This is a genomic window from Rahnella inusitata (assembly GCF_003263515.1).
In the GTDB taxonomy this organism is placed as follows: Bacteria; Pseudomonadota; Gammaproteobacteria; order Enterobacterales; family Enterobacteriaceae; genus Rahnella; species Rahnella inusitata.
Genome location: NZ_JYDE01000012.1, coordinates 1 through 88,773, shown reverse-complemented (window position 1 = coordinate 88,773; position 88,773 = coordinate 1). Strand labels below are relative to the sequence as shown.

Sequence of the window (88,773 nt, the reverse complement as noted above, 5' to 3'; positions counted from 1 at the left end):
GAGAAAGGCCGCTGAAAATTCAGTGTCCGCTTCTGGCACAGGGCGGACGTGCGCACTGAGCTGAAGGCACACTCTGAGCGACAAGCGGAAGCTCATCTTATAAATGCTGATCAGAGAACTAGACCGAATTAAGGACTGGATGAACGTTCATGCTTACTATGAGATCGTAACGCACAGTAGTTCAATACACTTAGTAAATAGATAGTTACTATTGTTCAGATAAGTATGGGAGCCGCTGGGGAAGTGTGATGGAAATCATGGCAACACATTGATTGTTATAGTATTATAAAGAATGATTTATTACTAAAATAGTTACAAGGAAAACAATGAACACAGATAAAATAAATAAAAAGTCTATTTCCCCAAAGAAAAACATAGGCTTTACTGAAACTGAAAGAAAATTAGCGGCTATTTGTGATAAAACTTTTCTAAAGCTCTGGTCTTGGACCATTTTATATAGCGATGAAGGTATCAAGAAAAATGGAAAAGGGAAGGAGATCTGCGATCTTCTGGTTTATTATAATAATATAGTCATTATTTTTTCGGATAAAGAAGTTAAATACACTGAAGATAGCGAAAAAAATATTCCTGAAGAAGATGGTACTTCTGTAGCTTGGAAGCGTTGGAAAAGAAGAGCAGTTGAGAGTTCAGTAAAGCAGATTGAAGGTGCAGAAAGTTGGATTCGCACACATTATGACCGAATTTATTTTACTGAACAATGTTTGTTGAGTGATAAATTTCCGTTTATAAATAGCGAAAACATCAATCAACTAAATGTTTATCGTGTTGCCATCGCTAACGGTTGCCAATATCCGCTTTATCTAGGTAATGGTATTCATGATGGTATTATAACTAACTGTAGAGATCGTCATGGTAACTATATACACGTTTTTGATAGCTCAGCCATTGAAGCTCTAACACAAGAGCTAAGTACCGTAAATGAATTCGTAGGATACCTAGAGGAAAAAGAACTCGCAGCACGAGAAGGATTTTTTACCAATTATGATAAGTTGATAGAACTTGATTTATTAGCGACATATATCCTAAGCCCATCCATAAGTAGAGGTGCAGGTTTATACTTTAAGGAAGAAGGGTTTAAAATTGAGAGGTTTAATGAGCTTAACAAGGCTAGTGATTACTTAAATGGAAAGCAGGAAGATCGGGTTTCACTTATTTTTGATGATTTAATTGAGTGTATCTCTGATCAATTTGTAAGAGGAGAAGTTATCTGTACAGGTTTAACTAAGTTCGAAGCAAACCAAAAAGTGTTGGAGGTTCTATGTGATTTTGATCGGTTGAGTCGTAGAGAACTTTCCAAAAGTATTATTGCTAAGTTCAAAGAAACCTTAGGGCGGGCTATTAGTAGTCGGTCTATTTTATTGGGAGAGGATGATCCATCTTATACTCGTAATTCCATTTTTGCCGTTGTTATTTTCCCAAAGGCAGTTTGTAAAAAAATGAGTAAAGTAGAATATGAGGAGGAAAGACGTTTGATTGCCCAAGCCTACGCTATTTATTATCAACAGAAGACATCAATGAACAGAGAGATTGTAGTGGCTGTGTTTGATAATATCTCAGAATCTCCAGTGATGTGGAACACAAACTATAGAAGCTTTATGGCTAGAGTATATAAAAAAGACTTCGCGCTGGTTTATCGTGAGAAGAGAAATGTTACCGAGCAAGAAATTGACTTATTTCATGAAATGCAAAATAAATGGGGTATATTAAAATCCTCCCCAATAAATAGTTTTCGAGGCAGGGCTTATCAGTTTCATAACTAATTAATATTCATAATGGAAATTAAATTTTTGATATTTATTGTAAGGCATGGATTAATAAAAACCTGAGCGTCTCATTTAAAATGAACTGCTACCTGTATGTTAACACGGAAAAATGTTAGCAACGTCTGCTACTGGCACAAAGATGCCTGTCATGCTTGGTTAAAAAACAGGCTTAACGTAGGATATTTTCCGTTTTCCATGCGGACCCCTTCATCGACTAAGGTTATGGGCAGAATGCACTTATGCAGACGAAAAAGGCTAAATGGATCAGAAAGCCCAGCTTGCTAACACATTCTTTTTTTAATTATTTATTCGAGGCAGCAGTACCCATTCCTGGGCCTCCATCGTGGCCACCATTTGCCCCACCTTTTCCTCCTTGTCCACCATCTCCTCCTCCCCAACCGGCATCACCACCACGCCCCCCATTACCCGTGCCATCACCATTACCACCATCACCCCCATTGCCTCCACCGTCAGAACCCTCCCCACCATTACCGCCATTTCCATTAGAACCATCCCCGGCGTTACCTCCATCGCCGCCGCCCCCGCCGTCAGAGCCATTGCCACCATCTCCATCATCAGCAAGCGCAAGATGCGTAGAGGATATAAATAATAATGGCCTTAGTGAGTATTGAATTACAACAAGAGCTGGGCGAATTAACACGGAAACGAAAAGTAAAGGAAAAGCCATAAGGGTCTTATTTTTCATAAAGTTATCCTCATAAATATTACATCATTTCTGTTTTATCAAGCTTGGTTGCCGCCATCTCCACCATCCCCGCCGGAAGAATTGTTTCCGCTACCCCCATCCCCGCCGTCACCACCATCTGCGCTGCCATTTTGTCCGTTCCCCCCATCCCCGCCATCTCCCCCTGATGAGTTAGAACCGCTACCACCGTCTCCGCCATTTCCCCCATTGGCTCCATTCTGTCCGCCGTTCCCCCCATTTCCTCCATTAGATCCATCTCCGCTCCCTGCATTTCCTCCATTTCCTCCATTCCCGCCATTCGGACCGTTACCCCCGTTGCCACCATTCCCACCATTCCCACCATCAGCAGTAAAAATCATTCCTGAATTATTGGGTGGCTTTTGGTCTAGTTTATAATCTATGGGATAAGTTTTATCAGAACCGTTCTGACCATTAATGCCATTGTGTCCATCAACCCCATTTCTTCCAGGTGAATTATTTTTGTTACCACCATTTTCTCCGTTACCACCATTGCCTCCATTGACACCACCGTCTCCACCTCGACCTCCGGAAGAATTATTACCACTACCGCCATCACCACCTTTACCACCATTAGCGTCGCCATTCATTGATGGTGAGTTGTTATTGTGTTTACTATGTTTATGATAGTGAGAATGAATGTATTCACTCGAAAAACTACGTAGTGGCAGTAGGGCAAGGATTAAAATTGTTGGGCCAGCTAATAAGCTGAGTGTTTTTTTTATTTTCACTTTAACCTCCAGATTTAAAGGCCTGATTTACAGGCCTTTATATTTTCATTCAGGCATAGTTTGAATATCAGGCACCGCCATCGCCGCCATCACCACCGCCGTCGCCGTCGCCGTCACCATTTCCGTCACCATTTCCTGTGCCGTTGTTATTACCACTATCATTTCCGCTGTTATTACCGCCGTCCCCCCCACGTGCGCCTGGAGAATTGTCACCGCTTCCGCCGTCTCCACCGGGACCACCATTAGCATCGCCAACCTTTAAAAATGAGTTGTGGGTGTCATGAGGGGCTGTTGTTAGGAAATCAAGATGAAGTGGTTCAGCTGCTCTGGATAACCCAGCAAAAGCTAATAATACTAGTGCTGCAATTCTACTTACTTTCATAATTAAAACCTCATTGGTAATTTTTGGGTTTACTTATTCATGGTAAAAGAACGCGAAAGAACATTGCTTTTTTAATGTAGCAATTAATTATTTAATTTCTTTTTATTAATGTAAAAAATTGTTTCCCTGCAATTAAGGTGATTAGTTAACGTAATTTATTTTTTTCATATTGTGTTTAGCTTTGGTTTACATTAAATGTTGACTTAATGGTTTTATTTTATTTTGAAGGTAATATGTTTATTTTATTATATTATATAAAAACTTTCGACTTTCAGTTCGCAATAAATATGTAACGACCTTATGATTACACGGCCTTTGGGGCTTAGTTGAATTAATCGAACTTTTGGCCGCAATCAGGACCAGATCACCACATCCCTGACCCTGTAGTGGTAGCCCGTGTGTAAGTATCCCACTAAAACGGCCCATCCACTTTTAGAGATCTTCCGACATACTGATTATGTCCCCGAGGAGATCGCTATGCGTAAAATCCGATTCACCGAGCACCAGATCATCGCTGTTCTGAAGTCTGTCGAAGCCGGACGCACCGTCAAAGATGTGTGCCGCGAGGCCGCTATTTCCGAAGCCAGCGACTACAACTGGAAGGCGAAATATGGCGGAATGGAAGCCGCTGATATCCAAAAGATCAAAGATCTTGAGGACGAGAATCGTCGTCTGAAGCAGATGTTTGCCGATCTGAGTCTGAAATGCCGAGCACTGAAAGACGTCATCGAAAAATCATTTTTCGGATATTTTAAGACCAGATAGTATCAAAATCGTTTTAAGCTACCGCTTAGCGTAGGTTTCCGCCCCATTGGGCCTCAATACCCTAAAATCGACAATTTTTATTGCACTACGTGAAATCTTAATTAGCTGACTGAGCAATTATTTTCTGAAGCGGTCGGACTACGATTGTAAGGTCTGCTCCTGGCACAAAGCTGCCAGCAACAATGCTTTCCGAGCGGACATAATTCTTGCACTACTCTACGCTCCCAGCCTCAGGGGTTCCCTGATGAAAAACCAACTTCCACTGCCCGCTATCAGAACACGCCCAGCATGAAGAACGAAGGGCTGCCCAGGTACCATCCGGATTAAAGGTTCTGTAGTGCAGTATTGCGAAATCTTCTTTAATGCTGATGAGCCGGAAGTCATTGCTACGAATGGCCGGGACGCACTCTTCGCCTGTAAGAGAATCTATCGTCTCCTCACGATCAACTTTCACCCCTGAACGTGTGATTTCAATGAACTCGGGGTGCAGTATATGTTCCAACCATTTCCGATCGTTGCGTTTGTCACCGTGAAGGGTACATTCGAGCGCTTTCAGCTTTTCCAGAAGCATTGCGTTCCTCCTCGTTAAATTCTGGCAGTCACTCTTAGCATCATAATCATTTTGCGACGCATTTCTAACCAGAGTCCTAAAAGGTATAGACTGCATCAACCTGGTACATTTTAAGGAACATGATATGCACTCTCTCGTCGTATTATGTCCGTATCAATCATGGCTATCACAGAGCCACTCGCTGATGAGAACAGTATGACAGCGCGCACCCGGCATCATTTTTTCCAGGCCGTCTGTCAGCATCCGGCCTGCCGTTCAGCCATCCGGCCTTGAGCCGGACTAAAGAGGATAAGTCATGTTTAAAGGTCTCAGCGCGTTTCCGCTTACCCCGTTTATCGACGGCTCCCCTGATGAGAAAGGATTTCTGAGAATACTGCGCAGGCTGACGGAGGCGAAGGTCGATTCCCTTGGCGTACTCGGATCGACGGGCAGCTACGCTTATATGACGCGTGAACAACGTGGGCGGATTGCCCGACTGGCAGTAGAGAATGCAGGAAATATTCCGGTGATGGTCTGTGTGGGAGCTGTAAGCACCGATGAGGTGCTGCGGCTGGCCGATGACGCACAGGCAGCCGGTGCCGGTGCACTCCTGCTGCCCCCGGTTTCATACCAGGCGCTGCATGATGACGAAGTATACGGACTTTTCGAAACGGTCGCCCGTCACGCATCGGTGCCGCTTTGTGTCTACGACAATCCGGGCACAACCCATTTTACCTTCTCGGATGAGCTGCACGGTAAAATTGCAGCGCTGCCCGGCGTACACTCCATCAAAATTCCGGGCGTCCCAGCAGATGCTGAGGCGGCATCTGCCCGTGTAAGAAATCTGCGCAACCGGCTACCTTCAGACGTCACAATCGGCATCAGCGGTGACAGCTCGGCTGCCACAGGCCTGATCGCTGGCTGTGAGGTCTGGTATTCGGTGTGTGGAGGCTTATTTCCCGCTGTGGCAAAAAAGATCACGGAAGCGGCGGCGGCGGGCGATCACACTGCCGTCCGGGCACAAAACGAACGCCTCAGCCCACTCTGGGCGCTTTTTGGTCAGCACGGTGGAAGCTTCAGGGTCATATCAGCTGCCGCCGGTCTTCTTGGCCTGACTGATGTTAACTGCCTGCCCCGTCCGTTATTACCGCTGCGGGCAGACCAGCTCAATGAGGTGAGGCGCGTAATATCAGATCTTGAACTGGCCTAAGTGCTGCCCGTAACTGAGTTTCCTTCGCAAGACGGAGCCTGGCGGATATTCTGGCCACCGTGCGGGCTGAAGTGGCATTTGATTACGAGCTGAAGCCCCACCTTTAAAGCCGGAATCCACGCAGGATCGTAATCCTGGCTATACGTAAAATAATCGGCGTTAAAATAATCAGGCTCCGGGAGTTGATTAATTCTTTCGAGCTGGGCCAGCGTATCCGCTGCAACGTAACGGCGCATTTCTGGCGACTGCAGCGGCGGCGGTGAATTGCTCACAAAAGCACGAAGATAGAAACTATAAAAGCTCTTCACCTGGTTTATAGCCTGCTGATTAGCGTCCGGGACGGAGCTACACGCGGTGACAAGAAACATGGCGAGCAATATGAACACGCGCATCAGTTCTTCCTATAGATTTTGTAGGCCGGCTGCGCCGCACGATATCCGCCCCCCGGATACATGCTGTTTTGTCTGAAATCTGAATACCAGGTCGTACCGTCGTACATCGTCATATGCCCGCTGGGATTACCGCCGGCATAGGGCTGAATGATAGCCACATCACCGGCGATCACTGTCGACCCCGGCGGAACCGCTCGAAAACCCGCGCGTATAGAATGCGCAACGATGGATCGAATGAGAACCCGCACGCGATCTGATTTGCGAAATTGCTTCATCTCTGCTTCAGACCATCCATGCGCCCCTATTTAAATTTGAGTTAACTTCGAAAACCCGAAGCATTTAACCATACAGAAAACAGGGGGAAACAGCGGTATATCATCGCAATTCAAAATCATCGATTAAATGATATTCGGCATCAATTGCAAGCAACTGTCTTGTGTATGGCTACGAGACAGAGATTAGTGGCGGGGACAAACTATGAAAGTCAGCTATGAGCGAGGAGCGGGCGAAGAAAGTAATATGAGAGCTTCAATGTAAATTTTCTGGCAATTCATGCTCAAAACAATTATGAAATTTCTTTTTATATGTGATTAAGAGGGCTTTAAATGTGTGCGGTTGATGAATTAAAGGTGAAGTATCCAAACGCGAATGCTTGGCAATTTGGTGATAGCCCAGAACTGGCCAACGAACTTGCAGACCTTATTATAAAAGGGATTAAAACGGCCTCATGCGGTTCTTTTGCAACTTACCAGCAAGAAGAATATGCACCTAGGATTGGGAGTTATAACATCATCCTTGATAGTCAGGATATACCAGTGTGCGTTATCAGATTGGTTTCGATGCGACTAGTGCGTTTTTGTGATGTTACCGCCGACTTTGCCCGAAAGGAAGGTGAAGGTGATATGAGCCTTGAGTATTGGCAGAACGAGCATCAGAAGTTTTTTACTCGTGAAGGTTATTTTTCTGATGAAATGGAGCTGATCGCAGAAGAATTTGAGGTTGTTGAGGTTCTGTGAACCGAACAAAGTATCTGCATCTCAGATGAGAAAAATATCGTAGCGTTTTACCTAATACAATTTATAAAATTTCCTCTTTTGGCACGAAGCAAACATGCTGATGTGAATGGTCAGCTTTGAGCGAAAAGCAGATATAATTAGCTGCCTTGGAGCTCAAATTCCTATGTTTCTCTGAAGATCATGGCAGATATCATTATCAAAATTTATTATAAAACATGGAGTAAGGCTAATGAGTATCAATGTTAGAACAGCTCAACTTTCTGATATTGATGGTATGTTCGAAGTGAGAACATCGGTAATCGAGAATCATCTGAGTCGTGAAGAAATGCGGCAGATGGGGATTACCGAAAGCGCCGTTGCCGATATGATTGAGAAGAATCATTGCGCATGGGTTGCGACTGAAAACGACAAAATCATCGGTTTTACAATGATTTTGCAGGATGAAGGATGTCTTTTTGCGGCCTTTGTTCTCCCGGAATATGAAGGCAGAGGTGTAGGTCGCAGGCTTGTTATGTTAGCTGAGCAGGAATTATTCGAACATCATGAGATTGCTTGGCTGGAAACCGATAAAAATAGTCGCGCGGCGAAATTCTACATGCAACTGGGCTGGGGCAATGAAACAAATATTAATGGCACTGATATCAAATTAGAGAAACATCGCGGTATTTAAACCAATTCCACTTCCTTCATGTCTGCCTATGGCACATATCCGCCGGTTGCAGACGGACTGTCCGCTGTGAGCGAAAAGCGGACCTGAGTCCTAAAAGGTAACCCACATTGCAACACGTCGCGCCGGGATGAAACCCTTAGAAATCTCTTCAGCAATTAGGCTTACCAGATGCGGAGGTTGTGCGTGGCCTTCCACAATATTAAATCCTAATGTACCGTAAAATCTGGCATTAAAAGCGACCATCTTGTCTGTTGTCAGCGTGGCACCAGCCAGACCGCGTTGTTGCCCAGTAAGGAGAATTCTCTCCATAAGCAGTCTGCCGATTCCATTTCGCTGCCATTGCGGATGTACATCAATTTCAGCAATGTGCAGCCATGTGCCTTCAACTTTGCCTGCTACAAATCCTACAGGAACTGAATCAGACGTATAGGCCGTTAGTAACAGACCGTTACGACTGAAATTGCTCAGTTCCTCGAGGCTACTTGCCCCCGCCTCGCCTGTTACCGCACCTGCATTACGCAATGTTTCAAAAGCAGCCAGTTCAATAGCGCGAAGCTTGTCAAAGTGCTCAGGATGAGTGGGACCGATAGTAAAATCCATGACTTGGTTCTCAATGAATGATGTCATAATTTTTAGAGCCTTTTGTTCTCTATGAGCTGGAAACAGGAGTGAACCCTTCTCACTGAATGAATCATAACATGATGCATGCTACGTCCGCTTCTGGCACAAAGCAGACATGCGAATCTGAATGCTCCCAAGGAACATCATATCTGGCAAGAAGGTCTGTCATCAGACAGACCTTCTTGCCAAAGCAGTTTTAACTTTTTTATCAAGCATTACGCCGAAAATTAAGCTGCACCTTCAACCAGCACAAAAGTCCCGGTCGCAGCCCCTGCACGTATGGCTCTGGCTGCCTGATATTGAGGACTCTCATAAAAACGTTTGGCCTCAGCAAAAGAAGCAAACTCGAAGACAACATGCCTTTCGTGGGATTCTCCCTCAAGGTTTTCATACTGCCCGGACCAGGCAATAACCTTTGGACTGAACGCCTGCATTGCTTCTCCGGCAGCCTTCGCATATTCGGCGTAAGCAACAGCGTTCGATACAGTGACATGTGCGATTAGATAACCTTTATTCATTTTTTATCTCTTTTGTCAGACGTGGTTTATCCCAGCGCAATGCACTTCGGCAGGCGAACATGCAGGCCGCGGGATGTGGGTTTTACAACGTTTTAATCGTATTCAGTTTTGGGGACCGGAAGATGCCTGGTGGCGAGCGGCGTCCTGATGCTCAATCATCCATCCGGGATAATAAGGCGGCAAAGCGCTTACCTCATCCAGTCGAACCAGTTCCTCTGTTGTCAGAATGATATCGGGTGCGCCGAGGTTGTCGTCGAGCTGCCCGATACGCTTTACGCCGATAATGACGCTGGTGACACAGGGTCTGGCCAATAGCCACGCAAGCGCTATCTGACTGACTGATACGCCGTGTTCTTGTGCAATGGCGCGCATTTCGGCAACGCATTGCCCTGCGTGATCGCGATCGACGGGTGGGAAATCGAATTTACTGCGGCGGCTGTCGACTTCGGCTGATGAACCGGGTTCGTATTTTCCTGAAAGTAATCCGCCAGCAAGCGGCGACCAGACAAGGAGACCCATTTTTTCCTCGCGGATCAGGGGCACTAATTCCCGCTCCACATCACGCCCGGCTATGGAGTAATAAGCCTGAAGTGTCTCAAAACGTGTTGTATGACGTGCCTCACTCAGGCCAAGTGCTTTACCGAGCTTACCTGCGGCCCAGTTCGACACACCGACATAACGAACCAGCCCCTGCCGAGTGAGATCGTCAAGCGCACGCAGCGTTTCCTCAACGGGCGTGACAGGATCGCTCGCATGAATCTGGTACAAGTCAATGTGATCGACCTGGAGTCTTTCCAGGCTTCTCTGCACTGAATCCATAATATGCCCGCGAGAGGCTCCCTGTGCGTTAGGCCCAGGCCCCATCACCCCACCCGTTTTTGTGGCAAGAACAATGTCGTTGCGTGCAATACCGAGTTCTCTCAGTGCGATGCCTGTAATACGTTCAGACTGGCCGAAGGAATAAATGTCGGCGGTATCGATAAAGTTAATCCCGGCGGTGAGCGCTCGCGCAATAATCTGATTTGCTTCGTCCTGTTCTACTGCGCCAATGGAGGACCACATGCCAGCATCCTTGTTGCCGCCCAACGTCATTGTGCCGAGACACAATTCTGAAACAAACAAGCCTGTACGCCCAAGTTGCTTATATTTCATTTCCGATAGACGACGACAGATTTAAGCATTGAAAGGGGTTGAGTCATGATAATTGCCTTCAGTAAGTGTTTGCGCTGGATAACGCGGTGTGAAGACAGTCTATTAAGTATTACAGTAGGCATAAATAACCTAAAAACTAACGCACTGTTATCTTAAAGAGGAACAATGAAAAATCTTGAGGCACTGATCATTTTTGCGCGCGTGGCGGAAATGAAGAGCTTTACCCAGGCAGCTGAAAGCCTTGGTATTCAGAAAGGACGTGCTTCAATAGTGGTGCGCGAGCTCGAACACGACGTAGGCGCTACGCTTTTGCACCGCACCACCCGGACCGTGCAGTTGACCGAAGATGGCCGCATTTTTTATTCACGGGCACGAGACCTGCTGGCGGAAGCAGACGAACTGCAGTCAATGTTTTTATCTGGCGGCATGTCTCTGCGAGGGCGTTTACGTGTTGATATGCCAGCAATTCTGGCAGAAAGCGTCATTATCCCCGCACTACCACAACTACTGGATGCTCACCCGGAATTCGAACTTGAGCTTTCAAGTACTGACCGCCGTGTGGATCTGGTTCTGGAAGGATTTGATTGCGTAATTCGTCTGGGACCCATTGTTGATGAGACCCTGATTGCCCGACCGCTGGGAAAATTACGGATGATCAATGCGGCGAGTCCAGGCTATCTGAAACGCTTCGGTGTGCCGCAGACGATTGATGATCTTCTTAATCAGGGACACAAGATGGTTCATTACATGCGCAATTTTGGCGCGAAACCTGACGGATGGGAATATCCGTCCGGTAATGGCTACAGTTCACTGATGTTACCCGGCACGATGACGGTCAACAGCGTGCCCGCTTACCATGAAGCAGGACTGGCGGGGTTAGGGTTAATTCAGGGAGGGTATTCCGCGCTCGTACCCCATATAAAATCTGGCGCGTTGGTTGAAGTCCTTCCCACTCTGCGGCCCGAGCCGCTGAATGCATCTTTCGTCGTCGCGCACCGGCGCAATCTGTCGCAACGAGTCAGGGCTTTTATGAATTGGACTGAAGAAGTGTTGAAACCTTATTTTGACTAATGTCTGAGTGAGTGAGGCAAACGGAGGAAGTGAAAGCCTGCTTCAGCCCATGCCTTCGTTCTTTCTGCCAAAGAGAAGCGGCAAGGTTTATCACATTCCGCATAATATTTATCCAGACGTCAGAGCATTAAACCTTTAAAGGTCATGGTGATGAAAGAATAATAGGCATATAAAAAAAACCCGCTCAAGTCTCCTCGGGCGGGCTTTGACGTTGCACTATCAACGTTTAAGGCTGAGCAACAATTATCAGAGATCGAACCTGTCCAGATTCATCACCCTGGTCCAGGCTGCAACGAAGTCTTTCACGAACTTCTCTTTGGCGTCGCCGCTGGCGTAGACCTCTGCGCTGGCGCGCAGAACGGCGTTGGAACCAAAGACCAGATCGGCACGCGTGGCGGTGAATTTTACATCGCCGCTGACGCGGTCGCGCCCTTCAAACCGTTCGCCAGACTCGTCGGTGGCTTTCCATTCGGTGCGCATATCCAGCAGATTCACGAAGAAGTCAGTATTTAGTTCACCCACTTTATCTGTGAAAACGCCCTGCTGGCCGCCGTCGAAGTTTGCTCCGAGCGAGCGTAAACCTCCCACCAACACCGTTAACTCCGGCACGGTAAGCGTCAACTGTTGTGCTTTGTCGATCAGAAGATTTTCAGTCGACGTGCTGCCGGTATCGCCACGGTAATTGCGGAATCCATCCGCGCGCGGTTTCAGCAGTTCGAACGATTCGATATCGGTCTGATCCTGACGTGCATCCACGCGCCCTGCCGTGAACGGTACTTCAATTTCAACGTTAACGGCTTTCGCCGCCTTTTCAACACCGACTACGCCAGCCAGCACAATCACATCCGCCAGCGAGGCTTTCGCGAATGACTGCTGAATGGCTTCCAGCGTCGGTAGCACACGGGCAGCGACGGCGTTAACCTCCCAGCCTCTTTGTGGTTGCAGCGCCAGACGCGCACCGTTGGCACCTCCGCGTTTATCACCACCGCGGAACGTGGACGCCGACGCCCATGCTACCGACGTCAGCTCACTGACTGAGAGACCGGACGCGGCAATTTTTTCTTTCAGCTGAGCGATATCGGCAACCGTCGGGTGATACACCGGGACCGGCAACGGATCCTGCCAGATCAAGTCTTCTTTTGGCACTTCCGGTCCGATGTAACGTGCTTTCGGTCCCATATCCCTGTGCGTCAGTTTGTACCAGGCGCGGGCGAAGGCTTCGTTAAAGGCCTGCGGATCGCTGTGGAAACGACGGGAAATTCTTTCAAATTCAGGATCGAAACGCAGAGTCAGGTCGGTGACCAGCATAGTTGGTTTGCGTTTTTTATTCGGATCAAAAGGATCAGGAATGATGTCCGGTGCGTTGGTTGCTTCGAACTGAATCGCACCTGCCGGGCTGCGCGTCTGAACCCAATCATATTTGAACAGGTTCTCGAAGAAATAATTGCTCCACTGCGTTGGCGTCTGCGACCAGATCACTTCCAGACCGGAAGTAATGGAATCAGCGCCGACGCCGGTGCCGTGGCTGCTTGCCCAGCCCAGACCTTGAGATTCAATCGGAGCCGTTTCCGGATCAACGCCAACATGGCTGGCATCGCCTGCGCCGTGGGTTTTGCCCAGCGTATGTCCGCCCGCGATGAGCGCGACAATCTCTTCATCGTTCATGCCCATATTGCCAAAGGTGGCACGGATTGCAGGCGCTGCGGAAGCCGGATCGCCACTGTGATTCGGGCCTTCCGGGTTGACGTAAATCAGCCCCATCTCCGTTGCACCGAGCGGTGATTTTGCCAGTTCTTCAGGGTGACGATGTTCAAGCCATTCGGTTTCGTCCCCCCAGTTGATGTCCAGATCCGGCTCCCACACGTCTTCGCGACCGGCGCCAAAGCCAAAAGTACGGAAGCCGGAATTTTCCAGCGCGACGTTACCCGCGAGAATATAGAGATCGGCCCACGAAATTTTCTGACCGTATTTTTGCTTCACCGGCCATAACAGACGACGTGCTTTATCGAGGCTGACGTTGTCCGGCCAGGAGTTAAGAGGCGCGAAACGCTGCTGACCACGCCCCGAGCCACCGCGACCGTCGACCGAACGGTAGGTACCGGCGCTGTGCCATGCCATGCGGATGAAAAGACCGATGTAGCTGCCCCAGTCGGCGGGCCACCAGGGTTGGGATTCGGTCAGCAGACCTTTGAGGTCAGCTTTGAGTGCGGAGTAATCTAATTTAGCGAATTCTTTACGATAATCGAAGGTGTCGCCCAACGGGTTTGAGCGGGATGAGTGCTGGTTTAGCAGGTCGACTCTGAGCTGATTAGGCCACCAGTCGCGGTTACTGGTACCGCCACCGGAGGCTTTATTCGAGTTTCCTGTATGGAAAGGACATTTGCTGACATCGGCTTCTCTGTCTGCTTCTACAATCGGCTTGGCGTCTTTCGCTTCTTCATCAATAGAACTGCTCATGCTCACACTCCTTTTTTATAGTCTCATTGCTACTCTATACGCGGATCAACGACAGTCACATCTGAATCACCCTATGTATTTGATAGTCCTTCCCTTCGGATTTTTACGTGCTTTTTGCGCGTTTTATCATCAGAAAAAATGTCCTGACTGATTATAGAATAACCACTTCGTCTCAGCGGATTTTCTGTCAGCGTCGCAAAATAAGAAAAGCCCGCTTACGTTGCCATAAGCGGGCTTCAGGTTCTGATGTCATCAGCGCATTAATCGCGCCAGCCCATGGCCGGTGCCACGTGTTTGAGAATCGATTCAATGACGTGCACGTTGTAATCAACACCCAGCTGGTTGGGCACAGTCAGCAGCAGAGTGTCCGCCTCGGCAATGGCTTCATCCTGTTGGAGTTGTTTGATCAACGTCTGCGGATCAGCGGCATAACTGCGTCCAAAAATGGCGCGTGTTTTCTCATCAATGAAACCGACCTTATCGCTGTCGTGACTGCTGGCGCCAAAATATGCGCGGTCACGGTCGTCCATCAGCGCAAAAATGCTGCGGCTGACAGAAACGCGTGGCGTACGCTGATGGCCCGCTTCTGCCCATGCAGCCCGGTAAGCACGGATCTGCTGCGCCTGCTGGATATGGAACGGCTCGCCGGTCTCATCATCTTTGAGCGTAGAGCTTTGCAGATTCATGCCGAGTTTAGCGGCCCAGACTGCGGTGGCGTTCGAACTGGCGCCCCACCAGATGCGCTCACGCAAACCTTCTGAATACGGCTCAGGGCGCAGAAGTCCCGGCGGATTTGGGAACATTGGCTGAGGGTTTGGTTTAGCAAATCCTTCCCCACGCAGTACATCCAGCAACACTTCAGTATGACGCCGCGCCATATCGGCCTCGGTTTCCCCTTCTGCCGGCTGGTATCCAAAATACCGCCAGCCATCAATCACCTGTTCCGGCGACCCGCGGCTGATCCCAAGCTGTAAGCGACCACCGGAAATCAGATCCGCCGCGCTGGCATTTTCAGCCATATACAGCGGATTTTCATAACGCATGTCGATAACACCCGTACCAATCTCAATACTACGCGTCTTCGCCCCAATGGCCGCGAGCAACGCAAACGGAGAGCTCAGCTGGCGGGCAAAGTGATGCACTCGGAAATATGCGCCGTCGGCACCGAGTTCTTCTGCCGCCACAGCAAGATCAATGGATTGCAGCAGGGCATCTGATGCCGAGCGCGTGCCTGACTGGGGAGACGGCGTCCAGTGACCAAATGATAAGAAACCAATTTTTTTCATAGCGAAATTATCCTCAAACCTCGTGTGACCATGAGCGGATTAACCAGACAGCTTGTGCAGAAAATCGCGCATTTATGAGATCACTGTACGTCGGGCGGGGATGAGAATAAATATCAATTGTTTAACATAAGGATTCAGTTTATTTGATGAACTGTCTCTCTTTCGGCTTCTGAATCTTGTCAGGCTTAGTCTTTGCTTACTGCCACCTAATACACTTCGACCCTGTTTTTACCCCCGGTCTTGGCTTTATAAAGTGCGCTATCGGCGTTAGCGACGGCAATATTGACCGGTGAGCCGGAAGCATGTTCGGCAATGCCAACGGATACGGTGACGCAAACACTTTCCTGAGAATCAGTTTCACTAACGTGTTCCTGAATAATGACCCGCATTTTCTCGGCCACCGGCAGCGCATTATCCAGACTGGAATTTAAGATAATAATAAACTCTTCTCCGCCGTATCTACCCACGAAATCATGGCTACGGATATTCTTCTTAATGAGCTTTGCCACTGTGCTGATTATCGTGTCACCGAAAGGATGGCCGAAATTATCATTAATCGATTTGAAATTATCGATATCCAGCATAAATACACAAAATTGCGTATTCTCAGACTGTTCGACCTTTTTTAAATAGAGATCAATACTCCGACGATTACTGACGCCGGTAAGAGGATCCGTTTCGGAGGCCTTCTTGAAATAGTGTTGGCTGGTTGAAAGGTCGAGCAGCTTACCAAAGGCGAAATACAGCATCATCAGAAAGACTAAGCTCAGGGAGGTTTTGGCAATCGCCAGCTGCCAGTAGCCGCTTTCACTGAGCGCTGAAACGTGGGAAAACAAATTTACGCTTTGTGCAATGGAGTAAGAAATGATCACATACGCCATACCTCTGCGCTTTGTGAGATGAAACCCGACCAGACACAAAAAATAGACCACGGAAAACACATCGTAATAACTGGTATCACCGAAGATAAAGAGAGTGCTGGTAATAATGCCAAAAATTAAAACCGGATAACCAAAGAAAATAAAACCGAAGGTAATGGGTGAGATGATCACGCTGAAAAGGGCGACGTGATTGGCGATGCCATCCCTGAAAATATAGGCACTGGCCAGCCCGACCAGCACGCCAAGGCCACATTTTACCAGCAGGCTGTTTTTCTCGGTAAACTTCACAAATAAAAAAGGAACAGAAATGCACGTATAGGTGATACACATGCCAACAAGCGTATTTATCAGCGTTTCTTCCAGGAAAAACATCATCACGATTTCCGATATTGTGCGAGCTTTATTACTGAAATATTAGCATTTATCGAAAAGTAAACAAAGTGCCGGGAGGAAAACATTAATTACAATTGGCCTGTTTTATTGCACGGGAATACGACGCATTTAAATTAACCCCGAAAATATTACGCTATGCATGTGATATCAGCGGCAAATCAATAATATATTACAGCGCTGTTATTCAGACTATTTCACTTATCGCCCTATAATATATCCCTGTTGCGACGTCTGCCGGGAAACTCTGTTTTCAGCGTTCACCGGGCAGACTTCATTTTATCAACGGGCTTTTGGGAAAGCGTGGTTACGCCACCGCCGCCGCCTTCGCATCCAGCGCTTTATGAATAGCCGCTTCCAGTTCATTAATTTCGAACTTGGCAACGTAACCATCAGCACCGACTTTACGCACGTGATCTTCGTTGGCACTGCCTGAAAGCGAGGAGTGAATGATCACCGGAATATTCTTCAGGAACTCGTCGCGCTTAATATTGAGCGTCAGGGTAAAGCCGTCCATTTCCGGCATTTCCAGATCGGTAAGCACGAAGGAAATTTTATCGGAAATTGGCCGCCCTTCCGCTTTGCACTCTTCCGCCATTTTGCGAATTTTATTCCAGGCTTCCAGACCGGTGACGTGCATCTGCGCCGGGATTTCCATCATCGCCAGCCCTTTCTCCAGCATCTGACGCGCCACTTTCGAATCTTCCGCCACAATCGCCACGGCGCCCGGTTTCAGTGTGAACGCCCGGGTCTTTTGCTTATCGATAGCCACATTGCCGGTAGAAGGCACGATGTCGTAGAGGATCTGTTCGACGTCCAGCACCAGTGCCAGACGGTTGCTGGATTTATCGTTGTCCAGACGCGCGATACTGGTGATATTACGGCTCTTGACGCCGGATTCAGCCGCCAGCACCTGGCTCCACTCGAGACGCACAATGTCATCCACCGATTCCACCGCAAACGCCTGCGTACTGCGCGCGTATTCGGTGACCAGCAAAATGTTCAGCCCGGTTTTCGGCACACAGCCGACGACCGCCGGAAGATCAATCACCGGGATAATTTCGCCGCGGATATTCGCCATGCCCAACATAGGAGATGCCATCCCCGCCGCTTTGGTCAGCGCAGGCATGGGTACGATTTCACGCAGTTTAAAGACGTTGATGCCAAACAGCTCGGACTGGTCTTCGTCAGGCGCAGAGCCCAGACGGAACAGCAATAACTCAAACCGGTTAGATGACGTGAGATTGGTTCTCTCATCGATGTCTTTCTGAAAATTGTCCATACTTTCCCCATGCGTTTAATTATTTGTTGTGCGACAGCAAAGCGATATGAGCCATTCGGAAAATAAGGGATCAGATTCTCTTTTATCTCGTTCTGTATTTATCGGTCAGTCGCGGGGAATTCTTTAGTGCAGAAGGAAAATTGAACGAAGGAGAAATCCCGGCACCGCAGGGGTGCCGGGAAAAGCGGCTTAACCGGTGATTTTCACCAGCGTTCTGCCCTGAATTTTGTTGTTGAGAAAATCAGCCGCTACCGCAGGCGTTTGCTCAAGGGTGATTTCGGTTGCGGCCTGCTGGTAGAAACTTTCCGGCAGGGTGTTCATCAGGCGTTCCCACACCGCCGCACGGCGCTCAGCGGGCACAGAAACGGAATCCACACCCTGCAAACGCACGTTGCGCAGGATGAACGGCATGACGGTCGTCGGGAGGTTAAAACCGCCCGCCAGACCGCAGGCGGCGACACACCCGCCGTAATTAGTTTGCGCCAGCAACTTCGCCAGCACGTTATCGCCGACGGTATCTACCGCACCGGCCCACAGCTGTTTTTCCAGCGGACGCGTTTCGGCAAAATCGTCCCGCGAAAGAATTTCGCTGGCACCGAGTTTACGCAGATAATCATGAGTAGATTCACGCCCGGTCACCGCCGCCACGTTATAACCGAGGGTATGCAGCAGCGCGACCGCAGTGCTCCCCACGCCGCCGCTGGCACCGGTCACGACGACGGTGCCACTGTCCGGCGTCACGCCCGCTTCTTCGAGCGCCATCACGCACAACATCGCGGTGAAACCGGCCGTACCGATGATCATCGCATTACGCGCCGCCATGCCTTCCGGCAACGGCACCAGCCAGTCACCTTTCACGCACGCCTGCTCAGCCAGACCGCCCCAGTGAGTTTCGCCGACGCCCCATCCGGTGAGGATCACCGATTGCCCGACGGAGAAGCGCGGATCATTGCTGCGGCTCACGTGGCCGACAAAATCAATGCCCGGCACCATCGGGAACTGGCGGATGATTTTGCCTTTACCGGTGATCGCCAGCGCATCTTTATAGTTCAGACCCGACCAGCTGATATCGACTAACACATCGCCTTGCGCCATGTCAGGCAGTGCAATCTCTTTCACCTCAGCCAGCGTGGCTTTGTCTTGCTGTTCCAGAACCAGAGCTTTCATGTGTTTTCCTTAAGCGTTCTAAGATTTCAAAGGGTTTTGCGAAACCTACGCCCAATCTTTTCACGAGGCAAGCCCGGACGTTCCTCCCTGCAAAGCAAAAAGCCCGCTCGGTGTCTCCGGAGCGGGCTGTTGAAAACCAGTATGTTGTAACTATTTCTCGTTCACGGCTTCCCGCTGCCTTTCCTGCACGCTGTAGCGGTTGCTTTTAAACGGAATATCCAGCCGTTCGCGCAGGGTTTGTGCCTCTGAAGGATGCCAGTAACCTCGCGCCTCCAGCACCGGCAGCACCAGACGCGTAATATCGTCGAGCGCTTCGACCAGCACCGGCCCGCTGATAATAAAGCCGCTCGCGCCGCCCTCTTCCACCCAGCGGATTAACCGGTCGGCGACCTGCTCCGGCGTGCCGAAGAACTCACCGCGTGGCAGCGTGGCCTGATACGCCACATCGCGCAGCGTGAGATTTTCTTCTCTGGCCTGCTTTTTGATGCTGTCGGTGGTTGAACGGAAAGTGTTCTGGCCTAAATCGCCCAGCTCAGGGAACGGACCATCCGGCGGATACTGGCTGAAATCGTGATGATCGAAGAAGCGGCCGAGATACGCCAGTGCGTCGTCGAGTGACAGCAGCGAGAGCAAATGCTGATATTTGGCTTCGGCTTCCGCTTCGGTTTTGCCGACAATCGGGCTGATACCGGGGAAAATTCCCACCGGATGACGCCCGTTTTTCGCTACCTGCGCCTGCAATTTGGCCGAGTACTCTTTGGCTTCTTCCAGCGTGCGGGCGTTGGTGAAGACTGCATCGGCAGATTTTCCCGCCAGTGCGATCCCCGCATCCGACGCGCCTGCCTGGAAAATCACCGGCTGGCCCTGCGGCGAGCGCTGAATATTCAGTGGTCCTTCCACCGAGAAGAACTGCCCCTGATGATTAAGTTTATGCAGCTTGGCCGCATCGAAGAACACGCCGCTTTCACGATCGCGCACAAAAGCGTCGTCTTCCCACGAATCCCACAACCCCTGCACCACGCTGATATATTCCTCAGCAATCTGGTAGCGCAGCGCATGTTCAGGATGGTCTTTACCGAAGTTTTTCGCCGAACCGGCCAGCGGCGACGTCACCACGTTCCAGCCCGCGCGCCCCTGACTGATGTTATCGACCGTCGCCAGCTGACGCGCGACAGTAAACGGATCGCTGTAGGACGTCGAAATCGTCCCGGCCAGCCCGATGCTGTGCGTCGCCGACGCCAGCGCCGACAGCAAGGCAATCGGCTCGAAACGGTTGAGGAAATGCGGCAGCGATTTTTCGTTGATGTGCAGGCCGTCGGCGACAAACAGGAAATCAAAACCGGCGGCTTCTGCGCGCAGCGCTAAATCACGGAAATAGGGAAAATTAACGCTCGCATCTGCTGGCGCTTTTTCATGCCGCCATGAATTCATGTGGCCGCCTGCACCGTGCAACATCAGGCCCAGTTTGATACTTTTCGAATGGCTCATGAGATCTCCTTACAGCTGGCCAGCCAGCAATTCAATGGACTTCAGACGCACGGCGGCCTCTGTCAGTGGGGTGTGAAGGACAAATTCGTTGACGCACAGACGGCGCTGAATGTCGCGCAGCTGCTCGTGAATGTCGCCGGGCGTACCGTGCAGCACGCTGAGCTGTTGTTGGTCGATGGTGAACTGCCTGGCACCCGCCTGCCGCACAAAGGCTTCCGCCTGTTCGCGGGTGCCGACCGTAACGTGTTTATCGCCAATCGTGACGCGGAAATTATGCTGTTCGGCCACCCGCTCTGCGGCTTCTTCACGGGTTTGAGCGGCGAGCACCGCCAGGCTGACCAGTGCCTGACCTTTACCAGCGGAATATTCGTGGAACGCCAGCACCGATTCAGTCATCACTTCCGCTGAAGTATTGATGAAACCGGCGAACACAAAATTCCAGCCGAGCGAGGCTGCCAGACGGGCGCTTTCTTTGCTGGCGCCGAGCAGAAAACGCTGGGGCGCAACCGGCGGATGCGGCAACGCGCGTGCTTCAACACCGGCCAGATGGTCGTCGAGATGTGTAAGATAATGGGTCAGCTGTTGTAACTGCGCGGGAAAACCGGGCGCATTCTCGGCTGAATGATGTCCGCGCAGCGCTTTGGTGGAAAGCGGTAAACCGCCCGGCGCTTTACCGATGCCGATATCGACGCGATCCGGCGCCAGCGCTGAAAGCAAATGGAAATTCTCCGCGACTTTGTACGGGCTGTAATGTTGCAGCATCACACCACCGGAGCCGATACGCAGTCGGGATGTCTGCGCCAGCAGCCAGGCAATCAGGACTTCCGGCGAACTGCCCGCCAGCTTTTCGGTGTCATGATGTTCGGACACCCACAAACGGTGATACCCCAGTCTCTCTGCTGTCTGCGCAAATGTCAGCGTCGCCGCCAATGCCTGTGCGGCGCTCTGCCCGTCATTTATCGGGCTTTGATCTAATAAGCTCAGTCGGTAATTCACGTCGGGCATTCCTTTTATCTGCTTAAGTCTGGTAACAATCATTCATCATGATAAAAAGAGTTCCACGAAGTCAGCGCAAAGCTAAATAATAAAATTACGTTTCTATAGTGAATATTTAGCTATGGGATTTATGCCTCTATGGCGGATATAAATTATAGCCACAGGGTATTTAGTCAGACGGCAATTCATGACTAGGATGAAATGACTGCAATCTCTACCCATAAAAGGCTATTTATAATGAGCATTTCACTTGCCGATGAAATCCGCACCGGGGCGAACACCGCTACCACTGCGTTAGAAAATCAACTCATCGCCCATCGCCGCGAATTACATCAACATCCTGAATTATCCAATCAGGAATTCGTGACCACGCAAAAAATTACCGACTGGCTGAATGCCGCCGGGATCCGCATTTTAGATCTTGGCTTAAAAACTGGCGTAGTGGCTGAAATTGGCCCGGCGCACGGCCCGGTGGTGGCGCTGCGCGGCGACATCGACGCCCTGCCGATCGAAGAAGCCTCCGGCGTACCCTTCAGCTCTCAGCAACCGGGCGTGATGCATGCCTGCGGCCACGATTTCCATACCTCTGTAATTCTTGGTGCGGCATACTTACTCAAAGCCCGCGAGGACCAGTTACCAGGCCGCGTGCGTCTGTTTTTCCAGCCTGCCGAAGAGCGTTTTGGCGGAGCATCTCAGCTGATTAAGGCCGGTGCACTGGAAAACGTCGATGCGATTTTTGGGCTGCACAATGCGCCTGAACTGCCGGTGGGTACCTTCTCCACCAAAGGCGGCGCGTTTTACGCCAATGTCGATCGCTTCCAGATAACCATCACCGGCAAAGGCGCGCATGCCGCCCATCCGGAGGAAGGCGTCGACAGTATCGTCACCGCCAGCCACATCGTGACGGCGCTGCAAACACTGGTCAGCCGTAACGTCGCCGCGCAGGAGTCTGCGGTGGTCAGCGTGACCCGCATCGAGGGCGGCAATACCTGGAACGTTCTGCCCCAGAGCGTCGAACTCGAAGGCACGGTGCGCACGCATAATGATGATATTCGCGAGCAAATTCCGGGGCGGATCCGCCAGCTGATTTCAGGTGTTGCCGGTGCGCTGGGCGCGAAAGCCGAGCTGCACTGGTTTGGCGGGCCACCGGCCGTGGTGAATACGCCACGCTGGGCAGAATTCAGCCTTCAGGCGGCAGCCGAATTTGGTTATAAAGCGGAAGTGGCCACCGCGCAGATGGGCGGCGAAGACTTTGCGTTTTACCTGCATCACGTCCCCGGCGCGTTCGTCAGCATCGGCTCGGCCAGCGAATTTGGCCTGCATCATCCGCAATTTAATCCGGATGAATCAGCTATCTTCCCGGCAGCGAACTATTTCCAGCAGTTAGCTGAAAAAGCGCTGTATGAATTAAGCGTAAAATAATTCCTATTACTCTTCAGCCTGTCATTCATGCCCGGAAATTCCGGGCTTTTTGCATGGGAAATATTCCTCCACCCGTATTTGCTTTTTCTCAATTTGATTATTGAATTTTGTTCTTTTACATCCCTGTAACACTCGGGAATAGTGAAAACGTCACCTCAATGTCATAAACACATAATAAGAATGCAGGGTAAAAATAATGATGAAACGTAGCTTTAGTCTGACTGCAATTGCCACTTTGTTAAGTCTTTCTACACTGGCTCATGCTGCACCGGGTATCGACCTTGTTGCTAATGAAACTCCGATCAATACGCCGAAAAGCCCGGAAGCCGTGGCGAAAATCCCGGCCAACTTTAAGTTTGTCGAACCGGGCACGCTGACGGTGGCACTGGCCGTACTCGGCAGCGCCCCGCCATTCGGGTTATATGCCCGCGATAACAAAACGGTGATCGGCAGCGAGGCGGATATCGCCCGTCTGGTGGCCGACGGCCTGGGGCTGAAACTGAAAGTGGTGCCGGCCTCGTGGGAAGACTGGCCGCTCGGCGTAACCTCCGGGAAATACGACGCCGCTATCTACAACATCACCGTGACCAAAGACCGCAAAACCAAATTTGATTTCGCCACCTATCGCGAAGATACGCTGGGCTTCTACGTGAAAACCGGCAGCAAAATCACCTCGATCAAATCCGCACCGGACATCGCCGGTAAACGCATTATCGTCGGCTCCGGCACTAATCAGGAAGCCGTGCTGCTGGCGTGGGACAAAGAGAATCAGGCGAAAGGCCTGCCCGCGTTTAAACCGCAATATGTCACCGATGATGCCGCCGCCACGCTGGCTATCCAGTCAGGTCGCGCCGACGCCACCTTCGGGCCAAACGTCACCGGTGCCTATAAAGCCCTGCTGACCGGCAAAACGCAGCTGGTTGGCACGGTGCCGGGCGGCTGGCCGAAAACCGCCAACATTGCCGTGACGCTGAAAAAAGGCAACGGCTTAGTGGATGCCGTGCAGGCATCGCTGAACAGCGCCATTGCCAGCGGCGCGTATTTGCAAGTGCTGGATCGCTGGGGCGAGAGCGTTGAGAAAATCGACCATTCAGAAATCAATCCGCCGGGACTGGGCGACTGATCAGGAGACTGAAAGATGAGCGACGACGTTTTTATTCAAACCGTGCCGGAAGATCCGCTGATTGCGCCGGTCATCGAAGGATTATTTGGTGAATACCGCGAACGCTATGGTGACTTTTTTTCCAGTCAGCCACCGGAGGATGACAGCGTCTTTTCTGCGCCCGACGGCACTTTTATCGTTCTGCTGAGAAACGGAGCGCCCATCGCGATGGGCGCGTACAAACGCTACGACGAAGACACCGCAGAATTCAAACGCATCTGGACGGATCGCAGGCTGCGCCGTCAGGGGCTGGCGCAGAAGATCCTGCACGAGCTGGAGCGCCGCGCCGCCGCCTACGGTTACCGTCAGGTGTTTCTGACCACCGGATTCCGCCAGCCGGAAGCGGTCGGGTTGTATCTGTCACACGGGTATCAGCCGCAGTTTGATACGCGGCTCGACCCGGAAGTGTATTCCAGAGAACCGTACGACGGGCGTCTGCCCTTCAAAAAAGCGCTGACCGCTGACGTTCCCGTCAGCTAGGTGCAAAGCACAATAGATAACAGGCAAAACCTATGAGCGAAAACACTTCTCCGACCGTGACTCATCCCCCGCTGAAAGTGGTGCCGGCACGCTATCCGTGGCGGCTGGCCGGTGCGGTATTTTCGGTGTTCATCCTGCTGGCGATTGTGCAATCCATCGCCACTAACCCGCGCTGGGAATGGGGCGTATTTCGCCAGTGGTTTTTTGATCCGGTCATTTTGTCAGGGCTTGGCAAAACCCTTCTGCTCACCCTGCTCGGCACCCTGTTTGGTATTATCTTTGGCACCGCACTGGCGCTCGCCCGGCTGTCGAAATCCTACTTACTGAATTCACTGGCGTGGGGTTACATCTGGCTGTTCCGCTCGCTGCCCTTGCTGCTGGTATTGATCATCCTTTACAACTTTTCCTATCTGTACGACAACCTCTCGCTCGGCATTCCGTTTACTTCTCTGTCGTTTTTCAGTACGCCAACGGTGGATTTGCTGGATCAGTTTTCCGTCGCAGTGCTCGGCCTTTCTCTGGTGCAATCCGCGTACACCGCTGAAATCATTCGCGGGGGGATTTTAGGTGTCGAGCACGGCCAGCATGAAGCCGCCGCTGCACTGGGCTTACCCGCCTATCGCCGCACGTTTCGCATCATTTTGCCGCAGGCGTTGCGCTCGATTCTGCCGACCGGTTTTAATGAAGTGATCAGCCTCGCGAAAGGCACGTCGATTGTGTATGTGCTGTCGATGCCAGAGCTGTTTTACACCGTGCAGGTGATTTACAACCGCACCCAGCAGGTCATTCCGTTGCTGATGGTCGCGACTGTCTGGTATCTGCTGATCACTACCGTGCTGTCGGTACTGCAATATTACGTCGAACGTTATTTCTCACGCGGCACCGTGCGTCAGGTTGCGCCGACGCCGTTACAGCGCCTGCGTCAGTGGCGTCTGGCCCGTTCATAACGGCTCACTTTCTGGAGAATCATCATGTCCGAAGCCTTTGATCTGTTCGTTAACCGCCCGGCGGAAACTCCTGTTAAGCAGCTGTTCCCCCATAAACCTCATACCGCCACCGTCGGGCGCATCGAGATCAACAATCTCAGCAAATATTATGGCGCGCATAAGGCGCTGGATAATGTCAGCCTGAACATCGAGCCTGGCACGGTGACGGTGATTCTCGGCCCGTCAGGCTCCGGTAAATCGACCCTGCTGCGCACCATCAATCATCTTGAACGCGTGGACGAAGGGTTTATCCAGATCGACGGCGATTACATTGGTTACCGCCGTAAAGGTGACACGCTGTATGAGCTGAAAGAGCGCGCCATTCTCAAACAGCGCACACACGTCGGCTACGTGTTCCAGAATTTCAATCTGTTCCCGCACATGACCGTGCTGGACAACATCATCGAAGCGCCGGTGGTTCACGGCTATCTCAGTCGCAAACAGGCCATCGTCCGTGCCTATGAACTGCTCGACACCGTTGGCCTGCGCGAAAAAGCACTTGCCTGGCCACGCCATCTTTCCGGCGGTCAGCAGCAACGCATCGCTATCGCCCGCGCGCTGGCGCTCAACCCGAAAGTGATGTTGTTTGATGAGCCGACCTCGGCGCTGGATCCTGAACTGGTTGGTGAAGTACTGGACGTTATCAGGAAACTGGCGGAGTCCGGCGTGACGCTGGTGGTGGTCACGCATGAGATAGGCTTCGCGCGGCAGGTGGCGGATCAGGTGGTCTTTATGGTTGACGGGCGCGTCGTTGAAAGCGGCGACGCTTCACAGGTTCTCGACCGGCCGGTTCATGCAAGGACGAAGGCGTTTTTAGAGAAAGTGTTGTAAGCCTTACGCCACCGTCGCGACGAGGCTTTTCAGGTGCGCGATACGCTGTTTGTCGGGGTTGATGAGGACATCGTTGTTAATGGCCAGCACCACGCCCTTGAGCAGTTCCGTGGTGTTGGAAATCTGAGAAAGGGATTTCAGCTCGTTAATATCATTGTGGATTTCACGCCCTTTCAGCGAGAGGCGTTTATTCGCCAGACCGGTTGCCAGCTCAGAAGTGAGAAGCTGCACCAGTTGCACGGCGGCCACCGGATGGGTCGCCAACATATGGATATAATATTTCATCAGCAGCGGAATAAATTCCGGCGTCGCACCCAGTTTGGCGCTTGCCAGGTTGAGGATATCGATCATATGCGCAGGCACGCGGCTTTCCACGGCCTTACGTTGTGTTTCCAGCTGCTTCTTCACCGCAGGAACCGACTGGAACGGCAGCAATGCCACGCTGTCGCAGGTTTTACAAACCCCCACCACCACGTTCTTCACCAGCCCGCTACCATCGCTGAAAGGCACATCGCGCAGCTGGAAGCTGACCGTCTGAAAAGACTGACACACCTCGCACGCCGCCCGTTTCTCATCACCCACTTTGTAGATTTTCATAATTTCCCTTTAATGATGAACGCTGATAAATACGCTGGCCGGTTCATCGAAATACCATTTGATATACCAATGTAAGCCTGCGCAGGTCACTGTAATAATGTGTACATCAACACTGCTGTCATAATGATGAGGGCTCATCCGGTGATCGGCCCCACCTGCCCGCATAATCACATTGATGACCTCCGGCACAGACACATCACCGGTACTTAATAAATTCTTAAGGTCCACATCGCGCCGGACAGCAAACTCAATATCCCCCGCCCGTAAACACTCAATGACCCTGCGCTTAATGTCTTTAAACCCCACACGCCCTCCAATGTACGCCAGTTGTCGTACGTGATCAACTGATTATTTTGGCCTCACATCTGAAAAGACTGAGGATGAAAATACGCGCACAGAATACGGGGATTAGTGTAGAAATGAATGATAATAAAGATATTTATCAAGGAACTGGAAGATAGCCTGGAAATAGGAATGTAACGGAAGATGGACGTTGCATGAGTTGTACAGGTACCCGGTCTGTCAGACGGGTACCTTGCATTACGGATGGCGTTAGTGGGGTTTAGGGTTATCGTAAAGTACTGAGGGGTTACTCCGTGCTTACGGATATATTCCTTTAAACACCGTTTTCTTCCTCCCCTGCGACATAATCCCTTCTAACGCTTCCACGCACGCCAGATAGTGCGGCGTTTTTTTGTGCGCCAGTACCGCAGCCTCATCCACATAGGCTTCATAGATAAAAAACCGCGTTGCCACGTCTGCATCCTGCAACACGTCGAACCTCAGATTTCCGGGTTCCTGAACCGCGCCGAGATGATTCGCGTGAAAGACTTCCAGAAACGCGTCAATTTTGTCCGGCTGGACATTAATTTCAACCAGTGTCACTTCCATGATTTACCCCTTCTCGCTCAGAAACAGTTCGTAGGCATGCGCCACGCTGGCATTTTCATGCACCACGGCTTTAACCGCATGGAGCATCGCGACCGGCGACTCCGACTGGAAGATGTTGCGTCCCATATCGACGCCCGATGCGCCCTGATCGAGCGCTTTAAAACACATTTCCAGCGCCTCGCGTTCGGGCAGTTTTTTGCCCCCGGCGATAACGATCGGCACCGGACAGCCGGCGGCGATGCGTTCGAAACCTTCATCCACAAAATACGTTTTGATGATGTTCGCCCCCATCTCGGCGGCGATGCGCGTGGCCAGTGAGAAATACCGTTGATCGCGCGCCATGTCTTTGCCGACGCCCGTCACCGCCATGGTCGGCATGCCGTAGCGCATCCCCTGATCGACCAGCTGAATAATGTTTTTAATCGACTGGTGTTCGTATTCGCTGCCGATATACACCTGCGCCGCCATTGCCGCGACGTTCAGACGCAGCGCGTCTTCAATGGCGACCGCCACCGTTTCATTGGAAAGCTCAGTCAGGATTGAGTTGCCGCCTGAGGCACGCATCACCACCGGCTTATTGACCGCCGCGGGCACCACGCTGCGCAGCACGCCACGGGTACACATCAGCACGTCGGTGTGGGCAAACAGCGGCGCAATATTGATGTCGATGCGCTCAAGGCCGGTGGTCGGCCCCTGAAAATAGCCGTGATCGAAGGCCAGCATCACCGTACGGCCTGACTCCGGATTGAAGATCCTTGCCAGACGCGATTGCATCCCCCAGTCCAGCTGGCCGCTGCCCTTGAGGAAAAAGGCCCGGTTCTCCTGCGGCGTGCCGATGCCGAAATTCTTGCCATCTCTGATATCGTCCAAATCTGCCATTTTGTGTCTCCTTTATCGAAAACCGTTATCGTCAGAAATCGTATTTACCGATGTTGTCTTTGGTGAAGACCACGCGTTCCGGCAGCAGAACAATGCCGTTACCTTTGGCCTCGTACTGGTAGCCCTGCATGCTGTTCGGTACCACTTCAACCGTCCCGACGTCCGGCACATCCAGTTTGTCACCCACGTTCAGGTCACCTTTTTTCAATAACTGATCGGCGACATATACCGAAATCTTGCCCTGACTGACGACGTCCCACAGGCCGAACTGTTTGACCGTGCCGCGCTCGACGTAAGGCCGCATCACGTTTGGCGTGCTGAAGCCGACAATGGTCACGTCTTTACGTTTGAGGTTTTCCGCCGCCTGCGCCGCTGCCGGTAAAGCGTTGGCGTCCGGCGCGATAATCGCATCCAGGTCGCCATAAGATTTCAGGATCCCTTCGGCGGTTTGCAGGGATTTGGTGGCGTCGTTATAGCCGTACTGCGTGGTCACAATTTCCCATCCCGGATGCTCTTTGGCGATTTTAGATTTCGCCTCTTTTACCCACTGGTTCTGATCCGTCACTGTCGGGCTGGAATAGAAGAATGCGACTTTGGCTTTCTCTTTTTTAACCTGACTGGCGGTCATATCCACCAGCATCGAGCCGAGCTGCTGCGGCGTGCCCTGATTGATGTAAATCGAGCGGCACTCCGGCTTGGTATCGGAATCCCAGGTCAGCACTTTCACGCCGCGCTGCATGGCCCGTTTCAGTGCCGGACAAAGGCCGTCCGGTGAAACGGCTGCAACGACAATCGCGTTGTAGCCCTGATTGACGAAGTTATTGATCATCTGCACCTGACCGGACACGCTCGGTTCGGTCGGGCCGTCGTAGGTAACATCGACGCCCAACGCTTTGCCCGCCGCCGTCGCCCCGTTGCCGCCGCTGGTGAAGTATCCGACGCCGACCAGTTTTGGAATAAAGGCGATGCGTTCAGCAGCCTGCGCACTCAGGCAGGCGAGGCTGACGGCACTGGCGATCAGCATGGTTTTCAGCATTTTCGTTTTCATCTTGCACCCCGGTTCATTTGGATAATAAAGAAGGAGAAGACGCAGACCAGCGCTGGCGGTAACGCTGGAAAACACTGCGGATAAGACCCCGGTTAAGGCTGGCAGAGCGGCCAATTACCACCAGAATCAGCAGCGCACCGGACAGCGCGCTGGAAACCTGACTGGAAACGCCGACCATCTGCAGGCCCTGTTGTAAGTAGCCGATCAGCAGCGTCGCCAGCGCCGTGCCGAGAATGGAACCCGAACCGCCGTAGATATTCGCGCCACCGAGCACCACGGCAGTGATCGCAGGCATCAGCAGCGCATTGCCGAGATCGGAACGCGCCGAGCCGAAATAAGAGGTCATCAGGATTGCCGCTACCGCCGACGCCAGCCCGGTCATGCCGTACAACGCAAAGACTGTCCGGCTGACCGGCAGCGCACCGTAGCGCGCCACACGGGCGTTCTGGCCGATGAGAAACACGTTGCGCCCGGTGCGACTGCGGTGCATCAGCAGCCAGAAAAACAGCGTGGCGGCGAGGAAAATCAACAGCGGCATCGGCAGGCCGAGCACCACCTGATTGGCAAAATTGGTGAAGGCATCCGGGAAATTACCGATGCCTTCAAAGCCGGTCGCGCCCGCCAGCCCGGAGAGCAGCAAGGCGCTGCCACCGAACAGGTACAGCGTGCCGAGCGTTATCACCAGCGGATTGACGCCGGTATAGAGGATCAGCGCCGCGTTGAGTAAACCGCAGGCGGCGCCGAGTGCCAGCGTGAGAGCTATCGCCAGCGCCAGCGGCACACCGGCCTGACACAAGACGCCGAGTGCTATGGCGCACAGGCCGATGGTTGAGCCGAAGGAAATGTCGATCCCACCGCTGACAATCACCAGCGTCAGCGGCAGTGCCACAATGCCGATAGTGATGAAATCACTGGTGCTGAACAGCAGCGTATTGGCATCGAGCATTCTTGGATTTACGAAGCCAAACAGCAGAATCTCCAGTATCAGCAACGCCAGCAGCGCCGCCTCCCAGCCATACTGTTGAAGAATTTTCATCACGCCACCCCGCCTTTTTTGCCGGTGCTTAACCGGCGTGTGAGATGCTTTTGCTGACCGGGTTTACGCTCAGCAGGCTTTTTCTGTTCGGGCTGACTGGCAGAGAGGAAGCGGGCGTATTTCTGGCGGCGCAGGTTTTTCTGTAACGCCTGCCGCAACCTGCCGTCGAATACCAGCACCGCCAGCAACACCAGTCCGGCGATAAAATCGTTCCACCAGGCGGGCAGCCTGAGCAGCACCAGCACGCTGTCGATTTGGGTGAGGAAATACGCGCCGAGCACCGCACCGAGAATCGAACCGGTGCCGCCGAGCAGGCTGATCCCGCCCAGCACGCAGGCGGCGATGGCTTTCATTTCCAGCCCGCTGCCGGTCTGATTGGGCACAAAGCCGATTTGCGCGGCGAAGACGATACCGGCGATCGCCGCCATCATGCCGTTAATGCCAAATGCCAGAATGCGCACGCGGTTAACCGCCACGCCAAGCTGCCGCGCGCCCTGTAAGTTGTCGCCGACGGCGTAGAAACTGCGGCCAAACGCGGTGCGGCTGAGCATCCACAACATCGCGCCCAGCAGTACGATAACTCCCCAGCCCAGCGCAGAAATGCCGAGGAATACCGGCTCGGACAACGATTTCAGCCCCGCCGGTAAACCTTCAATCCATTTGCCGCCGGTCATCAGCAGCATCAGCCCGCGATATAACCCGAGCGTACCGAGCGTCGCGACTATCGCCGGAATGCGTAACCACGCGACCAGTACGCCGTTGAACAATCCGGCCAGCAGCCCGGTCCCCAGCGTGATGACGCAGGCCAGCGCCAGATTCATACCGCCGTTAAGCAACACGCCAAGCGTGACAGCGCACAAGCCGGTGATCGAGCCTACTGATACGTCAATATTGCGGGTCAACATGACCAGCGTCGCGCCCATCGCCAGCAGCATCAGGATCTGCGCGCTGCCGAAAATCATGCTCAGCGTCTGGAAGCTGAACGACTGCCGGTCCATCACGCCGAGCAACGCAAACAGCGCGATAATGGCCATCAGCGCGGTCAGTTCACGGTTGTTTTGTATCCGCTTTAGCATGAGGATCCTCCGGTGGCGGCAGTCTGGGGATGGTTACCAAAAGCGATGTGCATAATGTTGTTGACGTTTATCTCGCTGCCCTGCAATTCGCCGCTCATTTCGCCCTGATGCATGACGAATACGCGATCGGCCAGCGCCTCAATTTCATCCAGATCGGAAGAAATCAGGATCACCGCGACGTTCTGTTCAACCACGTTGCGCAGCAGCTGATAGATATCGGCGCGGGCTGAGACGTCCACGCCGCGCGTCGGCTCATCGACGATCAGCACCGCAGGCTGCGCTTCCAGGCATTTGGCGATCAACAGCTTCTGCTGATTGCCGCCGGACAGCGTGCGGGCGGTTTGTGAACCGTCGCGGTACTTAATCCCCAGCGCGCGGTGATAACGTTCGAGCACCGCCGCTTCGCGTTTGAGGTTGAGCCACCAGCTCTGACGGTTAAAGGTCAGCGAGGTGGTATTCCAGCTTAGCGGTGCATCGAGATACAAGCCGGATGCCTGCCGGTCCTCCGGCAGATACACCAGCCCCTTTTGCAGGCGTTGCAACGTATTCAGCCCACTGATGTCCTGCTGCATCAGACGCACCTGACCGCTTTTTGCCTCGCGCAGGCCGTACAGCGTTTCTGCCAGTTCGGTTCGACCTGCCCCGACAACGCCTGCCAGCCCGACGATTTCCCCGGCGCGGGCGCTAAACGAAATATCGATGAAGCCTTCTCCGGTGAGATTTTCTACCTGCAAGACCGGTTCGCGCCCTTTGACATTGCGCCGTTGACCAGGCAAATCCAGCCACAGCTTTTGTTCGGCGGGCAGCGCCAAGTCCTGCGTATGCGGCGTGATGGCGCGGATCAGCGCATCGTTATCGAGTTCAGCCAGCGTGCCGCTGAGGGCAATTTTTCCGTCGCGCATCACGCTGACCCGGTCGGCAATCGCGCGGATTTCCGGCAGCTTGTGGGAGATAAACACCACGCCGACGCCTTTCGCGGTGAGATGACGAACCTGCGTAAACAGGCGGGCGGATTCGGCGGGCGTCAGGGAGGCGGTCGGTTCATCAAGGATCAACAAACGTGCGTCGCGCATCAGACCGCGCAGGATTTCCACCAGCTGCTGATCAGCCACCTCCAGCGTTCCAGCCAGCGCGCCGAGCGGAAGATTGCAGCCCAGGCCGGTCAGCGTTTCGATCAGTTTTTTCTCGCTGGCCTGACGGGCGGGTAAACGGAACAGGATATTTTCACGTACGGTCAGGCTCGGAAACAGCATCGGCTCCTGCGGCACCAGATAAATGCCCGCCTGATGCGCTTTCGCCGGTGTTAGCCCCGACAGCGGTGCACCGCCGAGCTGCATTTCGCCGCAGTCAGCGGTTTCTACACCGGCGATGATTTTCATCAGCGTGGATTTCCCTGCCCCGTTCCCACCCAACAGCGCGTGAACTTCCCCGGCGTGCAGACTGAAACCGATATCTTTCAGTACCGCCACGCCGGAAAAGCTTTTGCTGAGGCCGCTGACCTGTAACAGCAACGTGGTTGAGGCTAAGACCTGTTCTGGCTGCTGCATACATCACCCTCAGACCGGATACATTAAATGAACAAATGTATTTATTGTTTAACAATGTTCATAAACCTAGTCTGCGGCGGGCAGGAAAACTTTTGCATCGATCACAGTTTGTTCAACTCATATACTCTGCGATATGATTCAGGCGGCAATCATTCAGGATTTGCCAGACACATCACAGTTAACAACATTTTGTTAACGAACAATTGATCTACATTTTGATAAGTGTTCACTATGACTTCTGAGAATGGCAAGAAAACGAACCTGTCCGATTTGACTAACCATCTGGAATTCAGCATGGGTGAAGAGGAACTGCTGGCGCGCACCGCGTGGTTCTATTACCACGACGGCCTGACCCAGAATGAGATTGGTGAACGGCTCGGGCTGACGCGGCTGAAAGTATCGCGCCTGCTGGAGAAAGGCCGTCAGTCGGGCGTGATCCGCGTGCAAATCAACTCGCGTTTTGAGGGATGTTTGTCGCTGGAAAACACCCTGCTGGAACGTTTTGGTTTACAGCAGATCCGCGTGCTGCCGCAGCTGGCCGACGGTTCGCTGAGCGCACGTCTGGGCGTTGGCGCGGCGCATATGCTGATGACGTTGCTCAAACCGGAACAGCTGCTGGCGGTAGGTTTTGGTGAAACAGCGATGAGTACGCTTCAACACCTGAGCGGTTTTATCTCTTCACAGCAGATCCGCATGGTCACGTTGTCCGGCGGCGTCGGGCCTTACATGACCGGCATCGGCCAGCTCGACGCGGCCTGTGGTGTGAGCATTATTCCGGCACCGTTGCGTGCGTCTTCGGCCAGCGTCGCGGCGATTTTTCGACAAGAGCGTAACGTCCACGACGTGATGCTCGCGGCCTGCGCCGCCGATATCGCAGTGGTCGGCATCGGTTCGCTGAATCAGAAACAGGAAGCAACGATTTTACGCTCCGGTTACATCAGCGAAGGTGAGCAACTGCTCTTTGGCCGCAAGGGCGCGGTCGGCGACATTCTTGGATTCTTTATGCAGCGCAATGGCGAGCTGGCGGAAAATATGGCGATCCACGATGAGCTCATCGCCGTCGCGCCCGATGAACTGGCCAGTATCCCGACCGTACTCGGCGTGGCGGGCGGCGTCGAAAAAGCCGAGGCGATTGTCGCGGCGCTGAAAGGTAAACGCATTAACGCACTGGTTACTGAAGAGAGCACAGCAAGAGCCATGCTGGCGCTGCTCGGCTGACCCGCAGGGTTTATGGGGTGTGGCGGTCAGGTAACAGGTGCCCGATAAACCGGCACGAGAGAAACTGGCGATGACCTCAACCCTGAACTCTGACGACGATCGTAGCTATTTAATGGCGCTGGACGCCGGCACCGGCAGCGTCCGCGCGGTGATTTTCAATCTCGAAGGCGAGCAAATCGCCGCCGGACAGGCCGAGTGGATCCATCTGGCCGTGCCGGATGTGCCCGGCTCGATGGAATTCGATCTGCAAAAAAACTGGCAGCTGGCCTGTCAGTGCATCCGCCAGGCGCTGCACGAAGCGCACCTCCCCGCCTCCGCCATCCGCGCCGTGGCCGCCTGTTCCATGCGCGAAGGCATCGTCCTTTATGACAAATCCGGTGAACCGATCTGGGCCTGCGCCAACGTCGATGCCCGCGCCAGCCGTGAAGTTTCTGAACTGAAAGAAATCCATGATTTTCAGTTTGAGCGCGAAGTGTATGAATGCTCAGGGCAGACGCTGGCGCTGAGCGCCATGCCTCGCCTGCTGTGGCTGGCGCACCATCGCCCGGATATTTACCGCCAGGCGGCGACGGTCACGATGATCAGTGACTGGCTGGCCTATAAGCTCAGCGGCGAGCTGGCCGTGGATCCTTCCAATGCGGGCACCACCGGCATGCTGGATTTGGCCACGCGCAACTGGCGGCCAGAGCTGCTGGACATGGCCGGTCTGCGCGCCGACATGCTTTCGCCGGTGGCAGAAACCGGGACGCGTCTCGGATACGTCACCGCCAGCGCGGCGGAGGGCTGCGGGCTGCGGGCCGGCACGCCGGTCGGCATGGGCGGCGGCGATGCCCAGCTCGGCACGCTCGGCCTCGGGCTGGTACGCCCCGGACAGACGGCGGTGCTCGGCGGCACTTTCTGGCAGCAGATCGTCAATCTGCCCGCGCCGATCACTGACCCTGAAATGAATATCCGCGTCAATCCGCACGTCATCCCCGGTATGGCGCAGGCAGAATCCATTAGTTTCTTCACCGGCCTGACCATGCGCTGGTTCCGCGATGCGTTCTGCACCGAGGAGAAAACCCTCGCTCAGCGACTTGGCGTCGATACCTACAGCCTGCTGGAAGACATGGCCGCGCGCGTACCGGTCGGTTCCTGGGGCGTTACGCCAGTGTTCTCCGACGCCATGCATTTCAAAAACTGGTATCACGCCGCACCGTCATTCATCAATCTCTCCATCGACCCTGAAAAATGCAACAAACCGACGCTGTTCCGCGCGCTGGAAGAAAACGCCGCCATCGTTTCGGCCTGCAATCTGGACATGATCGCCAGCTTCTCCGGCATTCGCGCCAAATCGCTGGTGTTCTCCGGCGGGGGTTCGAAAGGCAAGTTGTGGTGTCAGATTTTGAGTGACGTCACCGGCGTGCCGGTCAACGTGCCGGTAGTGAAAGAAGCCACGGCGTTAGGCTGCGCGATTGCGGCGGGAGTCGCAGCGGGCGTGTATTCGTCACTCGCCGAAACGGGTGAAGCACTGGTGCGCTGGGAGCGGGAGTATCAGCCTGTGGCGGCAAACCATGAACTGTATCTTGCGCAGAAGGCTAACTGGCAGGCGGTGTATGCTGACCAGCTGGGGCTGGTGGACAGGCATCTGACGACGTCTATGTGGAAGGCTCCGGGGTTGTGATGCGGACTGGGCATCGGCGGCTTTTTTCTTTAGAAAGGTGATACAGCGCGACCAAAAATCTTGCTGAGCGCAGCGGCCTTAAGACCAGGGGCTGCGGCACTGCGTGAAGGTAATGCGCAGCAGCCCCTGTAAAACAATCATTTAATATTCGCCACCACATCCATCGCGACTTTCCCTTTGATTGCCTTGTTTTTCACTCTCCGTGACCACATCGCAGTCAGTATCGGAACTAATATCGAGGTGACGATAACCGATGTGGCGACCAGTGCCGTCGCTGCCGGAGCCACCGCTTTAAACTGTGGCACCATCTCGGCGATCAGTACCGGAGTAGCGACCGCAGCGCCCGCAGAGCTTGAAGCCGCAATACCCGCCGTACCGTCACCGCCGCCGATGAATTTATCGGCCAGAATTAACGGAATACCGGTCAGGATAATCACTGAAACGCCCAGCAACACACCCAGCAGGCCGGTTTGTGCGATAACCGTCAGGTTGATGGTGTTGCCGAGCGCAAAGGCGAAGAACGGGATCAGCGTTTGTACCGCTTTGCTGAAGAATTCACGCAGTTCAGGATCCAGATTCCCTAAGCCAAAACCGATCAGGAACGGCAGCACCGCGCCGACGAAAACGTGCGGTTCGAAAGAGGCAATACCGGCGGTGCCGAGGATAATCATGGTCATCAGCGGGCCGGATTCCAGAGACATCAGCACGAAAGCGCCCGCCTCTTCTTTGGTGCCATATTGTTGCATCACCGAGGCGTACAGCCCGCCGTTAGTCATGTCCATCGACGCGACCAGCGCCAGAACTGACAGCCCGGCAAAGAAGCCGAACTCGACGCCGTTTTCCGGCATGAAGCGCGATGCCACCGCCGCCACAATCCACGCCACGGCAATTTTGGTCACCACCAGCGTGCCGGATTTACGCAGCACCGTCCCGGTCGCGCTCAGTTTGATCGACGCACCCATGCAGAAGAACCATACCGCCAGAATCGGCACGGTGCCGGTGATCAGACCGTTAGTGAATGAACCGAAATATTTACCTGAGTCCGGGGCAAACGTATGGCACAGCGCACCGATGAAGAGAGGAACTAACATCATCCCGCCAGGGATTTTTTCTATCGCTCGTTTAATGTGCATATTTTCCACCTGATGTAAAAGTAACGTGTTACCGAATGCCGCTACGTTATCCATTCCTCAGGCTTATAAAAGTGACGCCAATCATAAAATGAAACGATGTTTCTATTTTTTAGATCAGGAGTTTTATTAATTTATCGCGTCAATAATTAATTTCGGCGCGAAATCACATTTTAGGATTATTAGTACGAAAATTCTTAACCCTCAGAAACAAAAAACCCGCAACAGTCGCCTGTGCGGGTGGAGGTAAATGTAAAAGGGAAGCGAAGAAAGATCAGCTGAGCGTGGTCGTGCCGAATGCCTGACGCCAGTCGGCATCGAACTTCTCTACCGCAGACTGCACGGCGGGCGTGTTAAGCAGCTGTTCAGCAATCTCTACCGGCAAGGTGATCGACTGGCAGCCTGCCAGCAGACAATCGATCGCCTGACGTGGCGTTCTGAAACTCGCCGCCAGCACTTTTGACTGCGGCGCGTGCAGGCTGAGCAGCGTCTGTAATTCCTTCACCATCGCAATGCCGTCGCCGCCCTGCGCGTCCAGACGGTTAACGTATGGTGCAACATATTCCGCACCGGCCAGCGCCGATAATAAACCCTGACCTGCGCCATAAACCGCGGTGCCGAGGGTCGGAATATTCATGCCTTTCAGCTTTTTAATCGCCGCCAAACCTTCGCTGGTCACCGGAATTTTTACCACCAGACCAGAAACCCGCTGCGACAACAACAGCGCTTCAGCAACCATCTGTTCGGCGTCGGATGCCATCACCTGAGCAAATAATTTTCCGGTGCCGCCAAGGGCATCACGCAGCGCAGGCAACACATCCCACAGCGATTTCCCTTCTTTCGCCACGATGCTCGGATTGGTGGTCACACCCTGCAACGGCAAAATGCGTGAAAGACGTTTAACCGCAATGACATCGGCAGTATCGAGATACAACTCCATAACTCTCTCCTTGAAACCTGTGAGCGAATGCAAAGTTCACAGATTGTACGCCAGCAAGCGCAGGGTTTGTTGATCACTGTCAAATCACTTTCGAATGAAAGTAAATAGATTGTGAATGAATAGATTAGCAACGGGAGTGTCGGTATGATTTTCAACGTGCAGCGTTATTCCACCCATGATGGTCCGGGGATCCGCACGGTGGTGTTTCTCAAAGGCTGTTCACTGAGCTGTACGTGGTGTCAGAACCCTGAAAGCCGCTCGGCCAGACCCGATGTGCTGTTCGATTCCCGCCTTTGCAGCGCCGGTTGCCAGCACTGTGCGCAGGCGTTTCCCCACGCAGTGACGTTGGCAGACGGAGGCATTCAGATCCATCGTGAACACTTTCTGGTCAGTGATTTATGCCAGCTGGAACAGGTTTGCCCGGCCGGTGCGCTGAGCGCGTGCGGTGAAGAAACCGATATCGATGCCCTGATGAAGCAAATCCTGCGCGACAAGCCGTTTTATCAACGCACCGGCGGTGGCGTAACGCTCTCCGGCGGTGAGCCTTTTATGCAGCCACAAACGGCGCTGACGCTGCTGCAACGCTGTCGTCAGGAAGGTTTGCACACGGCGGTGGAAAGCTGTCTGCATGTGCCGTGGAAGTACATTGAGCCTTCGCTCGGTGCGCTGGATTTGCTGCTGGCGGATTTAAAACATGTCGACGATGCGCCGTTCAACCGCCTGACCGGCGGGTCGGCGAAACGGGTGCTGGATAATTTTCGTCGGCTGGCTGCAGCCGGGCAAAAGATCGTCGTCCGCGTCCCGCTGATCCCTGATTTCAACGCCGACCGGGCATCAGTCCGCCAGATAGTTGATTTCGCCGCTGACGAAACGGGCTGCGAAGCGATTCACTTTTTGCCCTATCACACCCTCGGCATTAACAAATATGTCCTGCTCGGACAACCTTATCTGGCGCCACGCCAGCCGTTAAATGACCCCGATCTGTTGACGTTCGCCCAGGAATACGCCGCCGGAAAAGGGCTTTGTGTACAGTTAAGAGGATAAAAATAATGACCCAGCTGAATCTGAATACCCTTGCCAGCCGTATCCGCGCGCACAAAGAAGCGCTGATCCACATCGTCAAACCGCCGGTGTGTACCGAACGCGCACTGCATTACACGCAGGTTTATCAGCAACATGCCGATAAACCGCTGGCAGTACGCCGCGCCCTGGCGCTGGCCGAACATCTGCGCCAGCGCACTATCTGGATCAAACACGACGAGCTGATTGTCGGCAATCAGGCCAGCGAAGTGCGCGCCGCGCCGATTTTCCCTGAATACACCGTCGGCTGGATCGAGAGCGAAATCGATGCGCTGGCCGACCGTCCGGGCGCGGGTTTTGCGGTCAGCGAAGCTAATAAAAAAATTCTGCACGACATCTGCCCATGGTGGCGCGGCCAGACGGTGCAGGACCGCTGCTATGGGATGTTTACCGACGAACAGAAAGCGCTGCTCGACAGCGGCATCGTCAAAGCCGAAGGCAATATGACCTCCGGCGACGCCCATCTGGCAGTGAATTTCCCCCTGCTGCTGGAACTGGGGCTGGAGGGATTGCGCCACAAAGTCGATGAGCGTCGCAGCCGTATTAACCTGACCGACTGGGAGGACTTGCACAAAGAGCAATTGCTGAAAGCCATTGATATCACGCTGGCGGCGGTGAGCGACCACATTGCACGCTTTGCCGCGCTGGCGCGGGACATGGCGGAAACGGAAACGCGGGAAAGCCGTCGCGCCGAACTGCTGACTATTGCCGCCAACTGCGACATCATCGCCCATCAGCCGCCGAAGAATTTCTGGCAGGCGTTACAACTGTGCTACTTCATCCAGCTGATTTTGCAGATCGAGTCCAACGGCCACTCCGTTTCCTTCGGGCGTATGGACCAATATTTGTATCCGTTCTACCGCCGCGACGTCGAGCTTGAGCAAACGCTTGAACGTTGTCAGGCGATCGAGCTGCTGCAAAGCTGTTGGCTAAAATTGCTGGAGGTGAACAAGATCCGCTCCGGCACGCATTCGAAAGCATCGGCGGGCAGCCCGCTGTATCAGAATGTCACCATCGGCGGCCAGATTCTGCATCACGGCGTGGCGGCAGATGCAGTGAATCCACTTTCTTACGCGGTGCTGGAATCCTGCGGGCAGCTGCGTTCCACCCAACCGAATCTGAGCGTGCGTTATCACGCAGGAATGAGCGCCGATTTCCTCGACGCCTGTGTGCAGGTGATCCGCTGTGGTTTCGGGATGCCTGCGTTCAACAACGATGAAATCGTCATTCCTGAGTTCATCAAACTGGGTGTCGAAAAAGAAGATGCCTACGATTACGCCGCCATCGGTTGTATCGAAACGGCAGTCGGTGGCAAATGGGGTTACCGCTGCACCGGCATGAGTTTCATCAACTTCGCCCGAGTGATGCTGGCGGCCCTGGAACAGGGTCAGGATGCGAAAAGTCGCACCTGTTTCCTGCCCCAAGGGCGCGGTTTATCGCAGAATAATTTCGAGAATTTCGAACAGGTCTTCGCACAGTGGGATGATCAAATCCGCTATTACACGCGGAAATCTATCGAAATTGAGTGCGTGGTCGATACGGTGCTGGAGGAAAACGCGCAGGATATTCTGTGTTCGGCGCTGGTGGATGATTGTATCGAGCGCGGTAAAACCATCAAGCAAGGGGGTGCGAAGTACGACTGGGTGTCAGGTTTGCAGGTCGGGATCGCCAATCTGGGCAACAGTCTGGCGGCGGTCAAAAAACTGGTATTCGACCAGGGTACGATTGGTCAGAAGGAACTGGCAGATGCACTGGCGTCTGATTACGCGGGGCTGGACGGAGAACGTCTGCGTCAGCGTTTGATTAACGGTGCAGAAAAATACGGCAACGATCATGACGATGTCGATCAACTGCTGGTGCGCGCCTATCAGTGTTATATCGACGAGTTGGCCAATTATCACAACACCCGTTTCGGACGCGGCCCGATTGGCGGCACCTATTATGCGGGCACGTCATCGATTTCCGCCAACGTGCCGTTTGGGGCGGGCACAACGGCCACGCCGGACGGCAGAAAAGCGTACACTCCGCTGGCAGAAGGCGCCAGCCCGGCGTCCGGCACCGATCATCTGGGGCCGACGGCAGTGTTTAACTCTCTGGGTAAGCTCCCGACGGAAGCGATACTCGGGGGCGTGCTGCTGAATCAGAAACTCAATCCGGCATCGCTGGAAAATGAAACGGACCGTCAGACGCTGATGCTGATGTTGCGGACATTCTTTGAGGAGCATCGTGGCTGGCACGTTCAGTACAATATCGTTTCCCGCGAGACGTTGCTCAACGCGCGGGAAGAGCCGCAAAACTACCGCGATCTGGTGGTGCGCGTGGCCGGTTACTCTGCGTTCTTTACGGCTTTATCCCCTGAGGCTCAGGATGATATTATCGCCCGCACTGAACATACGCTTTAATGTTCAGATCAGATTTTAACTTTACCGGGGCGGCTGCGGCCGTCCGTATTTTCGGGCAATTATGAACGACAGACAGCAACTTATTTTGCAATGGGTGAACGATAAACAACGGATCAGCGTCAGTGAGCTGTCGGAAATTTGTCAGGTATCGGAAGTGACGATCCGTCACGATCTCACCCAGCTGGAACAGCGTCATTATCTGCGCCGTGCGCACGGTTTTGCCGTTGCCATTCAGACCGACGATGTGGATACGCGCATGTTGTCGAACTTCGCGCAGAAACAGAAACTGGCGAAATTCGCAGCGTCGCTTATCCGTGACAGCGAAACAGTCTTTTTCGAAAGCGGCAGCAGCATTGCCCTGCTGGCACAATATCTTTCTGATAAGAAGAACCTGACGGTGATCACCGTCAGCAGCTACGTGGCGTCATTACTGAAAAGTATGCCGTGCGAGGTGGTCTTACTCGGCGGAATGTACCAGAAAACCAGCCAGACCGTGGTCGGGCCGCTGACTAAAATGTGTTTGCAACAGATGAACTTCAGCAAAGCCTTTATGGGCGTCGACGGCTTTACCGTTTCTACCGGATTCACAGGCCGGGATATGCTGCGGGCAGATATCGTCAATGCGGTGGTCGCGAAAGGTGCGGAGAATATCGTGCTGACGGATTCGTCAAAATTCGGCCAAATCAACCTTAATTCGCTGGGGCCGGTGAGCGCGTTCAGTCGCGTGATTACGGATGAGATGTTAGCAGAAGAATATCAGCGGGAGCTTTCAGGCTCAGGCATTAAAGTCAGCCTGGTCGGCTGACTTTTTCTCTGTTCCTGCGAGGATTTACTGTCCGTAGTAAGCGTTCTTCCCATGTTTACGCAGATAGTGTTTATCGAGCAACTGCGGCTGCATGTCCGGCAACTGCGGCGTTAACTGACGGGAGAAAATGCCCATATAGGCGATTTCTTCCAGCACCACGGCGTTGTGTACCGCATTATCTGCATCTTTTCCCCACGTAAACGGCCCGTGAGAATGCACCAGGACTGCCGGAACATCGGCAGGTGACAGGTGGCGTTCAGCAAAGGTTTTAACAATCACTTCACCGGTTTCCCATTCGTAACGTCCGGCAATTTCCGCTTCGGTCATAAGACGTGTACAGGGAATATTACCGTAGAAATAGTCCGCATGCGTTGTACCCCACGCCGGAATATCAATGCCCGCCTGCGCCCAGATAGTCGCGTGGCGCGAATGCGTATGCACGATCCCGCCCGCTTCGGGAAAATTCAGGTACAGCACGCGGTGGGTATCGGTATCGGAAGACGGTTTTTTACTGCCCTCAATGACTTTGCCGGTCTCCAGTTCCACCACCACCATATCCTCCACGCCCATGTGCTCGTATTCCACGCCGGACGGCTTGATAACAATCAGCCCCTGCTGGCGGTCTACAGCACTGACGTTTCCCCAGGTAAAGGTCACCAGATTATGGCGAGGCAGTGCAAGATTGGCCTCCAGTACCTGCTCTTTCAGTTGTTTCAGCATATTGGTTCCCTCGTCTGTCGATGATCTATTGTCTGGGCGGCAGGAGGTCGCAGGTATGGGGGAATTCGCTAAAGAGTGCGTACAGATCTGCTGCAAACGCAAAAGTGCCCGTGCGGACAGAAGTGAGGCGAGAACAACGCCGGTTTTTAGTCTTTTGTGCTCCACGGGCGCAGCCTGCTGGTGAATTAAGATTATTCACCTAGTGAATGAATAGTAAATTCACTATTTTTATTCAACGGATGCAAAAGTGCGTCCGGATGATACAAATTATGAATAAAGGTTCGGAACAGCTGAGAAATTCGTGAGTCGCGTGAAGGATTACAAGGTGAAATACGGTGAAAACGCCGCAGGTTACCTATACTTATGAATGATGCTGAACGTTAATCCTTTGAGGAAGATAACTATGATGCTCGTAAATAAACGCGTTGCCAGTATTGCACTGGTTCTGACTTTAGCAATGTCTGTTACCGCTTGTGGTAACTGGTCTAAACGTGACCGTAACACGGCGATTGGTGCCGGTGCCGGTGCACTTGGTGGTGCGGTTCTGACTGACGGCAGTACATTAGGTACGTTAGGTGGCGCAGCAGTCGGTGGTATTGTGGGTCATCAGGTTAGTAAATAAGTATAAGAAAAAACTAAACAGAAAAGACGCTGCGCTTGTGAATAGCGCAGCATCTTGTTTCTTTACCCGCCAGCCAGCTTCACTTTCATGCCTTTCGCTTCGAGCAGTTGTTTGAGCAGATCGCGCTTGTCGCCCTGGATCTCAATCACTCCCTCTTTCACCGCACCGCCACAGCCGCATTTCTTTTTCAACTCTGCCGCCAGCTTCTCCAGCACCGCATCATCCAGATCCACACCGGTTATCAGACAGACGCCTTTGCCTTTACGGCCACTGGTCTGACGCTGAATGCGCACAATGCCGTCGCCTTTCGGGCGAACGACGGCGGCCTTGGGCTCATCTATTCTGCCGCTGTCGGTCGAATAAACTAAACGACTGTTGTTATCGTTGCTCATCGTAGCCTCTTCTTAACGCAGTGAATCGCGGATGTCATGCAAGGTCTGCGCCGGATCGGCCGACTGCGTGATCGGACGGCCAATCACCATGTAATCCACACCGGCGGCCAGTGCTTCCTGCGGCGTCATCACACGGCGCTGATCGTCGGCTTTACTGCCAGCAGGTCGGATACCGGGGGTCACCAGCTGGAACGCGCTGCCGAGGGCAGATTTGAAACCTGTCGCTTCCTGAGCGGAACACACGACGCCATCCAGACCGCAGTCTCTGGTCAGACGCGCCAGACGCCCGGCGTAATCTGCCGGAGATAACGTAATACCCAGATCGGCCAGATCGCTGCTTTCCATGCTGGTCAGCACGGTGACGGCGATAAGGAGCGGTGCATCTTTACCAAAGGGCACCAGCGCCTCTTTCGCCGCCGTCATCATGCGCGCGCCACCGCTGGCGTGCACATTCACCATCCACACGCCGAGGTCGGCAGCGGCGGCCACCGCGCGCGCCGTGGTGTTAGGAATATCGTGGAATTTCAGGTCCAGAAAAACGTCGAAGCCGCGTGACTGCAAATCTTTGACCATCTGCGGACCGAAGTGGGTAAACATTTCTTTGCCAATTTTCAGACGGCAATCACGCGGATCGATTTTATCGGCGAATGCCAGCGCGGAGGATTTATCAGCGTAATCTAGTGCGACAACAATAGGTGATGAATTTAAGTCGTTGTTGTTAATGTTATTTTCTGACTTCATGTCTTCAGCCTCTTGTTAATTTTCAAATCAGGAAGGGAAAGCATAATTTCTGCCGCCAGCATTTTACATGGCAAGACGCCGAATTCACAGCTACACCTAATGTGACGGTTTTATTAAATTTTTGTTATGCACTAGACGATGTCACAAGGCTGGCTTAGCTTGTTACTTTTACACGAAGGAAAGGCAGAAAAATGAGTGAGATAACGACACTGACCGTAAAAATTTCGGTGGAACTGAAAGAGCTTATAAAGAATGCTGCCGCCGAAGCTGAACATTCATTAAGCGCGGAAGTGGCTGCCCGTCTGGAAGAGAGTTTTACTCCGGGCGCACACAAAGGTAAAAAAGCCGCCAAAGCGACCGAGCACGACATCGATAATCAGCATCTGGCGGAAGAGTCAGAACCTGCGCTGACTGCCAAAGAAATCAAGAAGCTACGTACATTGATCAACGCGCGTAAAGCGAGCAGCAAGAAGAAGTAATTGAAGCGTTTCCCCGACAGATCTTTTCCCTAAATAATTCAATTTGCAGGTCAGCGGCAATTGAAGTAACCCGATGAGCTTACTGAAGTAAGTGATTCGGGTTACTGAAAACAGCCAACGCACCTGCAGCTTGAAGTATGACGGGGAACGTTATTGGCCGTCGAGTCCACGAATGGGCTTGATAGTCGCCCAGCCACGACATGACGGGCAATGCCAGTACAGCGAATGCGCGGTAAAGCCGCATTTGTGGCAACGGTAACGCGGTTTGGTGCGGATCTGTTCGCCGACCATATCCCGCAGCAGCCCCAGACTTTCTTTCGCACGCCCCTCTTCTGCATCAGCCAGATGGTAATCCATCAGGTGATGGAACACGCGCATGGTCGGATGGCGCTGAAGCTGGCGGTTAATATAGTTCTGCGCGACTTCGCGGCCTTCTTCCTGATGGATGATCTCCGCCAGCATCAGCTCAGCGGTCGCACCGGTATTTTCATCCACGCAGCGTTTGAGAAACTCCGCCCAGGCCAGCGTATCTTTCAGATTGAGATAGCACTCTTGCAGCATCGGCAGCGCTTCGCTGACAATCTCTTTATCCTGCTCCAGCACCCGCTGTAACGCATCGGCGGCTTTACGGTATTCGCCCTGCGCCATCAGAATGCGACCCTGCATGATAGAGACGCGGGCACAGAGTTTGTCTGCCGATGCGGCTTTCTTCAGCAATCCTGTCGCTTTGTCAAAGTCATCCGACACCATCGCCTGCAGCGCCAGTTCGCACCAGAAATGGGCGATCTCTTTGCGACGGTTTTCTTTACCCAGTTTCACCAGACGTTCGGCCACGTCGATGGCGTTCTGCCAGTCGCTGGTCGCCTGATGAATGATCAACAGCTGTTCCAGTGCGAAAAGCTGGAAATCCTGCTCTTTCACCAGCTGGTTAAACATGTCTTCGGCGCGGTCATAAAAACCGGCGGTCATGTAATCGCGTCCCAGCTGCTGTACGGCAAGCAGGCGTTGTTCGAAAGTCAGCGAGGCGCTTTCCATCAATGACTGATGGATACGGATCGCGCGATCGACCTCACCACGGGAGCGGAACAGGTTACCAAGCGTCAGGTGCGCCTCGACCGTACTGCTGTCCTCTTTTAACATTTCGAGGAACAGGTCGACCGCTTTATCCTGCTGATTGGAAAGCAGAAAGTTAACCCCTGCCACGTACTCACGCGACAGGCGGTTAGCATTTTCCTGTTTGTCCTGCTGAGAACTTCTGCGCCCCATGTACCAGCCATAGGCGGCCGCAACGGGCAACAACAGAAACAGCAGCTCTAACATAAAGGGTTATTCCTTGCTGACATCATAAGATGCTGCAGGCGGCGTCACGACAGCCACGGGCTCGATTTGCAGTTCCAGACGTTTGATTTTTCGCTGAGCGCGGCCAAGAGACAGGCGTACGCGAAGATAGAACAAACCGCAGATGACCCAGCCGAGAATGAAACCGGTCGCAAACAGCACGGCAAGCAGCGTAGAGACGCGATAGTCACCCTGCGCCAGCAAATAGTTGAAGGTCACAGTCTGATCGTTATGGGCGCCTAGCGTGATTGAAATCACCACGATGACCAGTAAAAATAAAAAAATCAGCAGATATTTCACATTCATTCCTGTAATGCCGGGTGTACCGGATGAATTATGCCAAAAACTCTCGTCCCGACCTAATAAGTTAGCATTTCTGCACAAAGCTGGGAAACATTGCCGAGGGTTAAAAGAGTAACTGTCCGAAGATCGCACAACTTTTGCGATCGGCGACGTGAACCGGTGAAAACGACATGTAAGAGATATGGGGACGTTGCGCGTAAAATCAAAGGGGAACCGAAAGATTCCCCTTTGATTCGGGAAAGTATCAGAAAGCAGGTGAGGCGATTATTCGCGTTCAGCTATTTCTTTATTTTCTTCCGGCGGCGGCGTCAGCGGTCCGATATAACGCTCTGTCAGCCAGCAGGCAAGCGTCACCAGGATCCAGCTGATCCCAACCGAGGCCATCAGGTCACGCGGCCAGTGCATCCCCAGCATAAGGCGGCTCCCCATCACGACGACCGACCAGAGCATCAGCGCGGTCACGGTCTTGTAGTGTTTACGACGCCACAGCAACCCGATGCCCAGCAATGCCCAGCTCGCGGCAAACATCGTATGCCCCGAAGGAAACGCGTAGCCGGTATCGTTCTGCCAGCTTTTATTGAGCCAGTGAGGGATCTGCACGTTATCGCCGAGAATATCTTTCACCTGCTGGCTGCGCGCCTTGCGTTTGAGGCCGTAAAATTCTTCGACATTCATCTGATGATCGCTACCGAGCCAGGCTACGTAAGGCCGTGGCTCACGCACTTCCCCTTTAATGTAATCCTTGACGTATTGTCCGACCAGCAGCGCCGCTGAGATGATCAGCACCAGCCCCACCGCGGCTTTAAGACGAAAACGCAGACACCACAAAAACCAGGCGCACAGGATGACCGTGGTGATAATTCCCCACGGCTGGCTGACTGTCTCGGTCACCCAGTACAGCGGGCGTAAAATCGCCGGATTGCCGCCGGGCGTCCATAACCAGCCACTTACCCACACCGCTGCGGGCATGATAAGCAGAAGAAGTGCCCCGAGGGCGGTGCGTTTGGCGATATCAAACATAGTCGTCCTTTCTGTTTTTTGTAAAATGCTTAAAAGAAATGGAGTGTAGCAATCTTGTTATTCCTTAACATTCCTTAAATCAGGGTTGTTGAGGTTACTGTTATAGTTCATAACTTATGAAGTAATCGTTCAAATATTCCCGCTAAAATGTGAGCCAAACTGTGGCAAAATGGTGCCCTGTTGTGATGGAAAGGCACCGATTCCCTATCCAGAGACCGCATCCGGACGTAGGATGCGCATCAATAAGTAAAATACTCACCGTAAATGAAGACTATTTGTGTTTTTTTTGGAGCGTAAAATGCAGCTGAAACGGGTGGCAGAAGCCAATCTGCCAACACCTTGGGGCGATTTCCTGATGGTGGGTTTTGAAGAATTGGCCACCGGGCACGACCACCTGGCGTTAGTTTTTGGTGATATCAGCGGTGAAACGCCCGTTCTGGCACGTGTTCACTCCGAATGCCTGACTGGCGATGCCCTGTTCAGCCTGCGCTGCGACTGCGGTTTCCAGCTCGAAGCAGCACTTAACGATATCGCTGAAGAAGGCCGCGGCATTCTGATGTATCACCGTCAGGAAGGTCGTAACATCGGTTTGCTGAATAAAATCCGCGCTTACGCATTGCAGGATAAAGGCTATGACACCGTTGAAGCGAATCATCAGCTCGGTTTCGCCGCCGATGAACGCGACTTCACGCTGTGTGCCGACATGTTCAAACTGCTCGGCGTCGATTCCGTTCGCCTGCTGACCAATAATCCGAAAAAAGTCGAAATTCTGACTGAAGCCGGGATCAACATCGTCGAACGCGTCCCTCTGGTGGTTGGCCGTAATCCTGAAAATGAACGTTATCTTTCGACCAAGGCAGCCAAAATGGGCCACCTGCTCGATAACGATCTGCGCCACAAGTAATTCTGCTGTCGGGTATTCTGACCGGCAAATATTAAGGGCACCTTATGAAGGTGCCCTTTTTTATGGCTTAAAACGGTTTAAGAACGGATCACAGCATTTTGCGGATGACGTAATGCAAGATGCCGCCGTTCTGGAAGTAAGTCAGCTCGTTGCCGGTGTCGATACGACAGCGCGCGTTGACCGTTTCTGCATGGCCGTCGGTGAACACGATATGCACCGGCACGTCCTGCCCCGGTTTCAGCGTTTGCAGCCCGCTGACGCTAATCTGCTCGTCGCCGGTCAGTTTCAGCGTTTTACGCGTTATGCCCTGCGGGAATTCCAGTGGCAAAATCCCCATACCAATCAGGTTCGAACGGTGGATACGTTCGAATGACTCGGCAATCACCACGCGAACGCCCAGCAGACGCGGCCCCTTCGCCGCCCAGTCACGGCTGGAGCCGGAACCGTACTCTTTGCCGGCGATCACGGCCGTCGGCACGCTTTCATGCTGATAGCGCATCGCAGCGTCGTAAATGGCCAGCTGATCCTGTGACGGGATGTGGCGGGTATAACCGCCCTCCACGCCCGGCACCATTTCGTTGCGGATACGGATGTTGGCGAAGGTTCCGCGCATCATCACTTCATGATTACCGCGTCGCGACCCGTAAGAGTTGAACGCTTTCGGTTCCACACCATGATTTTTCAGGTACAGCCCTGCCGGACTTTCAATTTTGATGTTACCCGCCGGGGAGATGTGGTCGGTGGTCACCGAGTCCGCCAGAATCGCCAGAATGCGGGCATCTTTGATGTCTTCCACCGCATCCGGCTCTGCCTTCATGTCACTGAAGAATGGCGGATGGCGGATGTAGGTGGAGTCTTCCTGCCAGGTATACGTCGGCGTGCCTTCCACCTGAATGGCCTGCCAGCTGGCGTCGCCGTTAAAGACTTCGGCATACTCTTTGTGGAACATCTCGGTGGTCACCTGCCCGACCGCATTGGCGATTTCCGCCGCCGTCGGCCAGATATCTTTCAGATATACCGGGTTGCCCTCGGGATCTTCGCCGAGCGGATCGGTAGTAAGATCGATGTTCATATTCCCGGCCAGCGCGTAAGCCACCACCAGCGGCGGCGAGGCCAGCCAGTTGGTTTTGATCAACGGATGGATGCGCCCTTCAAAGTTACGGTTACCCGACAGCACCGCACCGACGGTTAAATCACCGGATTTTATTGCCGATTCAATAGGTTCCGGCAACGGACCTGAGTTACCGATACAGGTCGTACAACCGTAACCGACCAGATTGAAACGCAGTTTTTCCAGATAAGGCATCAGCCCGGCGGCATTGAGATAATCGGTCACCACTTTCGAACCCGGCGCCAGTGACGTTTTCACCCAGGGTTTACTGGTCAGCCCTTTCTCAGCGGCATTCTTCGCCAGCAGCCCGGCGGCCATCAGCACGCTGGGGTTGGATGTGTTGGTACAAGACGTGATGGCGGCAATGACCACCGCACCGGTTTCCAGCGCGTAATGCTGACCGTCGAGGGTAAAGCTCTCTTTGTCAGTGTGGCCGGGTTTGTTATTGCCAAGCTCCAGCTCCGTCGCGGCTTTGAACGCTTTCGGCACATCCGGCAGCGCCACCCTGTCCTGCGGGCGTTTCGGCCCGGCAAGGCTTGGCACGACATCGCCCATGTCCAGCGCCAGCGTACTGGTGAAGACGGGTTCGTCACCGGCGTTACGCCACAGACCCTGCACCTGCGAATAGGCTTTTACCAGTTCGATCTGGTCGTCGCTGCGGCCACTGAGTTTCATGTAGCTCAGCGTCACGTCGTCAACCGGGAAGAAACCGCAGGTCGCGCCAAATTCCGGGGACATATTGGCGATCGTCGCGCGATCCGCCAGCGGAAGATCGGCCAGACCGTCACCGTAGAATTCGACAAACTTTCCGACCACGCCGTGTTTGCGCAGCATCTGGGTGACCGTTAACACCAGATCGGTGGCGGTGATACCTTCGCGCAGTTTACCGGTCAGGCGGAACCCGACGACGTCTGGAATCAGCATCGACACCGGCTGCCCAAGCATCGCCGCTTCGGCTTCGATACCACCGCAACCCCAGCCCAGAATGCCAAGGCCGTTGATCATGGTGGTGTGGGAATCAGTACCGACCAGCGTGTCGGGGTACGCCACGGTTTTGCCGTTCTGTTCTTCATGCCAGACAGTCTGACCGAGATATTCAAGGTTGACCTGATGACAAATACCGGTGCCCGGCGGCACGACGCGGAAACGGTTAAAGGCTTTCTGACCCCAGCGCAGGAACTGATAGCGCTCGTTGTTACGCTCCATTTCCAGACGGACGTTTTCATCAAACGCGTCTTCATCACCGAACTCATCAACGGTTACCGAGTGGTCGATCACCAGATCGACAGGCGACAGCGGGTTCACCTGTTCGACATTGCCGCCGAGACGTTTGACCGCCTGACGCATCGCTGCGAGATCCACCACGGCGGGTACCCCGGTGAAATCCTGCATCAGCACGCGCGCCGGACGATAGGCAATCTCACGATCGGCATGGCCGGTTTTTTGCCAGTTCACCAGCTCGTGCAAATCGCTTTCCGTGACAGTGTCACCGTCTACGTGGCGCAGCAGGTTTTCGAGTAAGACCTTAAGGGATTTAGGCAGACGCTGAATATCACCCAGCGTGTTGGCGGCAAGAGGCAGACTGTAGTAGTGGAACTCCTTACCCTGGACTGCCAGCTTATCCAGACTTCTGTTACGAATATCGGACGACATAGCTTCTCCTTATGCTTCACAGCACCAGCTGGGTAAAAAACGAATAACCCGCTGGCTTATAAGTGCATATATAAAGATAACACATATTTTTATTAACATTTTCATAACAGCTCAAACGGATCATCACGCAAAAAAAATCCCGCGTCATCAGGCGATGTCGCGGGATTTTTCAGCATCAGAAACTGGCCGGAAATTTATTTGGTCGGCAGCTTAATGTCTTTGAACATCTCTTCGATGTCTTCGTTCGAGCGCAGTGCAATCGCGGTATCCACCACGTCACGCGTCAGGTGCGGTGCGAAACGCTGGATGAAATCGTACATGTAGCTGCGCAGGAAGGTGCTGCGGCGAAAGCCGATTTTGGTGGTGCTGTAGGTAAAGATATCGCGCGCATCTACCGTCACCAGATCGGGATCCTGAACCGGGTCAACTGCCATGCTGGCGATAACGCCCACACCCAGACCGAGACGGACGTAGGTTTTGATCACGTCGGCGTCGGTGGCGGTAAAGACAATTTTCGGCGTCAGACCCGCGCGGTTAAACGCGGTATCCAGCTCGGAACGACCGGTGAAACCGAAGGTGTACGTGACAATCGGGTACGCCGCCAGCTCTTCGATGGTGACTTTCTCTTTGCCTGCCAGCGGATGATCCGGCTGAACCACCACGGCGCGATTCCAGTGGTAGCACGGCAGCATGATCAGGTCGTCGTAGAGATGCAGCGCTTCGGTGGCGATCGCGAAATCGGCATTACCCTTCGACACGGCTTCGGCGATTTGGGTCGGCGAGCCCTGATGCATATGCAGTGAAACGCGCGGGTAACGCTCGATAAAGCCTTTAATCACGTTCGGTAAGGCGTAACGTGCCTGGGTGTGCGTGGTCGCCACATACAGCGATCCCTTGTCCGGGTAGGTATGCTCACCGGCCACGGCCTTAATGGCGTCGACTTTGGACAGCACTTCACGGGCAATACGGATGATTTCCTGCCCGGCCGGGGTCACCTGGGTAAGATGTTTGCCGCTGCGGGAGAAAATCTGGATCCCCAGCTCATCTTCCAGCATTCGGACTTGTTTACTGATCCCTGGCTGCGACGTGTACAGGCCCTCTGCCGTCGAACTGACGTTCAGATTGTGATTAACAACCTCTACGATGTAGCGCAGTTGCTGCAATTTCATATCTCATACCACCCTGGTTTCAAACCCTGTCACCATCCCTGTTCGCACGCTGGCTGAACAGACTGGAAATGATTTTTTATTGAATGCCCGAAGTCTGTGAACGCGCCGTGTTATGCCGCAGACGCATTAGCTTATTACTATTGTGAATAAAAATAAATTTTATATAACAATTATATCAAGAATAAACACGTTGTATAGCCAGATAACATAAGGATTACAGCAGGAAGCATTGCCCTGAGAAGAGATTCGCCAAGAACCTGTCGATGATAGATCTTAATGCAATAAAAAAACCAGCCCGGAGGACTGGTTTTTTACAATCAAATAACAAAGTGCTGTTGACTGAGTGACCCGATTTTATTTCTTACCTTCGACCCATTTGCCGTCAACAAAGAAAGCAGTCCAGCCGGTGGCTTTACCGTCTTTTTCAGATGAGACGTACTGCTGCTTGGTTTTACGGCTGAAACGCACCATCGATTTGTTGCCTTCCGGGTCAGCGACTGGCGCATCGGCCAGATAGCTCAGTTTTTCCGGCAGACGATCTTTAAAGCGCTTCAGTTCTTCCACCAGCGGCGCACGGGTTTCGCGCGATTTAGGGAAAGTATTGGCCGCCAGGAATACGCCGGCAGCGCCATCACGCAGAACGAAGTAGGCGTCTGATTTCTCACACGGCAGCTCAGGCAGCGGAACCGGATCTTCTTTCGGCGGTGCAACGTCACCGTTACGCAGAATTTTACGGGTATTTTTGCACTCGTCGTTGGTACAGCCCATGTACTTACCGAAACGTCCCATTTTCAGGTGCATTTCAGAACCACACTTCTCACACTCAACAATCGGGCCGTCGTAGCCTTTAATGCGGAACTCGCCCTGCTCGATTTCATAGCCGTCACATTCCGGGTTGTTACCGCAGACATGCAACTTGCGCTGGTTATCGATCAGGTAGCTGTCCATCGCGGTGCCACATTTGCCACAGCGACGTTTAGCACGCAGCGCGTTAGCTTCTGCTTCATCACCTTCCAGAACGTTGAGCACTTCGGCATCAGCGATCAGGTTAATGGTGGTTTTGCAGCGCTCTTTAGGTGGCAATGCGTAGCCGGAACAGCCAAGGAATACGCCGGTGCTGGCGGTGCGGATGCCCATCGGGCGGCCACAGGTCGGGCACTCAATACTGGTGAGGATCATCTGGTTCGGGCGCATACCGCCTTCTTCCGGATCCTTCTCGGCGGTTTCCAGCTGCTTGCTAAATTCAGTGAAGAATTCGTCAAGCACGGCTTTCCACTCAGCTTTGTTATTGGCGACCTGGTCGAGACCGTCTTCCATGCGCGCGGTGAAGTCGTAGTTCATCAGTTCGCGGAAGTTTTGCTCCAGACGATCTGTAACGATTTCACCCATTTTTTCGGCGTAGAAACGGCGGTTCTCAACGTGAACATATCCGCGATCCTGAATGGTCGAAATGATCGACGCATAAGTGGATGGACGGCCAATACCCCGTTTTTCCAGCTCTTTGACCAGTGATGCTTCGCTAAATCGCGCAGGCGGTTTGGTGAAGTGCTGTGTCGGCAGCAGCTGTTGCAGTTCGAGGTCGGTACCGACTTCGATAGCAGGCAGAATACGGTCTTCGTCGCCTTTGCGCAGCGCTGGCATGACTTTCGTCCAACCATCGAAACGCAGCGTACGGCCTTTGGCGCGCAGCGAGTAATCGCCCGCTTTCACCGTCAGCGTAGAAGAATCGTACTGCGCCGGTGTCATCTGACAGGCCACAAACTGACGCCAGATCAGCTGGTACAAACGCTGTGCGTCGGCTTCCATGTCTTTCAGTTGCTCGGAAACAACGGCCACATCAGAAGGACGAATCGCTTCGTGCGCTTCCTGTGAATTTTCTTTGTTGCTGTATTGCAGCGGTGCTTTCGGCAGGTATTTATCACCGAAGTTTTCACCGATATAGCCGCGCACCATTTCCACAGCATCCTGACTCAGGTTTGTGGAGTCGGTACGCATATAGGTGATGTGACCGGCTTCATACAAGCGCTGCGCCATCATCATGGTTTTCTTCACGCCAAAGCTCAGACGCGTGCTGGCCGCCTGTTGCAACGTGGAGGTAATAAAAGGTGCGCCCGGCTTGCTGCTGGTCGGTTTATCTTCGCGATCAACCACTGTGTAGCGCGCTTTCTCAAGCAACGACACGGCAGCTTGGGTTTGTTCTTTATTAACCGGTTTGAACGGTTTGTCGAGGTGATGCGTGACTTCCATTTGCAGCGCGGTATCTTTCTTCGCCAGCAAGTCCGCATGCAGTTCCCAGTACTCTTCCGGTACGAACGCTTTAATTTCTTTTTCGCGCTCAACGACCAGACGCACCGCCACAGACTGAACGCGGCCAGCGGAAAGGCCTCGTGCAATTTTCTTCCACAGCAACGGGGAAACCATGTAACCCACCACGCGGTCCATAAAGCGACGCGCCTGCTGAGCATTCACACGATCAATATTCAGTTCGCCCGGTTCTTTAAAGGCGTTCTGGATCGCGTTTTTGGTAATTTCGTTAAACACCACGCGACTAAAACGTTTGTCATCACCGCCAATCACTTCCCGCAAATGCCAGGCAATCGCCTCTCCTTCGCGGTCAAGGTCGGTTGCGAGATAGATGTGGTCGGCTTTTTCCGCTAACGCTTTTAACTCAGCAACGACTTTTTCTTTGCCCGGCAGTATTTCGTACTGCGCTTCCCAGCCATGGTAAGGATCGACGCCCATGCGATTAACCAGCGCGGTTTTCTCATCCTTTTTTACTTTTTTCTTTGGCTTTTCTTCGGTTGAGACGGCGGTTTTTTTCGCGGCGGATCCACTGGTCGGTAAATCACGGATATGACCGACGCTGGACTTAACCACGTAGTCATTTCCTAAATATTTATTAATCGTTTTGGCTTTTGCCGGGGACTCAACTATTACGAGAGCTTTGCCCATAATTACCTTTACCTGAATGATTCTTCATCAGCTGAAGAAGTTTTTGTCTAGTTATGCCGCGGCACAATATCATGTCTTTTTTTATATTGCGGCAGTGAGTCAGAACGTCAACTCATTTCTTTCAAATGACGAACGAACTGACTTCCAGAGGTTCAAAACACTGATTCTGCAAGGGATAAACCAGACAGGGTTCAGCAGAATGTGCCTGTTTTTGCGTCAAATAATGACCAAGCGTAAACAAAACATTCCACCTGAAGCCACAAAATCCCACACTCTACCTGATAAAAATCGCCACGCAACCTAATTAACACCGAATCTCTCATTTGGACAATATGGTCAAACTTTTTACCTCGGTGTTCAAAATCCAACCAGCGACGACACCATTAACCCCAGCAGATTTGCGGTTTTATCACCGGCAGGATTACAATATCGTCAGAATTATAGTGGGGAGTAAATATCATGCACGAAAATACATCGGCAATTAGTCGCGAAGCTTTACTGGTAGAAGCGAATAAGGTTATCCGTGAGCATGAAGATTACATGCAAGGGATGATCGCCACGGAGGTTGAACAGAAAGGGAATGTGCTGGTTTTCCGCGGAGAATTCTTCATGGATGACGACGGTTTACCGACCCGAAAAACAACGGCCGTATTTAATATGTTTAAACATCTGGCACATCTTTTTTCAGAAAAATACCATCTCGAAAATTGAGATAAATACATCGCTACGAATATTCTGTATTACGGATAAAATAGCGGCATTAAAAAAGGGACTTACGTCCCTTTTTCTTTCTTCATTTACCGTTTACAGCAGCGGTTTCTGACTACGCTGCAACCAGCGCAGGAACAGGCGGTCGGCACTTTCTGCCGCGCTGCCGGTGAACCTGTCCATCATGCGTTTGCGACGCGCATAACGCACCGCAATCACTTCATGATTTTTCATTTCGGCGATCAGCAAATCATCGCTGGTGCCGACAGCATCAATCAGGCCATTTTCGCGCGCCTGCGTACCAAACCAGTGTTCACCGGTGGCCACCGCATCAATGTCCAGTGACGGACGATTCTGATGCACAAACTCTTTGAATAACACATGCGTTTCGTTCAGATCTTCACGGAATTTTTCACGGCCTTCGTCGGTGTTTTCACCGAGCAAGGTCAGCGTGCGTTTAAATTCGCCCGCCGTGTGCAATTCAATGTCAATGTCGTTCTTTTTCAGCAACCGGTTAAAGTTAGGGATCTGCGCCACCACGCCGATGGAACCGATGATAGCAAACGGTGCCGCGACAATGCGGTCAGCCACACAGGCCATCATATAGCCCCCGCTGGCGGCCACTTTATCCACTGCGACCGTCAGGCGTATACCGCCCTGACGCAGGCGAACCAGTTGCGATGCTGCCAGACCGTAACCGTGTACCACCCCGCCCGGACTTTCCAGGCGCAGCAGCACTTCGTCTTCCGGCGTGGCAACGGCCAGCACCGCTGAAATTTCTTCGCGCAGAGACGTGACTTCATGGGCATCCATACTGCCTTTAAAATCCAGGACATACAGGCATGGCTTACTTTTACTTGCGCCTGTTTTCGCCTGCAATTTCTTCTGTTTGGCTTCTGCTTTGTCCTTTTTCTTTAACTCTTTGCTGCGCAGTTTTTGCTCCGCCGGGTTCAGCCGTGCAGAGCGCATTTCACGCTGCATCTCACGATATTGCTCGCCGAGATCAATCAGCTGTAATTCGCCTTTGCTGTGAGCTTTACGCTGACGAAGCCCAATGACTAACACCACCAGTGCGCCGATGGCGATCACCACGGTAACAACTTTGGCTAAAAACAGCCCATAAAGAGAAAGTAAATCCACAAAAACCTGCCTATTCACTGTGGTAAGAAAGAGGTGAACATTCTAGACAATCCCCGCATCCGCGTCTTGTTTGAATATGTCATTGTCAGTCAGAGGTAAAGACGGGTGCGCATCTGTTCCAATTTTGTTACAAAAGAGCTGCCTGTTTTTCGGTTAATCATTGAAACTCATGTTCATTTCAGGCATATAACCGGTGATCACACCAGAAACACCCCACATTTCCGCCGAAATGCCGGGCGATGGTTGAGCGCAACACCTCCCATCTCCGGCCTTTTGTTTTATCGAGCCAGTGATGTGACGACGGCCATTTGCCGCCGCATCCCGATCCGTTTACGAGGACTGAACGTGCACTATCATCCGAAATCTGACTTACTGAACAACCGCATTATTCTGATCACCGGCGCAGGCGACGGCATAGGCCGCGAAGCTGCCCTTACCTACGCGCGCTTTGGCGCACAGGTGATTTTACTGGGCCGCACCGAGAGTAAACTGGCGAGCGTGCAGCAGGAAATCGCGGCGCGAAACCTCCGCCCCGCTTTCATTTATTCCCTGGATTTACTGACAGCCAGCCAGCAGGATTGCCAGCGCGTTGCCGATCAGATTGCGCAATGGGTGCCGCATCTTGACGGCGTGTTGCACAACGCCGGGCTGCTGACAGAAATTACGCCGATGGCCGACATCAAATTGCAGGACTGGATGAACGTGATGCAGGTGAACGTCAATGCCACTTTTATGTTGACCCAGGCGTTATTGCCGCTGTTGCAGAAATCTGCCAGTTCGTCGCTGGTGTTCACCACCTCAAGCGTAGGACGGGAAGGCCGCAGCGGATGGGGCGCGTACGCAGTCTCGAAATTTGCCACAGAAGGTATGATGCAGGTGCTGGCCGAAGAGCATAAACACACCGGGCTGCGCGTTAACTGCATCAATCCTGGCGGCACGCGCACCGGAATGCGTGCTTCGGCGTTTCCTGATGAAAACAAAGACAAAATCAAGACGCCGGCCGATATCATGCCGCTGTATTTGTATCTGATGGGTGATGACAGCCGCCGCAAAACGGGGATCAGTTTTGATGCCCAGCCAGGCCGTAAAGCAGGCCCTGCCGAATAGTCTTAGCCGATTGCCCTGACCCCAAAGACGGAGCCGTTCATGACCGAAGATCGCCACAAGCAGCGCCAGCAAAAGCTGAAAGAACAGGTCGATGCACGCATTGACGCCGCCAAAGAACAGCGCGGAATTTTGATTGTCTTCACCGGCAACGGCAAAGGCAAAACCACGGCGGCTTTTGGCACCGTGACACGTGCGGTCGGCCACGGCATGCGCGCGGCGGTGATTCAGTTCATCAAAGGCGAATGGCCGAACGGTGAAAAAAATTTGCTTGAACCGCACGGCGTCGAGTTTCAGGTGATGTCGACCGGTTTTACCTGGGAAACCCAGAATAAAGAGACCGATACACAGGCCTGTCAGGCCGTGTGGCAGCATGGAAAGCGCATGCTGGCCGATGCGTCGTTGGATCTCGTTGTGCTTGATGAGCTGACGTACATGGTCAGTTTCGGCTATCTGGAATTGCAGGATGTGGCAGATGCGCTGAAAGCGCGTCCGGCGCATCAGACGGTCATCATTACCGGTCGCGGTTGTCATCGCGATTTACTGGAAATGGCGGACACCGTCAGCGAACTGCGTCCGGTGAAGCATGCCTTTGACGCGGGCATCATGGCGCAACAGGGAATTGACTGGTAAGGGCCGTTTTCTGAGAGCAAAAAAAAACCGCAGTCATTGACTGCGGTTCATCAGCTCATTCGAAACGCTATCGCCAGGCTGACGATTAGCCTCTTTTGGCCGGAGCGTTACGACGCGCGGGAGCAACCTGAGTGTGGCGCTTAACGGCGCGACGGATCTGGTTGGCTTTCACACGGCGACGATCGCGCTCTACCGGCATTTTGCTGACGGTTTCTTCGTTCATTTCGACCAGCGTACGCAGGTAGTTGATGTCCGGCAGATCCAGCTCTTTGTAACCGCCGCGAGGCAGGCCTTTTGGCAGATTCAGATCACCGTAACGGACGCGGATCAGACGGCTGACCTGAACGCCCACAGCTTCCCACAGACGACGCACTTCACGGTTACGGCCTTCGGTCAGGGTCACGTTGTACCACTGGTTCAGACCTTCACCGCCCTGGAATTTGATCGAGCGGAACGCCGCCGGACCGTCTTCCAGCTGCACGCCACGGCTCAGCTGTTTGATCTTTTCATCATCAATCTGGCCGAATACGCGAACGGCGTATTCACGCTCAACTTCACGGCTGGGGTGCATCAGGCGGTTTGCCAGTTCACCGTCGGTGGTGAAAAGCAGCAGGCCTGAGGTGTTAACGTCAAGACGACCCACGGCAATCCAGCGTGAACCGCGCATTTTTGGCAAGCGGTCAAACACAGTAGGACGGCCTTCCGGATCGCTGCGGGTACACAACTCGCCTTCCGGCTTGTAGTACGCCAGCACACGGCAAACGGTGTCCTGAGACTCCATCACTGACAGCACATGGCCATCGAGACGGATCTTGGTGCCGCCGGTAACTTCAACGCGGTCGCCCAGCGTGGAGATTTTACCGTCAACGCTGACGCGGCCCGCCTGGATCATCGCTTCCACTTCACGACGTGAACCATGGCCTGCACGTGCCAGTACTTTTTGCAGTTTTTCGCTTTGCCCTTCGGTGCTGTCCAGCGCGTTCTTCGGCTTCTGGTACTTCACTTCTTCGTCGTCACCGGTTTCATCAAACAGGGTGTCGGCTTTCGGCTTGGTTGCGCGTGGTTTTGCAGCACGAGGTTTTTCACCGCGAGGAGTTTCAGGACGCGTTTTACCACGGCCTGGTTTTTCGATGCGGGAATCAGTACGTGAATCGCCGCGACCTGCATCAGAACGAGGTTTGTCTGAACGCGGTTTATCACTGCGCGGCTTGTCGCTGTTGGGTTTATCACTACGTGGCTTGTCTGAACGTGGCTTTTCGCCGCGTTTCTCTGCACGTGACAGTTCAGGACGGGCTTTCGCTGCACCGGAATTTCTGCCGCTTTTTGGCTTATCACCTGGTGAACGTGCCGGTTTGGATCTGTCACTGGAATGTTTCTGGGAATTATACTTCTCGCTCATTGAGCAGCCTCATTTGTCGCCTTCACAGGCGTCGGGGGGAGCGGCCAGCACGATGTTGATCATCGCCTGCCCGTCAAAATTCAGTTTGGGAGATAAACATACTGTCGCGGAAACTTTATTTCTGCATGGGGATTACGCCACACATGCACAGATAAAACACATCGCCAGACAGCAATACTTATCAATACAATGACTTACAAAAAGTCAGCCCGCCATTATACACAATTATCTGCAATTTGTCTGCTGTAAGCAGTTTGCGGGCTGATTATATTTTACACAATATCAAACGGATGTGCGCTTAGCGAAACGGTGCCGGATCGCCTGCGCCTTCACGCACCACTTCCGGCGCGGCTTCGGTCAGGTCGATGACCGTAGTGGGCTGCTGTCCGATAGACCCCCCGTCAATCACCAGATCCACCAGTTTGCCCAGATGGTCTTTGATATCTTCGGGATCGGATTCCGCAAAATCATTGCCCGGCAGCATCAGCGTAGTGGACATCAGCGGTTCACCCAACGCTTCCAGCAAGGCAATCGCAATCGGGTTAGACGGCACACGCAGACCGATGGTTTTACGTTTTTCGCTCATCAGGCGGCGCGGCACTTCTTTGGTCGCCTTCAGGATGAACGTGTAGTTGCCCGGCGTATTGTTTTTCATCAGGCGGAATGCGCCGTTATCCACGTAGGCGTAGGTCGACAGTTCGGATAAATCGCGACACACCAGCGTGAAATTGTGGTTGCTGTCTAACTGACGAATGCGACAAATGCGCTCCATCGCGTTTTTCTCTTCGAGACGACAGCCCAGCGCGTAACCGGAATCGGTCGGATAGACAATGACCTGACCTTTACGCAGCAGCTCAACCGCCTGACTTATCAGACGTGGTTGCGGATTTTCGGGGTGAATATAAAAATATTGACTCATGGTTCCCTCTCGCTCTTTATTCTTTCCGGTCAGGCATCAGACCGGCTCAATTTCAGGCTGTGTCATCGCAAGCGGCCAGTGTTGCCATACCGGTTCAACGCCTGCGGGAAGCCAAAGTTTGCGGCCAAGCTCAATCCACGAACAGGGCTGATGGAAATCAGATCCCTGCGAGGCCAGCAGCTGATAATCACGGGCAAAGGCCGCCAGCTGCGCACGCTCATTGGGCGCCTGCTGACACTGCGCGACTTCCATCGCATCACCGCCCTGCTCCGCAAAATACGCCAGTAAGCGTTTCAGCCACTTGGTGGAAAGATCGTAACGCCCCGGATGGGCGACAACGGCCTGTCCGCCTGACTGATGAATAGCATCAATCGCTTGTTCTATTGTACACCACTGTGGCGGAACGTAGCCGGTCTTGCCCTTGGCGAGAAATTTCTTAAAGACCTGGGCGATGTTGTCCGCTGCACCCACTTCCACCAGATAGCGGGCGAAATGCGCACGCGTCACCGCGCCGCCCTGCGCCAGACGCAGCGCGCCTTCCCAGGCACCTTCGATGCGGGCTTTGGCCAGACGATGCCCCATTTCCTGCGCCCGTTGCTGACGTAAATCCGCCTGCGTGCTAAGCAAATTCACCATCGCCGGATGCTGTGGGTCGATGCCCAGACCGACAATGTGGATCTCGTGGTTTTCCCACAGCGTGGAAATCTCAACGCCGTTGATGAGCACCAGCGGTAACTGCTTTTCGGCAATCGCCTGCGCCGCACGCGCCAGCCCTTCGGTGCTGTCGTGATCGGTGATCGCCAGCACGCCGACACGCATCTCAACCGCGCGGGACACCAGTGCTTCCGGCGTCAAATAGCCGTCCGATGCCGTGGTGTGGCTGTGGAGATCGTAAATCGTAAAGGCCGGGCTGAGGGTCTGGTCGTCTGCTGAGGGTGCCGCTGTTGTTTGAACTGTCGTTGGTGAAGTCATCGTCACGTCGGGGATTTAACCTTTTCTGAATACAGTTCATATCATAACGCGTTAGGACGGCTCACGTTAGGGCTATCTTCCCAAGACCTTCACCTGGTCGTTACGCACTGAAACCGTGCGATAACATCTGTATGCACTAAAGTTGTGAAATCAGGGTAAAAAGAGGGTTGACTTTACATCCATGAACTAGTTTACTAGTACGCAAGTTCACGGAGCAACGGCTAAACAACGACGTGACAAACTGATTCAGAAAGTTTAGTTTTTTAAAACGATAGCTTTCCCAAACTAATAAGAGTGTCTGATGATGAAAATTCAAATGATGGCGGTTCTCAGCTGGTGGCGCACTTCCCCTTGTCGGGCGGAGTAATCACGCATAGCTGTCATCAGACGCTGCAAGATTTCCGAAGCCCGCATAATGCGGGCTTTTTTATGGCCGTCTGTTTGAAAAACCTTTTGAAAACGTCGAGATAATTTAGGAAGCAAAATGACTCAACCAAAACTACGTTTAGAATTGCTGACCGCGCAGGGAAGTTACCGCGGCGACCCGACGGCCATTTTTCATCAGCTGTGTGGCGCACGCCCTGCCACGCTGCTGCTCGAATCCTCTGAAGTGACCAGCAAAGAAAACCTGAAGAGCCTGTTGATTGTCGACAGCGCCCTGCGTATCACCGCGCTGGGTTCCCAGGTTTCGCTGCAGGCGCTGACGCCAAACGGCGCGTCTTTACTGCCGCTGATTGATGCTGCGCTGCCCGCTGAAATTCAAAATGATGTCCGTCCGAATGGTCGCGAACTGACTTTCCCGGCCATTGACCAGATGCAGGACGAAGATGCGCGCCTGCGTTCCCGTTCCGTGTTCGACGCCCTGCGCAGCATTCTGACCTCGGTGGAATCGCCAGCGGAAGAGCGTGAAGCGATGTTCCTCGGCGGGCTGTTTGCTTATGACCTGGTCGCCGGTTTCGAAGATTTGCCGAAACTGGACGCCGACCAGCGCTGCCCGGATTTCTGCTTCTATCTGGCGGAAACGCTGCTGGTGCTCGATCACCAGAACCGCACCTGCCGCTTACAGGCCAGCCTGTTTACGCCATCTAAGGATGAGAAGCAGCGTCTGAATGCCCGTCTTGAACAGCTGCAACATCAGCTGCAACTGCCGCCGCACGCGATTCCACATCAGAGCGTGCCGGAAATGCAGCTGAGCGTGAACCAGAGTGATGAAGTGTTTGGCGCCGTGGTGGAAAAAATGAAAGTCGCGATCCGCGCCGGTGAAATTTTCCAGGTGGTACCTTCACGCCGCTTCTCGCTGCCATGCCCTTCTCCGCTGGCGGCCTACGAAACGCTGAAAAACAATAACCCAAGTCCGTACATGTTCTTCATGCAGGACAACGATTTCACGCTGTTCGGAGCTTCCCCGGAAAGCGCACTGAAATATGATGCGACCAACCGCCAGATCGAAATTTATCCGATTGCCGGTACCCGCCCGCGTGGCCGCCGCGCGGACGGCTCACTGGATTTGGATTTGGACAGCCGCATCGAGCTTGAAATGCGCACCGACCATAAAGAGCTGGCCGAGCATCTGATGCTGGTGGATTTAGCGCGAAACGATCTGGCGCGTATCTGCGAGCCGGGCAGCCGTTACGTCGCCGACCTGACCAAAGTTGACCGTTACTCTTTCGTCATGCATCTGGTTTCCCGCGTTGTCGGTACCTTGCGTGGCGATCTCGACGTTCTGCACGCCTATCAGGCAGTGATGAATATGGGCACGCTGACCGGTGCACCGAAAGTGCGAGCGATGCAGCTGATTTCCGCCTCTGAGCAAACCCGTCGCGGCAGCTACGGCGGCGCGGTCGGATACTTCACCGCTCACGGCGATTTGGATACCTGCATTGTTATCCGCTCTGCATACGTCGAAGACGGGATTGCCACCGTGCAGGCAGGCGGCGGCGTGGTGCTCGATTCCGTCCCGCAGGCTGAAGCCGATGAAACCCGAAATAAAGCCCGTGCCGTGCTGCGCGCCATCGCCACTGCCCACAATGCAAAAGAGGTATTTTAAGATGGCCGACATTTTACTCATCGACAACGTCGACTCCTTTACCTACAACCTCGTCGATCAGCTGCGCGCCAGCGGTCACAACGTGGTCATTTACCGTAATCAGATCCCCGCTGACGCCATTATTGAAAAACTCAGCCAGCTGGAAAAACCGGTGCTGTTGCTGTCTCCCGGACCGGGTACGCCGTCGGAAGCAGGCTGTATGCCGGAACTGTTGAAACGTCTGCGCGGCCAGTTGCCGATTATCGGCATCTGTCTGGGTCATCAGGCGATTGTCGAAACCTATGGCGGATTTGTCGGCCAGGCGGGGGAAATCCTGCACGGTAAAGCCTCTTCAATCACCCATGACAATGAAGGCATGTTTGCCGGAATGAACAACCCGCTGCCGGTGGCACGCTACCACTCGCTGGTCGGCAGCCAGATCCCCGACGGGCTGACGGTCAACGCCCGCTTCGGCGACATGGTGATGGCGGTGCGTCATGATGAAGATCGCGTCTGCGGTTTCCAGTTCCATCCAGAATCCATTTTAACCTCACAGGGTGCGCGTCTGCTTGAACAGACACTGGCCTGGGCTTTGGCGTAAGGAGAAAGGACATGAATACGCAAACTATCCCCGGCATTCTTGAGAATCTGTATCGCGCACAAACGATGACGCAGGAAGAAAGCCAGCATTTATTTACCGCCATTGTGAATGGCGAACTGGAGCCTGCGCAGTTAGCGGCAGCCTTAATCAGTATGAAAGTTCGCGGCGAGCAACCGCAAGAAATCGCCGGGGCGGCGAAAGCGTTACTGGCCCACGCCGAGCCGTTCCCGCGTCCGGATTACCAGTTCGCGGACATCGTAGGCACCGGCGGCGACGGCACCAACAGCATCAATATTTCTACCGCCAGCGCCTTTGTCGCGGCAGCCTGTGGAGCCCGCGTAGCGAAACACGGCAACCGCAGCGTCTCCAGCCGGTCGGGCTCCTCGGATTTGCTGGCAGCATTTGGCATTCGTCTGGATATGCCTGCGGAAGAATCGCGCGCAGCCCTTGACGATTTGAACGTCTGTTTTCTGTTCGCGCCGCAGTATCACACCGGTTTTCGCCACGCGATGCCGGTACGTAAGGCGCTAAAAACCCGCACGCTGTTTAACGTGCTTGGCCCGCTGATCAACCCGGCACGTCCGCCGCTGGCGCTGATTGGCGTTTACAGCCCGGAGCTGGTGCTGCCGATTGCGGAAACCTTACGGGCGCTCGGCTATGAGCGTGCGGCAGTGGTTCACGGCGGCGGAATGGACGAAGTGGCGATCCACGCGCCAACGCAGGTGGCTGAGCTGAAAGACGGCAAAATCACCACCTATGAAGTGACGCCGCAGGACTTCGGACTGGACAATTATCCTATTGAATCACTGCTGGGCGGCGAACCGGAAGAAAACCGTGACATTCTGGCACGCTTATTACAAGGTAAAGGTGATCCGGCCCATGAAGCCGCGGTAGCCGTCAATGTGGCGATGTTATTGCGCCTTTTCGGTCAGGAAGATTTAAAACAAAACGCACAACAGGCATTGGCCGCCATGCGCAGCGGTGAACCCTACCAGCGTGTGTTGGCATTGGCAGCAAGAGGATAAGTGATGCAGCAGGAAACCGTGCTCCACAAGATTGTCCGCGACAAAGAAATTTGGGTCGCGGCGCGTAAAGAACAACAACCGCTGGCCAGCTTTCAAAACGAAATCACTCAGAGCCAGCGCAGTTTCTACCATGCCCTGCAAGGCGCCAGAACCGCCTTCATTCTGGAGTGCAAAAAAGCGTCTCCGTCAAAAGGCACCATCCGCGATAACTTTGATCCGGTAGAAATCGCCAGCGTTTATAAAGACTATGCGTCAGCCATCTCCGTTCTGACCGACGAGAAATATTTCCAGGGCAGTTTTGATTTTCTGCCGCTGGTCAGCAAAACAGTCACGCAGCCTGTGCTGTGCAAAGATTTCATCATCGATCCGTATCAGATCCATCTGGCCCGTTTTTATCAGGCCGATGCCATTCTGCTGATGCTGTCGGTGCTCAACGACGAGCAATACATTCAGCTGGCCGCCGTGGCACACAGCCTGAATATGGGCGTGCTGACTGAAGCCAGTAATGAAGAAGAGCTGGATCGTGCGGTGCAGCTAAAAGCCAAAGTGGTCGGTATCAATAACCGCGACCTGCGCGATTTGTCCATCGACTTAGACCGCACCCGCCAGCTCGCCCCGCGCGTGCCACACGGGGTAACGGTGATCAGCGAATCCGGTATCAACACGTACGGACAGATTCGTGAACTCAGCCGCTTCGCCAATGGTTTCCTGATAGGCAGTGCGCTGATGTCAGAAGACGATCTTTCCAGCGCGGTTCGCCGCGTTCTGCTTGGCGATAATAAGGTCTGCGGCCTGACCCGCGCCGAAGACGCTAAAGCAGCACATGAAGCCGGTGCGATTTACGGCGGGCTGATTTTTGTCGAAGCCTCTCCCCGCTTTGTGACTCAGGATCAGGCCAGTGAAGTCCAGAAAGGCGCACCGCTGAAATATGTCGGCGTGTTCCGTGACCAGCCGGTTGCAGAAATTGCACACACCGCGCAGACCCTGAATCTGACTGCCGTACAGCTACATGGTGATGAAGATCAGGCGTATATCGACACGCTGCGCGAAGCCCTGCCATCGGGCGTGCAGATCTGGAAGGCGCTGAGCGTGAAAGACAGTATTCCGGCGCGTGACCTCAATCGTGTGGATCGCTACGTCCTCGACAACGGCAAAGGTGGTACCGGTCATCGTTTCGACTGGAGCACGCTGGAAGGTCAGGATCTCAGTAACGTTCTGCTCGCCGGTGGTCTGGGTGCAGACAACTGCGTGCAGGCGGCGCAACTCGGTTGCGCAGGGCTGGATTTCAACTCAGGTGTTGAAAGCGAGCCGGGCATCAAAGATGCCGAAAAAATTACCGCCGTATTCCAGACATTGCGGGCGTATTAACGCCTTCGCGATGACGCAAAAATTGACAGACAGGACGGAATATCATGACTTTACTTAATCCCTACTTCGGCGAATTTGGCGGCCAGTACGTCCCGCAAATTCTGATGCCTGCGCTGGCGCAGCTGGAAGAAGCTTTTGTCAGCGCCCAGCGCGACCCGGAGTTTCAGGCTGAATTTATCGATCTGCTGAAGAACTACGCAGGCCGCCCGACGGCGCTGACATTATGCAAAAACCTGACCGCCGGCACCAAAACCAAGTTGTATCTGAAACGTGAAGACCTGCTGCACGGCGGCGCGCATAAAACCAATCAGGTGCTCGGTCAGGCTTTACTGGCCAAACGCATGGGTAAAACCGAAATCATCGCCGAAACCGGTGCCGGGCAGCACGGCGTTGCCTCTGCCCTCGCCTGCGCCCTGCTCGGCCTGAAATGCCGCATTTATATGGGCGCGAAAGACATCGAGCGCCAGTCACCAAACGTGTTCCGTATGCGTCTGATGGGTGCGGAAGTGATCCCGGTGCACAGCGGTTCTTCCACGCTGAAAGATGCCTGTAACGAAGCACTGCGCGACTGGTCCGGCAGCTATGAAACCGCCCACTACATGCTGGGCACCGCAGCGGGCCCGCATCCGTATCCGACGATTGTGCGTGAATTCCAGCGCATGATCGGCGAAGAAACCAAAGTGCAGATGCAGGAACGCGAAGGCTGTCTGCCGGATGCAGTGATTGCCTGCGTCGGCGGCGGTTCTAATGCGATCGGTATGTTTGCAGATTTCATTGAAGACACCAGCGTGAAACTGATAGGCGTTGAACCGGGCGGTCTGGGTATCGAAACCGGCCAGCACGGCGCGCCGCTGAAACACGGTCACGTCGGCATCTATTTCGGCATGAAAGCGCCGATGATGCAGACCTCCGAGGGCCAGATCGAAGAATCCTATTCCATTTCTGCCGGTCTGGATTTCCCGTCGGTCGGCCCGCAGCACGCCTATCTCAACAGCATTGGCCGTGCGGAATATGTCTCGATTACCGATGACGAAGCGCTGGAAGCCTTTAAAGAATTATCCCGCCATGAAGGGATTATTCCGGCACTGGAATCTTCCCACGCGCTGGCGTATGCGCTGAAAATGATCAAGGAAACGCCGGAGAAAGAACAAATTCTGGTGGTGAACCTTTCTGGCCGCGGCGACAAAGATATTTTCACCGTACATGACATCCTGACTGCCCGGGGAGAAATTTAATGGAACGTTATCAGCAATTGTTTAAGCGTCTGGAAAGCAAGAAAGAAGGCGCGTTTGTTCCTTTCGTCACGCTGGGCGATCCGGGCGTTGAGCTGTCCCTGTCAATTATTGATACGCTGATCGAAGCCGGTGCCGACGCACTGGAACTGGGCATTCCGTTCTCCGATCCGCTGGCTGATGGCCCGGTCATTCAGAACGCCAACCTGCGCGCGTTTGCCGCCGGGGTTTCTCCGACACAGTGCTACAACATGCTGGCGCGCATTCGTGAAAAGCACCCGGACATTCCTATTGGCCTGCTGATGTACGCCAATCTGGTGTTCCACAACGGCATCGAAACCTTCTATCAGCGCTGCGCTGAAGTGGGCGTCGATTCCGTGCTGGTTGCCGATGTACCGTTTGAAGAATCCGCGCCGTTCCGCGCCGCTGCATTGCGCCACGGCATCGCGCCGATCTTCATCTGCCCGCCGAATGCTTCAGACGATTTGCTGCGCGAGATCTCCTCTCATGGCCGTGGTTACACGTATCTGCTGTCCCGCGCCGGTGTGACCGGTACGGAGAAACGCGCGCTCACGCCGCTGAATCATCTGGTCGATAAGCTGCGTGAATACCACGCCGCGCCACCGTTGCAGGGCTTTGGGATCTCCGAACCTTCGCAGGTGAAAGAAACGCTGGCGGCAGGCGCAGCCGGGGCAATTTCAGGTTCTGCGACTGTGCGCATCATCGAGAACAATCTGCATCAGCCTTCCGAAATGCTCGCTCAGCTTTCCCGTTTCGTCAGTGAAATGAAAGCCGCCACCCGCGCGTAAGTGCAATAAACAGAACGTGAGACGTCAAAATGCTCACGTTCTGTTTCTTTTTAATTTCTTACGATTTTTCTCCCTCCAAATATTTGTATAAACGCCATCAATAAACCAAACTGAATTCACTCATCAAGCCTATGATTATTCGGGCTCTGACCGCATTGCTTGCGTGAGTTACCGTTTGGTTTTAACAGATCGTTTCTTTTGGTTTTATAACAAAGCATGGAGAGTTATTTATGAAGCTATTCAAAACCTTGTCCGCATTCTGTATGGCAGCCGTCGTGGTTATGGCCGTTGCCGCCTGTGCGCCAACAAAAAAATCAGAAGGAACCGGCGGTTATATCGATGACACCGTCGTGACCACCAAAGTAAAATCAGCCCTGCTGGCGGATAAAACCATCGCATCACGCGAAATCAGCGTCGAAACCTTTAAAGGTCGCGTACAGCTGAGCGGCTTTGTAACGTCAACGGCGGATGCTAACCGTGCGGTTGAAGTGACACGCGGCGTGGCCGGTGTTCGCTCCATTGAAAACGACATGCGCCTTAAGTAAGGGCTGTCGGTTGAAGAAATGCGAAGAGGCGCCGGAGCGCCTCTTTTTTTATGCCTGTCCCAACAATCAGAAACGATAGCCGACGCCAAACATAAAGACCCATGGGTCGATCCGGGTGTTGATGTTTTGCTGCTCGCCACCGGCTTTGAATTTCACTTCAGTATCGATATCCATCCACCACACCGACATGTTAATCAGCCAGTTGTCATCGAGGTTGTAATCAAGACCGGCCTGCGTCGCCACGCCCCAGGAATCTTTCACACTCAGATCAGACAACCCGGCATCGCGGCCCGTCTGGTTGAAATTGGTATCGTAAAATGTGGTGTAGTTAATACCAACGCCAAGGTACGGACGCAGCTTGTCTTGCTTATCCCCAAAGTAGTACTGCGCCATTAATGATGGTGGCAGCTGTTTCACTTCGGCGATGGTCCCGGTGCTTTTAAGACCGACTTTGTGCTGGAAAGGCGTGGCCGCCAGCAGTTCCATCCCGATGTTATCGGTGAACATGTAGCCGAGGGTCATCCCCATCTGCGTATTGTTATTAATATCAAACGAACCCAGCCCCAGAACGTTGTCAGACCCTTCGGTTGGCCGGACAGTGGCGGTCCCTACACGAAAAATCACATCCCCTGCCTGATGTGCGCTCGCGACTGCCGGAAATGCCGCTGCCGCGACCAATGCCCAATATGCTGCTTTCATTGTCCCTTCCCTTTGTGTGGATTATTGATTTGCCGCGCGAATGATACCTACTCTTTGGTATGGTTTGATCATTGCGGGATCACATCTTTAAAACAAATTTAGGGAAAATGCATCTTTCTCAATCCGATCTAAATCTATAAAAACAAAGGAATTGATCTACATCAAAAACGAGGGGATTTGTTTATTTCTCAAATGCCGCGAATATCTGTTGCTTAAAAAAACGCCGCTGCGTACTTTGCTTATTCATTGTGGTTTTGGTTTGGTGCCGTTAAGGAGTCGGTCACTTCCCAAGATGAGCGAAACGAACAACCCTTGCATGACCTGTGGCGCATGCTGTGCGTATTTCCGGGTATCTTTTTATTGGGCTGAATCTCAGGTTGCAGGTGGAGACGTTCCGCAGGCGCTGACAGAGCAAGTCACTCCCTTTTTAAGCTGTATGCAAGGCACCAACAGCAAAGCGCCGCGCTGTATCGCCCTTGAAGGAGAAGTCGGCCAGTCCGTTTCCTGTTCCATTTACCTCAACCGCCCTTCGCCCTGCCGCGAATTCGATCAGTCCGGTCTGGACGGTGTCGGCAATTCTGCCTGCGACCGCGCCCGTGCGCATTACGGGTTGCCTGCGCTGGAGATGAAATTACCGGTTCCAAATTTCAGTTAACTCGAACGCGCTCAGGCAGCGATTCGTCACGCAAACTGACAGGAAGTCAGCGCAAACCTATCGGCGATCCCCATTTAAAGGTTACAATCGCCGTCTTATTGATTTTTGCTTTTTGCCAAGGAGCGTTCATGCCTATCACGGCCAGTACGTTGTACCGTGACAGTTTCAATTTTATGCGTAATCAGTTAGGTAGCATTTTGCTGCTGGCTGTCATGACCGCATTAATTACCGTCATCTTGAACCAGATTTTTATGCCGGGCAGCGATCAGCTGAGCCTGCTCAGCGCCGGTAGCGACGATTTACTGAGTAATACCGGCATGAGCATTCAGGAGCTGGTGCAGAGCATGTCCCCGGAGCAGCAGAAAGTGCTGCTTCAGGTGTCTGCGGCGGCGACGTTCTCTGCGCTGATCGGCAATGTACTGCTGGTCGGCGGGATGCTGGTTCTGCTGCAACAGGTTTCAGGCGGGATGCGTACCAGCGCTCTTCGCGCACTCGGCGCAGCCGCACCTGTCATGCCGCGTCTGTTCGGTCTGATGCTTCTGTGCACCCTGCTGGTTCAGCTCGGTCTGACGCTGTTCGTCGTACCGGGCATCGTGCTGGCGGTAGCGACATGTCTGTCGCCGGTGTTGTGCGTGAATGAAAAGCTCGGCGTTTTCAAATCCGTCAAAGTCAGCAGCAAGCTGGCCTTCGCTAATCTGCGTCTCATTGTTCCGGCTATCATGTTCTGGCTGGCGGCGAAAATGGTGCTGTTGCTGGTGGTAAGCCGTCTGTCGATGATGTCCCCGGATGTCGCCGCGGTGATCCTCAGCGCGCTGAGCAACCTGGTTTCCGCGTTATTACTGATTTATCTGTTCCGTCTTTACACAAAATTACGCGTGTAATATTGATATGTTTTTTTAAAGGGCGCTCAGGCGCCCTTTTCTTTTGTCCGCGAAATGATTCCGGTATAGTCATCCCATACATAAAACATGGAATGAAGTATGAAGCAGCTCCTCGATTTTCTTCCCCTGATTGTCTTTTTTGTGGTGTATAAGCTTTACGACATTTTTGTCGCATCGGGCGCATTGATTGCCGCCACCGCACTGGCCCTGATTATCACCTGGGTGATGTACCGCAAAATTGAAAAAATGACGCTGATCACCTTCGCGATGGTGGCCGTTTTTGGCACCCTGACGCTGGTTTTCCATAATGACGAGTTCATTAAATGGAAAGTCACCGTGATTTACGTTCTGTTCTCTGGTGCATTGCTGATTAGCCAGCTGGTACTGAAAAAACCGCTGATCCAGCGCATGCTGGGTAAAGAGCTGACGCTGCCGGATCACGTCTGGAATAAACTCAACGTTAGCTGGGCAATCTTTTTCCTGGTATGCGGACTGGCAAATATTTATGTCGCGTTCTGGTTACCGCAAAATATCTGGGTTAACTTTAAAGTCTTCGGCCTGACCGCGCTGACGCTGGTATTTACCCTGCTGAGCGGCGTATATATTTACCGGCATATGCCGGATGAAGAAAAAAAATAAGCGATCTCCTGCACGGGCCTTTCTCTGAAAGGCCTTAATTTTTGAAGTCATTGAACTTTGTGAAGCAACTCTCTATGAACGAAAAACATAGCTTACCTAATGGTGAAATGGTGCTGCGCACGCTGGCAATGCCTGCGGACACCAATGCGAATGGCGATATCTTCGGCGGATGGCTGATGTCGCAGATGGATATGGGCGGCGCTATCCAGGCGAAGGAGATCGCCAAAGGTCGCGTTGTCACGGTTCGCGTGGACGGCATGACGTTCCTTAAACCGGTCGCCGTCGGTGACGTGGTGTGCTGCTACGCACGTTGCATCCGTACCGGCAACAGCTCCATCACCATCAATGTGGAAGTCTGGGTCAAGAAAGTCTCTTCCGAGCCTATAGGGCAGCGTTACAGAGCCACTGAAGCGGTCTTCACGTATGTCGCCGTGGATGAAGCAGGCAAATCGCGCCAGCTTCCCGATGGGCGCAGTAATTTCAGCGTCGATTCAGAAGGTGTATCGCAGGATTAATTGTGCGATGTGATGCATGAAAACGAAAAAGGTCGCCTGATGAGGGCGACCTTTTTTATTGCAGACACTGCGGGGATTATTCGACGGAAGAACCGCCTTCCACTTTGAACACCAGATTGACCACCAGATTACTGGCCGCTTTGGGTTCGTAGCGCCACTTACGCATTGCCTGTTTCACTTCACGTTCAAACATGTTGCGCGGCTCTGCCGAGAGAATACGCACGTTTTCTACGCGACCGTCGCTGTCTACGTCAAACTGCACGCGGACGCGGCCATCAATGCGCAGCGCTAAGGCGCGCGCCGGATAGAACGGTTTGCCGCGCTCAAGCGGACGCGGGCCGCTGGTGCTTTGCGTGTTGCTCGACGCTGGCGGCTGGCTGGCCGGTTTCGTCACCGGCTGATTACTGGTCACCGGAGCGGTCTGCACCGTTTGCGTCGGTTTTTCTACCGGACGCTCAACGGGTTTCACCTTCGGCTTCACCACCGGCTTTTTGACCGGCTTCGGTTTAGGTTTCGGTGGTTCCGGGATAACCACGGCTTCCGGTGGCGGTGGCGGCTCAGGTACCACTTCCGGTTCTGGCTCAGGTTCCGGTGGTGTCGGCTCCGCCTGAGGTGGTGGCGGAGGCGGCGCAAAGTCAGCAGGATTGACCATCGTCACGCTCATGACCTTCTGTTCCTGCACTGGCAATTTAAGTGCGTCACTGACCGTGACGTACAGCACGGCGGCAATAACTACAGCATGTAAGCCGACGGAAAGCGCCACCGGCAAAGAAACCTTGCGAATAAACCTAAACTTTTTTAGCGGCATAATGATTCTTTTTCCCCGTGAAGCCGCAAGTTTAAATGTAAATAGCAATCATATTCAACACCGAGATGACAACTATTCTCAAATAACCTCTGACTTGATCCCGCGCAAAGCACTTTCTTCGGGCTTCAGGTTTAGCTATGGTAATTCTGCACATCAGTCTGCCCGCGCCAAATCGCGAAAGATTGCTCATTAAAATCACAAGAAAGGTGGCTCATGCTTTACGTTATTTATTCTGAAGATGTATCCGACTCACTGGAAAAACGTGCGGCTGCCCGCCCTGCGCATATCGAAAGGCTTCAAAAATTGCAGGCTTTGGGCCGGGTGTTAATCGGCGGGCCGACGCCGGCAATCGACAGTGAAGATCCCGGTGCGGCGGGCATGACCGGTTCACTGTTGGTGGTAGAGTTTGAAACGCTGGAAGGCGCGAAAGCCTGGGCCGATGCTGACCCGTATGTTGAGGCTGGCGTGTATAAAGCCGTCACTGTGAAACCCTTTAAACGCGTATTCTGAGACTGAACTGCGTCACGACCTGAACCGTCGTGGCGCAATAACCCCAAAGCCGTCACAATGCTTTCATGGCTTTTGTGGTAGGATGTTTACCCCTGCCCATGAGGTAAGCATTATGTCATTCTTCGACGGACTGAAGTTTCTAACCAGTAAAACCACGAAGGTTACCTGTCCGGAATGCGGTTATGTTGCTGAACAGATCAGCACCAAAGTTCGCAAAAACTCCACGCTGGTCTGTAAGAAATGTGGTGCACTTTTCCAGCCTAAATCCCGCTAATCATGAACCCCATTCGTAGTTCACGGCATACAATGACAGGCGTTGATGTTGTTGGTGGTGGATTTGACGAATACGGTAGATGTGACGATAGCGTCTCGACTGACCTTCCAGCCAGCGGCTTCTCCGGCGCTGAGTCTGGCGTAACATACGCCAGCGACCGACTTCATTTTTACTGCGTTTCATACACCTGTGTCCCGTGGTGGCCGTCACTGTTCAATAATGAAAGAATAAGAACGGAAGAATTTAGCCGGGACATTATAGGCCGATGACGTTGTGATCCAAGTCTTGTTTCTCACCTTGTCCCCCGTAATCAGCTAACCTTGATATCAGCACCCTGAGGATTTTTATCAATCTTTAACAGAATCAGAGGTAGCTGATTGATTGGTGGGAAAAAGTTGGTTAAAAGAATTCCCCGAACACGTACACTTACGCCAATGGCTTGCGAACAGGATTTTTCGCCTTTATGACAACATTCTATACGGTAATCAGCGGATTTTTGGTTTTTGGTTACTGGTTACTGATAGCCGGCGTCACTCTGCGCATTTTGATGAAACGCCGTGCCGTGCCTTCGGCCATGGCGTGGCTGCTGATCATCTATATCATTCCTCTGGTCGGCATCATCGCCTATCTGTCGTTTGGTGAACTTCATCTGGGCAAACGTCGCGCCGAACGTGCAAAAGCGATGTGGCCTTCTACAGCGCGCTGGCTCAACGATCTGAAAGATTGCCAGCGGATTTTTGCTACCGAAACCAGTGAAATCGCCGCCTCTTTATTCCAGCTCTGCGAACGCCGTCAGGGCATCGCGGGGGTAAAAGGCAACCAGCTTCAGCTGCTGACTACCAGCGACGATGTGCTTAAAGCGATGATGCGTGACATTGAACTCGCGCGCAGCAACATTGAGATGGTGTTTTATATCTGGCAGCCCGGCGGTCTGGTTGATCAGGTTGCCGAATCGCTGATGGCGGCTTCCCGACGTGGTATCCATTGCCGTCTGATGCTCGACTCAGCGGGCAGCGTCACGTTCTTTCGCAGCCCGTATCCGGCGATGATGCGCAATGCCGGTATCGAAGTGGTAGAAGCGTTGCAGGTCAATTTGTTCCGTGTATTCCTGCGCCGGATGGATCTGCGTCAGCACCGTAAAGTCGTATTAATCGACAACTATGTCGCTTATACCGGCAGCATGAACATGGTCGATCCGCGCTTCTTTAAACAGGATGCGGGGGTTGGTCAGTGGGTTGATCTGATGGCGCGCATGGAAGGCCCTGTTGCGACCACCATGGGTATCGTTTATTCCTGCGACTGGGAAATCGAAACCGGTAAACGCATTTTGCCACCGGAACCTGATACCAATCAAATGCCGTTCGAACAGGAAAGCGGCCATACGATTCAGGTTATCGCGTCAGGGCCGGGTTTCCCGGAAGACATGATCCATCAGGCTTTGCTAACCGCCACGTATTCTGCACGCGAACAGCTGGTCATGACCACGCCTTATCTGGTGCCGAGCGACGATTTGCTTCATGCGATTTGTACCGCCGCACAGCGCGGTGTGGATGTCAGCATTATTTTGCCCCTTAAAAATGACTCTATGATGGTCGGCTGGGCCAGCCGCGCGTTCTTCAACGAGCTGCTGGAAGCCGGTGTCAAAATTTACCAGTTCGAAGACGGCCTGCTCCACACCAAAAGTATTCTGGTGGATGGACAACTGAGCCTGGTCGGGACGGTGAATCTGGATATGCGCAGCCTGTGGCTCAATTTTGAAATCACACTGGTGATCGACGATGCCGGATTCGGTGCCGATCTCGGTCGCGTTCAGGACGATTACATCGCACGTTCGCACCTGCTGGATGTCGAGGCCTGGCTGAAACGTCCTTTCTGGCATCGTCTGGTGGAACGTTTGTTCTACTTTTTCAGCCCGCTGCTGTAAAAGCCGCGTTGAGCGTGGTGTAATACGCGCAGTACCGGCTATGACAAAGCCTGAATACACTCATTTGTAAACGAGAATGCTATGGACCTGAATAATCGCCTGACCGAAGACGAAACCCTTGAGCAAGCCTACGATATCTTTCTGGAACTGGCCGGGGATAACCTGGATCCGGCGGATATCCTGATCTTCAATCTGCAATTTGAAGAACGCGGCGGCGCCGAGCTTTATGATCCGGCAGAAGACTGGGTAGAACATGTGGATTTCGATTTGAACCCTGACTTCTTCGCGGAAGTGGTGATTGGTCTGGCGGATGCGGAAGACATGCCGATCAATGATATTTTTGCGCGCGTGCTGTTGTGCCGTGAAAAAGATCACAAGCTCTGCCATATCCTCTGGAAAGAGTAGCCTCAACACAGCACTAAAAAAAACCTGCCAGCGGCAGGTTTTTTTATGTTTCATGACAGGCAAAAATGACTCAGAGCGGATCGACTTTCAGGCAGGAAACCGCATGGCGAAAACTGCCTTCGAGCAGCGGACGGGTGATCGCACATTCTGGTCCGGCAATCGGACAACGTGTACGGAACACGCAGCCGGAAGGCGGATTGATTGGCGAAGGTAACTCCCCTTCCAGCAACTGAATCACTTTATTGCGCTCTTTGTCCGGGTCCGGCACCGGCACCGCAGACATCAGCGCGCGGGTGTACGGATGCTGAGGATTGTTATATACCTCGTCATACGTCCCCAGCTCGACTGCGTGACCGAGATACATCACCAGAACACGGTCGGAGATGTGTTTTACCACTGCCAGATCGTGCGCGATGAAGATCAGTGACAAGCCCATTTCGCGCTGCAACTGTTGCAGCAGGTTCACCACCTGCGCCTGAATCGACACATCCAGTGCGGACACCGGTTCGTCACAGATAATCAGCTTAGGCTCAAGGATCAGCGCACGCGCGATACCAATACGCTGGCACTGACCGCCCGAGAATTCGTGCGGGTAACGGTTGATCAGGTTAGGCAACAGCCCGACCTTCAGCATCATCGCCTTCACTTTCTCTTTCACCTCTAAACGAGGCATATTCGGATTATAGGTTTTCAGCGGCTCGGCGATGATTTCGCCGATAGTCATACGCGGATTCAGGGACGCCAGCGGATCCTGGAAAATCATCTGAATATCACTGCGGGTTTTACGCCACTCGTTATCAGACATGTTCAGCAGGTCTTTACCCAGCCACGCCACGCGACCGTCAGTGGCTTTCACCAGACCGATCAGTGCACGGGCGAACGTTGACTTACCACAGCCGGATTCCCCGACCACGCCCAGCGTTTCACCTTCGTAAAGACGCAATGTGACGCCGTCCACGGCTTTCAGCGTTTTTGATGGCTGCCAGAACCACTGCTTACCGTCCTTAATGTCGAAATGGACTTTGAGATCGGCCACTTCCAACAGGACTTTTTTCTCCGGCGCGTGAGTGTTCATCGCGGAGCTGTCCATGATTGTATTGTCAGTCATACCAGTTCCTCCAGCGGCTTATAGCAGGCACGCAAACGACCATCACCGAAACGCTCAAGCGGTGGCGCTGTGGCGCAAATGTCCATTGAGTGCGGACAACGCGGCTGGAACGGACAGCCTTTTGGCAGACGCAACAGGTTTGGCGGATTGCCCGGAATGGTCATCATCGCGCCGCCTTCTGCATCAAGACGCGGAACAGCGTTCAGCAGACCGATAGAGTACGGATGGCACGGTTCGTAGAACACGTCGCGGGCGCGGCCATATTCCATAGTACGGCCTGCGTACATCACCAGCACTTTGTCACAGATTCCGGCAACAACGCCCAGATCGTGCGTGATCATGATGATCGCGGTGTTGAACTCAGCTTTCAGTTCATTCAGCAGCGTCATGATCTGCGCCTGAACGGTTACATCCAGCGCAGTGGTGGGTTCGTCGGCGATCAACAGTTTCGGACGACACAGCAGTGCCATCGCGATCATCACACGCTGGCGCATACCACCGGAGAATTCGTGGGGAAACATTTTCATACGTTTGCGGGCTTCGGGCATTTTTACCGCATCAAGCATACGTACAGATTCTTCAAAGGCTTCACGTTTGCTGAGGTGTTTATGCAGCATCAGCACTTCCATCAGTTGCTCACCGACACGCATGTACGGGTTCAGCGAGGTCATCGGATCCTGGAAAATCATCGAAATCTGCTCGGCGCGCAGCTTGTTCAGCTCCTTTTGCGGCAGATTGAGGATTTCGCGCCCGTTGAATTTCGCTGAGCCGCCGATGCGGCCATTGCTCGCCAGCAGGCCCATCAATGCAAACGCAGTCTGGGATTTACCGGAACCGGATTCGCCGACGATCCCTAAGGTTTCGCCAGCGCGAAGGTCGAAGTTCAAATCATTGACCGCAGTCACATCGCCGTCAGGCGTCTCGAAAGTGACGCGCAGGTCTTTCACGTCCAGCAGCATCTCGCCTTTGAGGGCAGAAACCGGTGCCGCGTTGGCTTGAATTTGTTCAATGGTGCTCATGGTTGCACTCCTTAACGATCTTTCGGGTCGAGGGCATCACGCAGGCCATCGCCGATAAAATTGAAACAGAACAGAGTTACAACCAGGAAGCCTGCCGGGAACAGCAGTAACCAAGGTGAAACTTCCATCGAGTTGGCGCCGTCACTTAACAACGCGCCCCAGCTGCTCAGCGGCTCCTGCGTACCCAAACCTAAGAAGCTCAGGAAGGATTCGAACAGGATCATGCTTGGCACCAGCAGTGACGCATACACCACTACGACACCTAAAACGTTGGGAACAATGTGACGCAACACGATATTGCGCGTACTCACACCGCTGACCAACGCTGCTTCGATGAATTCTTTGCGTTTCAGGCTCAGGGTCTGACCACGCACGATACGCGCCATATCCAGCCACGACACCATGCCTATCGCCACGAAAATCAACAGGATGTTCTGTCCGAAGAAGGTCACCAGCAGGATAACGAAGAACATGAACGGGAAAGAGTTGAGGATTTCCAGCAAACGCATCATAGCCGAGTCGATCTTACCGCCCAGATAGCCGGACAACGATCCGTACAGCGTACCGAGGATGACCGCCACCAGCGCAGCTGCCACGCCTACCATCAGCGAGATACGCCCGCCGATCGCCACACGTACCAGCAAATCACGGCCTGATGAGTCAGTCCCGAAGAAGTGGTGTGAAGCCATATCAGGCGCGGCCGACATCATATTCCAGTCGGTATCATCGTAGGCAAACTGCGATAAAAGCGGAGCGAAAGCCACGAACAGGGCAATAAAGGCCAGAACGATCAGGCTGGTGACTGCCGCGCGGTTATGCATAAAGCGACGACGCGCGTCCTGCCACAAACTGCGGCCTTCAACTTCCAGTTTCTCGGTGAAGTTCTCGACAACGTCGCTGTTTTTTTTACTTAACATCATTGACGTACTCCGGCATTAATAACGGATTTTCGGGTCGATGACGGCGTACAGCACGTCAACGATCGCATTGAATAAAATGGTCAATGCGCCCACTAAAATAGTCAGGCTCAGTACCAGCGAGTAGTCACGGTTTAAAGCGCCGTTAACAAACAGCTGGCCGATGCCCGGTAATCCGAAAATGCTCTCGACAACCATCGAACCGGTGATAATCCCCACAAACGCAGGCCCCATGTAAGACAGGACCGGCAACAGTGCAGGCTTGAGTGCATGGCGCAAAATAATGCGGTGCAACGGTAAGCCTTTAGCGCGTGCTGTGCGGATAAAGTTGGAGTGCAGGATTTCGATCATTGAACCACGGGTGATACGCGCAATGCTGGCGATATAAGCCAGGGAAAGCGCGACCATCGGCAAGATCATATATTTGGCACCACCGCCGTTCCAGCCGCCGCCCGGCAACCATTTCAGGGTAATGGCAAATATCAGCACCAGTAACGGTGCGACGACGAAACTCGGGATAACTACCCCGGTCATCGCCACTCCCATCACGGTGTAATCCCACTTGGTGTTTTGATTCAGCGCGGCAATAACCCCCGCCGTCACACCAAAAACAATCGCCATGATAAATGCCGCCAGGCCTAATTTCGCCGAAACCGGGAAAGAAGCCGCGACCAGATCATTAACGGTGTAATCCTTATATTTGAACGACGGGCCGAAATCGCCTTTGGCCAGCTGTTCTAAATAATTGAAATATTGCTTATAGATTGGGTCATTGAGGTGGTATTTCGCCTCAATGTTCGCCATCACTTCTGGTGGAAGATTACGCTCACCCGTAAAAGGGCTGCCCGGTGCGAGACGCATCATAAAAAACGAAATGGTGATCAGAATGAATAGCGTCGGAATCGCTTCCAGACAGCGGCGTAAAATAAACTTTAACATTGCCCGTACCTGTTTCTAAGCCTGTCACTACAGCTTGATAGTTTTTGGCTTGGTCACGATAACCCGCGTGTGTGGGTCATCGTAGTGGCTCTTTGCTATGACGCTGAATGCCAGCGCCATAAGCATTACCTTCATCAAATAAAAACAGGGCAGCTCGGGGATGCCCTGTTTCTTCACGGTTTAGTGTTTGATGATGTACAGATCTTTCACGTAGACGTTGTCCTGTGGATCTTTACCGGTGTAACCGCCAACGTATGGTTTCACCAGACGCGCGTTCACGTAGTAATAAACAGGTACAATTACAGAATCTTTATCCAGCTGAGTTTCAGCTTTCTGATACAGACCCGCACGTTCGTCGTCAGTTTTCGCCGTCAGAGTGTCCGCGATCGCTTTATCAAACGCAGCGCTCTTATAGTGAGAGGTGTTGTTGCTGCTGTCAGACAGCATGGTGTTCAGGAAGGAAGAAGGTTCGTTGTAGTCAGAGCACCAGCCGGCGCGCGCCACATCGAAGTTGCCCTGATGACGGCTGTCCAGGAAGGTTTTCCATTCCTGGTTGACCAGTTTCACATCCACGCCCAGGTTTTTCTTCCAGATAGCGGCTGCGGCAATCGCCAGTTTCTTATGCAGATCAGACGTGTTGTACAGCAGTTCGAAGGTCAGTGGTTTAGCTGGTGTGTAACCCGCTTCAGCCAGCAGTTTTTTCGCTTCGGTGTTGCGCTGATCCTGCGTTTCTTTGAACCAGGCCGGAGGCGTCAGTTTCGCGCCGTCGGTGTAAGGAGGGGTGTAGCTGTACGCCGGCAGATCGCCCTGCGCTTTCACTTTGTTCACGATGATGTCGCGATCCAGACCCAGTTTCAGCGCTTCACGTACGCGTGAATCAGTGAACGGTGCTTTCTGGTTGTTGATTTCGTAGTAGTAAGTACACAGGTACGGGTCAACGTGAACTTCGGTAGGGATTTCTTTTTTCAGTTTCTGGAACAGTTCGATCGGCATGTTGTTATATGTCATGTCGATTTCGCCGCTGCGGTAGCGGTTAACGTCTGTAACTTCAGAAGAAATTGGCAGGTAAGTGACCTGATTGATAACAGTTTTGGCGTTGTCCCAGTAAGTCGGGCTACGCTCCAGCACGATACGTTCGTTGACGGTCCATGCTTTCAGTTTGTATGCGCCGTTGCTGACGTAGTTTTCTGGCTGAGTCCATTTGTCGCCAAATTTCTCAACAACGCTTTTATTCACCGGCTTCATCGCGGTGTGGGACAGCATTTTAACAAAATACGGGACCGGTTCGGTCAGAGTCACTTGCAGGGTATGGTCATCAATCGCCTTCACACCCAGGGTATCAGGGCTTTTCTTACCGCTGATGATGTCATCGATGTTTTCGATGTGGCCGTATTGCAGGTAGCTTTCATACGGAGAGGCTGTTTTTGGATCAGCCAGGCGCTGCCAGCTGAACACGAAATCTTGAGCAGTCACAGGGTCGCCGTTGGACCATTTTGCTTCCGGACGCAGGTGGAAAGTCCAGACTTTGAAATCTTTGTTTTCCCAACTGGTGGCGACGCCAGGAATGACGCTGCCGTTTTGGCTGTCGGTATTAACCAGGCCTTCCAGTAAATCACGGATAACGTTTGATTCCGGAACACCTTCAACTTTATGCGGGTCGAGGGACTGTACTTCAGAACCGTTATTACGCACCAATTCTTGCTTGTCTGACAGCGTTACGCCAGCAGGCACGTTAGCCGCGAAGGCAGTATTGATGGATATGGCGCCAACCGCAGCCATGATGCAGGCAGCCAGCAGATTTTTTTTTGTGATGTTGGTCATTGTCATTCAACTCCAGTTTTTATTATGAACTTGCGCGCTCTGGTGCAAGATAAACCCTTTCCGGGTTAACGGATTTCACAAGCAGGAACGAATTGCTCTGAAACTCCCCCATTTCGTCACCATCCAAAGATGGTGTCCCCTCTTACTACGTGAAGCCGTTGAAACGTCAGGCTGTTAAGCGCCATGCGGTTTCAGAGATCGTTAAGGATGATCCCCTCCATTTGACTCGCCCCGCCCACCGCCGGTATTGACTCCGGGGATAAACCAGGCCGTCGCATACTGATATTCCTATTCCCACTCAATAAAACTTTTTTGCTTTCAACCGTAATGCCAAAAGCCTCCCGGCATCATCAAACGGCGGGAATCAATTAAGAAGAAGAACTGAAGATTTGTTTTTCATAACGGGAAGATTCAACACAAGGCTATGTAATGCCAGCAACGCAAAGACCGTCTTCCTGAAAAGAGAAAGCGACTGAGGATAATTTTGCGTTACGTATTGCGACACTTCGCTCTCCAAAAACAAATGAAATTGCTTCAATCTTTCTGTGCCTTGCAAGATTCGTTCTCACTTAGAGCATGACTCTAAACAATTTTCCATTTGTGAAGACGGTTTGAAAATTATCAGAAGCCTGATACCGGCGCCAATTAATTTTGCAAATTTGTTACGTAATTCTCTTTTATACGTTGCAGAGCTTTTGGGGCCCGGTAAGAACAATACTAAAAAAGTGTATGTAACCCACTGATTTTTATTAACATCCAGCAAGTTCTTCGATTCGAAAACACATTGCAGTTTGCTCAATAACCCGGCTGACACAATCAGTTAACAATCTGCGCATTTCAAGGATAATGCCCTGTTAACTGCTGAGTTAACACTAATAACATCTCGATACGGCCTGCACAAGCCTTACAGAATGATGTGGATAAATTAACGGCAAAACGGGCAGGAAAGGAGAGCATTAAGCAAAAAAATAGCTAAGTTTATTATAAGAAATGAAGACTTGGAGGGAAATGAAGTATGAGACGGGAGTTTACGCTACATTTGGGTGCAAACGCTCTTATTTACACCATTAGCTGCACTATATTAATGCATTGCATTATAAGAGGAAGTAATAATTATCGCGGAAACACATCAGCGTTTACGCGATAATTTGTCTGCTTATTGATTAGAGCAGGCCGGGGAAAATAGCCTTTATCCCGGTGACAATAAACTCAATCCCCAGAGACATGAGCAACAAACCCATAATTCGGGTAATGACGTTGATGCCGGTTTGCCCCAACAGACGTACCAGCAAAGGTGCGGCACGGAACAAAAGCCAGCAACAGAACGCGAAAAACATGATTGCCAGCGTCAGGCCGAGCAGGTTCTGCCAGCCGTTGTAGCGAGAACTCCAGACGATTGTCGAGCTGATCGCCCCCGGCCCTGCCATCAGAGGTAAGGCTAAAGGAACAACACCGACGTTTTCACGGATCGCCGTTTCCGACTTCTCTTGTTTGTTCTGCTTATCTTCACCGAGCTTGCCGCTTATCATCGACATCGCAATCGTCACCACCAGGATGCCGCCGGCAATGCGGAATGAATCAATTGAGATCCCGAACAGATGAAGAATGGCATCGCCGAGAAATAACGCCGTCGACAATATAATGGCAACCGACAGGTTAGCCGTCATATTGGTCTTATTACGGCCAGCCGCAGCCTGATAACTGGTCATGCTAATGAAAACAGGCAGGATCCCGACAGGGTTCACCAATGCAAACAGCCCGACGAAAAATTTGATATAGCCTGAAAAATCTAATAAAGATTGGCTCACGCAGAACTCCGCACAAAATGCCAGTAGATGAAGGTCTTGATGGGGCGCTAATGTACTGGAATTGCAATGAAGGCGCCACGTCGTTTCATGGTATTTATCACTAGAATTCTAATTAAAAGCAGTGAATGACACTTTTGTTAAAAAAGTGTAATGTCACTGCCTCAAATGGCTGCTAATTTGTAGGCGATTTGAGATTTTTTGATAATTATTCTCAACAAAAGCCAGCTGAAAGGTGTCAGCATCGGTGTTTAGTGATCCAGATCAAATTCCTCCTGCCTACAAATAGGTAAGCTTTGCGCATAGTCACTCACCGGTACTTGCGAACAAACTTTGTTATAAACGTTCACAGGTGGCACGAAATGACTTTTATCTACTACAGGTGCTACACGACTGAAAGCTCTTTGAGCAAATAAAGAGACAGAGGCAACACCTTGAGAATAATAGTATTAATTACTTTCTCACGGTGCGAGATAGCAAGGCTATACTCATCTCTGGCAGGTTATTTACTAAAAGAGTTTAACTTTATCAGGAGAGCATTATGGCTGTAACAAATGTCGCTGAACTGAACGCACTCGTTGCCCGTGTCAAAAAGGCACAGCGTGAATATGCCAACTTCAGTCAAGAACAAGTAGATAAGATTTTCGCTGCTGCCGCCCTGGCTGCTGCCGATGCCCGAATTCTGCTGGCAAAACTTGCTGTTGAAGAATCCGGTATGGGTATTGTTGAAGACAAAGTGATCAAAAACCACTTCGCCTCTGAATATATTTACAACGCCTATAAAGATGAAAAAACCTGTGGCATCCTCGGTCAGGATGATACCTTCGGTACCATCACAATCGCTGAGCCAATCGGCATCATCTGCGGTATCGTACCCACCACTAACCCAACGTCCACTGCGATTTTCAAAGCGCTGATTAGCCTGAAAACCCGTAACGGCATCATCTTCTCCCCACACCCACGAGCTAAAAATGCGACGAACAAAGCTGCAGATATTGTTCTGCAAGCGGCTATCGCTGCGGGTGCGCCGAAAGACATCATTGGCTGGATTGACGAACCAAGTGTTGAACTGTCTAACCAGTTGATGCATCACCCAGACATTAACCTGATCCTGGCGACCGGTGGTCCTGGTATGGTTAAAGCAGCCTACAGCTCTGGTAAACCAGCTATCGGCGTGGGTGCAGGTAACACTCCTGTTGTTGTTGATGAAACTGCTGATATCAAACGTGTTGTTGCTTCGGTTCTGATGTCAAAAACCTTCGATAACGGCGTAATCTGTGCGTCAGAACAGTCCATCATTGTGGTTGATTCTGTCTACAACGCAGTACGCGAACGTTTCTCTTCCCACGGCGGTTACATGCTGCAGGGTAAAGAGCTGAAGGCGGTTTCCGACATCATCCTTAAAAACGGTGGCCTGAACGCAGCTATCGTGGGTCAGCCAGCAGCGAAAATCGCTGAAATGGCCGGCATTAAAGTTCCTGCTCATACTAAAGTGTTAATCGGCGAAGTCAGTGTTGTTGACGAGTCTGAACCGTTTGCACATGAAAAACTGTCCCCTACCCTCGCGATGTACCGTGCAAAAGATTTTGAAGATGCGGTAGCAAAAGCAGAGAAACTGGTAGAAATGGGCGGTATCGGCCATACATCTTGCCTGTATACAGACCAGGATAACCAACCAGAACGTGTTAATTATTTTGGCAACAAAATGAAGACTGCACGTATTCTGATCAACACCCCTGCTTCACAGGGTGGTATCGGTGACCTGTATAACTTCAAACTTGCCCCTTCTCTGACGCTGGGTTGCGGTTCATGGGGTGGTAACTCCATCTCTGAAAACGTCGGTCCTAAACACTTGATCAACAAGAAAACTGTAGCGAAGCGAGCAGAAAACATGTTGTGGCATAAACTTCCAAAATCTATCTACTTCCGTCGTGGCTCACTGCCAATCGCACTGGAAGAAGTGGCGACTGACGGAGCAAAACGCGCCTTCATCGTGACTGACCGTTACCTGTTCAACAACGGCTACGCAGACCAGATCACCAGCGTTCTGAAAAGCCACGGTATTGAAACTGAAGTATTCTTCGAAGTAGAAGCGGATCCAACGCTGAGCATTGTGCGTAAAGGTGCTGAGCAGATGAACTCCTTCAAACCAGATGTGATCATCGCACTGGGTGGTGGTTCACCGATGGATGCTGCGAAAATCATGTGGGTGCTGTACGAACATCCAAACACTCAGTTCGAAGATTTGGCGCTGCGCTTTATGGATATCCGTAAACGTATCTACAAATTCCCGAAAATGGGCGTGAAAGCGAAAATGATCGCCGTCACCACCACTTCCGGTACAGGTTCTGAAGTGACTCCGTTTGCAGTGGTGACCGATGATGCAACAGGTCAAAAATATCCACTGGCTGACTATGCTCTGACTCCGGATATGGCTATCGTCGATGCCAACCTGGTCATGAACATGCCGAAATCACTCTGTGCGTTCGGTGGTCTGGATGCGGTAACTCACGCACTGGAAGCTTACGTTTCAGTTCTGGCGAATGAATACTCTGATGGTCAGGCGCTTCAGGCTCTGAAATTGCTGAAAGAAAACCTGCCAGCCAGCTACCACGAAGGGTCTAAAAACCCGGTAGCTCGCGAACGTGTTCACAATGCGGCAACTATCGCGGGTATCGCGTTTGCCAACGCCTTCCTGGGTGTCTGTCACTCCATGGCCCACAAACTGGGTTCAGAGTTCCACATTCCTCACGGTCTGGCCAATGCCATGCTGATTTCCAACGTTATCCGTTACAATGCTAACGATAACCCAACTAAACAAACTGCTTTCAGTCAGTATGACCGCCCACAGGCGCGTCGTCGCTACGCAGAAATCGCGGACCATTTAGGTCTGGGTGCTCCTGGTGACCGTACTGCTCAGAAAATCCAGAAACTGTTGAACTGGTTGGACGAAATCAAAGCGGATCTGGGTATCCCAACTTCTATCCGTGAAGCAGGCGTTCAGGAAGCAGACTTCCTGGCTAAAGTAGACAAACTGTCTGAAGATGCGTTTGATGACCAGTGTACCGGTGCTAACCCACGTTACCCACTGATTGCTGAGCTGAAACAAATTCTGATGGATACCTTCTACGGCCGCGAATATAACGAAGACGTTGCTGATGAAGTTGCAGTTGCTGCACCAGTACCAAAAGCTGATAAAAAAACCAGCAAAAAATAACGTGCTGAGTTTCCTGTAAGCAAAAA

At 52.7% G+C, this 88,773-nt stretch carries 81 protein-coding genes, 3 pseudogenes and 1 other annotated feature; of the genes and pseudogenes, 37 read left to right on the top strand and 47 right to left on the bottom strand.

The genetic code is table 11. The features are described from left to right. Positions 1-326 precede the first annotated feature (326 nt). Positions 327-1,781, top strand: a complete 1,455-nt coding sequence (locus TU92_RS07430) for a hypothetical protein (RefSeq protein WP_112165774.1) — start codon at positions 327-329, stop codon at positions 1,779-1,781. A gap of 300 nt (positions 1,782-2,081) precedes the next feature. Here the strand turns inward: TU92_RS07430 and TU92_RS07425 are convergent, their stop codons facing one another. Together TU92_RS07425 and TU92_RS22355 are read right to left on the bottom strand one after the other, a co-directional pair. Further along, positions 2,082-2,342 (bottom strand): hypothetical protein, encoded by a 261-nt coding sequence (locus tag TU92_RS07425; RefSeq protein WP_112165772.1) that lies wholly within the window; start codon positions 2,340-2,342, stop codon positions 2,082-2,084. A gap of 186 nt (positions 2,343-2,528) precedes the next feature. Next, positions 2,529-3,239 carry a hypothetical protein gene (locus TU92_RS22355; RefSeq protein ID WP_136627581.1) on the bottom strand — a complete coding sequence of 237 codons (711 nt, stop codon included), beginning with the start codon at positions 3,237-3,239 and terminating at the stop codon, positions 2,529-2,531. 859 nt (positions 3,240-4,098) lie between these two features. On the opposite strand from TU92_RS22355, the pseudogene TU92_RS07400 reads away from it, so the two are divergent. Next, positions 4,099-4,356: pseudogene (locus TU92_RS07400) on the top strand (transposase); the annotation flags it as partial. A 241-nt stretch (positions 4,357-4,597) separates the two neighbouring features. On the opposite strand, the gene TU92_RS07395 reads toward TU92_RS07400, so the two are convergent. Continuing rightward, positions 4,598-4,957: a nuclear transport factor 2 family protein gene (locus TU92_RS07395; protein ID WP_112165763.1), complete on the bottom strand. Its 360-nt coding sequence runs from the start codon at positions 4,955-4,957 to the stop codon at positions 4,598-4,600. A 295-nt stretch (positions 4,958-5,252) separates the two neighbouring features. On the opposite strand from TU92_RS07395, the gene TU92_RS07390 reads away from it, so the two are divergent. Next, on the top strand, positions 5,253-6,146 hold the full coding sequence (locus TU92_RS07390) for a dihydrodipicolinate synthase family protein (protein ID WP_112165762.1): 894 nt from the start codon (positions 5,253-5,255) through the stop codon (positions 6,144-6,146). Here TU92_RS07390 and TU92_RS07385 read toward each other — a convergent pair. Together TU92_RS07385 and TU92_RS07380 are read right to left on the bottom strand one after the other, a co-directional pair. Beyond that, positions 6,143-6,538 carry a DUF3828 domain-containing protein gene (locus TU92_RS07385; protein ID WP_112165760.1) on the bottom strand — a complete coding sequence of 132 codons (396 nt, stop codon included), beginning with the start codon at positions 6,536-6,538 and terminating at the stop codon, positions 6,143-6,145. The two genes, TU92_RS07390 and TU92_RS07385, sit on opposite strands and share 4 nt — an antisense overlap. Next, positions 6,538-6,744, bottom strand: a pseudogene (locus TU92_RS07380) (hypothetical protein); the annotation flags it as partial. The pseudogene TU92_RS07380 and the gene TU92_RS07385, both read right to left, overlap by 1 nt. Before the next feature lie 399 nt (positions 6,745-7,143). Here TU92_RS07380 and TU92_RS07375 point away from each other — a divergent pair. Further along, a complete protein-coding gene (locus tag TU92_RS07375; RefSeq protein WP_112165756.1) occupies positions 7,144-7,554 on the top strand; it encodes an ASCH domain-containing protein in 411 nt (136 codons plus the stop codon). A gap of 229 nt (positions 7,555-7,783) precedes the next feature. Beyond that, positions 7,784-8,224 carry a GNAT family N-acetyltransferase gene (locus TU92_RS07370; RefSeq protein ID WP_167457466.1) on the top strand — a complete coding sequence of 147 codons (441 nt, stop codon included), beginning with the start codon at positions 7,784-7,786 and terminating at the stop codon, positions 8,222-8,224. Between the two features lie 90 nt (positions 8,225-8,314). Here TU92_RS07370 and TU92_RS07365 read toward each other — a convergent pair whose 3' ends face one another. The 3 genes from TU92_RS07365 to TU92_RS07355 all read right to left on the bottom strand — a co-directional run bounded on the left by TU92_RS07365 (position 8,315) and on the right by TU92_RS07355 (position 10,515). Next, entirely contained in the window at positions 8,315-8,851 is a 537-nt protein-coding gene (locus TU92_RS07365; protein WP_240993947.1) for a GNAT family N-acetyltransferase, read from the bottom strand. Positions 8,852-9,072: 221 nt separating this feature from the next. Beyond that, complete coding sequence (locus TU92_RS07360) at positions 9,073-9,363, bottom strand: DUF1330 domain-containing protein (protein WP_112165754.1); 291 nt, start codon at positions 9,361-9,363, stop codon at positions 9,073-9,075. Positions 9,364-9,465: 102 nt separating this feature from the next. Then, entirely contained in the window at positions 9,466-10,515 is a 1,050-nt protein-coding gene (locus tag TU92_RS07355) for an aldo/keto reductase (RefSeq protein ID WP_112165752.1), read from the bottom strand. Positions 10,516-10,680: 165 nt separating this feature from the next. Here TU92_RS07355 and TU92_RS07350 point away from each other — a divergent pair, with 165 nt between their 5' ends. Beyond that, entirely contained in the window at positions 10,681-11,586 is a 906-nt protein-coding gene (locus TU92_RS07350) for a LysR family transcriptional regulator (RefSeq protein ID WP_112165750.1), read from the top strand. A gap of 246 nt (positions 11,587-11,832) precedes the next feature. Here the strand turns inward: TU92_RS07350 and katG are convergent, their stop codons facing one another. From katG to TU92_RS07315, 7 genes are all read right to left on the bottom strand, one after another. After that, a complete protein-coding gene (gene katG / locus TU92_RS07345; RefSeq protein WP_112165748.1) occupies positions 11,833-14,043 on the bottom strand; it encodes a catalase/peroxidase HPI in 2,211 nt (736 codons plus the stop codon). Between the two features lie 260 nt (positions 14,044-14,303). After that, the gene (locus TU92_RS07340) at positions 14,304-15,329 is read right to left on the bottom strand and encodes an LLM class flavin-dependent oxidoreductase (protein ID WP_112165746.1); all 1,026 of its coding nucleotides are present in this window, start codon (positions 15,327-15,329) and stop codon (positions 14,304-14,306) included. Positions 15,330-15,535: 206 nt separating this feature from the next. Continuing rightward, entirely contained in the window at positions 15,536-16,450 is a 915-nt protein-coding gene (locus TU92_RS07335) for a GGDEF domain-containing protein (RefSeq protein ID WP_168990324.1), read from the bottom strand. 457 nt (positions 16,451-16,907) lie between these two features. Next, on the bottom strand, positions 16,908-17,882 hold the full coding sequence (locus tag TU92_RS07330) for a chemotaxis protein (protein ID WP_112165742.1): 975 nt from the start codon (positions 17,880-17,882) through the stop codon (positions 16,908-16,910). A 189-nt stretch (positions 17,883-18,071) separates the two neighbouring features. Further along, positions 18,072-19,049, bottom strand: coding sequence for an acrylyl-CoA reductase (NADPH) (gene acuI, locus TU92_RS07325; protein WP_112165740.1), 978 nt, complete (start codon positions 19,047-19,049; stop codon positions 18,072-18,074). A 150-nt stretch (positions 19,050-19,199) separates the two neighbouring features. Continuing rightward, the gene (locus tag TU92_RS07320) at positions 19,200-20,537 is read right to left on the bottom strand and encodes an LLM class flavin-dependent oxidoreductase (protein ID WP_112165738.1); all 1,338 of its coding nucleotides are present in this window, start codon (positions 20,535-20,537) and stop codon (positions 19,200-19,202) included. A gap of 9 nt (positions 20,538-20,546) precedes the next feature. Continuing rightward, complete coding sequence (locus TU92_RS07315) at positions 20,547-21,533, bottom strand: MsnO8 family LLM class oxidoreductase (protein ID WP_112165736.1); 987 nt, start codon at positions 21,531-21,533, stop codon at positions 20,547-20,549. 237 nt (positions 21,534-21,770) lie between these two features. Here TU92_RS07315 and TU92_RS07310 point away from each other — a divergent pair, with 237 nt between their 5' ends. The 5 genes from TU92_RS07310 (at position 21,771) to TU92_RS07290 (ending at position 26,414) form a co-directional block, all read left to right on the top strand. Next, entirely contained in the window at positions 21,771-22,955 is a 1,185-nt protein-coding gene (locus tag TU92_RS07310; RefSeq protein WP_112165734.1) for a M20 peptidase aminoacylase family protein, read from the top strand. Positions 22,956-23,154: 199 nt separating this feature from the next. After that, complete coding sequence (locus TU92_RS07305; RefSeq protein ID WP_414060256.1) at positions 23,155-24,078, top strand: ABC transporter substrate-binding protein; 924 nt, start codon at positions 23,155-23,157, stop codon at positions 24,076-24,078. A 15-nt stretch (positions 24,079-24,093) separates the two neighbouring features. After that, positions 24,094-24,597 (top strand): GNAT family N-acetyltransferase, encoded by a 504-nt coding sequence (locus tag TU92_RS07300; RefSeq protein WP_112165730.1) that lies wholly within the window; start codon positions 24,094-24,096, stop codon positions 24,595-24,597. Positions 24,598-24,629: 32 nt separating this feature from the next. Continuing rightward, positions 24,630-25,544 (top strand): amino acid ABC transporter permease, encoded by a 915-nt coding sequence (locus TU92_RS07295; protein ID WP_112165729.1) that lies wholly within the window; start codon positions 24,630-24,632, stop codon positions 25,542-25,544. Between the two features lie 24 nt (positions 25,545-25,568). Then, a complete protein-coding gene (locus tag TU92_RS07290; protein ID WP_244207735.1) occupies positions 25,569-26,414 on the top strand; it encodes an amino acid ABC transporter ATP-binding protein in 846 nt (281 codons plus the stop codon). Between the two features lie 3 nt (positions 26,415-26,417). Here TU92_RS07290 and TU92_RS07285 read toward each other — a convergent pair whose 3' ends face one another. From TU92_RS07285 to lsrA, 8 genes are all read right to left on the bottom strand, one after another. Then, positions 26,418-27,011 carry a hypothetical protein gene (locus TU92_RS07285; RefSeq protein WP_112165727.1) on the bottom strand — a complete coding sequence of 198 codons (594 nt, stop codon included), beginning with the start codon at positions 27,009-27,011 and terminating at the stop codon, positions 26,418-26,420. A 9-nt stretch (positions 27,012-27,020) separates the two neighbouring features. After that, entirely contained in the window at positions 27,021-27,317 is a 297-nt protein-coding gene (locus TU92_RS07280; protein ID WP_112165725.1) for a hypothetical protein, read from the bottom strand. Between the two features lie 294 nt (positions 27,318-27,611). After that, positions 27,612-27,902, bottom strand: a complete 291-nt coding sequence (gene lsrG / locus TU92_RS07275) for a (4S)-4-hydroxy-5-phosphonooxypentane-2,3-dione isomerase (RefSeq protein WP_112165723.1) — start codon at positions 27,900-27,902, stop codon at positions 27,612-27,614. 3 nt (positions 27,903-27,905) lie between these two features. Next, a complete protein-coding gene (lsrF, locus tag TU92_RS07270; protein WP_112165721.1) occupies positions 27,906-28,781 on the bottom strand; it encodes a 3-hydroxy-5-phosphonooxypentane-2,4-dione thiolase in 876 nt (291 codons plus the stop codon). 31 nt (positions 28,782-28,812) lie between these two features. Then, complete coding sequence (gene lsrB / locus TU92_RS07265) at positions 28,813-29,829, bottom strand: autoinducer 2 ABC transporter substrate-binding protein LsrB (protein WP_112165719.1); 1,017 nt, start codon at positions 29,827-29,829, stop codon at positions 28,813-28,815. 13 nt (positions 29,830-29,842) lie between these two features. Then, positions 29,843-30,865 (bottom strand): autoinducer 2 ABC transporter permease LsrD, encoded by a 1,023-nt coding sequence (lsrD, locus tag TU92_RS07260; protein ID WP_112165718.1) that lies wholly within the window; start codon positions 30,863-30,865, stop codon positions 29,843-29,845. Continuing rightward, on the bottom strand, positions 30,865-31,941 hold the full coding sequence (lsrC, locus tag TU92_RS07255; protein WP_112165716.1) for an autoinducer 2 ABC transporter permease LsrC: 1,077 nt from the start codon (positions 31,939-31,941) through the stop codon (positions 30,865-30,867). The genes lsrD and lsrC overlap by 1 nt, the downstream gene beginning before the upstream one ends. After that, the gene (gene lsrA / locus TU92_RS07250; RefSeq protein ID WP_112165713.1) at positions 31,935-33,488 is read right to left on the bottom strand and encodes an autoinducer 2 ABC transporter ATP-binding protein LsrA; all 1,554 of its coding nucleotides are present in this window, start codon (positions 33,486-33,488) and stop codon (positions 31,935-31,937) included. Before lsrA ends, lsrC begins: the two co-directional genes overlap by 7 nt. Before the next feature lie 231 nt (positions 33,489-33,719). Here lsrA and lsrR point away from each other — a divergent pair, with 231 nt between their 5' ends. Then, positions 33,720-34,706 (top strand): transcriptional regulator LsrR, encoded by a 987-nt coding sequence (lsrR, locus tag TU92_RS07245; protein WP_112165711.1) that lies wholly within the window; start codon positions 33,720-33,722, stop codon positions 34,704-34,706. A 70-nt stretch (positions 34,707-34,776) separates the two neighbouring features. Continuing rightward, positions 34,777-36,369 carry an autoinducer-2 kinase gene (gene lsrK, locus TU92_RS07240; protein ID WP_167457471.1) on the top strand — a complete coding sequence of 531 codons (1,593 nt, stop codon included), beginning with the start codon at positions 34,777-34,779 and terminating at the stop codon, positions 36,367-36,369. Between the two features lie 137 nt (positions 36,370-36,506). Here the strand turns inward: lsrK and kdgT are convergent, their stop codons facing one another. Continuing rightward, on the bottom strand, positions 36,507-37,502 hold the full coding sequence (gene kdgT, locus TU92_RS07235) for a 2-keto-3-deoxygluconate transporter (RefSeq protein WP_112165778.1): 996 nt from the start codon (positions 37,500-37,502) through the stop codon (positions 36,507-36,509). A gap of 271 nt (positions 37,503-37,773) precedes the next feature. Further along, entirely contained in the window at positions 37,774-38,439 is a 666-nt protein-coding gene (gene fsa / locus TU92_RS07230) for a fructose-6-phosphate aldolase (RefSeq protein WP_112165709.1), read from the bottom strand. Between the two features lie 144 nt (positions 38,440-38,583). Here fsa and TU92_RS07225 point away from each other — a divergent pair, with 144 nt between their 5' ends. From TU92_RS07225 to TU92_RS07215, 3 genes are all read left to right on the top strand, one after another. Beyond that, positions 38,584-39,483 (top strand): glycyl-radical enzyme activating protein, encoded by a 900-nt coding sequence (locus TU92_RS07225; RefSeq protein WP_112165707.1) that lies wholly within the window; start codon positions 38,584-38,586, stop codon positions 39,481-39,483. Positions 39,484-39,488: 5 nt separating this feature from the next. After that, positions 39,489-41,921, top strand: coding sequence for a formate C-acetyltransferase/glycerol dehydratase family glycyl radical enzyme (locus TU92_RS07220; protein WP_112165705.1), 2,433 nt, complete (start codon positions 39,489-39,491; stop codon positions 41,919-41,921). A gap of 61 nt (positions 41,922-41,982) precedes the next feature. Continuing rightward, the gene (locus TU92_RS07215) at positions 41,983-42,726 is read left to right on the top strand and encodes a DeoR/GlpR family DNA-binding transcription regulator (protein WP_112165703.1); all 744 of its coding nucleotides are present in this window, start codon (positions 41,983-41,985) and stop codon (positions 42,724-42,726) included. 24 nt (positions 42,727-42,750) lie between these two features. On the opposite strand, the gene araD is transcribed toward TU92_RS07215, so the two are convergent. Then, positions 42,751-43,446: an L-ribulose-5-phosphate 4-epimerase gene (araD, locus tag TU92_RS07210; protein ID WP_112165701.1), complete on the bottom strand. Its 696-nt coding sequence runs from the start codon at positions 43,444-43,446 to the stop codon at positions 42,751-42,753. Positions 43,447-43,849: 403 nt separating this feature from the next. Here araD and osmB point away from each other — a divergent pair, with 403 nt between their 5' ends. Continuing rightward, positions 43,850-44,068 (top strand): osmotically-inducible lipoprotein OsmB, encoded by a 219-nt coding sequence (osmB, locus tag TU92_RS07205; protein WP_056780657.1) that lies wholly within the window; start codon positions 43,850-43,852, stop codon positions 44,066-44,068. Positions 44,069-44,130: 62 nt separating this feature from the next. On the opposite strand, the gene yciH is transcribed toward osmB, so the two are convergent. Beyond that, entirely contained in the window at positions 44,131-44,460 is a 330-nt protein-coding gene (yciH, locus tag TU92_RS07200; protein ID WP_112165699.1) for a stress response translation initiation inhibitor YciH, read from the bottom strand. 12 nt (positions 44,461-44,472) lie between these two features. Beyond that, the gene (gene pyrF / locus TU92_RS07195; RefSeq protein WP_112165697.1) at positions 44,473-45,201 is read right to left on the bottom strand and encodes an orotidine-5'-phosphate decarboxylase; all 729 of its coding nucleotides are present in this window, start codon (positions 45,199-45,201) and stop codon (positions 44,473-44,475) included. A 191-nt stretch (positions 45,202-45,392) separates the two neighbouring features. Here pyrF and TU92_RS07190 point away from each other — a divergent pair, with 191 nt between their 5' ends. Beyond that, positions 45,393-45,680, top strand: a complete 288-nt coding sequence (locus tag TU92_RS07190; protein WP_112165695.1) for a hypothetical protein — start codon at positions 45,393-45,395, stop codon at positions 45,678-45,680. A 150-nt stretch (positions 45,681-45,830) separates the two neighbouring features. On the opposite strand, the gene lapB is transcribed toward TU92_RS07190, so the two are convergent. From lapB to pgpB, 3 genes are all read right to left on the bottom strand, one after another. Beyond that, the gene (lapB, locus tag TU92_RS07185; RefSeq protein WP_112165693.1) at positions 45,831-47,000 is read right to left on the bottom strand and encodes a lipopolysaccharide assembly protein LapB; all 1,170 of its coding nucleotides are present in this window, start codon (positions 46,998-47,000) and stop codon (positions 45,831-45,833) included. Positions 47,001-47,006: 6 nt separating this feature from the next. After that, on the bottom strand, positions 47,007-47,318 hold the full coding sequence (locus TU92_RS07180) for a LapA family protein (RefSeq protein ID WP_056781019.1): 312 nt from the start codon (positions 47,316-47,318) through the stop codon (positions 47,007-47,009). Positions 47,319-47,585: 267 nt separating this feature from the next. Beyond that, positions 47,586-48,341: a phosphatidylglycerophosphatase B gene (gene pgpB / locus TU92_RS07175; RefSeq protein WP_112165691.1), complete on the bottom strand. Its 756-nt coding sequence runs from the start codon at positions 48,339-48,341 to the stop codon at positions 47,586-47,588. A gap of 298 nt (positions 48,342-48,639) precedes the next feature. On the opposite strand from pgpB, the gene ribA reads away from it, so the two are divergent. After that, positions 48,640-49,245 carry a GTP cyclohydrolase II gene (ribA, locus tag TU92_RS07170; RefSeq protein WP_056780679.1) on the top strand — a complete coding sequence of 202 codons (606 nt, stop codon included), beginning with the start codon at positions 48,640-48,642 and terminating at the stop codon, positions 49,243-49,245. An 88-nt stretch (positions 49,246-49,333) separates the two neighbouring features. Here the strand turns inward: ribA and acnA are convergent, their stop codons facing one another. The 3 genes from acnA to topA all read right to left on the bottom strand — a co-directional run bounded on the left by acnA (position 49,334) and on the right by topA (position 56,130). Further along, positions 49,334-52,009: an aconitate hydratase AcnA gene (acnA, locus tag TU92_RS07165; protein ID WP_112165689.1), complete on the bottom strand. Its 2,676-nt coding sequence runs from the start codon at positions 52,007-52,009 to the stop codon at positions 49,334-49,336. A gap of 194 nt (positions 52,010-52,203) precedes the next feature. Further along, a complete protein-coding gene (gene cysB, locus TU92_RS07160; RefSeq protein ID WP_056780687.1) occupies positions 52,204-53,178 on the bottom strand; it encodes an HTH-type transcriptional regulator CysB in 975 nt (324 codons plus the stop codon). Between the two features lie 354 nt (positions 53,179-53,532). Beyond that, positions 53,533-56,130, bottom strand: a complete 2,598-nt coding sequence (topA, locus tag TU92_RS07155) for a type I DNA topoisomerase (RefSeq protein WP_112165687.1) — start codon at positions 56,128-56,130, stop codon at positions 53,533-53,535. Between the two features lie 459 nt (positions 56,131-56,589). Here topA and TU92_RS07150 point away from each other — a divergent pair, with 459 nt between their 5' ends. Further along, positions 56,590-56,841: a YciN family protein gene (locus TU92_RS07150; RefSeq protein ID WP_112165685.1), complete on the top strand. Its 252-nt coding sequence runs from the start codon at positions 56,590-56,592 to the stop codon at positions 56,839-56,841. 93 nt (positions 56,842-56,934) lie between these two features. Here TU92_RS07150 and sohB read toward each other — a convergent pair whose 3' ends face one another. Beyond that, positions 56,935-57,978 carry a protease SohB gene (sohB, locus tag TU92_RS07145; protein ID WP_112165683.1) on the bottom strand — a complete coding sequence of 348 codons (1,044 nt, stop codon included), beginning with the start codon at positions 57,976-57,978 and terminating at the stop codon, positions 56,935-56,937. Between the two features lie 345 nt (positions 57,979-58,323). Between sohB and TU92_RS07140 the strand changes: the two genes are divergently transcribed. Both TU92_RS07140 and cobO read left to right on the top strand, forming a co-directional pair. Continuing rightward, complete coding sequence (locus TU92_RS07140) at positions 58,324-59,085, top strand: YciK family oxidoreductase (RefSeq protein WP_112165681.1); 762 nt, start codon at positions 58,324-58,326, stop codon at positions 59,083-59,085. Positions 59,086-59,124: 39 nt separating this feature from the next. Further along, complete coding sequence (cobO, locus tag TU92_RS07135; protein WP_112165679.1) at positions 59,125-59,715, top strand: cob(I)yrinic acid a,c-diamide adenosyltransferase; 591 nt, start codon at positions 59,125-59,127, stop codon at positions 59,713-59,715. An 85-nt stretch (positions 59,716-59,800) separates the two neighbouring features. Here cobO and rluB read toward each other — a convergent pair whose 3' ends face one another. The 3 genes from rluB to rnm all read right to left on the bottom strand — a co-directional run bounded on the left by rluB (position 59,801) and on the right by rnm (position 63,005). Beyond that, positions 59,801-60,718: a 23S rRNA pseudouridine(2605) synthase RluB gene (gene rluB, locus TU92_RS07130; protein ID WP_244207745.1), complete on the bottom strand. Its 918-nt coding sequence runs from the start codon at positions 60,716-60,718 to the stop codon at positions 59,801-59,803. Positions 60,719-61,412: 694 nt separating this feature from the next. Beyond that, on the bottom strand, positions 61,413-62,033 hold the full coding sequence (locus TU92_RS07125; RefSeq protein ID WP_112165675.1) for an L-threonylcarbamoyladenylate synthase: 621 nt from the start codon (positions 62,031-62,033) through the stop codon (positions 61,413-61,415). A 36-nt stretch (positions 62,034-62,069) separates the two neighbouring features. Continuing rightward, positions 62,070-63,005 (bottom strand): RNase RNM, encoded by a 936-nt coding sequence (gene rnm, locus TU92_RS07120; protein WP_112165673.1) that lies wholly within the window; start codon positions 63,003-63,005, stop codon positions 62,070-62,072. A gap of 328 nt (positions 63,006-63,333) precedes the next feature. Continuing rightward, positions 63,334-63,436: a sequence feature (Trp leader region), on the top strand. Between the two features lie 53 nt (positions 63,437-63,489). On the opposite strand from rnm, the gene TU92_RS07115 reads away from it, so the two are divergent. The 6 genes and pseudogenes from TU92_RS07115 (at position 63,490) to TU92_RS07085 (ending at position 70,611) form a co-directional block, all read left to right on the top strand. Continuing rightward, positions 63,490-65,052 (top strand): anthranilate synthase component 1, encoded by a 1,563-nt coding sequence (locus TU92_RS07115; protein ID WP_112165671.1) that lies wholly within the window; start codon positions 63,490-63,492, stop codon positions 65,050-65,052. Position 65,053: 1 nt separating this feature from the next. Beyond that, positions 65,054-66,657: pseudogene (trpD, locus tag TU92_RS22435) on the top strand (bifunctional anthranilate synthase glutamate amidotransferase component TrpG/anthranilate phosphoribosyltransferase TrpD). 3 nt (positions 66,658-66,660) lie between these two features. Then, the gene (trpCF, locus tag TU92_RS07100; protein WP_112165668.1) at positions 66,661-68,025 is read left to right on the top strand and encodes a bifunctional indole-3-glycerol-phosphate synthase TrpC/phosphoribosylanthranilate isomerase TrpF; all 1,365 of its coding nucleotides are present in this window, start codon (positions 66,661-66,663) and stop codon (positions 68,023-68,025) included. Positions 68,026-68,066: 41 nt separating this feature from the next. Beyond that, the gene (trpB, locus tag TU92_RS07095; RefSeq protein WP_208640435.1) at positions 68,067-69,260 is read left to right on the top strand and encodes a tryptophan synthase subunit beta; all 1,194 of its coding nucleotides are present in this window, start codon (positions 68,067-68,069) and stop codon (positions 69,258-69,260) included. After that, entirely contained in the window at positions 69,260-70,066 is an 807-nt protein-coding gene (gene trpA / locus TU92_RS07090; protein ID WP_112165665.1) for a tryptophan synthase subunit alpha, read from the top strand. The genes trpB and trpA overlap by 1 nt, the downstream gene beginning before the upstream one ends. 230 nt (positions 70,067-70,296) lie before the next feature. Then, entirely contained in the window at positions 70,297-70,611 is a 315-nt protein-coding gene (locus TU92_RS07085; protein WP_056780743.1) for a BON domain-containing protein, read from the top strand. 66 nt (positions 70,612-70,677) lie between these two features. Here TU92_RS07085 and ompW read toward each other — a convergent pair whose 3' ends face one another. Further along, positions 70,678-71,310 carry an outer membrane protein OmpW gene (gene ompW, locus TU92_RS07080; RefSeq protein ID WP_112165663.1) on the bottom strand — a complete coding sequence of 211 codons (633 nt, stop codon included), beginning with the start codon at positions 71,308-71,310 and terminating at the stop codon, positions 70,678-70,680. A 292-nt stretch (positions 71,311-71,602) separates the two neighbouring features. Between ompW and TU92_RS07075 the strand changes: the two genes are divergently transcribed. The 4 genes from TU92_RS07075 to yciA all read left to right on the top strand — a co-directional run bounded on the left by TU92_RS07075 (position 71,603) and on the right by yciA (position 74,000). Beyond that, positions 71,603-71,965: a YkgJ family cysteine cluster protein gene (locus TU92_RS07075; RefSeq protein WP_112165661.1), complete on the top strand. Its 363-nt coding sequence runs from the start codon at positions 71,603-71,605 to the stop codon at positions 71,963-71,965. Positions 71,966-72,093: 128 nt separating this feature from the next. Further along, a complete protein-coding gene (locus TU92_RS07070) occupies positions 72,094-72,846 on the top strand; it encodes a YciC family protein (protein WP_112165659.1) in 753 nt (250 codons plus the stop codon). Positions 72,847-72,945: 99 nt separating this feature from the next. Continuing rightward, positions 72,946-73,485, top strand: coding sequence for a septation protein A (locus TU92_RS07065; protein WP_112165657.1), 540 nt, complete (start codon positions 72,946-72,948; stop codon positions 73,483-73,485). Between the two features lie 74 nt (positions 73,486-73,559). Further along, the gene (yciA, locus tag TU92_RS07060; RefSeq protein ID WP_112165655.1) at positions 73,560-74,000 is read left to right on the top strand and encodes an acyl-CoA thioester hydrolase YciA; all 441 of its coding nucleotides are present in this window, start codon (positions 73,560-73,562) and stop codon (positions 73,998-74,000) included. Positions 74,001-74,076: 76 nt separating this feature from the next. Here the strand turns inward: yciA and TU92_RS07055 are convergent, their stop codons facing one another. After that, positions 74,077-74,808, bottom strand: coding sequence for an energy transducer TonB (locus tag TU92_RS07055; RefSeq protein WP_112165653.1), 732 nt, complete (start codon positions 74,806-74,808; stop codon positions 74,077-74,079). Between the two features lie 213 nt (positions 74,809-75,021). Between TU92_RS07055 and TU92_RS07050 the strand changes: the two genes are divergently transcribed. Together TU92_RS07050 and TU92_RS22430 are read left to right on the top strand one after the other, a co-directional pair. Then, complete coding sequence (locus tag TU92_RS07050; RefSeq protein WP_112165651.1) at positions 75,022-75,318, top strand: YciI family protein; 297 nt, start codon at positions 75,022-75,024, stop codon at positions 75,316-75,318. Between the two features lie 82 nt (positions 75,319-75,400). Beyond that, positions 75,401-75,592 carry a YnfU family zinc-binding protein gene (locus TU92_RS22430; protein ID WP_321186525.1) on the top strand — a complete coding sequence of 64 codons (192 nt, stop codon included), beginning with the start codon at positions 75,401-75,403 and terminating at the stop codon, positions 75,590-75,592. On the opposite strand, the gene TU92_RS07045 is transcribed toward TU92_RS22430, so the two are convergent. After that, positions 75,593-75,775, bottom strand: a complete 183-nt coding sequence (locus tag TU92_RS07045; RefSeq protein ID WP_056780770.1) for a YciY family protein — start codon at positions 75,773-75,775, stop codon at positions 75,593-75,595. A gap of 280 nt (positions 75,776-76,055) precedes the next feature. Between TU92_RS07045 and cls the strand changes: the two genes are divergently transcribed. Further along, on the top strand, positions 76,056-77,516 hold the full coding sequence (gene cls, locus TU92_RS07040; protein ID WP_112165648.1) for a cardiolipin synthase: 1,461 nt from the start codon (positions 76,056-76,058) through the stop codon (positions 77,514-77,516). Positions 77,517-77,597: 81 nt separating this feature from the next. Beyond that, positions 77,598-77,921 (top strand): HI1450 family dsDNA-mimic protein, encoded by a 324-nt coding sequence (locus TU92_RS07035; RefSeq protein WP_112165646.1) that lies wholly within the window; start codon positions 77,598-77,600, stop codon positions 77,919-77,921. Positions 77,922-77,991: 70 nt separating this feature from the next. Here the strand turns inward: TU92_RS07035 and oppF are convergent, their stop codons facing one another. From oppF to TU92_RS07005, 6 genes are all read right to left on the bottom strand, one after another. Further along, positions 77,992-78,996 carry a murein tripeptide/oligopeptide ABC transporter ATP binding protein OppF gene (gene oppF, locus TU92_RS07030; protein ID WP_056781023.1) on the bottom strand — a complete coding sequence of 335 codons (1,005 nt, stop codon included), beginning with the start codon at positions 78,994-78,996 and terminating at the stop codon, positions 77,992-77,994. Positions 78,997-79,025: 29 nt separating this feature from the next. Next, entirely contained in the window at positions 79,026-79,988 is a 963-nt protein-coding gene (gene oppD / locus TU92_RS07025; RefSeq protein WP_244207746.1) for an ABC transporter ATP-binding protein, read from the bottom strand. A 71-nt stretch (positions 79,989-80,059) separates the two neighbouring features. Beyond that, a complete protein-coding gene (gene oppC, locus TU92_RS07020; RefSeq protein WP_112165642.1) occupies positions 80,060-80,968 on the bottom strand; it encodes an oligopeptide ABC transporter permease OppC in 909 nt (302 codons plus the stop codon). A 15-nt stretch (positions 80,969-80,983) separates the two neighbouring features. Then, complete coding sequence (gene oppB, locus TU92_RS07015) at positions 80,984-81,904, bottom strand: oligopeptide ABC transporter permease OppB (protein WP_112165640.1); 921 nt, start codon at positions 81,902-81,904, stop codon at positions 80,984-80,986. Between the two features lie 180 nt (positions 81,905-82,084). Then, positions 82,085-83,725 (bottom strand): oligopeptide ABC transporter substrate-binding protein OppA, encoded by a 1,641-nt coding sequence (gene oppA, locus TU92_RS07010; RefSeq protein ID WP_112165639.1) that lies wholly within the window; start codon positions 83,723-83,725, stop codon positions 82,085-82,087. Between the two features lie 1,163 nt (positions 83,726-84,888). Beyond that, a complete protein-coding gene (locus TU92_RS07005; RefSeq protein ID WP_112165637.1) occupies positions 84,889-85,533 on the bottom strand; it encodes a YchE family NAAT transporter in 645 nt (214 codons plus the stop codon). A 538-nt stretch (positions 85,534-86,071) separates the two neighbouring features. Here TU92_RS07005 and adhE point away from each other — a divergent pair. Next, positions 86,072-88,747, top strand: coding sequence for a bifunctional acetaldehyde-CoA/alcohol dehydrogenase (gene adhE, locus TU92_RS07000; protein WP_112165635.1), 2,676 nt, complete (start codon positions 86,072-86,074; stop codon positions 88,745-88,747). Positions 88,748-88,773 lie beyond the last annotated feature (26 nt).

What these genes read in the sequence shown, in the direction of transcription:
- TU92_RS07430 (WP_112165774.1), top strand. Translation starts at nt 327, where the DNA reads ATGAACACAGATAAAATAAATAAAAAGTCTATTTCCCCAAAGAAAAAC.
- TU92_RS07425 (WP_112165772.1), bottom strand. Translation starts at nt 2,342, where the DNA reads ATGGCTCTGACGGCGGGGGCGGCGGCGATGGAGGTAACGCCGGGGATG.
- TU92_RS07395 (WP_112165763.1), bottom strand. Translation starts at nt 4,957, where the DNA reads ATGCTTCTGGAAAAGCTGAAAGCGCTCGAATGTACCCTTCACGGTGAC.
- TU92_RS07390 (WP_112165762.1), top strand. Translation starts at nt 5,253, where the DNA reads ATGTTTAAAGGTCTCAGCGCGTTTCCGCTTACCCCGTTTATCGACGGC.
- TU92_RS07385 (WP_112165760.1), bottom strand. Translation starts at nt 6,538, where the DNA reads ATGCGCGTGTTCATATTGCTCGCCATGTTTCTTGTCACCGCGTGTAGC.
- TU92_RS07375 (WP_112165756.1), top strand. Translation starts at nt 7,144, where the DNA reads ATGTGTGCGGTTGATGAATTAAAGGTGAAGTATCCAAACGCGAATGCT.
- TU92_RS07370 (WP_167457466.1), top strand. Translation starts at nt 7,784, where the DNA reads ATGAGTATCAATGTTAGAACAGCTCAACTTTCTGATATTGATGGTATG.
- TU92_RS07365 (WP_240993947.1), bottom strand. Translation starts at nt 8,851, where the DNA reads ATGACATCATTCATTGAGAACCAAGTCATGGATTTTACTATCGGTCCC.
- TU92_RS07360 (WP_112165754.1), bottom strand. Translation starts at nt 9,363, where the DNA reads ATGAATAAAGGTTATCTAATCGCACATGTCACTGTATCGAACGCTGTT.
- TU92_RS07355 (WP_112165752.1), bottom strand. Translation starts at nt 10,515, where the DNA reads ATGAAATATAAGCAACTTGGGCGTACAGGCTTGTTTGTTTCAGAATTG.
- TU92_RS07350 (WP_112165750.1), top strand. Translation starts at nt 10,681, where the DNA reads ATGAAAAATCTTGAGGCACTGATCATTTTTGCGCGCGTGGCGGAAATG.
- katG (WP_112165748.1), bottom strand. Translation starts at nt 14,043, where the DNA reads ATGAGCAGTTCTATTGATGAAGAAGCGAAAGACGCCAAGCCGATTGTA.
- TU92_RS07340 (WP_112165746.1), bottom strand. Translation starts at nt 15,329, where the DNA reads ATGAAAAAAATTGGTTTCTTATCATTTGGTCACTGGACGCCGTCTCCC.
- TU92_RS07330 (WP_112165742.1), bottom strand. Translation starts at nt 17,882, where the DNA reads ATGGACAATTTTCAGAAAGACATCGATGAGAGAACCAATCTCACGTCA.
- acuI (WP_112165740.1), bottom strand. Translation starts at nt 19,049, where the DNA reads ATGAAAGCTCTGGTTCTGGAACAGCAAGACAAAGCCACGCTGGCTGAG.
- TU92_RS07320 (WP_112165738.1), bottom strand. Translation starts at nt 20,537, where the DNA reads ATGAGCCATTCGAAAAGTATCAAACTGGGCCTGATGTTGCACGGTGCA.
- TU92_RS07310 (WP_112165734.1), top strand. Translation starts at nt 21,771, where the DNA reads ATGAGCATTTCACTTGCCGATGAAATCCGCACCGGGGCGAACACCGCT.
- TU92_RS07305 (WP_414060256.1), top strand. Translation starts at nt 23,155, where the DNA reads ATGAAACGTAGCTTTAGTCTGACTGCAATTGCCACTTTGTTAAGTCTT.
- TU92_RS07300 (WP_112165730.1), top strand. Translation starts at nt 24,094, where the DNA reads ATGAGCGACGACGTTTTTATTCAAACCGTGCCGGAAGATCCGCTGATT.
- TU92_RS07295 (WP_112165729.1), top strand. Translation starts at nt 24,630, where the DNA reads ATGAGCGAAAACACTTCTCCGACCGTGACTCATCCCCCGCTGAAAGTG.
- TU92_RS07290 (WP_244207735.1), top strand. Translation starts at nt 25,569, where the DNA reads ATGTCCGAAGCCTTTGATCTGTTCGTTAACCGCCCGGCGGAAACTCCT.
- TU92_RS07285 (WP_112165727.1), bottom strand. Translation starts at nt 27,011, where the DNA reads ATGAAAATCTACAAAGTGGGTGATGAGAAACGGGCGGCGTGCGAGGTG.
- lsrG (WP_112165723.1), bottom strand. Translation starts at nt 27,902, where the DNA reads ATGGAAGTGACACTGGTTGAAATTAATGTCCAGCCGGACAAAATTGAC.
- lsrF (WP_112165721.1), bottom strand. Translation starts at nt 28,781, where the DNA reads ATGGCAGATTTGGACGATATCAGAGATGGCAAGAATTTCGGCATCGGC.
- lsrB (WP_112165719.1), bottom strand. Translation starts at nt 29,829, where the DNA reads ATGAAAACGAAAATGCTGAAAACCATGCTGATCGCCAGTGCCGTCAGC.
- lsrD (WP_112165718.1), bottom strand. Translation starts at nt 30,865, where the DNA reads ATGAAAATTCTTCAACAGTATGGCTGGGAGGCGGCGCTGCTGGCGTTG.
- lsrC (WP_112165716.1), bottom strand. Translation starts at nt 31,941, where the DNA reads ATGCTAAAGCGGATACAAAACAACCGTGAACTGACCGCGCTGATGGCC.
- lsrA (WP_112165713.1), bottom strand. Translation starts at nt 33,488, where the DNA reads ATGCAGCAGCCAGAACAGGTCTTAGCCTCAACCACGTTGCTGTTACAG.
- lsrR (WP_112165711.1), top strand. Translation starts at nt 33,720, where the DNA reads ATGACTTCTGAGAATGGCAAGAAAACGAACCTGTCCGATTTGACTAAC.
- lsrK (WP_167457471.1), top strand. Translation starts at nt 34,777, where the DNA reads ATGACCTCAACCCTGAACTCTGACGACGATCGTAGCTATTTAATGGCG.
- kdgT (WP_112165778.1), bottom strand. Translation starts at nt 37,502, where the DNA reads ATGCACATTAAACGAGCGATAGAAAAAATCCCTGGCGGGATGATGTTA.
- fsa (WP_112165709.1), bottom strand. Translation starts at nt 38,439, where the DNA reads ATGGAGTTGTATCTCGATACTGCCGATGTCATTGCGGTTAAACGTCTT.
- TU92_RS07225 (WP_112165707.1), top strand. Translation starts at nt 38,584, where the DNA reads ATGATTTTCAACGTGCAGCGTTATTCCACCCATGATGGTCCGGGGATC.
- TU92_RS07220 (WP_112165705.1), top strand. Translation starts at nt 39,489, where the DNA reads ATGACCCAGCTGAATCTGAATACCCTTGCCAGCCGTATCCGCGCGCAC.
- TU92_RS07215 (WP_112165703.1), top strand. Translation starts at nt 41,983, where the DNA reads ATGAACGACAGACAGCAACTTATTTTGCAATGGGTGAACGATAAACAA.
- araD (WP_112165701.1), bottom strand. Translation starts at nt 43,446, where the DNA reads ATGCTGAAACAACTGAAAGAGCAGGTACTGGAGGCCAATCTTGCACTG.
- osmB (WP_056780657.1), top strand. Translation starts at nt 43,850, where the DNA reads ATGATGCTCGTAAATAAACGCGTTGCCAGTATTGCACTGGTTCTGACT.
- yciH (WP_112165699.1), bottom strand. Translation starts at nt 44,460, where the DNA reads ATGAGCAACGATAACAACAGTCGTTTAGTTTATTCGACCGACAGCGGC.
- pyrF (WP_112165697.1), bottom strand. Translation starts at nt 45,201, where the DNA reads ATGAAGTCAGAAAATAACATTAACAACAACGACTTAAATTCATCACCT.
- TU92_RS07190 (WP_112165695.1), top strand. Translation starts at nt 45,393, where the DNA reads ATGAGTGAGATAACGACACTGACCGTAAAAATTTCGGTGGAACTGAAA.
- lapB (WP_112165693.1), bottom strand. Translation starts at nt 47,000, where the DNA reads ATGTTAGAGCTGCTGTTTCTGTTGTTGCCCGTTGCGGCCGCCTATGGC.
- pgpB (WP_112165691.1), bottom strand. Translation starts at nt 48,341, where the DNA reads ATGTTTGATATCGCCAAACGCACCGCCCTCGGGGCACTTCTTCTGCTT.
- ribA (WP_056780679.1), top strand. Translation starts at nt 48,640, where the DNA reads ATGCAGCTGAAACGGGTGGCAGAAGCCAATCTGCCAACACCTTGGGGC.
- acnA (WP_112165689.1), bottom strand. Translation starts at nt 52,009, where the DNA reads ATGTCGTCCGATATTCGTAACAGAAGTCTGGATAAGCTGGCAGTCCAG.
- cysB (WP_056780687.1), bottom strand. Translation starts at nt 53,178, where the DNA reads ATGAAATTGCAGCAACTGCGCTACATCGTAGAGGTTGTTAATCACAAT.
- topA (WP_112165687.1), bottom strand. Translation starts at nt 56,130, where the DNA reads ATGGGCAAAGCTCTCGTAATAGTTGAGTCCCCGGCAAAAGCCAAAACG.
- TU92_RS07150 (WP_112165685.1), top strand. Translation starts at nt 56,590, where the DNA reads ATGCACGAAAATACATCGGCAATTAGTCGCGAAGCTTTACTGGTAGAA.
- cobO (WP_112165679.1), top strand. Translation starts at nt 59,125, where the DNA reads ATGACCGAAGATCGCCACAAGCAGCGCCAGCAAAAGCTGAAAGAACAG.
- TU92_RS07125 (WP_112165675.1), bottom strand. Translation starts at nt 62,033, where the DNA reads ATGAGTCAATATTTTTATATTCACCCCGAAAATCCGCAACCACGTCTG.
- rnm (WP_112165673.1), bottom strand. Translation starts at nt 63,005, where the DNA reads ATGACTTCACCAACGACAGTTCAAACAACAGCGGCACCCTCAGCAGAC.
- TU92_RS07115 (WP_112165671.1), top strand. Translation starts at nt 63,490, where the DNA reads ATGACTCAACCAAAACTACGTTTAGAATTGCTGACCGCGCAGGGAAGT.
- trpCF (WP_112165668.1), top strand. Translation starts at nt 66,661, where the DNA reads ATGCAGCAGGAAACCGTGCTCCACAAGATTGTCCGCGACAAAGAAATT.
- trpA (WP_112165665.1), top strand. Translation starts at nt 69,260, where the DNA reads ATGGAACGTTATCAGCAATTGTTTAAGCGTCTGGAAAGCAAGAAAGAA.
- TU92_RS07085 (WP_056780743.1), top strand. Translation starts at nt 70,297, where the DNA reads ATGAAGCTATTCAAAACCTTGTCCGCATTCTGTATGGCAGCCGTCGTG.
- ompW (WP_112165663.1), bottom strand. Translation starts at nt 71,310, where the DNA reads ATGAAAGCAGCATATTGGGCATTGGTCGCGGCAGCGGCATTTCCGGCA.
- TU92_RS07075 (WP_112165661.1), top strand. Translation starts at nt 71,603, where the DNA reads ATGAGCGAAACGAACAACCCTTGCATGACCTGTGGCGCATGCTGTGCG.
- TU92_RS07070 (WP_112165659.1), top strand. Translation starts at nt 72,094, where the DNA reads ATGCCTATCACGGCCAGTACGTTGTACCGTGACAGTTTCAATTTTATG.
- TU92_RS07065 (WP_112165657.1), top strand. Translation starts at nt 72,946, where the DNA reads ATGAAGCAGCTCCTCGATTTTCTTCCCCTGATTGTCTTTTTTGTGGTG.
- yciA (WP_112165655.1), top strand. Translation starts at nt 73,560, where the DNA reads ATGAACGAAAAACATAGCTTACCTAATGGTGAAATGGTGCTGCGCACG.
- TU92_RS07055 (WP_112165653.1), bottom strand. Translation starts at nt 74,808, where the DNA reads ATGCCGCTAAAAAAGTTTAGGTTTATTCGCAAGGTTTCTTTGCCGGTG.
- TU92_RS07050 (WP_112165651.1), top strand. Translation starts at nt 75,022, where the DNA reads ATGCTTTACGTTATTTATTCTGAAGATGTATCCGACTCACTGGAAAAA.
- TU92_RS22430 (WP_321186525.1), top strand. Translation starts at nt 75,401, where the DNA reads ATGTTTACCCCTGCCCATGAGGTAAGCATTATGTCATTCTTCGACGGA.
- TU92_RS07045 (WP_056780770.1), bottom strand. Translation starts at nt 75,775, where the DNA reads ATGAAACGCAGTAAAAATGAAGTCGGTCGCTGGCGTATGTTACGCCAG.
- cls (WP_112165648.1), top strand. Translation starts at nt 76,056, where the DNA reads ATGACAACATTCTATACGGTAATCAGCGGATTTTTGGTTTTTGGTTAC.
- TU92_RS07035 (WP_112165646.1), top strand. Translation starts at nt 77,598, where the DNA reads ATGGACCTGAATAATCGCCTGACCGAAGACGAAACCCTTGAGCAAGCC.
- oppF (WP_056781023.1), bottom strand. Translation starts at nt 78,996, where the DNA reads ATGAACACTCACGCGCCGGAGAAAAAAGTCCTGTTGGAAGTGGCCGAT.
- oppD (WP_244207746.1), bottom strand. Translation starts at nt 79,988, where the DNA reads ATGCTGCTGGACGTGAAAGACCTGCGCGTCACTTTCGAGACGCCTGAC.
- oppC (WP_112165642.1), bottom strand. Translation starts at nt 80,968, where the DNA reads ATGATGTTAAGTAAAAAAAACAGCGACGTTGTCGAGAACTTCACCGAG.
- oppB (WP_112165640.1), bottom strand. Translation starts at nt 81,904, where the DNA reads ATGTTAAAGTTTATTTTACGCCGCTGTCTGGAAGCGATTCCGACGCTA.
- oppA (WP_112165639.1), bottom strand. Translation starts at nt 83,725, where the DNA reads ATGACCAACATCACAAAAAAAAATCTGCTGGCTGCCTGCATCATGGCT.
- adhE (WP_112165635.1), top strand. Translation starts at nt 86,072, where the DNA reads ATGGCTGTAACAAATGTCGCTGAACTGAACGCACTCGTTGCCCGTGTC.